Source organism: Exiguobacterium sp. s166, assembly GCF_018618855.1.
Taxonomy (GTDB): Bacteria; Bacillota; Bacilli; order Exiguobacteriales; family Exiguobacteriaceae; genus Exiguobacterium_A.
The window spans coordinates 1-115,343 of record NZ_JACSMU010000004.1; the positions used below are offsets into that span (position 1 = coordinate 1).

Consider the following 115,343-nt stretch of genomic DNA (forward strand, 5'->3'; position numbering starts at 1 on the left):
AAAGTGTTTGACTTGCTCGTTGTGTGACCGAAGTCACGTTGACGAAGCTTGCGCTTCATTCATTGTTTGTATCCGAAGATACGTTTTTTGCCTCATCGTTCAGTTTTCAAAGTTCGTCCGCGCCTGTTTTGGCGACTCAATTAGAATACCAAGTCTGAAACAACAAGTCAACAACTTTTTGAAAGAAGTTTTTCTCTTGTTTCCGGCAGTGCGCTCGTCCACTTAAGGACAAGAAATAATATACCATGGGATTTATTATTGTACAAGTGTTTTTTTATAAAAAAAGAAAAACTCTTTTTTCCATCGAATTTATGACGAAAAAGAGAGCGTTTCTTCTATATATAGTACACATGAAGCTGGCCTTTAATCCATAAGCTGAATGATGTTCAGTTGCCGTTCCTCCATCAAGTCTTTAACAATACGCTGATTATGTTCTTCATACGTAATCACCGGGCGGTCAAATACACTGTTTTTTCGGAGGACCGTTGCAATCTTCCCGTTACTCATCAAGACGCGATCACCTGATTCTATCGGTAATAATAACTGTCCAAGAAGCATGACATACTTCGAATCGTACTGCATAGGTCGCGCTTTTAAATGACAGTACGCATCATAGACCTTATAAGCTTCACGATACGGGCGCCAACTGGTCATGGCTGCAAAGACATCCGCTACGATGAACAGTCTCGTATGATCCATGATTTTATCCCCTTTAACTTTCAAAGGATATCCGGAACCGTCCAGCCGCTCATGATGTTGAACGATCAAGCGTTTCACTGTATCGGAGATGATGTTCTCTTTTTGTAAGGCTTGGAACGCCATCGCAGGATGACGGTGAAAGATTTCTTGTTGCATCGCTTCATACCGCTTTGTGTGACGCCATTCCATGATACGGGCCAATCCACAGTCCGCAAAATAGGACGCCACCCATAAATCATGAATCATCTTGCGCTCTTTTCCGGCTGCTTCCGCAAGTAATTGAGCAATCGCTCCCCGGTAAATTGCATGTCGCACGGTGTACGCTTCTGTTCCTCGCTCCAGGAAGTACGGTAAGATATCTTCCCGTCGCACCAGGTCCGGCATGGATTCCTTCACCCATCTCAACGCATCATAGACATTTGGAACTAATCCTTGTTCCCAGGAAGTGAATACCTGATTGTAGGTTTCAATCAACGAATCAAATAGACTGTCTTCTGCTATCTCTTCCAGTGCCTGATCGGTCATCGATGCTTCCATCATCCCTTCAGGCCGTTCCTCGATATCTACTTCTTTAATCAAAAATCGTTTGATTCGTCGTAATTCATCTGCTCCAATCTTTTTTCCAGCTTCAACGATTGGAATATCCGTATGTAAAAACAGAGACTCGGTTATCCGGTCACCAAGAATAAGTCGCTCACTTGCCACGCGCATCGTTGTCTCGTTCCTTCCCTTGAGTGATTTTTTAGAAAAACAGCAGAGTAAAGACAAGATTGTCCCCACTCTGCTGTACGTCGTTCTACTTTGTTTTATTCTTCTGTCTGCTCAGCATCGCTGTTCATCTCAGAAGTTGAAACGGTCTGTTCTTCCAAACTCGTTTCGCCTTCTTCTAATACAGCATTTTCTTCCTCGACAGCATCTTCTTTTTTCAGTTTTGCAACTGTCGCGACACGATCGCCTTCTTCGATTCGAATCACTTTGACCCCTTGTGCGTTACGTCCGACACTTGAGATGTTTTGTGAATCGGTCCGAATGACGATGCCGCTTTCCGTCATGATCATGATGTCATCATCGACATCAACAATCCGGAGCGCAACAATTTGTCCGACACGGTCTGTCACTTTACTGGCAATCAATCCTTTACCACCACGTGACTGGGTGCGGAACTCTGTCATTGGTGTCCGTTTCCCGAAACCTTTTTCCGTAATGACGAGTACATCCTGCTCATCACGGGCCAGTTCCATTCCGATGACGATAGCGTCTGCCGATAAGTTCATCGCTTTGACGCCTCGAGCACCACGTCCCATTGAGCGAACGTTCGTAATTGGGAAGCGGATAGCTTTTCCGGTATTCGAGACAGTAAAGACCTCATCTTCCGTCGAAGCAAGACGAACCGATGTCAATTCATCATCTTCAAACAGACGAATCGCAATCAATCCATTTTTATTGATCCGGGCGTAAGCAGATAACGGTGAACGTTTGACCCGACCTTTGCGTGTCATAAAGATCAACGATTTCTGTTCATCCTGCATCACTTCTTCTGCATCGAGCGCTTCTTCCGGTTCTTCAAGACTGTCCGGTGCCTCTTCCGAAGTGACTTCGACATCAATGATGTTCTCGGTCGCTTCCGCTGCCTCTTGTTCTTCAAGGTAACGTTTGAAGTTGACCGGAATCATCGTTTCGACCTTCTCATCGCGTTCGATTTGAATCAAGTTGATGATTGGTACACCTTTCGAAGTCCGGCTCATCTCCGGTACTTCATACCCGCGAATCCGGTAGACTTTTCCACGATTCGTAAAGAAGAGAATCGTATCATGTGTCGAACACGACAACAGACGGGTTACATAATCCGTATCGTTCGTGCCGATTCCTTGGACACCGCGTCCGCCGCGGCGCTGCGCGCGGTACGAATCCGTCGTCAAGCGTTTGATGTAGCCGCTGCTCGTCAACGTAATGATGATATCTTTTTCCGGAATCAAATCTTCATCTTCGAATTCGATGTGGTCCATCCGAATTTCAGTCCGGCGTTGATCGTTGAAGCGTTCTTTCACTTCTTCGAGTTCTGTCCGGATTAATTCAAGCAAAACTTCATCGCTTTCGAGAATTGTTTTAAGTTCCGTAATCAATTGCATGATTTCGTCATACTCCGCATCAATCTTCTCACGTTCAAGTCCCGTTAACCGCTGCAGGCGCATATCAAGAATCGCCTGTGATTGTTTCTCGGATAAGGCAAACCGGTCCATCAACTGTTCCCGGGCAGCATCCGCTGTCCGATTGGCACGGATGATCTTGATGACTTCATCGAGATGATCAAGGGCAATCCGTAAACCAGCTAAGAGATGTTCCCGTGCTTCTGCTTTCTCGAGATCAAACTGCGTCCGGCGACGGACGATTTCTTTTTGGTGCTCGAGATAGTGATACAACATTTCTTTCAGCGTCAATGTACGCGGACGGCCACTGACGATTGCCAGCATGTTCACACCAAATGTCGTCTGCATCGACGTTTGTTTATAGAGGTTGTTAAGAATGACACTCGCGTTGGCATCACGGCGAATCTCCATGACGATACGCATACCGCGGCGATCGGATTCATCACGTAAATCAGTGATACCTTCGATTTTCTTCTCACGGACGAGATCGGCAATCTTTTCAACGAGACGGGCTTTGTTGACCTGGTACGGCAACTCCGTCACGATGATCCGTTCACGATCTTTTTTCGTCTGCTCGATTTCGGCTTTTGCCCGAACGATGATCGATCCGCGTCCGGTTTCATAAGCACGTCGGATTCCGCTGCGTCCCAAGATCTCACCGGCTGTCGGGAAATCTGGTCCTGGAATATGCTGCATCAGTTCGGAAATCGTGATGTCCGGATTATGCGACAAGGCAAGGACACCATCGATGACTTCACCGAGTTGGTGAGGCGGAATGTTCGTCGCCATCCCGACCGCAATCCCGCTCGAACCGTTGACAAGTAAGTTCGGGAAGCGGGATGGTAACACTTCCGGTTCCCGTTCCGATCCATCGTAGTTATCTTTGAAATTGACGGTATTTTTATTGATATCGCGAATGATTTCCATCGCGATTTTTGACATACGGGCTTCCGTATATCGCATGGCAGCGGCTGAATCGCCGTCGACAGAACCAAAGTTTCCGTGACCGTCGACGAGTTCATACCGGTAACTGAAGTCCTGCGCCATCCGAACCATCGTGTCGTAAACAGCAGAGTCACCGTGCGGGTGATACTTACCGATGACTTCACCGACGATACGGGCAGACTTCTTATGCGGTTTATCCGCGCGGATACCAAGGTCATTCATCGCATATAAAATACGACGATGACCCGGTTTTAAACCGTCACGGACATCCGGTAAAGCACGTGCGACGATAACGCTCATCGCATAATCCATGAAGGATGTACGCATTTCTTGACTGATGTTGATATCTTTAATGATCCCTTGTTGATCGGACATTCGTATGGCCACCCTCTCTATTCAACGTTAAATATCCAAGTTCTTCACATAGTGGGCGTGCGACTGGATAAAGTCACGACGTGGTTCTACCTGGTCTCCCATCAAAATGTCAAAGACCTCATCTGCTTCGATCGCGTCCTGTAATTCGACACGCAGCATTTGACGACCACTCGGATCCATCGTGGTTTCCCACAGTTGCTCCGGATCCATCTCACCGAGACCTTTATAACGCTGAATGTCGTATCGTGCGTTTTCCGGAAGTGCTGCTAATGCTTCGTTCAACTCACGTTCGTTGTGCACGTACGTGATGTTTTTCCCTTGTTTGATTCCATAAAGCGGCGGTTGGGCAATGTAGACGTAACCGTGCTCGACCAGCGGACGCATGTAACGGTAGAAGAATGTCAATAACAGTGTCCGGATGTGGGCACCATCGACGTCGGCATCGGTCATGATGATGACTTTGTGATACCGGGCTTTTTCGATATTGAATTCAGAACCGATACTTGTTCCGAGCGCCGTAATGATCGTCCGGATTTCGTTACTGCCGAGAATCTTATCCAGGCGTGCTTTTTCGACGTTCAAGATTTTACCTCGAATCGGTAAGATGGCTTGGAAATGACGATCACGTCCAGATTTCGCTGAACCACCCGCCGAGTCACCCTCAACGATGTAGATTTCGGAAATCGTCGCATCACGTGATGAACAGTCGGCAAGTTTCCCTGGAAGTGAACTGACTTCAAGGACCCCTTTGCGTCGTGTTAATTCACGGGCACGTTTCGCAGCCATCCGGGCACGGGACGCCATCATTCCTTTTTCAACGATGGCACGGGCACTTGTCGGGTTCTCCATCATGAACTGTTCAAACGCGGACGAGAACAACGTATCCGTTGCCGTCCGTGCATCCGAGTTCCCGAGTTTCGTTTTCGTCTGTCCTTCGAACTGTGGATTCGGGTGTTTGATCGAGACGATTGCCGTCATCCCTTCACGCACATCTTCCCCGGACAACGTACCGTCGGCTTCTTTCATCAGACCGAATTTTTTCGCGTAATCATTGATGACACGTGTCAAAGCCGTTTTAAAACCGGTTTCGTGTGTTCCACCTTCATGTGTCGGGATATTGTTCGTGAACGAGTAGATGTTGGCTGCAAAACCATCGTTATATTGCAACGCCACTTCAACTTCAATCCCGTCCCGGTTACCGTGTACATAAACCGGTTCTTCGTGGACGACTTCTTTCGAACGGTTTAAATGCTCGACGTACGACTTGATTCCGCCTTCGTAATGGAAACTGCGCGTAATCGGTTCATCCGCACGATCATCCGTAATTTCGATCGTCAGTCCTTTATTTAAGAATGCCAGCTCACGAAGTCGTGTCGCAAGCAGATCATAATCGTATTCGAGTGTTTCCTGGAAGATTTCATCATCCGGGAAGAAACGGATCATCGTCCCGGTTTCTTCCGACGTGCCAATGATATCTAAATCCGCAGCAGGTACACCGCGGTGATACGCCTGGTAATACAGTTTTTCATTCCGTTTGACGAAAACTTCAAGTTTCGTCGAGAGTGCGTTAACGACAGATGCCCCAACACCGTGAAGACCACCGGATACTTTGTATCCGCCGCCGCCGAATTTACCGCCGGCGTGAAGGACTGTCAGGATAACTTCGACTGCCGGACGTCCCATTTTTTCCTGGATATCGACCGGGATTCCCCGTCCGTTATCTTCAACCAGAATCGAATTACCCGGTTCAATCGTAACTTTGATCGTATCGCAATACCCTGCAAGTGCTTCATCGATCGAGTTATCGACGATTTCCCATACTAAATGGTGAAGCCCCTTCGATGCAGTCGATCCGATATACATACCCGGACGTTTCCGAACGGCTTCTAGACCTTCAAGCACCTGAATCTGATCGGCACCGTACCCTTGTTCTAATTCCATATCTTCATGATTACTCATCGGTTTTCTCACCTACTATTTCTTTGTATGATGTCTCTTCCAAAATGACGGCCCCCTGTTTCACGTGGAACAACTTCGCCTGTTTGATCGTTTCATGTGCGATTCCATCGACACTCGTGGTCGTCAGAATGGTTTGCACTTTTTGTTGCATCGTATCGAGCAAATGGGTTTGACGATGATCATCGAGCTCGGATAAGACATCGTCGAGAAGTAGCAACGGATATTCCCCCACTTCTTCATGAATCAATTCAATCTCTGCTAATTTCAAAGAGAGTGCTGCTGTCCGTTGTTGTCCTTGTGAACCATAGGTCTGGACATTCCGACCGTTGACTTCCATTTCGAAGTCATCCCGATGCGGACCGAACAGGGTCACACCTCTTCGGATTTCGTTTGTCTTTATTTTACCAAACTTCTGCATGTAAGAAGCAGTCATTCCTTCAACATCGAGCAAATCATTGCTAAATGTATCCGAACGGTAAATAAGGACGAGCTGTTCCTGTCCACGACTGATTCCTTCATGAATCGGACGTGCCCACTTTTCGAGCTGGGCAATGAAGCGATGACGGCGCTGAACGATTTTAACGGCAAGCGTAATCATCTGCTCCGTCAAGACATCGAGGAACGTCTCATCTCCACCTTTGATCGATAACTGTTTCAGCAATGCATTCCGCTGTTTGAGAACTTTTAAATACTGACTGAGTTCATGTAGATAGACCGGACTGACCTGACCAATTTCCATATCCAAAAAGCGACGTCTGATTTGTGGACTGCCTTTGACGATGTGTAAGTCTTCTGGTGCAAACAGCACGATATTCAACGCACCGACATAATCACTGAGCCGGCGCTGTTCGAGATGATTCAGCTTCGCTTTTTTACCGCGACTCGAAATCGCGATTTCCTGCGAGTGAGATCCTCTTTTTTTATGAATCCGTCCTTCGACACGAGCTGTCTCGGCATCCCACTGGATCAATTCTTTGTCATGCGTCGTCCGGTGAGACTTCGCAAGGGCAAGAACATAGATCGCTTCCAGGAGATTCGTCTTCCCTTGCGCATTCTCCCCAATCAGCACATTCGTCTTTTCGGAAAAAGATAATTCCAACGACTCATAGTTGCGATAGTGACTGAGCCGGACCGAATCTAGTCGCACGTTAGTTTCCCTCGTTCTTAATGATGAACTGACCGTAATCTTCTACGTCAATCACATCTCCATCCCGTAATTTACGACCGCGTCGCTGATCGACTTCACCGTTGACAAGAATGGGTACCTCGGCGAGGAACGGTTTAGCTTGTCCACCGCTCGAGATGATATCAGAAAGTTTCAGGAACTGACCTAATGTGACATATTCTGTTGAAATCTTGATTTGATTCATGGTTTGACTCCTCCTACCTACATATTATAAATGACGTACTCTTTATTGTACTAAAAAACTTACGATTTGGCAAAATGAACGAACGTATATACGGATTTCAAAAAAAGCCCAAGGAACATAGAGGGTTCCTTGGGTATGAATCATGCTGTTCGAACAGGAAGAATCAGTTGCAGGACGTTGTCTTGGTCAACCGGATGCAGGATGAACGGTCGGATCGAACCGGTGAACTGGATTTCGATATCCGTTGCGTCGAGTGCCTTTAACGCATCCATCATATACTTCGAGTTGAACGAGATTTTCAGCTCTTCTCCTTCAAGCGATAAGATACTGACTTGTTCCGACACTTTACCGACTTCCGGTGAGTGCGAAGAAATTTCGACTGCCGTCGTGCCTTCTGCTGCGAACTTGATGACATTGTTGCGGTCTTCCCGTGCAAGCAGTGACGCACGGTCGATTGCTTGAAGTAATTCCTTCGCATTCATGCGGACTGCTGTCCGGTACTCTTCCGGAATCAAACGGGATGTATCTGGATAGTTGCCGTCAAGCAGACGCGAGAAGAATAAGACGTGTTTCATCTTAAACAGGATCTGTTGATTCGTAATCGTAATGTCGACGTGACCATCACTAAGTAATTTGGATAATTCGTTTAAGCTTTTTCCCGGTACGATGACGTTTTGGAACGAAATCTCATTGTCCGTCTCAAACTGGGCCCGTCGTAACGCCAGTCGGTGACTGTCTGTCGAGACGCATGTCAGGATGTCCTTGTCCGCCGAGAAGTTAACACCCGTCAATACAGGACGTGTTTCCTGTACGGCGACGGCAAAGCTCGTTTGACGGATCATTGACCGTAACAAATCAGCCGGTAAACGGAACTGTTGTCCGCCGTCGACTTGCGGTAAGCGCGGGAATTCATCCGGATCAAGTCCGTTCAAGTGAAATTCTGCCGTACCTGATTGAATCCGTGTCATGAAGTTGGGTGAAACTTCAAGGATTACTTCGTCTGTGGGTAACTTCTTGACGATATCCCCAAAGAAGCGGGCATTCAAGACGACACTGCCTGCACGATGGACCGTAACATAGGAAGTACCGTTCTCTTCTGCATAGATGGTCCGTTCGATTGAGATTTCCGTATCGCTTCCTGTCAGCGTCATACCGTCTCCGTGGGCTTCGAGTTTGATTCCCGTTAAGATCGGAATCGTTGTCCGGGATGAAACAGCTTTTGCTACATCTTGAATTGCTTGGATTAAAGTATCCCGTTGAATTGTAATATGCATATTGTCGTTAAGCTCCTCTCAAAATGGGCGTTACATCATCATAACATAATAATATATTTTTTTAATAATAGTATTAGGGGCTGTGGATAGTGTGGATAAGTCGGTGGATAACTTGGTATAGAGCCAAAACGCGTGTGGATAACTTGTGGATAACTAGCCTCTTTTATCCACAGCTTATCCACAGGTTTACGAATGTTTCAATTCATGCTTAATTTGTTCGATGACTTTTCCCGTTTCTCCATCCGATTTGACAAGTGTACTGATTTTTTCGTGTGCATGAATGACGGTCGTGTGATCACGTCCCCCAAACTCCTCACCAATCTTCGGTAATGAGCTTTCTGTCATCTCCCGCGACAGGTACATGGCAATCTGGCGTGGAAAAGCAATCGACTTCGTCCGTTTTTTAGCTTTTAAGTCATCAAACGGCAGATTAAAGTGTTTACTGACCGATTCCTGAATATCACGAATCGTGACCTTGCGCGGTTCACTCGCCGGCATGATGTTATGCAACGCTTCAGCGGCAACATTCGGATCAATGGTGCGTCCGACCAGGTTGGCGTAAGCAATGACGCGGGTTAAGGCCCCTTCGAGTTCGCGAATGTTCGTATCGATCTGGCTCGCGATGTAGAGCATGACTTCATTGGAAACATCCAGTTGTTCCGCATTCGCTTTTTTACGAAGGATGGCAATTCGTGTTTCAAGATCCGGTGGTGTGATGTCTGTAATCAAACCCCACTCGAAACGGGAACGCAACCGGTCTTCAAGCGTCGGAATTTCTTTAGGTGGACGGTCACTCGAGATGATGATTTGTTTCTGATCGTTATGCAAGGCATTAAAGGTGTGGAAAAACTCTTCCTGCGTCTGTTCTTTTCCGGCGAGGAACTGAATATCATCGATTAACAGAACGTCGATGTTGCGGTATTTATTGCGGAACTGAACCGTTTTGTTATCCCGAATAGAGTTGATGAAGTCGTTCGTAAACTGTTCAGAGGAAACGTACGCGATTTTTGTCCCCAGCTTCTGGTCCTGAACATATTGACCAATCGCATGCATCAAGTGCGTTTTCCCCAGTCCGACGCCACCATAGATGAAAAGCGGATTATACGCTTTAGCCGGGGCTTCCGCTACAGCTAACGAAGCAGCGTGTGCAAAACGATTCCCCGATCCGATGACAAACGTATCGAACGTATATTTTTCATTCAACTGTCCGAGTTCACTCATGACCAAATCATCGGAGGACTTACGGGTCTTTGGTGTTTTAGTCTTCGGTGGTGCAGCTTCGATCACTTCTTCTTCCTCATTTTGACGATCGAGCATATGTTTTGCCTGACCTTCCTCGATAAACTGAATATCAAGCCGGCTTCCTGTCACTTCTTCGACGGTATCTTCTAATAGAGATAAGTACTGACGTTCCAACCAGGTGACGGTAAATGCGGCTGGTGCCGAGACGATTAACGTCGTGCCGTTGAGCGTGACCCCTTCGGTAGACTTTAACCACATGTCGTAACTCGCTTTTGGGGTACGTTGTTCTTCCTCGATTACAGATAATACATTGTGCCAAAGTTCGGCAGCGTTTTTCATAAATACCCCCCTTTTTCTATCATGATATAAAAAACTATACACAGCTTTATGCACAGGACAAGGTTAATGAAGGAACACGACTTATCCCCAGAACATAAAAACTGTGGATAACGTTATCCACAGGGGCTGATTTCAGTGTATAAAGTTATCCACATGTTGTGTATAACTTGAAGAATCAATTTGTCTTACGTTCTTGTTATGCACAATTAGTGTATCAAATGAAATGAGGTCTGGCAATGCTTAGAACGATTTATCCACAAGTAAATCCACATATACACAGGTAGTTACCCACAGGCTGTGGACAGTGTGGATAAACTGTGGATAAGGTGTGTATAACTTTTCGAAAGAGGAAGCGTTCAGAAATAGTTATGCACAAAATGAAAAAAGTGGCGTTAAAAATTATAAAAACAAACCTTGACGTTGATTTTAAAAAATACTATTGTAGACAAAGTGATGAGTTATCCACGGAAAGTGTGGATAGTGTGGATAAGTCTGTGGATAGTTTGAAAAAGGGATTGTTTGATTCGTTTTCCATTCCATCCGATCGACAAATCGTATCGTATGATATGAAACCGACTGGGGAATCCTATTTTCACGAATCCTGTCATTTTTTGCTGAAAATGCTTGTGATAATTCTTCTGAACTTTCATTGACAAGGTCACTTTTGCTTTATATAATATACAAGACTGCCTTAAAGTAGAAAACGATGATTTTTATAGAGTAATTTTTAAAGGAGGTGCAGACTAATGAAACCAACTTTCAACCCAAACAACCGTAAGCGCAAAAAAGTTCACGGATTCCGTGCGCGCATGGCAACGAAGAGTGGCCGCCGGATCTTGGCTGCTCGCCGTCTTAAAGGCCGCAAAGCCTTGACTGTATAATCGAGCGATGATGAGATCACTTCTGGCGCTGCCTGAAGTGATCTTTTTTTTGTAGTTTTAAGGGATGTTCGTGCTTTTGTCACAAGACCCCTCTCGCAGAGCGGGTTTGTTCTATGATATGATGAAAGACGACGAATTTTCGTGATGACAGGATGGAGTGTGATCAAGGTGAAGAAGGAATACCGCGTCAAGAAAGACAAGGAGTTCCAAGCGGTGTTTACTCGGGGAGCCTCTGTCGCAAATCGGCAATTTGTCGTATATGCACTAAAGAAAGAGCAGCAAACTCACTTTCGGATTGGTTTATCGGTGAGTAAGAAAATCGGGAATGCCGTTGTCCGTAACCAGGTTAAACGGTATGTACGTGAAGCATGCCAGCTTCATGAAGCCTCGCTGGCCCCGAATTATGATTTTGTGATCATCGCACGCAATCCGGCTGCGAAGATGACTGCTCAAGAAGTTGCTGACAGTTTACGCCATGTCTTTAAACGATCCGGTGTATGGAAGCGACAGGTAAAATAAACGTGTAGTATATCCTGTTGATTTGTAGCGGCCACTCGCCTGCTTCTATATATAGATAGAACTTCGAGGACCGACCACGTGTAAACATTACTAGGAGGAATTATGAACAAGAGAACTAAGATTTGGCTGACTCTCGGATTGATGTCCGTACTCGCGGTCGTTCTATCCGGTTGTACACCTGGGACATACGGAACAGGTGAACCGATTACTGGTGACACAGAAGGCTTCTGGAAACATTACTTTGTTTGGCCGATGGCTTGGCTCATTCGTGAAATTTCGCATTTCTTTAATGGGGATTACGGAATCGGAATCATCGTCACGACGTTACTTGTTCGTCTCGTCATCTTGCCGTTGATGATCAAACAAACGAAAAGTATGGGTGGTATGCAAGTTATCCAGCCAGAAATGATGAAGCTTCGTGAGAAGTACAGTTCGAAAGATCAGGAAACACAGCAGAAACTGCAACAGGAAATGATGAAGCTGTACCAAGAGCACAATGTCAATCCGCTTGCCGGCTGTTTACCGATCTTGATTCAAATGCCGATTTTGATTGCTTTCTATAACGCAATCATCTATACACCGGCAATTTTCCAACACACGTTCCTCTGGTTCGATCTTGGAAAACCGGATCCGTATTTCATCTTACCGATTTTGTCTGCTATCTTTACGTACTTGCAGCAAAAACTCTCAATGGCTGGACAAGATGACAATCCACAGATGAAAATCATGTTGTACGTCTTCCCGATCATGATCTTCGTCATGGGTGTAACGTTACCATCTGCCTTGTCGCTGTACTGGGTCGTCGGTTACATCTTCTCGATCATCGTCACGATTGCAATCATGAAGCCAATGCGTGAGAAAATCAAAGCGCAGACGGAAGCAACGATTGCTTCAAAACGCGAACAAGAAGCGGCGAATGCTGCTCCTGCTCCGAAAAAACCGAAAAAGAAACGTTAACAATAAGTGAGAGCGATACTCCGTTTTACAGAGTGTCGCTCTTTTTCTTTTGCGCTATTTCGTGTATAGTTGTCACGTTATACCCATTTATATATTCCTGAACATTCACTATAGAAAAGATTGTAAGAAAAGATTGCAGAAAACGAGGTGTGAACAACTGATGATGGAATTTGATACGATAGCCGCCATTTCAACACCGATGGGTGAAGGCGCAATCGCAATTGTCCGTTTATCCGGTCCAAAAGCAGTCGAAACGGCCGATCGCGTCTACCGCGGCGCCAACCGGTTGACTGACGTCCCGACACATACGATTCATTATGGAAAATTGGTTGAACAGACGACAGAACAAGTCGTCGATGAAGTCATGGTCAGTGTCATGCGGGCACCAAAAACGTTTACGCGGGAAGATGTCGTCGAACTGAATTGTCACGGCGGAATCGTTGCCGTCAATCGCGTGCTCGAACTGATTCTCGAACAGCCGGACGTTCGTCTCGCAGAACCGGGTGAATTTACGAAACGGGCCTTTTTGAACGGTCGGATTGACCTGTCACAAGCAGAAGCCGTCATGGATTTGATTCGTGCGAAAACAGACCGGGCGATGACAGTCGCAGTCGGTCAAATCGAAGGACGGTTATCAAAACTGGTCCAGGATTTACGCGAACAATTGTTGCAGACGATTGCTTCGATTGAAGTCAACATCGATTATCCGGAATACGATGCGGAAGAAATGACGCAACAAATCGTCCAGAAAGATGCAGGCGAAGTCCGCCGGATTCTAACGGAACTTCTGGCGACGGCACGACAAGGGAAAATCCTCCGGGAAGGCTTGTCGACTGCCATTATCGGACGTCCGAACGTCGGAAAATCGTCTTTGCTCAACACATTGGTGCAAGAAGCAAAAGCAATCGTCACGGATATCGCCGGGACGACGCGGGATACGATCGAAGAATACGTCAATGTCCGCGGTGTGCCGCTGAAATTGATTGATACGGCCGGCATCCGGGAGACGGAAGATATCGTTGAACGGATGGGTGTTGAGAAATCGCGGCAAGCCTTAAACTCCGCCGATTTGATTTTACTCGTCTTAAACGGAAATGATGCATTGACGGAAGAAGACGTCCTGTTATTTGAAGCGATCCGGGGCATGAATGCAATCATCATCGTCAATAAAAGTGACTTAACACAAGCAATCGATCTGACGCGTGTCAATGAGCTTGCGGACGGACGTCCCGTCGTGACAACCTCCCTGCTCGAAGAAGCGGGCGTCACGGATCTTGAAGCTGCGATTGCATCCCTCTTCTTTGAACAAGGGGTTGAAGGGCAAGATATGACATACGTCTCGAATGCCCGTCATATTCAATTGATCAAACAGGCAAGTCAAATGATTGAAGATGCACTCGGAGCGGCGGAAGCGTCGATGCCGATCGATATGGTCCAAATCGATTTACGCCGGGCGTGGGATACACTCGGTGAAATCAACGGGGACACAGCGCAGGACAGTTTACTCGATAAATTATTCTCACAATTTTGTTTAGGGAAATAAATGTTGTCAGGTTGTTGATTTTTAAAAGGAGGAACCACAGTTATGGCTTATCAAGCAGGCGAATTCGATGTTATCGTCATCGGAGCCGGTCATGCAGGGATTGAAGCATCTCTTGCAGCCGCCCGTATGGGTTCAAAAACCGTCATGTTGACGATGAATCCGGACATGGTCGGATTCATGTATTGTAATCCGTCCATCGGCGGACCGGCAAAAGGAATCGTCGTCCGCGAAATCGATGCCCTTGGCGGAGAAATGGCACGGGCGATTGACGCGACTTATATTCAAATGAAAATGCTCAACACATCAAAAGGTCCGGCTGTTCGTGCACTTCGGGCACAGGCGGATAAATTCGAATACCAAAACCGGATGAAAAAAGCACTTGAAGATGAACCGAATCTGTTGTTACGTCAAGCACTCGTCGAGCGGTTAATCATCGAAGACGATACATGTGTCGGCGTCGTCACGAATACAGGAGCCGAGTACCGGGCAAAAGCGGTCATCATCACGACCGGAACTTTCATGCGCGGGAAAATCATCATCGGTGAATTGTCGTATGAGAGCGGTCCGAATAACCAGATGCCGTCAGTCAACTTGTCTAAACACCTGGAAGAACTCGGTTTCGAGCTCGCCCGTTTCAAAACCGGTACACCACCCCGGATCGACGGGAAAACGATTGATTATTCAAAAACGGAAATTCAACCGGGTGATGCTGTCGCATTGCCGTTCAGTCATGAAACAACACAGATGATTACGGAACAGATTCCGTGCTGGTTGACGTATACGACTGAATATACGCACCAATTGATCGACGCGAATCTCCATCGCTCCCCGATGTTCTCCGGAATGATTAAAGGAACGGGTCCCCGTTATTGCCCGTCGATCGAAGATAAGGTCGTCCGCTTCAGTGATAAACCGCGTCACCAGATTTTCCTTGAGCCGGAAGGCCGCGACACGGAAGAAGTCTACGTCCAAGGACTGTCAACAAGTCTGCCGGAAGACGTTCAACACGATATTTTACGGTCGATTCCAGGACTTGAAAAATCAGAAATGATGCGTCCCGGTTATGCGATTGAATACGATGCCGTCGTTCCGACACAGCTCTGGCCGACATTGGAAACAAAACGGATCGCCGGACTGTTCACAGCCGGACAAATCAACGGTACAAGCGGCTACGAAGAAGCAGCCGGACAAGGCATCATGGCCGGAATCAACGCGGCCCTGAAAGTCCAGGAACGAGATCCGCTCATTCTGTCCCGTTCACAAGGGTATATCGGTGTCATGATCGATGACCTCGTCACAAAAGGAACAAACGAACCGTACCGTTTGTTGACGTCACGTGCCGAATACCGGTTATTGTTGCGTCATGACAATGCCGATTTGCGTTTATCGGATATCGGATACGATCTCGGATTGATCAACGAGACACGCCATGCAAAACTGGCTGAGAAAAAAGAAGACATCCAACGGGAAATGAAACGACTCGAAAAAGTCGTCATTAAAGCAACGAGTGAAGTCAACGAGCGCTTGACGGAAATCGGTGTTTCGCCGTTGAAAGAGGCACTACATGCCATCACGTTACTGAAACGTCCGGAAATCACCTATGCGATGATTGCCGACATGACACCGCCGCCGGTCGCTTTGTCTGCGGAAGCAGCGGAGCAGGTCGAAATCCAGGTCAAATATGCCGGTTACATCGACAAACAGCTTGATCAAGTCGAACGGATGATGCGTATGGAGAAAAAACGGATTCCGGAACGTCTCGATTACGATGTCATCAGTGGTCTCGCAATTGAAGCCAAACAAAAACTAAACCAAGTGCGTCCGCTTTCGATCGGACAAGCATCACGGATTTCAGGGGTCAATCCATCTGATATCTCGATTTTGCTTGTTTATATCGAGCAAGGCCAATACGCATTGACTGCGGAGTGAAGAGAATGAACCAACAGCAATTCGTAACCGCATTAGCGGAGCAAGGATTAGAAGTATCGGACCATCAATTGCAACAGTTCCGGAAGTATTATGAACTGCTTGTCGAATGGAACGAAAAAATGAACTTGACGGCCATCACGGATGAGGAAGGTGTTTACCTGAAACACTTTTATGATTCAATCACGGCAGCATTCTATTTTGATTTTACAAAAGTCGAAACTGTTTGTGATGTCGGTGCCGGCGCCGGTTTCCCGAGTCTGCCGATTAAAATCATGTTCCCGCATCTGAAAGTGACGATTATTGACTCACTCAACAAACGAATCGGGTTCCTGAACATGCTCGCGACAGAGCTTGGACTCGAAGGTGTCGCTTTCCACCACGGACGTGCCGAAGAATTCGGGAAAAATAAACAGTTCCGGGAACATTTTGATGTCGTGACGGCGCGTGCCGTTGCCCGGATGTCCGTTCTTGCGGAATACTGTTTACCGCTTGCCCGAGTCGGCGGCCAATTCGTCGCGTTAAAAGCAGCGAAGCTCGGTGAAGAACTCGAAGAAGGCGCGACAGCCTTGAAGGTGTTAGGTGGAAATTTGCGGGAAAGTTTCCAATTCCAATTGCCAGGGGAAGAAAGTGAGCGTAATATCGTAATTGTCGATAAAAAACGATTAACACCCGGGAAATATCCGCGTAAAGCGGGGACACCGGCAAAAGATCCACTGGGTTAAACACCGTTTCACGTGAAACGATGACTGATGAAGGCGAGGTACACCAACGTGAAGAATGCAATTGCCAAACTGCTCGGTAAGGGAGGACAACCCGTTTCCCTAGAGCTAGATCCACAAGATACTGTCCGTGAGTTGAAGTTAACGGAACTGGTCGCCAACCGGTTCCAACCGCGGACCGTCTTTGACGGGGAACGGATTACCGAACTAGCGACCACGATTGAAGAACATGGTTTACTGCAACCGATTGTCGTCCGAAAACAAGGCGAAGGATATGAAATCATCGCCGGCGAACGCCGTTTTCGGGCAGTTCAATCGCTCGGATGGGAGACAATTCCCGCTATCATTAAAGAGATGACAGACGAGACGACGGCTGCCCTCGCACTCATCGAAAATCTACAACGTGAAGAACTGACACCAATCGAAGAAGCGGAAGCGTACGCGCGGTTGCTTGCGATGCAGGAAATCACACAGGAAGTGTTGGCACGCAGACTCGGACGGAGCCAGTCAACGATTGCGAACAAGCTTCGTTTGCTGCGGTTACCGGAAACGGTCCGGGAGGCCCTGAAACAACGGAAAATCACGGAACGCCATGCCCGGGCTCTCCTGCCGTTAAAAGCAGCTGATTTACAGCTTCAGGTTTTGGTTGAAATCATCGAACGCGAATGGAATGTCAAAGAGACGGAACAACGTGTCGAACGGTTATTGACCCCAAAAGTTCCGAAAAAGCGTCATAAAAGTTTTGCCCGGGATACACGGATCGCTTTAAATACGATCCGTGATTCTGTCGATATGATTGAACGGACCGGTTTGACGGTCGAAAAAGAAGAAGTTGATTGTGAAGAATATGTCGAGGTGCGGATCCGCATCGTGAAGGCACGTCCGTAAACTAGCGGTCGTGCCTTCCGCTACGTTTAGGAGAGATACGTATGAATGAAATACCGATTGGAGCCATCCGGCCGAACCCGGGGCAGCCACGCAAACAGTTCCACGAGAAGGCACTGACTGAACTGGCCAATTCCTTGACGCGGCACGGAATGATTCAACCGATTGTCGTCCGCCCGCGCGAGGGATTTTACGAAATCATTGCCGGGGAGCGTCGTTATCAGGCAGCAAAACAAGCTGGATTCAGTCGTGTTCCGGTCTTGATTATTGAAGCGAACGAAACCCGTGTCATGGAACTGGCACTGATTGAAAACATTCAGCGTGCGGATTTGAGTGCAATTGAAGAAGCCATGGCCTATGCCGAGATGTTAGAGGAATTTAACATCACACAGGCAGAGCTTGCGAACCGTGTCGGAAAAAGCCGTTCCCATATTACGAACAGTCTCCGTTTATTACAGTTACCGGTTGAGGTCCAACAAGCCGTTATGGAAGAACGGTTATCGATGGGACATGCACGGGCTTTATTGTCCTTAAAGCATCCACTGAAGATCGAACGGATGGCGGAACGTGTCATGCGTGAAAATTGGAATGTCCGGCGCCTCGAACAGGAGTTGCGTGAAAAAAAACAGGTGCGTCCGGCAGCCAAACAGTCAACGGAACTGGATTTCATCGAAGAAACGTTACGGGAACGGATTGGGGCGACTGTCCGCATTAAGATGACGAAACAAGCTGGAAAACTCGAAATTGATTTTACGGACGAGGACGATTTAAATCGAATTCTCGAACTGCTTTTACCTGAAGAAGATTAACAGCAAAGGATCCATTCCAGTATGGTACTTGGAATGGATCCTTTTTTTGAAACTTACAGGATAAAGGAAAGGAGAAACACTGCCCTTAAATTGAACGTGGTGTGAAGGAGATGGTCGTACGTGTTGTCTCAGCTGCTAATTTCGTATCGAGCAAGGCAAAACTATCAGCGACGAGTTCAGCCAACGCATAAACAAGATGGAGGCGTGTATTTTGAAGGATCATCATTTCCATAAAGCCACTGACATTGACGACAGCTTTAATATTAAAATCACCGACAGCCGGTAATTCTTTTTGGACACCGGCACCAGGAGCAAGCGGACCTTCCGAGAAGAAGACATGACCGACACTTGAAAGGCGACCGAGACAGGCATCGATGGCGATGACGAGCGGACGGTAATGTGTCGTTTGAATCGAATGAATGGTTTCGGCCAGATTCAATGCATGGACCGGTTTGGCTAATGTCCCATAGACATGCATGTTCGCCGGTCGATTTTTTTCCAAAAAGGTTCCGACGAGCGGTCCGAGTGAGTCGCCGGTTGACCGGTCGGAACCGATACAGACAAGGACGACGGGACGGTTTTCCTTCATGGCATTGACCTGTTCATGTAATTGTTCCGCCAGTCGTTCCTTAGCGAATGGTTCCGTATATTCTAGAAAGAAAGAATAGGGCTTTTTTTCGTGAGAATGAAAACGGAAATTCATCTGGATCATCCTTTCTTCTCCTGATGTCAGCATCCTGGTGTCGTGGTGAGAGTGAAGGCGTTCTGTAATGATTTTCCTTTCCCGGTTTTTGTGAAAATCTAACGTCAAAATCGGTTCTTTGGTTGAAAGTCATTTAAAATCACGTATACTGTCGTAATAGAGAGAAGATAGAGAGAAGTCGAAAGGATGGAGAGAATGGCTACCAATAAAGACGTACAGGATTCAGTCGCCCAGGTTGACCGGATTCTAGACCAAGTCATGGACGCAGACATGTGGATCCGCTTTGGATTGAAGTTATTGATCGCCCTGATTATCATCGCCGGTTTTTATGTACTGATGCGTATTTTAACAGGTGCGGTTTCGCGATTATTTACGATTCGAAAAATCAATGAGCATGATTCATTGGCGCAACGCCAAAATGAAACGTTGTTGAAACTGCTCCAAAATGCTATCCGTTATGTTCTTGGAATCGTCATGCTCTTGACGGTCCTCAGTCAGTTCGGAATCAACATTACAGGTCTTGTCGCCAGTGCCGGTATCGCCGGTCTTGCCATTTCGTTTGGGGCAAAGAACCTGGTTCAGGATATCATTACCGGGGCCTTCATCATCTTTGAGCGACAGTTTAAAGTCGGTGACTTCGTCCGTGTCGGTTTGATTGAAGGGGTCGTCACAGAACTCGGAATCCGGACGACGAAGTTAAAAGGATTGAATGGAGAAATCCACATCATTCCGAACGGACAAATCTTACAGGTGACGAACTTTTCCGTCGACAACAGTTTTGCTTTAGTCGATGTGCAAGTATCGTATGAAGAAGATTTGGAACGGGTCGAACAGGTCTTGCATCAAATTGCTAACACGACGACGGAAAAATATACCGACATGTTTATCGAGCCGATCCAAATGCTTGGTGTCCAGACACTTGGACCGTCAGAAGTCGTCTACCGCCTGATGGCAGAAGTGCCACCGATGCAACATTTCCAGGCCGGTCGTTTGATCCGGAAAGAACTCAAGCAGGGACTCGAACTGGAAGGAATTAAGATTCCGTATCCACGGATGGTCATGATGAATACAGAACAAGGGAATGGTGGTCAAGCCGATGATGCCAAAAACGTACAATCTTCATGATTATGTCGAAATGAAAAAACAACATCCTTGCGGAACGAACCGTTGGCAAATCATTCGTGTCGGGATGGACATCCGCATTAAATGTCAAGGATGCGGAGCGAGTATCCTGATGCCGCGCCGCGACTTCGATAAGCGTTTGAAAAAAGTCTTACCTGAATGAATACGAGCAAACCCCTGGCGACCGGAAAAGGTCTTCGGGGGTTTGTTGCTGTTCCTTTAATCAAATACAAGACTGCTTTAAACTACAGCAAAACGTACATGAAACAATCTTGTCTTAAAAAAAGAAGACGCATCTCCTTGCTTAAAAAAATTGAACTATCTATAATTGTGAAAGATGTGCTGACGTGGTGTAATCATTCTACCCACTGCGGCCGCTAGCACGGATTTCCTAGGAAATACCGAAAAGGAGGAATTCCAAGTGGGATTAACAGCCGGAATCGTTGGCTTACCAAACGTAGGAAAATCAACACTTTTTAACGCAATTACACAAGCAGGCGTCGAGGCGGCGAACTATCCGTTCGCAACCATCGATCCAAACGTCGGTGTCGTCGAGGTGCCTGATGCACGTCTTCGTAAATTGACAGAACTCGTTAATCCGAAGAAAACAATCCCGACCGCATTCGAATTCACGGATATCGCCGGAATCGTCAAGGGAGCTTCAAAAGGAGAAGGGCTGGGAAACAAATTCTTAGCCAACATTCGTGAAGTCGACGCCATCTGTCAGGTGGTCCGCTGTTTCATCGACGAGAACATTACACACGTTTCAGGAAAAGTCTCACCAATCGACGATATCGAAACAATCAATCTTGAATTGATCCTTGCCGATCTCGAATTGGTTGAAAAACGGATCCAGCGTGTCCAAAAACAAGTGAAGTCACGCGATAAAAATGCAGCGGGCGAACTGGAAGCACTTGAAATCGTCTTGGCGTTACTGGAAGACGAAAAACCGGCACGTCTTGCTGAGTTAAATGAAGATCAGGCAGCGATCGTCAAGCATTTCCAATTGTTGACGATGAAACCGATGCTTTATGTTGCAAACGTCGGTGAAGACGAAGTCGCGGACGCAGACAGCAATGAAAATGTGCGGTTAGTTCGTGAATTTGCAGCGAAAGAAGGCGCAGAAGTCATCATCATCTGTGCCCGGATCGAAGAAGAGATTGCTGAGCTTGAACCGGAAGAACGCCAAGAGTTCCTCGTTGACCTCGGAATCGAAGAATCCGGTCTGGATCAGTTGATTCACGCAGCGTACAACACGCTTGGTCTTGCGACGTACTTCACAGCCGGTGAAAAAGAAGTTCGTGCCTGGACGTTCAAAAAAGGCATGAAAGCACCACAATGTGCGGGTGTCATCCACTCGGACTTCGAACGCGGTTTCATTCGTGCGGAAGTTGTTGCTTACGAAGATTTAGCAGCTGCTGGAAACATGGCGACCGTGAAAGAACAAGGCCGTTACCGTTCTGAAGGGAAAGAATATGTCTTCCAAGACGGCGATGTCGTCACATTCCGCTTCAACGTTTAAGAGAAGCGAACGAATCGTTATTGCATAAACCAAAATACTTTGATAGTATTAACAAATGTGAGTAATGAATTATTGCTCCTTGCTCGATGAATTGAGCCGCCAGTCCAAGAGGAGGTGACAGATATGCGTAAATACGAAGTACTTTACATCATCCGTCCGGAAGTTGATGAGGAAGCACGAAAAGCTCTAGTTGAGCGTTTCAACAAAGTCCTCACTGACAACGGTGGTACAGTTGAAAAAACAACTGAAATGGGTAAACGTCGTTTTGCTTACGAAATCAATGATATGCGTGAAGGTTTCTACGTTCTTCTTAACGTGACTGCTGAACCAGCAGCTACAAAAGAACTTGACCGTCTCATGAAGATCAGTGACGATATCGTTCGCTTAATGATCACAAAAGACGAGAAATAAGCTGAAACAGGAGAGTGATTCTGATGATTAACCGCGTCGTTTTAGTCGGTCGGTTAACTCGTGACCCTGAAATGCGTTATACGCAGAGCGGGATTGCGGTAACGCGATTCACACTCGCTTGTGACCGTCCGTTTACAGGACAAGATGGGAAGCGAGAAGCTGACTTCATCGATTGCGTCGTTTGGCGCAAGCAGGCAGAGAACGTTGCTCAGTATTTGAAAAAAGGGAGCCTCGCAGGAGTTGAGGGTCGCCTTCAGATTAGTAGCTATGACGATAAAGATGGTCAACGTCGTTATCGTGCAGAAGTCGTCGCGGATAGTGTTCGATTCCTAGAATCACGCAATGCAAGCCGTTCTTCCGATAGTGATAGCTACTCTTCAAATTCAAATACAGGTGGAAACGGAAATGCTGCAGGATGGGGTTCACAGCAACAGCAGAACAACTCTTCCTCGCCAGCACCCGCTTCATCTTCATCGAATTCGGGCTTCGGCGCTGATCCGTTCAGCGGCGGCAGTTCGATCGATCTTTCAGACGACGACCTTCCATTCTAATGGGAACGTCGGACTGAAAAATTTACTCTAAAAAGGAGGTTAATCACATGGCACGTCGTCCAGGTGGAAAACGTCGTCGTAAAGTATGTTACTTCACGTCGAACCACATCACTCATATCGATTATAAAGACGTAGAACTTCTCAAACGTTTCATTTCGGAACGCGGTAAGATTCTTCCACGTCGTGTGACTGGTACTTCAGCGAAATACCAACGTCCACTTACAATCGCAATCAAACGTTCACGTCAAATGGCTTTAATTCCATACGTAGCTGACTGATTACGGTCTAGCGCTTTTCCTTTTCGAAGGAAAGGCGCTTTTTTTCGCTTCGCTTTCAACCGGTCCGCCTTTTCGGTTATAATATACAAGTTACCGAATTTTTCATACGAGTATATTTAGTATACAAGGAGGACGCGATGGGGTTAGGTCAGCAAGTATCACCTGAACGAGAACAGCGCTTTTTTCGCTTCGTTCCGTATCTATTAATCGTGGCTCTACTTTTTGTCATTGCCGTCGATCACCCAATCATCGCAGCGGTTGGAGCCGTCTTGACGACGGCACTGTTTGTCCTTCATCTTTTGGAGGAACGACGTGGTCGGAAGTCATGGGAAAGCTACGTCGCCGGTATATCGATCCAGGTCGAAGACACCGGTCAAGATGCTTTGACGAACATGCCAATTGGAATTTTACTTTATGATGAAGAAGCACGTGTTACCTGGTTCAATGATCCGATGCGTGAGATTTTTGAGGACCTTGCCATGGGACACGTTCTGACGGATCTTGATCCCTTATTCGTTGAAATGATTGGCGTCGATGAGGATCAGGCGACGCTTGAAATCGGCGAATCAGTTTACCGTGTCTTTTCAAACAGCGAAAACCGGACTTTCTATTTGTTCGATATGACAGAAGAAGCCCAGGTCGAACAGCAACTGGTCGATAATCAGACGGTCATCGGTGTCATTTATCTTGATAACTATGATGAGATGACACAAGGGATTGAAGATCAGCTTCGCAGTGAATTGAACAGCCGGGTCACCCAGTTGTTAAATCACTGGGCCGCGGATCACGGCACTTACATTAAACGGACCGCTTCCGACCGTTATTTCATTGTGACGACGGAAGAGAATTTACGGATTTTGGAACGATCAAAATTTACGATTCTTGATACCGTCCGGGAAGAAACAAGTCAACGTGGTGTTCAGTTGACGTTGTCGATTGGTATCGGATGTGGCAGTGATCCGATTCCGGCACTCGGTTTGATGGCCCAATCGAGTTTAGATCTGGCCTTAGGCCGCGGCGGTGATCAGGTCGTCATCAAGCGGGACGGGAAAGTTCGTTTTTATGGCGGGAAAACCAATCCGACAGAAAAACGGACACGTGTCCGGGCCCGCGTCATTGCCAACTCGTTGCGTGATTTAATGCAGGAGTCGAGCCGTGTCCTCATCATGGGGCACCGGAATCCGGATATGGATTCCCTGGGCGCCTCAATCGGGATTTTAAAACTCGCCGAGATGAACGATAAAGAAGCCCATATCGTTCTTCCGGAAGCTGAAATCGGACAAGGAATCCGGCGGATGATGAATGAAATCAGCCAGGAACCGAAACTCGAGACCCGTTTCGTGAATGCGTTCCAAGCAGATCAATTGATTGATGATCAGGCGCTCTTGATTATCGTCGATACCCACAAACCTTCCCTGGTTGTCGTACCGGCCTTGCTGGAGCGTTTTGAACGGATGGTCGTCATCGACCACCATCGACGGGGAGAAGACTTTATTGAAGAACCGGTTCTCGTTTATCTCGAACCGTATGCGTCATCGACATCAGAACTGGTCACAGAGCTGATCGAGTATCAGCCGACGAATCAGAAACTGGCAATGCTTGAAGCGACAGCCTTGCTTGCCGGAATCATCGTCGATACGAAAGGCTTTACGCTACGGACCGGTTCCCGGACGTTTGACGCCGCTTCCTATCTGCGTTCGCAAGGAGCGGATACGGTTTTGGTTCAGGAGTTCCTCAGTCAGGACCTTGAGACATACGTCGAACAATCGCATATCCTCGAGCGGACGGAAGTTTACGCCGCCGGGATGGCGATTGCGACGGCTGAGCCCGGCGTCATCCATGATCAGGTCCTGATCGCCCAAACGGCGGATCAGCTGCTATCGCTCCAAGGAATCCGCGCGGCGTTCGTCATCGCGGAATTGCAGGACGGCAGAACTGCCATCAGTGCCCGTTCACTCGGTGAAGTGAACGTCCAGCTGATTATGGAGACGCTTGGCGGCGGCGGTCATTTAACGAATGCTGCGACACAGATGACCGAGTCGGTCTTGACTGTCGCAATAGAATTACGAAAAGCGATTGACCATTATTTAGAAGATGAAACAAAAGGAGAGGAAACAGAATGAAAGTTATTTTCTTACAAGATGTAAAAGGCCAGGGTAAAACAGGAGACGTCAAAGACGTCGCTGACGCATATGCAAACAACGTGTTGTTCAAAAAGAAATTGGCACGTCCGGCAACAACCGGAAACCTTAAGCAGCATGAGGCACATGAGCGTAAAGCGGCAGAAGAAGCGAAACAAGTGTTACAGGACGCTCAAGCGTTAAAAGATAAGATTGAAAAAGAAACGATCATCGTCTCAACGAAAACAGGTGAAGGCGGTCGTGTCTTCGGATCCGTTACGAGCAAACAAATCGCGGATGAGTTGAAACAGATGGGTTACAAGATTGATAAACGTAAAATCGAACTCGAGCATCCGATCAAAACACTCGGTGTGACGAAAATACCATTAAAATTGCACAATGAAGTCACAGCAACGTTAAATGTCCAGGTTAAAGAAGCGTGAGTAGAAAAGGGGACCGGTGATGAGTGATGTAATGCAAAATACGCCCCCCCAGAGCATTGAGGCGGAACAAGCCGTCCTTGGGGCGATCATGATCGATGCGGATCGACTGATCAGTGCGTCCGAACGATTATTGCCACAAGATTTTTATCGTGCGGCCCACCAACGCATTTTTGAAACGATGCTTGTGTTGTCGGATCGGGGAGAAGCAATCGACCTCGTGACCGTTACGGCGGAACTCAGTACGCTTGGTATTCTCGAGGAAGTCGGCGGATTGCCGTACCTCGGTGAACTGGCGGAAGGTGTTCCGACCGCCGCAAACATCAACTATTACGTCAATGTCGTTGATCAAAAGTCGACCTTGCGCCGGTTGATCCGGACCGCCAATGAAATCGTCACGGACGGTTACGAACGGCAAAACGAGGTTGACGTCCTACTGAATGAAGCAGAACGGAAGATTCTCGAAGTCTCACAAGGAAAAGGCAGTGCCAGCTTCATTCCGATTTCGGACGTTTTGACGAGTGCGTATGCGACGATTGATAAGTTGCATAAACAAAGCGGCGAGACGACCGGGATTCCGACCGGCTTCCGTGATCTCGATAAAGTGACGGCCGGATTCCAGCGCAACGATTTAATCATCGTTGCCGCCCGTCCGTCTGTCGGGAAGACGGCCTTCGCCTTGAACATCTCACAAAACGTCGCGACCCGTGCCGATGAGAATGTCGCCATCTTCAGTCTTGAGATGGGAGCGGAGCAGCTTGTCATGCGGATGCTGTGTGCGGAAGGCAATGTCGACGCGCAGCGCCTCCGGACCGGACAGCTCGAAGATGAGGACTGGGGCAAGTTATCCCTCGCGATGAGCAGCTTATCCCAAGCCGGGATCTATATCGACGATACACCGGGTATTCGTGTCAACGATATCCGGGCGAAATGCCGCCGTCTGAAGCAGGAGCACGGTCTTGGAATGATCATGATTGATTATCTTCAACTGATTCAAGGAAACGGGCGTTCCAGCGATAACCGGCAACAGGAGGTCTCCGAGATCTCCCGGTCCTTGAAGTCGCTCGCCCGTGAACTCGAAGTCCCCGTCATTGCGTTATCGCAGCTGTCACGGGGCGTGGAAAGTCGGCAGGATAAACGGCCGATGATGTCCGATATCCGGGAATCGGGAGCAATCGAGCAGGATGCGGATATCGTTGCCTTCTTATACCGCGACGATTACTACAATAAAGAAACGGAAGATGCGAACACGATCGAAATCATTATCGCGAAACAGCGGAATGGTCCGACCGGTACCGTCAAACTCGCTTTCCGGAAAGAATTTAATAAGTTCGTGGATCTCGAACCGAATAATTCCTATGCACCACCCGCCTAAATGGCTTAAAAACGCTTCCGTCTTCTGAGACAGAAGCGTTTTTTTAATCGTTATGTTTGAATATCTTGAAGAGAAAGGAAAAAAACGAATTAAAACCGTCTTTTAAACGAACGAAAAAGAATTGTAACATTTAATTGTTCGGTATTTGGTTGACTTCTGTTTTTTTCCGCGTTACACTTAGTCGTGGTTTTGAATCGTACGTGGAGGTGGATGAGAATATGTCATCAGTAGTAGTAGTCGGAACACAATGGGGCGACGAAGGAAAAGGAAAGATTACCGATTTTCTTTCGAAAAAAGCCGATGTCGTTGCTCGTTATCAAGGTGGAGACAATGCCGGACATACAATCGTATTTAATAATGAGACGTATAAGTTACACTTGATTCCATCAGGAATTTTTTACTCAGACAAGAAATGTGTCATCGGGAACGGCCTTGTCGTCAACCCGAAATCGCTCGTCAAGGAATTGAAGTATCTGCACGATCGTGGTGTTTCAACGGATAACTTACTGATTTCGAATCGGGCGCATGTCATCTTGCCGTATCATCAGTTGCAAGATCAACTCGAAGAAGAAGCAAAAGGCGACGCGAAAGTCGGAACGACACTTAAAGGAATCGGACCGTGCTACATGGATAAAGCAGCACGAATCGGAATCCGGATGGCTGATTTACTCGACAAAGAAACATTCGCCGAAAAACTAAAAATCGTTCTTGATCAGAAAAACCGGATGTTCACGAAGATGTATGATGCGGAAGCGATTGCTTTCGATGATATCTTCGAAGAATACTACGCATACGGTCAAGAGTTTGCGAAATATGTCTGCGATACATCAGTCGTCGTCAACGACAGCCTCGATAAGGGCGAAAAAGTCCTCTTCGAAGGGGCACAAGGTGTCTTACTCGACCTTGACCACGGGACGTATCCATTCGTTACATCATCCAACGCATCAGCCGGCGGTGTCGCTTCAGGTGTTGGTGTCGGTCCAGCCCGGATCGATCACGTCGTTGGTGTCTGTAAAGCATACACGTCACGTGTTGGTGATGGTCCGTTCCCGACAGAGCTGTTTGACGAAATCGGTCATCACATCCGGGAAGTCGGTCGTGAATACGGAACAACGACAGGCCGTCCACGCCGTGTCGGCTGGTTCGATTCAGTCGTCGTCCGTCACTCACGCCGGACAAGCGGTTTGACAGATCTTTCATTGAACTCAATCGATGTCCTGACAGGTATCGAGACGCTTAAAATCTGTACGTCGTATGAGTTTAACGGCAAACAGATCGATGAGTATCCGGCAAGTTTCCGCGATCTCGAAGCATGTGTCCCGGTTTATGAAGAGCTACCGGGCTGGAAAGAAGACATTACGCACATCCGCAAGTTTGAGGATTTGCCGATCAATGCGCAGAACTACGTTAAACGGATTGCAGATTTGACGAACATCTCCCTCGTGACATTCTCAGTTGGACCGGGTCGTGAACAAACGGTCGTTCTCCGTGATTTGTACGAAGAAGCTTAATGGTTGAAAAGTGGCAGTTCCGGATTTGAAATCTGGAGTTGCTTTTTTTTTATCTCTAATCAAGCGAAATCATTCACAAAATAAAGTGAACGAGCGTATACTAAAGGTAATGTTTCACGTGGAACGCACGATGTAAACGTATGATGAAGTCAACAGAGTGGCGTCGGGAGTTTCCGTCGCCACCTTTCTATATGCCTGAAAAACAGGTAAAATAGATTGAATAGAAATTATTAAGGGGGAACACCCAGTGACGGAACGTAAAATCCTCGTCGTCGATGACGAGCAACCGATTGCCGATATATTAAAATTTAAATTAGAAAAAGAAGGTTATAGTGTCGCCGTAGCAAATGATGGAGTGGAAGCACTCGAGAAAGTCGAAGAGTTTAAGCCCGATTTGATTTTGCTCGATATCATGTTGCCCTTGATGGATGGAATGGAAGTTTGCCGGGAAGTCCGGAAAACATCAAAAGTCCCGATCATCATGTTGACGGCAAAGGATTCTGAAATTGATACGGTCCTTGGCCTGGAGCTTGGTGCAAATGATTACGTGACGAAACCATTCAGCTCGCGCGAATTATTGGCAAGGGTGAAGGCACACTTACGAAACGTCAATACGGTCGAAGCGACACCGGCAAATGCAGGACCGGGTCCATTGAAAGTAGGAGAACTGTATATCGATACGAATTCTCATACCGTCACACGACAGGATCAAAAAATCGAACTGACACAACGTGAGTTTGAACTGTTGCATTACTTGGCGAAAAACATCGGTCAAGTCATGACGCGTGAACACCTGCTCCAAACCGTGTGGGGATATGATTACTTCGGTGACGTCCGGACCGTTGACGTCACTGTGCGCCGTCTGCGAGAAAAAGTCGAAGATAACCCGAGTACACCAATCTATATCATGACCCGCCGTGGTGTCGGCTATTATCTCCAAGACGGGGAGAATGAATAACGATGTTAAAAGGAACGAACTTCTTCAAATCGATCCAGTGGAAACTTGTCGTCATTTATGCGTTGTTGATCTTAGTCGCGATGCAAGTCATTGGGGTTTACTTCGTTCGTTCTCTTGAAAAACAGTACATTACGAACTTCTCAAAATCTGTTGAAGACCGGGCCGGACTTGTTGCGTACAATGTCGGGAAGGAATTCGATAAGACAGGCGATGATGAGGCCTCCAAACGGCAGTTGTCTGAATCTCTTGGACAACTGCTGTCTGAGTTTAGTAGTGGCTCGACGTCAAGGAACGATATTCTCGAAGTACAAATCATTGATCAGGACTCGATCATTCAAGCGACGTCCGACGAGGACAATCAGTCAGCGGTCGGACAACGGGCGACGAATTCACTGATTAAAAAAGCACAAGCTACGAGTTCCTCCCGTGTCGATACCGTCCTCGATCCGACGACGGAAGACAAGATTCGGATCTTTGCAGTCCCCGTTACCTCGGAACGGACAGGTGCAACGACCGGGATGATTTACGTCCGGGCTTCGATGGAGTCGATTTATTCTCAGATGCAGCAAGTCACACGCATCTTAGCAACGGGGACAGTGATTGCACTTGTCATCACCTCGATTCTCGGTGTCCTGTTATCAAGGACGATTACACGGCCTATTTCGGATATGCGGCGCCAGGCAATCGAGATGCGGCGCGGGAACTTCTCGCGGAAGGTTAAAGTCTATTCCGATGACGAAATTGGTCAGTTGGCACGTTCCTTTAATGAACTGACGGATGAATTACTCGAAGCGAATGCGACGACGGAAGCCGAAAGGCGGAAATTGACGAGTGTCCTTGAAAATATGACGGATGGTGTGATTGCGACGGACCGGACGCTACGTGTCATCCTGATGAACGACCAGGCGAAGGATATCGTCGGTGTCGATGAATCCGGTATCGTCGGGACGAATTTAAAGGATCTACTCGCGCTCGGAGACGACTTTATGATTCCGGAAGACGGCACGATGCCGCCCCGTTTGCTTGATTTTAGCAGCGAGGACGAACTGTTCCTTGTCCGGGCCTTCTTCTCACCGGTCAAAAAACACAGTGGACCGATTACCGGTATGATTATCGTCCTGCATGACGTCACGGAGCAGGAACAAGTCGAGCAGGACCGCCGTGAGTTCGTCGCGAACGTCAGTCATGAACTCCGGACACCGCTGACGACGATGCGGAGTTATCTCGAAGCCTTAGCGGAAGGTGCGTACCAGGATGAAGAACTGGCGCCACGGTTCCTGGAGACGACACAAAACGAAACGGAGCGGATGATCCGCCTCGTGACCGATCTGTTGCAACTGTCGAAAATGGACAGCAAGGAATACAAGATGAACAAAGTCCGGTTTGATTATATTCAATTCTTAAATGATATTCTCGATCGCCACGATATGACGAAACCGGAACGGATTCAGTTCCGCCGCAAGATCATGAAACGGAAAGTCTACATCCGCGGGGACCAGGATAAGTTGATTCAGGTCGCGGATAATATCTTAACGAACGCGATCAAGTATTCACCGGAAGGCGGTACGATCACCGTCCGGACGATGTTACGGGCGAAACGGATCGTCATCAGCATCAAAGACGAAGGAGTCGGGATTCCAAAAGCGAACCTGCAGAAAATCTTTGAACGCTTCTACCGGGTCGATAAAGCACGGGCACGGAAGATTGGCGGGACCGGACTCGGTCTTTCGATTGCCAAAGACGTCGTTTCGGCACACGGTGGTGACATTTGGGCAGAAAGCGAATGGGGACGCGGGACAACGATTTACTTTACGCTTCCATACGAGGTGATCGAAGAGGTGGATATCGGATGACGAAACAGCGACTGAAATCCATCGCTTTGATTCTTCTGGTCAGTGCCTCAATCGTGCAAACCGCCATGTTATGGACGTATCATCCGAGCAGCGAGTCGATTGAACAGGAACAGGTATCGTTTAATGAAATCGATACCTCAAAGACGGTCGAAGGAAATCAGCTGATTAATCCGGAGTTGGTCATCTATTCGAACGGTGAAAGTGCCTATCAGACCCAAATCATCGGTCGGACGATTCTGAACCGGATTGGCGCCTCGTTTGATGTCGGTGTCCTGGTTTTGACCGATAAGGCGTCAGATATTCCGGTCAGCAAACGGAGTGTCGAGATGATTTTCCCGACGCCGATCAGTTCAAAGATGCTCGAGGAGTTGCTCGGGGAAAAACAAATTGCGATGTCAGAGCCGATCAAACGGCTCTATCTGCTCGATTATGAAGGACCGATCCTTCGACTGGAGTCGACGACGGGACGATTTAAGGATTTTAAATTAATCGGGGATGAGACGGTCTTAAAACGTCTATTCGCCTATGATAAGAAAAAACCGATGACGAAAGTCGAGCTCAAGGGCGGTGACTACACGTATGTCCCAAGCGGCGCGACGAAACTGGAAGAAGTATTCGTCTACGATGATGTTTCACAGGATCCGAAGCCGCTCAGCCGGATCGAGAGCGCGTTCTTTACGGAAAACTCGAACGTCCAACAAATCAAGAGCCGGGATGACCTGGACGTTTTGACGGACGGTGTCAGTGTTTCGACCTACGACCGGGATTATAATGCGTTCCGTTTTAATACATTGTCTCCGAACACCCAAACCTCGTCCGTCGATTACAGTACAATCGTCAGTTACATCAACATCCATGGCGGATGGCTCGATCCTGTGACACAACGCAGCGGTTTCCGCTATTACTTTGATCAGATGTCGAAAGCGGAAGAGGAACAGGCGGCGACGTTCCGATTGTATTTGAACCGATACCCAATTTTTGGTGAAACAGGACCGTTACTTGAACAACCGGACTTTGATCTCGCGACCATCAAAGTAACGTTCGAAGAAAATCAAATCCGTTCGCTCAGCCGCAGTATGATTCGGGCGGATCGGAAGCTGTTGCTCCGGGAAACGACATTGCCATCCATCGATCAGATCGAAAAGCAGCTTCAATCCGCCGACATGTTGGATGAGATGTCCGCTATCCGGATGGGATATGAGATGACTTATGAAATTGAAACAAGTCGCTATGCCTTGTTTAAGCCAAATTGGTTCATCAAACGAAACGGGAAATGGACCACGGTCGATCAAGCTATCGGAAAAGAGGGATAATGTTTCATGGATTGGAGTAAAGCAAAAACGTTACTGATTTTAACGTTCCTGATCCTGAACGCCTATCTTGCCGTTCAGTTGATGGACCGAATGATTGATCCCCGAATCGTCACGACGAATGCGGACGGAAAAACTGTTTTGAAAGAACGAAAAATTGATGAAAAGAAACTGCAGACGGTCTCAAAGGAAATTGGTTATTTGACGGCGGAAGTCGATACGAGTTCATTGGCTCCTAAACCAGGCTCTTCGATCCAAGATGCCGTCACATCCGTCAAAAATCAAATCGAGTGGTCGGTTCGTCTGACGAAGCCGTTCCCGCTCGAAGCGAAATCGATGCGGGATTCGGCAACATCGTTTGTCCAATCGTCGGCTGCATACGGGACCGACTACACATTTTGGAAGTATGACAGCAAACACAATGAGATGACATTTGTTCAGACGTATAAAGAACAGCCGTTATACTCGACACCGCAACAGTCGCGTGAGGATGATGCGATGATTGGTCCGTCGTTACTTGTGCTTCAGTTGAACGAGCAAAAGGAAGTCGTCAGCTACAAACAACGTCACTTAAACAAAGTCGTCCGTCAGGCACAGGATGTCACGTTATTATCGGCGAGTGAGTCCGTCATTCAACTGTCGGAGCAGGGCTTGTTCCCCGCTTCGAAACGAATGACGAGTCAAAAGCTCGGCTACTTCTGTCTTGTGACGGAAGGAACGAAATCGGTGCAGATTTTACCGCCGACGTGGCAGATTGAACTGAACGGAGAAGAACTGTATTTCGTCAATGCGATTGACGGCGGAGTCCAGACCATCGAACGGCTTGATACCGTTTCAGAGAAATGAGGAATGCACGATGAGCCTACACTACAGCGTCCTTGCCAGTGGCTCGACGGGGAATGCCCTCTATATCGAAAGTGAACAGACCCGCCTGCTCGTCGACGCCGGTCTGACCGGCAAAGCGATGCTCGCCCTGTTCGACCAGATTCACCGGTCGCCGGATCAGATTGACGGTTTGTTCGTCACCCATGAACATTCGGATCATATCAAAGGCGTCGGCATCATGGCGCGGAAGTACAACATCCCGCTTTATGCGAACGAAAAGACGTGGGCGGCGATGGAAGCAAAAATCGGCAAAATTGATCCGGCGCTGAAGTTCCTCTGGGAAGTCGGTGAGGTCAAACAGTTCGGCGACATCGAAGTCGAATCGTTTAACGTCAGCCATGACGCGGCCGACCCGATGTTCTTCCAGTTTGCCCATGAAGGAAAACGACTCGCCCACATCACCGATACCGGTTACGTATCGGACCGGATGAAAGGTGTCATCCGCGGAGCCGATGCTTATATCTTCGAAGCGAATCATGATATCGGGATGCTTCAGATGGGGCATTACCCGTGGAGCGTTAAACGGCGGATCCTCGGTGATTACGGACACGTCTCGAACGAAGACGCGGCGATCGCGATGAGCGAAGTGCTCGACGACCGGACGAAACGGATCCATATGGCCCACCTGAGTAAGGACAACAACATGAAGGAACTCGCCCGGATGAGTGTCTCGCAGACGCTTGCGAGCCGCGACGTCGACCTCAGTAAAATCCAGTTGCTCGACACCGATCCCGTCATTCCGACGCCGCTTTTGAAGCTCTGATTATGGGAAATTACTGAATATGCTCAAAAGACCCCCACATTTGGCTATCTCGCCACGTGATGGGGGTATACTTGTGTAAAGAGAGTTTAGAAGGAGGCGTGTGTCGATGGATCGACCAGAAGAACCACGGAACGAATCAGATCAGCCTTACGCATCGACCGATGAGACAAGCGGCTTTCCGCCGCGACGACCAAGTGAAGACGAGCCGGTCAGTCCTTATCGTGAATCATATGAAGAAGAACCACCTGCACCAAAACGCCGCGGCGGCGGAAAAGCCTTTTTTGTCGGCCTGATTGGCGGGATCATCGGTGCTCTGTTGATTGCCTTGATCGCCTGGCCGTTTGTCCGTGACGAAATGACGAGTCCGACGCCGGTCTCAAACGCGACGCCGGAGCAAGCGGCATCAAACGCGACGGAATCGGAAAACGATATCGTCGGCGCCGTCAGTCAGACGAGAGAAGCCGTCGTCAGCGTGACGAACCTGCAAAACTCGTTCCAAGGCGGTGCTCAAGAGACGGGTGCCGGATCCGGTGTCATCTATAAAAAAGACGGCAACAAAGCCTATGTCGTCACGAACTATCATGTCGTCGAAGGCGCCAGCCGGTTGTCGGTCACGTTGTCTGACGGAACGGCACTGGAAGCGAAAGTCCTCGGAGAAGATCCGACGTACGATTTAGCAGTTCTCTCGATTGATGCTTCAAAAGTGACGCAAGTCGTCAAACTCGGCGATTCGGATACGTTACGCGCCGGGGAGACGGTCCTTGCAATCGGGAATCCGCTCGGGATCTTTGCAAACTCGGTGACACGCGGTGTCATCAGTGCCCAGGAACGGACGGTACCGGTTGATACGAACAAGGACGGGCAGCAGGACTTCAACACCGAAGTCATTCAGACCGATGCCGCGATCAATCCTGGTAACTCAGGCGGAGCGCTCATCAATACGTCCGGTCAATTAATCGGAATCAACTCGATGAAGATTGCCGAAGCGAGTGTCGAAGGGGTCGGTTTTGCGATTCCAATCAACGAAGCGTTACCGATCATGCGTGATCTTGAACAAAACGGTGAAGTGATTCGTCCGCAACTCGGGATCCAAATCCGGGACGTTCAGGAGTTCCCGAGCGGTTTCCGTGAAGATCGTCTGAAGTTACCGAATGACGTCACCCGCGGGATTGTTGTCGTCGGTTTGACGGGCAACAGCGGGGCGGAAAAAGCAGGGATGAAAGAAAATGATGTCATCGTTGAAATCAACGGCAAGGACATCAACTCGTTTGCCGATCTAAAAAGTGTTCTGTACCGAGATGCGAAAGTCGGCGATAACGTCAAGGTGACGTTCTACCGGGGCGGCGAGAAACAGACACTGGATGTCAAACTGTCGGCGCAAGCGGCGACGGTGCAATAACAGATTCAGATCAACTACTCGTATACGTGCGGGTAGTTTTTTGTGCGCCGAAAGGATGGTGTCTCCGGTGTTCATCGTGATTCGCTGTCACGCGCTTTCCTCAGGCGAGGAACAAGCCGCGGGCTTACTTGCCTGTCGGCGTCGATGCCCGGGTCTCGTTTTCTTCTGACAGCACGGGCGAGCCGTGCTTTTTCCTGTAGGAGTCGCGTGCAGCGGACGCGATGAATGAAGGGAATAGCAGAACAGTGGAGTGAGTAACGTCAGAGCTGTGGATAACTTTTTTCGGTCGGAGAAGTCAATTTTTGTTATACTGGTAGCGGATAAATGTGGATAACTTAAAAGGAGGAAAAGACCTGTGGATAAATATGTCTGTTTAGAACACGTCGAGTTAGCGCTCGACGAAGTAGTCGATGAAACGGAAGAGTATCCGATTTTGGAAGAGGTGCCGGCGGAGAAAAATGTCACGTGCGAGTACTGTGACCAGCCTGCGACATATCTTGTGTCAAGCAAAAAATAATTATCAACATGTGGACATGTGGATAACTCTGTGGATAACTCCTGAATTTTCTGTCAGAAAGCGAGAAAAATGATGCAAATTACCATTATTACGGTCGGAAAGCTGAAAGAGAAGTACTTGAAGCAAGGAATTGCCGAATATACAAAACGGCTCGGCGCGTATTGTTCGATTCAGGAAATCGAGGTGCCGGACGAAAAAGCACCGGAACAATTGAGTGACGCCGAGATGCAGCAAGTGAAGAAAAAAGAGGGCGAACGGATTTTAGCGAAGATCGGACCGGATGTTCATGTCTATGCACTTGCTATCGAAGGAAAGCAACGGACGAGTGAACAGTTTGCGACAGAACTCGACCGACTGGCGACATACGGAAAAAGTAAAATCGCGTTTGTTATCGGCGGATCACTTGGTCTGGCACCGGAAGTCATGCAACGGGCAAACGATACGATCTCGTTCTCGAAGATGACATTTCCCCATCAATTGATGAAGATAATTCTGTGTGAGCAGATTTATCGGGCATATCGGATTAATCGAAATGAACCGTACCACAAATAAATTTAGTCAATACAAAAGACCATATCAAATGCTGTTACGCATTTGATATGGTCTTTTGTAAGGAATAGCTTTTCTGACAAGGGACTATCAAAAATCAAAAAATGTACTGGAGGTCGCCCATGAACTGGATTGAACTAAAAGAGGAGTTAGAAATCAGAGAATTACTTGAGAACTATGGTTATTTTCATGATGGCTGTTTGAAGGAAGTGCATATGTGGACCGAAACGTATGTTGATGATAATTTGACGATGAATGCTCCGAGCGGATTAGATACAAACGTCAAACTGTTGTTTCAGCGTCAGTTCAAAAACCCGTCTGTAATTGAATTATGGTTTGAAGGTATAACAGGAATTTATATCCTTCCGACACTAGAAAAGTTCGACTCGATTCTGTTTGAGGCTATTATTTTAAAGCAAAAGGATACTTATTATTGGTCGGATGATATTGACTTTGATCCGAACCAGATCGAATATAACGTAAGCTGGATATCGGCTAAAAAACTTAGATGGAGAGAAAAAAACGACTGGTTGGGAAAACAGAATCGATATGGAGCTATCGAATAGATCGATTTATTTTTTTACTGGGAAACTAAATCTCAACATTTACAAACCATTAAATGATTGCCGTCGAGATCTTTAAAATTGAACCAGTGACCGTCTTCGATTTCTGTCGCCAATCCAGTTCCATGCGTCTTCTGCAAGGGGGATACGCGCCGCAAAAATGGAATGATCTTTGTGACTGGAGACAATCAAATCTTTGGTCTTTAGTTGCGCTGGATTGACATGGGCTAAAATCGGGTCAGCACACGTTGCAATAACTCCATTAATCGTAGTAGAGTCAGATGCTCGAATCAATTCATGAATTATGGCGTTGCCTCCTTATACATAACGGTCAATCTACCTTCTTCTTTTTCGTTAACATTGCTACGATTACACCAAAAGTGAACGTAATCAAAGCGATAAAACCCTGTGGGATATCTCCATACAACAACATGAAAATACCAGCACTGCTTAACACTACACCTGATCCAATCAAAACTTCTCTCATACAGAACTCCCTTAAATAAATTATTTGATAAATAATTCTCATCATGAATCAAATATATTCGATAAATAGGAGCAACATCAATCAACGTATTTTTAATATTTAGTAACGAGTAAGTGAAAAATGTATAACGACCTGTAGATTATTTAGGATAGCGTATGTATTTTCGCTGTCCTTCAATTATTGGTTTATTTTCTTCTATCATTTTATTGTAATTCAAGGTGATCATGGTTTCAAAATCCTCATCTATGATCAGGTTCAGATTGTCCATACTCTTACGCATTTTCCTAAGGTTACCACTAATTCCTTTAACGAATTTTTTAGATTGTCGATCAAGTTCCCTCCATTGTTTCGTTGTCTTTAAAAAAGAAGAAAAGGCATGTATTTCATCATTGTTATCGAGTAAGATTTTTAAATTTAAATATTGATAAAGTGTCAATAAATTTGCTGCTTCCTGAGTTTTAATAATGTCTTTCATAAAGATTTCCCGACGTATTAATACATCAGTCTCATAATATTGCTTATATTCAGTTACTAGTGAAAATATTTTTTGTTGATTTTTCCAAAGCTCTGAAAATGCTTCTTTTCCAGTCAATGCAGATAAATTAGAGTCATCAACAGGTATACTGAGCGGTTGTGTAAAATAGTTTGCATTAATTTTTAAAAAATCTTTGCCGATATCAAGTACATTATTATTTAAGTCGGCAAAAATCGCCAAGTGTCTTTGAGCCTCTAATGCCTCATCGAGCTTTTCATCACCAATTGTCAAATATGCTGTTGCCACAGGAGCATTATTCTTAGTAAATCCAGCCATATAATAAGGCGTTCCATTTACCATCCAATAAACCGGATTAACAAACGCTCCCTCTGTCCATTTCTTATACTTTTTTACTTTTTTCATGAGCAGTTTAGTAACTGAATCATCCATTTCTATATCGCCTCCTTTGAATATTATTACCAAATAATAGCACTATCTAAACTATGGGTATTTGAATTCCGTGTTTAAGAAATGAGATAGTATTTTTAAAATATGTTGTAATAAAAAATCCCTTTATAAAGATAAGCAGATTCATTTAACTGCTCGTTTTATAAAGGGAGATATCAAAAGAATTATATTATTTTATACTTTTTATGTCCGTTCCAGCACTGTCGCGAGCATCCGGTGAACGACTTCGTGATCGCGGATATCATGCAGCTGATAATCCTTGCCTGGTAACGTGTAAACGTCAGTTGAGCCGACATAGGAAATGGCGAGTTCGAGTGTACCGTCTTCCTGGCAGGTCGTCCGTAATTCCAGTTCGCCGCTGATGACGCCGACTTCATTTGTCATCACACCATGCGTGGCGGTAAAAGTAGAGGTTTTCGTTTCCATCGAATCGACTCCTTCTTAGTAGGTACAGGTGTTCAGCATCGTTTGCAGTGCTGTTTTTTCCGTTGATTGAAGACTTAAGCCCCAACGGCTTTTCGTATTGATCCACATTTTCGAGTACGCACAGCTTGCACCGGCACGGGTCGGTTTCCACGTCGATGGATCCTGGTCACCCTTTGAACGGTTTGAGCTTGCGGAGACGGCAATCAATTGCGGACCGTTGAGGTCGTTTGCGAACGCCTGACGTGTCGTTGTCGTCCAGCTGCTTGCACCCGAACGCCATGCTTCCGCGAGCGGCACGACATGATCGATGTCGAGATCGGACGGGTTTGTAAATGTCAGTCCATCATAATAACTGTACCATGAGCCCGACGTGACCGGACAGCTGCCGACGTAGGAATCCGCATCACGTTTCAAGACGACTTGGCGTGTGTCGCAACCGCTTCCCTGGCTGATCCAGTGTGGGAACAGATCACGCGAGTACCCGGTCATCGTACTTTCGGCTTTGACCGTTAAAGCATTGAGTTCGGATTGTGCCGTCGCTTTTGACGGGATACCGGATGGGAGTGCGGAAACGGGTGAGAGATCAAACTGAAATGCAGTGAGGAATAAAACAAACGATACGACGAGTAACTTGAGTTTCTGGAACATGAACTGCCTCCTCTTATGTATGGTCGTGAAAGAAGTCTCTCACATCTCCCAGTATCCCATTGAATATTTTGAAGAGGGTTAAAATCATGTAAATATTATAAAAGTTGAATAATTTTGATTAAAAATATTTTTTTGAAATTAAGACTAAAGTAACAGAAAAAAGAAGCTACTTGAAAAAATTAAAATTGCGGAGACTTTTAACATAAAAAAATTCAACTCTTGTATAGTAAAGGGGTACCTCTGTTCGATTCGGACAGAAGGCACTCCTTTTTTTCAGGAGCCACGAGGAATTCAAATGCCAAGGAGCTGAAACATTACCATGAATAAACAAGATATCAGTGATATTCGTCGCCATTTTAAGGTCGACTCGGAACTACTTAAAATCAACGAAATTTATAATGTATATATCCGCAAAGAAACGAGTGAAATCTTCTACGAAGAAAGCCGTCCGTTCGCCTTTCTCGAACTTGAGCAACAGGAATTGTTCCTCGCGAACTTCAAGAAAGTCCTGACCGGGAAACTCGACATCAAGCTATTTGAGGTCAAGTTCCAGCAGCCGGAAGAAGGCGCGACCGGACATACGCAACAACTGTTGTACGAAGGCCTGTACACGGAAGAAACGGAAGATTGGACGGAACAGATGCAACAGATTGCGCTGAAGATGGTCCAGGACGTTCAGTACGACAATGATATCGTCGTTACGTTCATCCGCGGGCAGTACTACAAGACGACAAAACGGCAGGAGGACGAGACGGAGGTCAACAAAAACGATGAAGTTTACACGACTCCTTTTATTCTCAGTAGTCTCAATCAGACGGAACTTCCGAAACAGTCGCTTGTCTTCGACTACGTTGATCTTGAGTTCAAGTCGAACCTGCTGATCAATCCGGTCATCAAACTCGCTTCACCGATCGGCGGCTTTTTATTCCCCTGCTTTACGGATAATGCGGCGGACGTCAACCGTGTCCTGTACACAGCAAGCAAGCCGAATAAACCGGACGTTTTGTTCATCGAAAACGTCCTGAACGGCGAACAAATCGTGACTGCAGAAGAAGACAAAGCGGTGTTTGAAGAAATCGTCAAACTCGTCATCGGCGAATCGGTCGATTCAAAAACGCTCGCGGGTGTCTATGAGGAAGTCAATCACCTGCTTGTCGCAGAAGACGAAAAAGAGGACGAACCGGAAGATATCCCGATGCTTGACGTCAAAGAAGTCGAACGGGTCTTAAAAGCGAGCGGGATTGAAGACGTCAGTACGGAACAGGTTGAACGGGCTTTCAAAACAGTCATCGATGATACGGAGTACGAGATGAAGGCAAGCAACATCGTCCCGAACTACGAAGCGAAATCGATTAAAATCAACACAAAAGTCGCGAATATTTCGGTCAGCGCGCAGGATTTGAAGTACATCAAGCAGGTCAATTACAACGGCAAACAATGTCTGTTGATCGAAGTCGAGGAAGATACCGTCATCGACGGATTTACGCTCGTCTCGGAAGAAAATATTTTAAGTTAATTCCAAACGGCACTCGTTTCGCGTCATTCCGACAAGGAAAGCACACGAAAGACGGGTGCCGTTTTTTGAATCATCCAGAATGATTGATTAATCGGATAAAGATGCGTATGATTGGTTTTGTAAGCGGTATCTTTTAAGAAAAAGAGATATCGAACATTTTTTTAATTATTTACGAAAGCGGTTTCGATACTTATTTTTACAAATGAATCACCTCTTATAAGCACGCTAGGAATTCGATAAAAGGAGGAAGAAACATGGGACAGGAGTATCAGCAATTGGTCGACCGGTTAGCGCAAAAAAAAGCCGGTGAACGGCAGGATGGTGTCGACGTCGTCATCAAACCGGTACCGGACCGGACAGAAAGCGGTGTCCTCGATCCGCGCGTCTTCGAAGTCATGACGCAACAGCCACAGGACAGTTCACCGGCCGGTCCTTTTTCACTCGAAGCAGCGCGGGCCGGGATGGGGTGGGTCAACACCGACCTGACGACGACAGACATCACGACGGAAGACATCGTCATTCCAAGTGCGGAACAACCGATTCCGGCACGAATCTATCGTCCCCGGTCGACGGAACCGTTACCGGCGGTTGTCTATTTCCACGGCGGCGGCTTTTTCGGTGGAACCCTTGAACCGGTCGAACATCCTTGCCGGTTGTTGGCGGAGCGGGCAAACGTTGTCGTGATTTCAATTGATTACCGGCTTGCACCGGAACATCCATTTCCGGCCGGACTGAACGACTGTTTCACAGCCGTTACATGGGTCTATGAACAAGCGGAAGCGCTCGGAATCAAACGCGCGCAGCTCGCTGTTGCCGGCGACAGTGCCGGTGGGAACTTAGCGACGGTCTGTGCCCTGCTTGACCGCGAACAACAGACAGAGATGATTCAGTACCAGATCCTGCTCTATCCGGTCGTCAATCTCGCGGCTCTGCCGACGGATGATTTCAACTGGCGTCTTGACGCATATGAGATGAATGAAAACCGAGAACTGCTTGAAGGAATCGTCACAGCCCTTGAAGACACGGATGGACTGTTGAATCGGTTGTACCTGCAAGGGACGACAAACGTCCAGGATTCGCATGTCTCCCCGCTATTCAGCGATAAGCTGGCCGGACTGCCGGAAGCATTGATCATCACGGCAGAATACGATTATCTCCGTCTTGAAGGCGAAGCGTACGGACGAAAACTCGCGCGGTCAGGTGTGAAAACAAAACGGATTCAGTACAACGGGATGGACCATGCCTTTATCGAAAAGCTCGGACAGTATCCGCAAGCGGAAGACTGCATCACGGAAATCGCAAATGGTCTGAAGAAGCGGTTTGCGACTAAACAACCAACAGGAGGATGAATCGATGACGACATATACATTAGATTGGAACGCCTATACGGCACTGGCGAGGCAGACGGTCGCAGAAGGGGCGGTCCTGCTGAAGAATGACAAGCAGACGTTGCCGCTGTCTGCGGGAACAACAGTTTCGGTGTTCGGACGCAATCAGTTCAACTATTATAAAAGCGGAACGGGCTCGGGCGGGATGGTTAACGTCACACACGTGACAAGTCCGCTCGAAGCGTTGCAAGACCATCCGGATGTGACGGTCAATGCCTCGTTGACGGAAGTCTATGAAGCCTGGCTGAAAGATCATCCATTTGATAAAGGCGAAGGCTGGGCCGCTGAACCGTGGTCGCAGGAAGAAATGCCGGTCACGGATGAAGTCGTCGCAGACGCAGCGGCGCAATCGGACGTCGCGATCATCATGATTGGTCGGACAGCCGGTGAAGACCGCGATAACACAGCGGATCCGGGCAGTTATCTGCTGACGGACGTCGAGTTGACACTGATTGAGAAAGTCTCCGGAGCATTTTCGAAGACGGTTGTCCTGTTAAACGTCGGCAATGTCATCGACATGCAGTGGGCGCTTGATTTTAACCCGAGTGCAATCCTGTACGGATGGCAAGGCGGAATGGAAGGCGGCAACGCCTTGATCGATCTTTTGACGGGAGCGGTCACACCATCCGGAAAACTGCCGGATACGATTGTCCGTTCGCTCGATGCCTATCCGTCGACGCCATACTTCGGTCATGAAGACCGGGCGATTTACAAAGAAGACATCTATGTCGGATACCGTTACTTCGAGACGTTTGCGAAAGACGACGTCCTCTATCCGTTCGGGTTTGGTTTATCCTATACGACGTTTGATGTCGTAACGGATACGGTCGACATGACGGAGCAACAAGTCACGTTAACGGTCACCGTCACGAACACAGGGACGTGTAGCGGGAAAGAAGTCGTCCAGGTGTATCTTGAAAAACCACAGGGACAACTGGGTAACCCGGCACGGGGACTCGTAGCCTTTACGAAGACGCAACAGCTCGAACCGGGGCAACAGGAGACGGCAACGTTGACGGTGCCTCTGACGGAATATGCAAGTTACGATGATGCCGGCGTGACCGGACATAAATCGTCTTACGTCATCGAAGCGGGTGCTTATCATCTGTACGCCGGAACGGACGTCCGGACAGCGGCGCATGTGGCAACACAAACGATTGAGACGTTACGTGTCGTTGAGACGTTAAGTGAAAACATGGCACCGGTCACGGCATTCGACCGGTTAAAGCCGCAACAGACAGAGACCGGATATGACGTGACGTATGAAGCGACACCACTTCGGACGATTGATCCGGAAGCCCGCCGTTTAGCCGAACGACCGGCAGCACGCACGTATTCGGACAACCAGGGACTGACCCTGAAGGATGTCTACGAAGAGAAGACGTCGCTCGACGTGTTCCTCGATCAGTTGATGGATGAGGATCTTGCGGCGATCGTCCGCGGTGAAGGAATGAACTCCCCACGCGTTACTCCGGGAACGGCAGCGGCGTTTGGTGGCGTGACCGACCGGCTGACAGCGTTCGGGATTCCGGCAGCCTGCTGTGCCGACGGTCCGTCCGGCATCCGGATGGATATCGGAACAAAAGCTTTCTCACTGCCGAACGGAACGCTCGTCGCCTCAACGTTCAACGTCGATTTAGTCGCGGATTTATTTGAGATGACAGGGCTTGAACTCCGGAAAAACGGCATCGATACGTTGCTTGGACCGGGGATGAACATTCACCGTCATCCACTCAACGGCCGGAACTTCGAATACTTCTCGGAAGATCCACATTTAACGGGGATGATGGCTGTCGCCCAGCTCGACGGGATGCACCGGGTTGGCGTGACCGGAACGCTGAAGCATTTAAGTGCCAACAATCAGGAATTCCATCGTCATGATCTCGATTCGATCGTCTCGGAACGGGCGTTACGGGAGATTTATCTGAAAGGATTTGAACATGCCATCAAACGGGGACAGGCATATGCGATCATGACGACATACGGTGCCGTCAATGGTCTGTGGACCGCCGGCTTGTATGATCAGAATACCCGGATTCTCCGCGACGAGTGGGGCTTTGACGGTGTCGTCATGACCGACTGGTGGGCGAAGATCAATACGGAAGAAACGGAAGCCAACCGGCAACAGACGGCGACGATGGTCCGTTCACAAAACGATCTCTACATGGTCGTCGGAGAACCGGGGGCGAATCCGTTTGAGGATGATACGCTGTCGTCGCTTGCAGACGGGACGTTGACACGGGCGGAGTTGTTACGGAGTGCGGCGAATATCTGTCAGTTCATCCTGCAGTCACCGGTCATGGAGCGGACGCTTGGTCAGGAATCAACGGTTGAGGTCACCGGATTGCCGGAAGAAACGGATGATCTGAACGAACAGGCGGTGACGCATCAGCAACTTCAGAGCGGCGTTCCGATCGTTTTCGACGAACTCGATACGTCGACCGGAAGCAGCCACGTCTTTGCCGTGACGGCGGAAGAAACGGGGATGTACCACGTCACGTTCGAAGCCCGGTCGTATGCCGGGGAACTGGCACAGATGCCGGTGACCTTGTTTGCGAACAACATGCCGGTCGCAACGTTTACGTTTAACGGCACGAACGGCGAATGGGTGACGCAGACAAAAGATGTCTTCGTCTTTAATCCGCACAACTACTTCAAATTGTACTTTGCGCTTGGCGGGCTTGAGCTCAAAAACATCACCTTTACGTTAACGGAATCGTTCCATATGAAAAACGGGTAAACTAAACACCAGGCAGTCAGTTGCTGTCTGGTGTTTAACGCGTTTAAAAGGAGGACCCGATGCAATTCTCAAAAATGAAAAAGCAGATATTATCGTTCGTCGCACCACAGCTTCAGCAGCGTATAAATCTCTATGCGACAGTCGACCGTCGTTTTCACGATGGTGAAGCTCGAGTTTGGATGACGCTGGACGGAAAAACTTTTTTTAAGGCGGAGGATTTACGGTTTACATTAGAGTCAGATCGTCGTTATGAGTTGGCGAAGGCACGATTACCTGAAAAACCCGTCTGTTTTACACTGGATATCTTTCAATCGGATTGGTACAAGGCATCGAGTGAATTAAATGAGCAGATTGAACGTGAGTTGGAGGAAGAGGGATGGCATGCTAGTTACGGCGTACAACAGGATTTGTTGCTGTATCCGACGCTCTCGATTGAAGAGGCGTTGACGCATCCCCATGCCTTCATCCGCGGCTTTGCGTTGCTCGATCGGCGCGTCGGGAAACGGCGCTTGGAACGAGTGACATGCGATACACCGTTTGAATTCACCTGTTTAAAGATTCGACTTGAAGCGGAATCCAACTAACGACAAAGAAAAGAGCAAGGCGCGATGCCTTGCTCTTTTGCATGTTCAATTCAAATCTTTAAATCGAAAACGAATTAACAGCGTGAATGCCTTCTTGTTCGACGAATTCGTCAAGCAAAGCACGGACATCGTCCGTTGAATTCGTATCCATCAGACGGGCGCGTAATTCGCTCGCCCCGCGGAAACCGCGGACATAAATCTTGAAGAACCGGCGGAGCGGTTTGAAAAGACGCGGTTCGAATTCAGATGAATACTGATCATGTAAGTCGAGTTGCAGACGCAACAGATCCAGTAATTCTTCGCTCGAATGGTCTTTCTTTTCAACTTCGAACGCGAACGGGTTATGGAAAATCCCGCGTCCGATCATGACACCGTCGACACCGTACTGCTCGACGAGTTCAAGACCGTGTTGACGGTCGTTGATGTCTCCGTTGATCGTCAAGAGTGTCTGTGGTGCCACTTCATCGCGGAGCTTCTTGATTTCCGGAATCAGTTCGAAATGGGCCGGGACCGCACTCATTTCTTTACGCGTCCGCAGGTGAATCGACAGGTTGGCGATGTCCTGTTCAAGAATGTGGCGTAACCAGTCATGCCATTCTTCGACTTTGGAATAACCGAGGCGTGTCTTGACGCTGACCGGCAGACCGCCGGCTTTCGCTGCTTGAATCAGTTCAGCGGCGACGTCGGGGCGGTTGATCAGTCCCGATCCCTTTCCGTTGACGGCGACGTTCTGAACCGGGCAACCCATGTTGATGTCGATTCCCTTAAAGCCCATTTCCGCCATCCCGATACTCATTTCACGGAAATATTCCGGTTTGTCGCCCCAAATATGGGCGACCATCGGCTGTTCATCTTCCGTGAACTCAAGGCGTCCGCGGACACTCTGTTTGCCTTTTGGATGACAGTAACTTTCCGTATTCGTAAATTCAGTGAAGAAGACATCCGGACGTGCCGCTTTCGCGACGACGTGACGGAAGACGACGTCCGTGACATCTTCCATTGGAGCAAGTACAAAAAATGGTCGTGGCAGGTCCTGCCAAAAGTTGTTTTTCATCGTATATAAAACCCTTTCCTTAAGGTAATTCGTTTTGCACAATTAAAATTTCATCAACTATACACTTTAAGCGTAATGAGGAAAAAGTGCAAGCGGATGGTTTAGGAAAGGGGCGGCACCGGATAATGAATCAAGGCGGTGGCCGGTGTGACTTGTCCGTTCGATTGTTTGTAGATGATATGCTTTGCCGACAACTCGGTCGGTGACTTCAGACCGGCAGCAGCGGTCAGATTATATAACCCTTCCCGGAGCGAGATGATGTAGTTCGTCACCCGGAAACTTTTTTCATCGACGATCAGCGCTTGTTGGAGTTTCGGATCGGTCGTCGCGACTCCGACCGGACAATGGTTCGTGTGACAGACTTGCGCCTGGATGCAACCGACGTTAAACATCAGACCGCGGGCGATGTTGACGAAATCGGCACCAAGCCCTAAAGCGACCGCAATCTTATCGGCACTGATCAGTTTGCCGGAAGCAAACAGTTTGATCCGGTCGCGGATGCCGTGAGCGACCAGCAACTGATGCAGATACGGCAGGGCCGATTTGAGCGGTAAACCGGCCGCATCCGCAAGTTCCTGGAACGACGCACCGGTTCCGCCTTCTCCGCCATCAATCGTAATGAAATCCGGATGTTTTCCGGACGTTTCCATGTAAGAGACGAGTTCATGCAGATCGTTTAGATTACCGACGACCAGTTTGATGCCGACTGGCTTTCCGCCGGTCTCCCGCAACAGTTCGACAAACGTCAGCATCTCTTCCGGTGTCTGGAATTCATTGAACCGGTTGGGACTGTCGATACTGACGCCGGCTTTGACGTTCCGGACGGACGCGATTTCAGCCGTGACTTTCTCGCCTTCGAGATGACCGCCCCGTGTTTTTGCACCCTGCGCCAGTTTTAGTTCGAAGGCTTTGATTTGCATCAGTTCACTTTTCTGTTTGAATTGTTCGAGCGAAAAAGAGCCGTCTTCCGTCCGGACACCAAATAGTCCCGGACCAATCTGGAAGATGATATCCACGTCACCTTTTAAGTGATAGTCGGACAGTCCGCCTTCACCGGTATTCATCCAGGTTCCCTGCGCCTGGCCGAGACCGATTGATAGTGCCGTAATCGCCCGGTCACCGAGCGCACCGAAACTCATCGCCGACTGACCGATTAGTCCGAAGACTTGAAACGGATGACGGCAGGTATGCTCCCCAATGATCGGAGCGTCAGCGGCAGGAAGTAAAAACGGTGCAATCTGCTTTTCGACCAAGTGTTCCTTACGGGTCAGGAGATTATCCTGATCAAGTTGATAGAGATGAGTCGTAATTTTATGTTGATTATCGATCCGCAGTTCCTGACGGTTCGTCGGAAAAAGGGCATTTTGCAAATAAAAGCCGGCTGCCTCAAAATCACGTTCGGAACCAAATCCCATCGTCCGCGTATTATATTTACCGGCCAGAACCGCGGTTTTATAATCATTCCGGGAAAACGGTTTGTCTTCATTGTTGTTTAAGAATAAGTACTGCCGAAGTTCAGGACCGATTTTTTCAAGGATGTAACGGATTTTTCCGAGAACGGGAAAGTTTCGTAAGATGGAGTGCTCCTGTTGTTTATGATCAATGTTCCACAGATAAAGCCCAAGCACTAACGGAACGAAGATGATGAGTGAGATCAATGTCAGGATAATCGTCAGAATGATGGTATCAGTCGACATAGGAGTGCCTCCTTCAGGAGTGGGAGCGGCGGGACGATGAAGAGGGAAAACCAAATATGTTAGTCGAATAAGGTAAAACAAGACGGTTCTATCAAGATACCACTTGCCTAAAGAATACAAACCTAACGGATAAGATAAAGGAGAGGATGATTTCTTATGCATACACTGTACATGAAACAGAAAGTATTCAGTTTACGGGGACGATTTTCGATTCAAGATCAGCAGGAACAGGACGTCTATCTCGTCGAAGGCAGCTTTATGAAGCTGCCGAAGACTTTTTCAATCTCGACGGTTGATGGTGAGGAAGTCGCCGTCATCACGAAAAAAATGCTCAGCCTGTTGCCGAAGTTTTTTATCGAAGTCGACGGGGAAACACTGACAATCGAGAAATCATTTACGTTCTTTAAAGACCGCTATACGATTGATGCGGCAGATCTCGAAATCGACGGAGACTGGTGGGATATGGATTTTGAAATCAAGCGTCACGGCGAAGTCGTCGGAAGTGTCGAGAAAAAATGGTTCACGTTTGGTGACAGTTATGAAATTCAAGTCTTTGATCCGGACATCGAGAAGATTTTGATTGCGCTTGTTGTCGCTATCGACTGTGTCAAAGAAGATGAAGAATCCAGTTCGTCGTAAGAAAGCACTCAGGAGAGGAAACGGATATGAAACAGCTTTTGATGAAACAGTCGTTTGAATGGAATCGCCGATTTACGGTTGCGGATGAAGCCGGACAGATCGCATATGAAGTAAGAGGACAGTTGTTCCAGATGCAGAAACACTGGCAACTCGTGCACGAAGGATCCGAAGTCGGTCGGGTGACGAAACAGACGTTCAGTATGTTGCCTCACGTCCTGATTGAACTGGACGGGCGTGTCGTTGCAACGATTCAAAAAACCAGATTTGTGATGTTTTCGAATTACCGGATTGACAGCCGGGAGTTGCATGTCGACATCAACTGGGCGACGATGACGTTCAGCGTCATGTATCAGGGAAATAAAATCGGGCAAGGCAAAAGACGGTGGGTCCGCTTCGGCAAACAATACGAATTGACACTGCTCGACGACACGGCAGAACAACTGTTTTTGAGTGTCGTCCTCGGTCTTGACCGGGCGAAAGCCGATAAGACGGTTTCGACGCTGTTTTCAGATGACTGGACAAGGGGGAAGAAATAAATGGAACGATGGGATATTTATACGGCAGACCGCGTAAAAACAGGCCGGACCTGGCCACGGGGGACGGAATTAAAAGACGGCGATTACCGTCTCACTATTCATATCTGCCTGTTTAATAAGCAGGGACAAATGTTGATTCAGCAACGTCAGCCGTTCAAAGAGGGCTGGCCGAACATGTGGGATCTCAGTGTCGGCGGCAGCGCAACGGCGGGTGACACGAGTCAAACAGCAGCGGAGCGTGAATTATTTGAGGAACTCGGACTATCGCTGTCATTCGAAGGACAACGGCCACATTTGACGGTGCCGTTTGAAGATGGATTTGATGACTATTACTTAATTGAAACGGAAGTCGACCTGACGACCTTGACGTTACAGGAAGAAGAAGTTCAAACCGTCAAATGGGCGACGGAAGACGAAATCATTACCGGCATCCGGGAAGGGATATTCATCTCCTATCATGAACCATTGATCCGGTTGCTGTTCATCCTGCGGCATCAATACGGTGCCCATCAAAAATAAACAATCCCCAGGTCGCAGGCGACACTGGGGATTGTTTGCAATCAGGCTGTTTTTTTCGAAGCCGGAACCGATTGTTTCGGTTTGGTTTCCGGTAAAAAGAGACTAAAGATCAGGTACGTCGAACAGCTGAGGAAAAAGACGACCATCGAAGCCGTATAACCCATCTGACCGAGCGTGTAACTCCAAATAATCGTAAAGATAGTTTGGGTCGCATACGCAATCGCCCAGAACAGACCGAACAAGACGGTAATCTTTTGTGGTGTCATCCCCTTCATTTCGTGGGCGAGATTCATGAAGATCGGATACTGAATGTACATCGCGAACCCGGAGATGAAAGCAAAGAGATACGAGACGAGCGGTGATATGTTGCCAAACGCAACCGTGACGATGAAACTACCGATCATCACGAAGCCACTGATCAGAAGAATCGGTTTTCGTGGTGTCCCGCGGCTACCGATTTTCAGACCGACGAAGGTCCCGATAATGCCGGCGCCGGAGACCAGCAGATTGACGAGCGATCCGTTTAACTCGGTATACGTGTCAAACACCGGTTTGAGTCCGACGAGCGACAGAATATACAGTGTCAGGAAGCCGCCGAACGCGATCGCATACTTCCATAAGAAGCTGTCTTTGATCGCATCCCGGTAGCCGTAAGCCGTGACGATTTCGTTTTGATCACTTGCCGTGTTCAAGTCGAACTCTTCACTGAAGATCAACCAGGCGAGGAACAGGACGGCTGTTAAAGCAGTAAAAATCGTTAACGTCAGCTGCCAGTTGTTCGTGAATTGAGTCGCAAAAAACGTAAACAGTAACGAGACGACAAACGCACCGACATTATACGAGACGGTATTGAGTGCACTGATCCGGAGTTTTTCCGTCGGGTTACTGATGTAGCGGGTGACGACCGGATTCATGTAGACGATGACCATCGAGCCGCCGAGCCCCATGACCATCCGTGCCGCCGTATATGCCCAGTAGTTCGGCAGATAAATGGCGACGATCGCCATCATCAGGAAGAACAGTGCCAGCATCGGTGCCTTCTTGGGTCCGAGCTTCATCAAAATCAGTGCCGCCAAGATGTTCGCGAAAACGCGGGCGGTCGTAATCGAGTAGTTGACGAGTTGTGAAATCAACGGGTCAACGGTCCGGTCTCCGAAAAAATGAGCCGTGATTTGTGGGGTTAATGAGGAACCGGCGACCCAGTTCATGGCGAACGTCGCATAGGCGAACCAGAGAACAGCCATCATCAAATACCCTTTTCGTGCGTGACTTGCTTGTGTAGACATAATATACCCCTTCTTTTCTTAAGGCGATTCGCTGTAAGACAGGAATTCGAACTACTTCACTTTGTTATCAATTCGTTAAATGTAGTCGAGTTCGAAGGGGAAGTAAAATAGATAATTCTTATGTTTTCCATAAGTTAAAAGAATAGATAAAAAGTTATCATATGCATTTGGTGAATACTTGAAAAAATGACGTTTTTCATTCAGTCTGTTTGCGTATTGAAAGGCAAGCGTTCACAAGTCAGACCCTTAGAATTTTTGACGAGACGATAGATATCCGGGTTACGCAACTGTTCCCAGTCCGGATAGTCGAAATTTGAATCGATGGTTTTTAACAATAAGACCATCGCGTTTCCGTGCGTCACCAATACGGTGTGACGTGCAGGATGAAGAAATGCCTCATGGAGGACGGATGAGGCCCGTTCCATTGCTTCACGACTGGATTCACCACCGGGAAATCGGAGATTAAGATCGGAAAATGTCGCTTTTAAGTCAGACCGCCAGTCATGTAACGAAGAAGTACTGAGTATACGCTCCTGCAACCGATTCTCCAATTCGATTGGACAATCATACATAGTGGAAAGTGGAAAGACAGTGTCGTATGCGCGTTGAAATGGACTCGATAAAATCCGGTCAACCGGAATGGATTTAAAAAAGTCAGCGAGTAATAGCGCTTGTTTTTGACCTTGTGGCGTCAACGGAGCATCGGCTGCTTGTCCGGTCGCTTCACAATGACGGATAAGGTAATAGATCTGCAATGTAAGTTCCTCCTTGAGTATCATGATTTAGGTGACTTCTGGGAAAGGAGCTTGAAGTCCTGTTTCAAGTTATGAAAGAAGAAATGAAAGAATTTGATAAAACGGTTGACAAACGATCCTAAGATTACTAGTATTAGAAACAATTCAGGTGATTATGTCACCTCAGCAACCGAATAAAAAGAGAAAGCTATGATTGTCATGGGTCAAACTATGGCAGGAGCAGCTTCTGGAGAGACCGTGTAAACGGCGCCGAAGGGTTCACAATCTCAGGCAAAAGGACAGAAGAGTACTAAATCTTTATTTTTTGTGTTGGCTTTGCCGACCAGAAAATGATTATTTGCTATTCTGATGATTTTTTTGAGATTGGACACCCGTCCAGTCTCTTTTTTGTTGGACTGACAGAACAGTCTGACCGGGGGAAACAGAGAGATCATCAAAGGAGGAGTTTAGGTTTGGAACAGCAAGGATTAAAGCGGGATTTATCGAATCGTCATGTCCAATTGATTGCGATTGGTGGAACGATCGGAACAGGGTTGTTTTTAGGATCGGGGAAAGCGATTCAGCTGGCCGGTCCATCGATCGTATTTGCTTATCTGCTTGTCGGGATTGCGATTTTCTTCGTCATGCGGGCACTCGGAGAGTTACTGTTGTCAAAAGCCGGTTATCAGTCCCTGACGGATATCGCGGAAGATTATCTCGGACCGCGCGCCGCGTTCGTAACCGGCTGGACGTATTGGTTCTGCTGGATCATGACGGCGATGGCCGACGTGATCGCCGTCGGTGTTTACGTCAAATACTGGTTTGATATCCCGCAATGGATTCCGGCCGTTATCGCCCTGTTGATCTTACTCGGCTTTAATCTCCTGACGGTCAAACTGTTCGGAGAACTCGAGTTTTGGTTCGCCTTGATCAAAGTCGTCACGATTTTAGTCTTGATCGGCGTCGGAATCGTTTTGCTCGTGATCGGCTTTAATACGGATGCAGGACCGGTCACGGTCAAGAACTTGTGGCAGCACGGCGGGATGTTCCCGAACGGTGTCACCGGATTCCTGTTGTCGTTCCAAATGGTCGTCTTCGCTTATGTCGGAGTGGAACTGGTCGGAGTCTCGGCCGCCGAAACGGCTGATCCGAAAAAGAACATTCCGTCCGCAATCAATAAAATTCCGTTACGGATTTTGTTCTTCTACGTCGGTGCCTTGCTTGTCCTCTTGATGATCAATCCATGGACCGGACTGAACGCAACGGAAAGTCCGTTCGTCAAGACGTTTAGTCTGATTGGGATTCCGGTCGCGGCCGGAATCATCAACTTCGTCGTTCTGACATCAGCCGCATCTGCTTGTAACAGCGGAATGTTCTCGACGAGCCGGATTCTCTATAATCTCGGGAATCAAAAACAGGCACCTCAATCATTTTCGAAGCTCAATAAAAATCATGTGCCGGCGAATGCGTTGTTCGTCTCGACGCTGGTCGTCTCGGGTGGGGCTCTGTTGAGTAAATTACTTCCGGGACAAGCGTTCAGCATCGTGACGACGATCAGTGCGATCTGTTTCATCTGGGTTTGGGGCGTTATTCTCGTCTGTCACTTGAAATACAAGAAGACACAGCCTGAATTGCATGCTGCGTCGACGTTCAAAGCGCCGTTGACACCATTCGTCAATTACCTTGTGCTCGGTCTGTTCACACTGATTTTAATCGTCATGCTCGTTGCGGACGAAACGCGTCCTGCGCTTCTCCTGACACCGGTCTGGTTCATTGGATTGTTTGTCCTGTATCAGCTGCGGACAAAAAAACATCAAAAAGCAGAACGTCACAGTGCGTAATGCATCAAAGAAATAAACAAAGACCCGATTCCCTGCCGAACAAGACAGGGAGCCGGGTCTTATTTGTTGATACGATACTCAGCTGTGAAATGCGCCATCCGCCAACTGTTTTTTCAAGGATGTCGCTTTTTTGCGAATCGCCTGCTGGTCCGCTTTGTCGCGTTTTGTCCACTGCCGGTACATCATCGACATCCGTTGGTTACCGGCGAAACGTTCCTCGTGCCGGGCGATGAAGTCCCAGTATAAGGCGTTGAAGGGACACGCATTGTCGCCAAGCGCATCCTTCTGGTTAAAGGGACAGTTCCCACAATAATCGCTCATTTTATGAATATAGTTTGCCGACGCAATGTACGGTTTCGTTGACAGCAGACCGCCGTCGGCATGCAAAGCCATCCCGAGCACATTCGGAAGGACGACCCAATCATAGGCGTCGATATACATTTCATTGAACCAGTCCGCCGTCTGTTGCGGGGAAATCTCAAACAAGTTGGCAAAGTTCCCGAGCACCATCAGCCGCTGAATGTGATGATTGTGCGCCGTTTCGATGACCGGTCGCAACGACTCTGCGACACACGTCATCGTCGTTTCGCCGTCCCAAAAGAAGTCCGGCAAGTCCAGGTTGTGTTGCAGGACATTGACCTGTTCGTACCCCGGCATCTCACTTAAATAAACCGCCCGCATGTATTCGCGCCAACCGAGAATCTGCCGGATGAATCCTTCGACGGCATTAAGCGGTGCCTCCTGCTCTTCCAGTGCGGCCGCTGCCGCTTTGATGACTTCGTCCGGTGACAGTAAGCCGATATTGATCGACGAAGAGAGCAGCGAGTGGGATAACGTATCTTCTCCCGTCAGCATCGCATCCTGATAGGTCCCGAACGTCTCAAGCCGTTCGTCGATGAACCGGGCGAGTGCGCGCTGCGCTTCCGCTCGGTTGACCGGCCAGTGGAACGTCTTAATCTCCCCCGGGTGATTGGCAAACGACGTGTCGACCTTTTTCATGACATCACGTGTAATCTGATCCGGACGGAACCGGATCGGTGCTTTAAAATCCACGCCGTCCTTCGCCGGTTTCCGGTTATCCGCATCAAACGACTATTTTCCGCCGACCGGTTTATTTCCATTCATCAACAAGCGATGATCTTTGCGAAGCTGCCGGTAAAACCGGTCCATCTTCCACGGTTTATCTCCAAGCAGTGCCACGGCTTCGTCCTGCGTCAATAAAAAGAGCGGAACATCGGAACAAATATCGACAGTGATAGTTTTCGGGAGAGCGTCCTGAAATTTTTGCATGACACGGCGCATCGGCTCATCCGTCAGGGCTGTGTAGAGGAGGTGTGTCGGTTGGTACTGCTTCTGGTGCTGCTTCCAAGCATCGTCAAACGAGTCCGCTTCCCGGTAATCGACTGTAAATCCTTTGTCCCGGAGTTCTTCTGCGAAATGACGCATCGCCGAAAAGATCAGTACCAGTTTTTGTTTATGATACGCCTTCCAGGTCGAGCGGGACGTTGCTTCGACCATCAGGATAATATCTTCTTTTGGATCCGCTTCTGTCAGAAGCGGTAAGCTGTGATTGAGTTGATTGCCGAAAATCCAGCGCGTTGCCATGCACGTTCCTCCTTTTTCTTCTATAGGAGTATATAGCCCGTTTGCTGGAAAGTATGTCTTCGGATGTGTCCTATTACACTCGGAAGCCGATTTATTTTTAAGTGGAGACACCCAATATTTTAATTTATGAATGACCTGTGATAGGGTTATACTGGAAAGGTAAGTTGTCGTCATACGAGCGCTTTCAACTGGTATGACAGGTCCATAATATCAAACGGGGATAGGAAGGATATCATGAGCAGTATGCCTAAACAAACAGATGTTATTTTGATTGGTGCCGGAGTCATGAGCGCAACGTTAGGGGTCTTATTAAAAGAGCTTGCGCCGGACATGAAGATTAAAGTATTCGAGAAGTTAGCGAGTGCTGGGGAAGAAAGCTCAAATGAATGGAATAACGCGGGGACGGGTCACGCTGCACTTTGTGAACTGAACTATACGACGGAAAACGCCGACGGAACGATCGACATCAGCAAGGCCGTTAAGGTCAACGAACAGTTCCAACTGTCGCGCCAGTTTTGGTCGCACCTCGTCAAAGAACAAGTCTTGCCGAATCCGAAAGAATTCATCATGCCGATTCCACATATGAGTATGGTCGAAGGCGCGGAAAACGTCACGTTCCTGAAAAAACGATTGGAAGCGCTCTCAGCTAATCCGTTGTTTAAAGGGATGGAGTTTTCGGAAGATCCGGAACAGCTGAAGCAGTGGATTCCGTTAATCATGGAAGGCCGGACGTCACCGGAGCCGATTGCAGCAACTAAAATCGATTCGGGAACGGACGTCAATTTCGGAGCACTGACACGGATTATGTTTGATCATTTAAAACAACTTGATGTCGAGATCAACTACGGTCACGGTGTCGAAGACTTGAAACGGGTCGACGGCGGCTGGGAAGTCAAAGTCAAAAACGAACGCGACAACCGGATTGAACATCATACCGCGAAGTTCGTCTTTATCGGCGGCGGCGGCGGAAGCTTGCCGTTGCTTCAAAAAACAGGGATTCCGGAGTCGAAACAGATTGGCGGATTCCCGGTCAGCGGCTTGTTCCTCGTCTGTAAAAATCCAGAAATCGCCGAGCGTCATCATGCGAAAGTCTACGGGAAAGCGAAAGTCGGTGCACCGCCGATGTCTGTCCCGCACTTGGATACACGTTACATCGACGGTCAAAAGTCACTCTTGTTCGGACCGTTCGCCGGCTTCTCGCCGAAGTTCCTCAAAACCGGATCGAATCTCGATTTGATCACATCCGTCAAACCAAACAATGTGTTGACGATGCTGGCGGCAGGAGCAAAAGAGATGGGACTGACGAAGTACTTGATCGAGCAGGTCTTACTGTCGACGGAGCAGCGGATGAACGAACTGCGTGAGTTCATTCCGAACGCCAAAACGGAAGACTGGGATGTCGTCGTCGCCGGACAACGTGTCCAAGTCATCAAAGATACACCACAAGGCAAGGGGACTCTCCAGTTCGGAACGGAAGTCGTCAGTGCGGCAGACGGTTCGGTCGCAGCGTTGCTCGGCGCGTCACCAGGCGCTTCAACTGCCGTACCGGTCATGCTGGAAGTGCTGGCCAAGTGTTTCCCGGATCAACTGCCTGGCTGGGAAGCAAAAATCAAAGAAATGATTCCGTCGTACGGCACGTCACTCGTCGCGAATCCGGAACTCTTTGGTCAGATCCACGCCGAAACAACAAAAACTCTTGAATTAACGGAAGCACAGCCGATTCGTTAAACACATCATAGGAAGCATAAAAAAGCCCCGTTCTCTTGAAGAGAGCGGGGTTGTTTGTCGTGCATCAGCCGCGTTGACGGAAGAAACGTGTTTTCTTCAAAGCAATTCCGACTGGAATCGCGACGAGAATCCCGACGACGTTTTGTGTGATGTTACCCGGGATGGATAATGCTGGGGCTACCCAGTTGCTATATAAAATTCCTTCACAGATATAATAGACAGCGAGCATAGCGGGAACCGATGCAATCATAGCAAGCAAGTTAATACCGGGTTTGGTTCCTTGACGACCATACGTCCAAGCAATCCAACCGACGATGAATCCTTGTAAGCCGCGACCGACAAAGGAGAAAGGCGCCCAAAGTGCCCAACCAGACATGATATCGAAAAGTCCCATTCCAACCGCGCCGGCAATCATTGCTGTCCGGGGTCCGAAGAGAATTGCAATCAGGAACAACATCGCTGTTCCCATATGGACAAGTCCACCATTTGCCGCGATCGGCAATTTAATATTAATGAAAAATGTAGCAACAAAAACAAGTGCAATCGACATTGAAGTAATGACGAGTTGCCGGGTACGAGTGCTTGAATACGGTGCTGCTTTTTGCATGTGTCAGACCTTCTTTATGATAGATTTTGAATACTCTCAATCTATCAGATAGCTGGACTAGCTGAAAGTATCAATTTCGAACAATTTATAGGGGTCAGTTCGAATCTGAATCTTTACTAATGAAAGTATCGACCTAAAAGAGGATTTTCCGTGACTTCTACGGGAAAAAGCGCGTTTACGCGCTGTCAGAGGCAGGCGAGACCCGGCTTTAAGACCTGTGGTCGCAAAAGCCGCGGCTTGCGCCTCGCCCGAGAAAAGCACGGGAAAAATTCTCTTTTGTTCGTAGCGATTCTGTTTATACTAGATTTTACAATCAAAAAACGCCTTGCCGAAGCAAGACGTTTCCATGATCAGTTACGAATCATATAATCGAAGGCACCGAGTGCTGCTGTAGCACCTGATCCCATCGAGATGATGATCTGTTTGTAAGCACTGTCCGTACAGTCACCGGCTGCAAAGACACCCGGGATGTTCGTCGCGCCATGACGGTCAACAAAGATTTCACCGAACTTGTTGCGTTCGATCGTTTCGCCGAGCCAGTCTGTGTTTGGCACAAGACCGATTTGGACGAAAACGCCTTCGAGCTCGACATGGTGCTCAGCACCTGTTTCGCGTTCGACATACGTGATGCCGTTCACTTTATCCGTACCCGTGATTTCCTTCGTCTGGGCGTTGGCAACGACCGTGACGTTCGGAAGACTCGCGAGACGGTCTTGTAAGACCGCGTCCGCTTTCAGTTCCGGTGCAAATTCAAGCACCGTTACATGTTTGACGAGACCGGCCAAATCGATTGCGGCTTCAACACCGGAATTCCCGCCGCCGATAACCGCAACGCGTTTTCCTTCGAAGAGTGGACCGTCACAGTGAGGACAGTACGCAACCCCTTTGTTCTTGAATTCAAGTTCGCCCGGCACACCGATGTTGCGCCAGCGTGCTCCTGTTGAGAGAATCAAACTCTTCGTTTTCAAGACAGCACCGTTTTCAAGCTCCAGTTCAACGAGGTCTTTTTTCTCAAGACGTGTCGCCCGTTGAAGGTTCATGACATCGATCCCGTACTCTTTGACGTGTTCTTCAAGACTCGCCACGAGTTTCGGACCTTCCGTATACTTCATGCTGATGAAGTTCTCGATACTCATCGTATCCATGACTTGACCACCGAAGCGTTCCGCGACGATTCCCGTCCGGATTCCTTTACGTGCCGCATAAATCGCAGCACTGGCACCGGCAGGACCTCCACCGACGACAAGGACGTCGTACGGGTCTTTGTCCGCAAAATCAGAAGCGTCGACACCTGTACCGAGTTTCGCGAGAATCTCTTCGAGGGACATCCGACCGTTTCCGAAGGCTTCGCCGTTGACGAAGACAGTCGGGACAGCCATGATTTCTTTTGCTTCGACTTCTTGTTTAAAGGCACCGCCGTCAATCATCGTGTGGCTGATGTTCGGGTTCAGAACACTCATGACGTTTAGGGCTTGAACGACATCAGGACAGTTGTGGCAACTGAGACTGATGTACGATTCGAAATGATACGTTTCTTTGATGCTTTTGATCTGTTCGATCAGTGCGGCGTCGATTTTCGGCGCGCGACCGCTGACTTGGAGTAACGCCAAGACGAGGGACGTGAACTCGTGACCGAGTGGAATCCCGGCAAACGTAATCCCGCTCTCTTCACCGACACGGTTGACGCTGAAGCTTGGTGTCCGCGGCAAGGCCGCCTGTTCGATGCTGATGCGTGGTGACATGCTCGCGATTTCTTCGACGAGCTCGCTCATCTCAAGAGAAACGGAGTCTGTCCCGGCGCTGACCGCGAGGACAAGATCTCCTTCCAATAAATCGAGGTATTGAGCGAGTTGTGCTTTAATATCTGCTGCTAAAGCCATCTCAAATCCGCTCCTTAAATTTTTCCGACGAGGTCAAGGCTCGGTGTAAGTGTTGCAGAACCTTCTTCCCATTTCGCTGGGCAAACTTCGCCTGGGTTGTTGCGTACGTATTGTGCTGCTTTGATTTTGTTGACGAGTGTACTTGCGTCACGACCGATTCCGCCAGCGTTGATTTCAACAGTTTGGATGACACCGTCCGGATCGATGATGAACGTTCCGCGGTCTGCCAGTCCGTCTTGCTCGTTTAAGACTTCGAAGTTACGTGAGATGACGTGTGACGGGTCACCAATCATGACGTACTCGATTTTACCGATTGTTTCTGAAGTTTCGTGCCATGCTTTATGTGTAAAGTGCGTGTCTGTTGAAACCGAGTACACTTCAACGTCAAGTGCTTTGAGTGTTGCGTATTGGTTTTGAAGATCTTCGAGCTCAGTCGGGCAAACGAATGTAAAGTCTGCTGGGTAGAAACAAACGACACTCCATTTTCCACGAAGGTTGGCATCTGTAAGATCGACGAACTCTCCGTTGTGGAATGCTGATGCACTAAATGGTTTTACTTCACTTCCGATTAAAGACATGATAAAAATCCTCCTGTTGGGTTCTATTTAAGAATCTGTTCTAGTAGAAAGAAAAAAACTGTATCTATCACACTAGAATAATTCTAATCTAATACTAATTTCATATAACCGCTTAGTTTTGTCAAGACATAACCTGCAATTTCCTATTCTGATAAATAAAGTGTGAACAAAAAAAGAACTCCTATTTCCTTAAATGAAACAGGAAATAGAAGCTGTATAAGTTATTGCCATTCCGTATGGAACGTTCCTTCGCGATCGGTCCGGGCATACGTATGGGCGCCGAAATAATCACGTTGGGCTTGCAGGATATTCGCGTTGGAGTTAGCCGTCCGGTAGCTGTCGTAATACGTCAGCGACGTGCTGAGACACGGAGCAGCGAGTCCGGATAATGCACTTTCAGCGACGACCTGACGCAGTGCCGTTTGATAGTCTTGCACCTTGTCCGCGAAGTACGGCGCGAGCATCAGGTTCGCAAGCGACTCGTCCTTCGCAAAAGCCTCACTGATGACATTGAGGAACTCAGCACGGATGATGCAGCCGCCACGGAAAATCAAAGCGATTTCCTCGAGGCGCAAGTTCCAGTCATACAGTTCGGATGATGTTCGGTACTGTGTGAAACCCTGCGCGTAAGCCGCGATTTTCCCCATGTAGAGGGCTTGGCGGATCCGTTCGATCCAGACTTCTTTGTCGAGCGTCTCACGGGTTTCCGGTCCACCGAGGACGGTAGCAGCGGCGACACGTTCTTCTTTGACAGCCGAGAGATAGCGGGCGAAGAGGGCTTCCGTGATGATGGACGAAGCAATCCCGTTATCAATCGATTGCATACTCGTCCATTTGCCTGTCCCTTTTTGACCGGCTTGGTCCAAGATGACATCGATCAACGGAAGACCGGTCTTATCATCTTTTTTGCGGAGAATATCGGCCGTAATCTCGATCAGATAACTTTTCAGCTCGCCTTCATTCCAAGATGCGAAGACATCCGCGATTTCTTCAACGTCGAGTCCAAGACGGACCCGGAGGAAACTGTACGCTTCCGCGATCAGCTGCATGTCGGCGTATTCGATCCCGTTATGGACCATCTTGACGAAATGGCCGGCGCCTTTTGGTCCGATGTAGACGCAGCACGGCTCACCGTTCACTTTGGCCGCAATCTTCGTCAAAATCGGCGCGACTTGTGCGTACGCGTCTTTTGATCCGCCCGGCATGATGGCAGGACCGGTCCGGGCACCGACTTCACCACCGGAGACACCGACACCGATATATTCGATCTTGTGTTGTTGCAACTGATCGAAGCGGCGTTCCGTATCATGGAAATGCGAGTTTCCACCGTCCATGATGATGTCGCCTGTTTCGAGGTGTGGAATCAGTGACTCGATGACTGAATCAATTGCACTTCCCGCCGTGACCATGACGAAAATTTTCCGTGGACGGGCAAGGGATTGGACAAAATCTGTCACCTCGTAATAAGGATGTAGCGACAATCCTTCGTTATGTGCCATTAAGTCATCCGTTAAATCACGGGTGTAGTTATAGACAGCGACATCTTCCTGATGACTTGCCATGTTGAGGGCGATGTTGCGCCCCATGACGCCGAGTCCGATGACTCCGATTGAATGTAGCATAGTGTACCGACTCCTTTTTTAGACGACGAGACTGAGCAGGAGAACGAATCCAAGTCCGAAGACGGAAATGATTGTCTCAAGTAAGGTCCACGTCGCGAAAGTTTCTTTCATCGTTAATCCGAAATATTCTTTAAACATCCAGAATCCGGCATCGTTGACGTGTGAAGCGATCAAACTGCCGGCTCCTGTCGCAAGGACGACAAGTGCGAGATTGACATCCGATTGACCGAGCAACGGAATGACGAGCCCGGCTGTCGTCAGTGAAGCGACGGTTGCCGAACCAAGTGAAATCCGTAAGATGGCGGCGATGATCCAGGCGAGTAAAATCGGTGATAATGTCGTATCTTCAAACATCTGAGCGACGAACTTACCAACACCGCCGTCAATCAGGACCTGCTTGAAGGCACCACCGCCGCCGATGATCAGTAGCATCATCCCGATTTGTGTGATGGCCATCGTACAAGAATCCATGACGGTTTTGATCGGAATTTGGCGTGCCAGTCCCATCGTGTAGATGGCGACGAGTAAGGAAATCAACATCGCTGTTGACGCGTTTCCGATGAATTGAACAGCAGATAAAACAGAGTTACTTTCCCAACCAAGCGTTTTTTGAAATAACGTTAAAATCGTTGCGATGGACATCAGGAGGACAGGCAGCATCGCTGTGAAAACACTGATCCCGAAACCTGGTGTCTCGTCTAAATTAAATTCTTTTTGTTCCCCGAGTGACGCAATGTTGCCGGTTTTTTTGAATGATTCCGGTACGATCCGTTTCGCGATTTTTGTAAAGATTGGTCCTGCAATGATGACGGTCGGCACGGCCACGATAAAGCCGTATAAGAGAACTTGTCCCAGATCGGCCCCGTACTCCCCGGCGATGACGGTCGGGCCCGGGTGTGGCGGAAGAAAACCGTGTGTGACGGAAAGAGCAGCGACCATCGGAATCCCGAGATACAGGATCGAGACACGCAACTGACGTGAGATCGCGAAGACGATTGGAATCAATAAAACCAGTCCAACTTCAAAGAATAACGCGATCCCGATGATGAACGAAGCGACAACGACGGCCCATTGGATGTTCTTTTCCCCAAACTTCGCGACAAGCGTCATCGCGATTCGTTGCGCACCCCCTGCGTCGGCAATCAATTTTCCGAGCATGGCACCAAGTCCGAAGATCAAGGCGAGGTGACCAAGCGTTCCGCCGAGACCGGCTTCAATCGTCGTGACGATTTGATCAAGCGGCATTCCGAGCAGTAAAGCGACGACAAACGAGACGATGATTAACGAAACGAACGTATTTAATTTTAACCCCATAATTAAAACGAGTAACAGAACAATCCCGATGGCAACAATGACTAATGGCATGTGACTTCCCCCAAAAACGTTAAATTAAATTTCTTTTTGAATCAAACCCCGTTGATACGTAGCGATGCGTCGGTAATCGGTTTCGAGAACGCGCGCCAAACTGATGAAGATCGGTAACAACTGACGGTATTCGTGCATTGCTTCCTCATTCGGCACATGGCGATGTGTATCGCCGATCATATCTGCTGCCACCTCGAACGAATCGACTTCCCCTGTCGCATACAATCCGAGAATACAGGCCCCGAGACATGAACTTTCAAAACTTTCAGGAATGACGACTTCCGACTCGAAAATATCCGCCATCATTTGACGCCACACTTCAGAACGGGCGAACCCCCCGGTTGCCTGAATCCGTGTGACCGGACCATCCATACATTCGATTAACGCCAGGAAGACAGTGTACAAGTTATAAATGACACCTTCCAGGGCGGCCCGAATCATATGTTCCTTTTTGTGCGATAACGTCAAGCCGAAGAACGAACCGCTGACATCCGGGTTCCAAAGCGGAGCCCGTTCGCCCGACAGATACGGATGGAACAGTAAACCGTCTGATCCCGGACGGACGCGTTCGGCGATTTTCGTCAGGACGGCATATGGATCAATGCCAAGACGTTTCGCGGTCTCGACTTCCGCCGAGGCCAGTTCGTCACGAATCCAGCGTAAGACCATGCCGCCGTTATTGACCGGTCCACCGATGACCCAATGGTTTTCGGTTAAGGCGTAACAGAAGATCCGGCCTTTTTCATCCGTTTGCGGACGGTCGATGATCGTCCGGATGGCGCCGCTCGTTCCAATCGTAATGGCGATTTCGCCTTTCCGGATCGCGTTAACCCCGAGATTCGACAGAACACCGTCGCTTGCCCCGATCAGAAACGGTGTTGCCGGATTCAAGCCGGTTTGTTTGGCATAATCCGCTGACATGTCGGTAAAGGACGTCGTCGTCGAAACCGGTCGCGACAATTTGGTTGCATCAATGCCTGCGACCTGCAACGCTTCCGCATCCCAGTCGAGATCATGGATGTTGAATAAACCGGTCGCTGAAGCGAGTGAATGGTCGATGACGTATTGTCCAAACAGACGCTGGAAGACAAATTCCTTGATGCCGATGTATTTTTTCGTTCGCGCGGCAATGTCCGGATGTTCTTCGACGAGCCAGCAAATCTTACTGAGCGGCGACATCGGATGGACCGGAGTTCCGGTGCGGTGATAAATCGAGTAACCGTACTGTTCCTTGATTCGGTTCGACCAGACTTCGCTCCGGCTGTCAGCCCACGTGATGCAGGCGGTCAGCGGTTGATCGTGTTCATCCATCGCAATCAAGCTGTGCATCGCACTGCTGAAGGCGACGAACTTCGGTTGCTCCGTCGGATGTTGTTTCGTCATCAACCGGATGCTTTCGAGCACGGCATGGAAAATTTCTTCCGGATCCTGTTCCGCCGTCGAACGATTCGGGGTATGCAGCGGATAACCGACATTCGTTTGTCCGACGACTTCCCCTTTTGTCGTAAAGAGTACGGCTTTGGTGCTCGTCGTCCCGATATCAATCCCTAACATGTGTTCAGTCATGTGGTTCGACTCCTTTCGTCATCAGTTGTTGCGATTTCCATAAATCCTCAACTTCTTGCACATCATCGAAGTTCTGATGGAGCGAAGCAATCATTCGTTTGCGGTCGCCGGTTTCGATTGCTTCGATGTAGAGTGCATGGTTCTCGAGAATTCGGTCAAAATCTTCGATGTCGTCTTCGATTCGTTGACGCATCGACAGCAGGATGAAGCTTTCCATGACAGGTTTGAGATTCTGCCACATCATGCTGACGTATCCGTGGTCAATCGACCGGATGATTGTTTCATGGAACAGAACATCCTGATATGAAAATTCATCTGCGTCTTTGTATTTGACGGCAATCTTCATCATTTCAAGCACCTTGCTTAGCTCCCGAACCAAATCCTGACGATTCATCTTAACAATCCGCTCGAAGACGAACGTCTCGATTAAAAGACGGACATCGTAAATTTCCTGGATGTCTTGTTTGGACAGTCCGACGACAACGGCGCCCATCCGTTCCAGCCGGATGATGCGTTCTGACGCCAACACCTTCAGGGCATCCCGGACAGGAGATCGGCTGACGGAAAAATCAGCGGCTAATTTGTTTTCAGATAAGACGGTACCGCTCTCAATCTTGCCGGAAATGATCCGCATGCGCAGTTCATGGGCCACACGATCACCGGCGGAGGCTTTTGATAACCATTTAATCGGGTATAAAAGATCGGACATAAAAAACACCCTCTTTGTCGAATAAGTATACTTGTATACAAGTAGTATAAACGAGGAAAACTAAAATGCAAGCGCTTTAATTAAATTGTCATCTTTATCAAAAGTGCGGCTTTTCGATGTGATAGGCTAGAGAACGAAAGCGTAGAACAGATTGTAAGACATCAGTCAGATGGAGGGATAAAATAAATGAAAATTTTAGTAGTCGGTGCAGGAGCCGTCGGAGGTTATTTCGGAGCCCGGTTGGCGGAAAAAGGGGAAGATGTCACATTTTTAGTGCGTGAACGCCGGTTTGAAGAATTGTGTGCGGGACTTCATGTCAAAAGTCTTCATGGGGATATTACCTATTCTCCGCGCCTGATCCGGACCGGAGAAAAAGGAACGTTTGATGTCATTCTTTTATCGACCAAGGCTTATCATCTGGAGCAGGTGTTAGAGGACATCAAACCGTTCGTCGCAACTGATACATATATTTTGCCGTTGCTAAACGGAATGGCCCATTTAAAGCAACTGGAGCAACACTTCGGAGCGGAACGTGTACTGGGCGGACTCTGCTTCATCGAATCAACGCTTGATGCACAAGGACACATCGTACAGACGAGTCCGTCCCATCATTTATTGTTCGGTCCGTTACCGGGAACCCGGCCAGACCGTTTGGAAGAACTGAAGCAGCACCTAGAGGGGACACTAGCGCCGATTAAATACTCGGACTCGATTACCAGCGATATGTGGAATAAGTATCTGTTCATCACGACGTTTTCCGGTGTGACGTCGCTTTTCCGTTCAGCAATCGGTCCGATTCGTTCGCAGGAAGAAGGAATGATGATGATCCGCCGCCTGGCAACGGAAGCCAAAGAAGCGATGGAACGCCAAGGTGCTGTGTTCAGTGATGGGATTGAACAGATCCAACAGCAACAGATCGCACAAATGGATGAAACGATGAAGTCGTCCTTACAACGTGACATGGAGAAAGGCAATGAAGTCGAGTCAGCTCATTTGTTCGGCACACTTCTTTCGAAAGATGAAGCGACGCAAGTGATGTTGCCGGCGATTTATGCAAATCTCGAAATTTATCGTATGTCGAGAAAAGATGTTTAACTAGTTGTTATATAGGGAATAATTGTTAGGTTGTATTGAGCCTATATTTTTCATAATCCACAATAATGTGTAATTTTCAGCTATTCGTTGACTTGCTGAATTGCATTCAACTATCCTTGAAAAGACAAGATGGTTAAAAAAGCAAAATATATTTTATATTTTTTAAATGAAAACAGAAGTGAGAGGGGAATTATTTTACATGAAACGTATTATTATCCGTGCGGGTATGACACCGTTTGAACAGTTCGACGCAGAATATTTGATGAAGCATAACTCAATCGGAGGGAACGTCGGAAACCTGATTTATCAATACAGTATTTTCCGCACCTTGATGACAGAGGGCACGACGATCACACCGGATTACTACTACTATGAAGAAGAGCGTGCAGATGAAATCAATGCGAACTTCGATTTATATGTCATTCCACTCGCTGATGCATTCCGTAAAGAATTCGTCCCGACACTTCGTAAATATACAAAATTGATTAAAAAACTAAAGATTCCGGTCGTCGTCATCGGTGTCGGTTTACGCGCACCGTTTGAAGCGAATTTAAACGACGGTTTCTCATTTGATGAAGACGTTAAAGCGTTTGTCAGCGCAGTTCTTGAGCGCTCAAGCATGCTTGGACTTCGCGGCGAAATCACATCAAAATATTTGACGCGTCTTGGTTTCCGCGAAGGAATCGATCACAAAGTCATCGGTTGCCCATCGATGTATGCGTTTGGTCGTGATTTGAAAATTCGTGAAACGAATATCACAAAAGATTCAATGATCGGTGTCAACTCGTCACGTCTTGCACCGCAAAACGTCCTTAACTTCATCACACGCGGAATGGAAGAGTACCCGAACCACTACTTCATCCCGCAATGGATGAAAGAGTTGCGTTTGACGTACACAGGAACACATCCGATTGCTGACTTATCCGTCACGAACTATCCGGTTAAAATGTCGGATCCGACTTACATGAACGACCGTGTCCGCTTCTTCTTAAACGCACAGACATGGATTGACTTCTTGAAAGAAGCAGACTTCAGCTTCGGAGCACGTCTTCACGGTAACATCACGGCAACACTTGCCGGAACGCCAAGTATCCTGATTCCGAAAGATGCACGGATGCGCGAATTAACGGATTATCACCAATTGACACACATTTGGGCAAATGACATCACAGACAGCACACGTTTGTCAGATGTGATTGAGTCGGCTGACTTCCAGAGTCCAACACGTGTTCAAGCACGTAACTTTGATAACTTCGTGGAATTCCTGAATACAAATGATCTAGAACACATCTACAAAGAAACGAACTATCCGGAGAACGTTCCGTTTGATCGTGAAATGGCCAAAGCAGAGTTGCTTCCGGTCGTTAAACCGATCACAGGAATCAGTATCGAAGAAGCCGTTTCACGTTTTGAATCATATTTCCCAGCAGAAGAACAAAAAATCGTGGCAGCTCAAAAACGCGATAAAGCGAAAATGGCTGAAAAAGATAAGAAAATCAAATCACTTCAAGGCAAGTTGAACAGTCAAACAAAAGAAATGAAGCATCAACAAGGCACATTGAACCGGAAAGCGGTTCGCATGGCATTGAAGACAGCTGATTTGTTTGCGAAGAAATAAGCGACAGACGTCTTATACCGTTTTGGTGTAAGGCGTTTTTTTTTACATGATAAATTCTGAATTGTGTTGACAATTCAAAACAGGGTTGGTACTGTTATGAAAAATTACATTCTTATCCAGAGAGGTGGAGGGACTGGCCCTTTGAAGCCTCAGCAACAGGTCGAAAGATACTGTGCTAATTCCTGCGGGTGTTGTACCCGATCGATAAGCTTCCTTTGATTGTCGACCGACGCACCCATGCATGTGGGTGCGTTTTTTTTTAGTTTAACGAGAAAAAGAGGAGTGTGGAGGAGCAATGAAAGAAGGAACGTTTCGGCGGAAAATGGAATCCCGGCATATCGTCATGTTGTCACTCGGAGGTGTCATCGGGACCGGATTATTTTTAAGTACAGGCTATACGCTCGAGCAGGCCGGTCGGGTCGGCACGATTTTATCTTACCTGGTCGGAGCGCTGGCGGTTTATCTGGTAATGCTTTGTCTAGGGGAGCTGGCGGTACATATGCCGGAGACGGGTGCCTTTCACAGCTACGCGACGAAATATATTGGATCCGGAACAGGCTATACCGTCGCCTGGCTTTACTGGCTGACTTGGACGGTCGCGCTCGGTTCGGAATTTACGGCAGCCGGTTTATTGATGCAACGCTGGTTTCCGGATGTTCCGGTCTGGCTGTTCAGTGCTTTATTCGTCGTCATGATTTTAGGCATCAATGTCTTGACGGTCCGCTTGTTCGCGGAAGTTGAATTTTGGTTTTCTGCCGTCAAGGTGCTGACGATTTTAGTGTTCATCGTCTTAGGAACAGCAGCAATCGTCGGATTCTTGCCCCTCGCGGACGGCTCACAAGCACCGCTTCTCGCTCCGTTGACGGAGGGGGGCCTGTTTCCGAACGGAGCGTTCGCGATCTTGATGACGATGCTTGCCGTTAACTTTGCCTATTCCGGAACAGAGTTAATCGGGATTGCAGCAGGTGAGGCGGTCGATCCGAAACGGACGGTTCCTCTCGCCATTCGAACAACAGTCTTCCGGCTCGTCTTATTTTTTGTCGGGACGATCATTGTTCTTGCGATTCTGTTACCAAATGATTCAAAAGGAGTGCTTGAAAGTCCATTCGTTGCTGTGTTTGAACGGATCGGTCTTCCGTTTGCAGCAGACATCATGAACTTCGTCATCCTGACCGCGATTTTGTCAGCAGCGAACTCGGGTCTGTACGCCGCATCACGGATGCTCTGGTCTTTATCCGATCAACGGATGATTACGCCGTACTTTTCTAAATTAAATGCGAGCGGAGTGCCGATACGTGCCGTTCTCTTCAGTATGCTCGGTGGTCTGCTTGCCCTGTTCTCCAGCGTCTATGCACCGGGTTCCGTCTACATTGCGCTTGTCTCGATCTCGGGACTGGCAGTCGTCGTTGTCTGGATGAGTATCAGCGCCTCACAGTTCATGTTCCGCAAGCGCTATCTGCAAGAGGGGCATGATCTAAACGATTTGGTTTACCGGACGCCCTGGTATCCGTTTGTACCGATTCTGTCGTTTTTAATGTGTTTGGCTTCATTGATCGGAATCGCCTTTGATCCGACGCAACGGGTCGCCCTCTATTTCGGGGTTCCGTTTATCGCGGTCTGTTACATCGTTCATCATCTGACAAAAACATCATGGAAACGGAGTGTGGAAGATGTCAAAGAACAACAATCCAGTTGAACAACTGTTAAAAGAAAAACCCTATATTTTATTGGACGGAGCACTGGCGACGGAACTTGAACGCCATGGGAGAAATCTCGATGATCCGCTTTGGTCGGCCCGTGTACTGCTTGAAGAACCGGAACAGATTCACCGCGTCCATGCGGATTATTTTAAAATCGGGGCGGATTGTGCCATCACGTCCAGCTACCAAGCGAGTGTCACCGGCTTCAGCAGCCGGGGGATTAAAGAAGAGGAAGCGATTGAACTGATGAAACAAACGGTCTATCTGGCACAGCAGGCGCGTGCGGAAACCGGACCGGCAGCGGATCACGCTTTGATTGCGGGATCGATTGGTCCTTACGGTGCCTATCTTTCGGACGGATCCGAATACATCGGTCATTACGGAGTCGACGATGCGCAACTTGAAGCTTTCCACCGTCCTCGTCTGGAAGCGTTAATCGCGGCAGGTGCGGACGTGTTGGCATTTGAGACGATTCCCTCCTTGCAGGAAGCCGAAGTGCTGTTCCGGCTGCTCGAAGAATTTCCGGATCAGTCGGCCTGGCTTGCCTTTTCCCTGCGTGACGCAACACACATCAGTGAAGGAACATCGTTGAGTGAGTGTATCAAGGCATTAGGGGAGCACCCGCAACTGGCGGCAATCGGCGCGAACTGTTTTCCGGCATCGATTGCGACAGAGTTCATCACGACATTAAAACAACTGACCGATGTACCGATTATCGTCTATCCGAATTCCGGTGAGCAGTATGATCCGGTCAGTAAGACCTGGTCCGGTGAAGCAGTGTGTACGGCTTTCGAAGACATTGCTCCGGAATGGTATGCCGCAGGTGCCCGGTTGATCGGCGGATGTTGCCGTACGACACCCGAGCAGATTGAGCGGATTCAACAGAAGGTGACAATCGGTTAACCGGAAGTCATGTCTAATAAGGACAAAAAAAGAGAGCGGAATTTTGCATCCGTCCTCTTTTTAGACTGATATTTCGTATTTTCAGAAACTCACCGTTCCCGTAACGCTTGGTTGAACTGTTTCAGCAACCGACCGAACGATTCGGCATCTTCATCCGGCCAGTCATGTAATAACCGTTCGATGCTCGTTAAACGGGCTGTCCGGTAAATTTCGAGCTCTTGTTGACCGTAATCTGTGATGTTGTAAAAGAAGGCCCGGCCGTCTGTCGGGTCTTTTATTTTTTCGACTAATTTTTTCTGATCGAGCGCAGCCGCTTGTCGGCTGACGGTCGAGACGTCGAGTTGCAACTCACGGGCAAGGGTTTTGACACCGACTTGACCGGAGTCGGATAACTGGCGCAAGAGTAAATAGGAAGCACGGTCCAGGTTCCGATTATCGGCCGTTGCCGTCGTTAAACGACGAATAAGAATCGCCAGTTCCAGTTCAATTGTTTCCAGGGATTGATTCGACATATTGTCACCTCTCATTAGCATTCATTGCCCTCATCATTACGCACGGGCTGTCCTCTGTCAATCAAAGGCAGGCTTCTTGACAGGATTATAGTTGTATTATACAATCATAAATGTTATTTAATTGTATCGTAAAACTTGTTGTTATGAACTTATTTTAATTACAGCGTCTGATGAAGGAGAATTCTGATGAAAGCTTATCAATCGATGAAAGAAACCGTCATTACGGTCAATGAACAGGATACGATCCGGACGGTAGTAGAACGTTTTATCACATCCGGTATCAGTGGGGTTCCGGTCGTCAACGGAGAGCAGGAAGTCGTCGGCTACATCAGCGACGGCGATATCATGCGGGCCATCGGCAAACATAAAGACATCATTGTCGATACGTTTTTATATGTCGATGTCATCAAAGGCGATGATGAAAACTATGAAGAGCGCGTCCGTCACATCCTGACGCGTCCTGTCATGGACATGGCGCGCCGAAAAGTCGTGACAGCGACGACAGAAACCGAGATGGAAGAAATTGCAGCGACACTCGGTTCAAAACGAATTAAAAAATTACCGATTCTAAAAGACGGCAAGCTCGTCGGAATCATCAGTCGCGGTGACGTCATCCGTCATTCGTTTAAACAGTTTATTTAAGAAAGAAGGATTTATATGGCTCTTGCGGAAAAAACAACGACACTTGCGCCTGAAACAGTTCTATCGGAAAGCAAACACGGTTTACTGCATCAACCGATTGCTGTTTGGGCGGTATTCTTTGCCAGTATCACGGCATTCATGGGAATGGGGCTCGTCAATCCGGTCCTACCGACGATTGCCGAAAACCTCGAAGCATCAAAAAGTGAAGTTACGCTACTATTTACAAGTTATAACGCCGTCATGGCATTTGCGATGCTGATTACCGGCGCGATTTCTTCACGGATTGGTCAAAAGGGGACATTGATGCTCGGGATTGCGGTTATCGCAACTGTTGCCGGTTTTGCGTCACAGGCCGACAGTATTTGGACACTTGTCGCGTTACGCGGCGGTTGGGGACTCGGAAATGCACTGTTCGTCGCGACAGCACTCGCAGCGATTGTTTCCCTTTCATCCGGTGGAACAGCGAAAGCGATCATCTTATATGAAGCGGCAGTCGGTCTCGGGATTTCAATCGGTCCACTGCTCGGTGGAACACTCGGTTCGATCACATGGCGCGCGCCTTTCATGGGTGTTGCGACGATCATGGTCATCGCGTTCCTCGTGTTGTTATTCCTGATGCCGAAACCGGTCGCAACAGCGACACCAGCGAAAAAGATTTCATTGATTGCACCGTTCCAGGCCATGAAACACCGGTCTTTACTGACACTTGGAATCGTTGCAGCCTTGTATAACGTCGGCTTCTTTACGATCATGGCCTATGCACCGTTCGTCATGAAATTACCGGCAAAAGGGCTCGGCTTCGTCTTTCTCGGTTGGGGGATGTTGCTTGCTCTGACATCCGTGTTAACAGCACCAAAATTAAAACAATGGCTCGGAACAATCAAAGCAATGGTACTGATGCTGCTCTTGTTCGCCGTCTTGTTGTTATTAATGGGGATCTTTATCGAAACACCAGCTGTCGTCATCGTCTGTGTTATTCTTGCCGGGGCAGTGCTCGGGAATAACAATACTTTGATTACGACGGCAGTGATGGATGCAGCACCGGTCGAACGTTCGACGGCATCCGCTGCATACAGTTTCTTACGTTTTCTCGGGGCAGCCATCGCGCCATTCATGGCCGGTAAATTGGCTGAAATCTATAACGCCAACCTGCCGTTTTATGTAGGTAGCGCGTTCGTCTTACTGTCTGTCGTCATCATCGGGGTCAATCTCAAACACATTCGTCATATCGACACAGCAGATAGTGGACATTGATTTAAACAGCAAACGTCCCTTCTTTCGCCAAATCAGCGGAAGAAGGGACGTTTTTTTAGTAGTCTCAGGGTTTTGGATACGTCGTTTCCAAAAAAGCGACGGAATGGACAATCAGTTCCCTTAAGACAAGCAGGTCGACATCTGCTAGTTTATTGATATAGACACAGCTTTTTCCGCTCTTATGTTTGCCGAGACGCACCAGGAACTGCTCGCGCTCCGGACCTGTTGCGAAATAGAGGCTGATGTTCGCTTTGCGGGGCGAGAATCCGACAAGAAATGAATCGCCTTCATGTCCGGAAGAATATCGATAATGATAGTGACCAAATCCGATCATCGTGTCCCCCCACATAACGGCAGGATACCCGGTCATCTCTTCAAAAATCTGTCGTAATTGCTCGCAGTCCGTCCGTTTTGACAATGGCGTAATCGTACTCAAAAAGGTATCGACACTCTGAGTGGTCGGTAACGTTTTTTGTGAATCACTCATTCGGAAGTCTCCCTTCGCAGGATGGCAACACTCATTTTCAATTCGATAGTAAACGATTCCCTGTCTGACAGGCATTCATTCAAAAAGAGGTGATTCTGTTGAAACATACAATCTCGTTTGCAGGATATGACGAAACGTTGGCGTGGCACATCATGGAAGTCGATCCGGCACACGCTGCGCTACTCATTCATGTCTGGTATCAAGCGGAAAAAGTACATCAGATGACGGTAAGCTTTTCGGAGTATGACCGGTTTGCGCATGAATTTCTTAAGGTACATGAACAGTTTCCGGGAAGTATCTCGTTCGAAAAAGGAGACTTTACATTGGAGCTGACGTACGACCGGCTGGGGCACGTCCGGATTAAATGGAGTCTTGCCGGTGAAGCGACACACGTTCTGGCGTCCGATCAAAGTTATATCGGACAGGCCCTGGCTTCAATCGGCGTTTATATGTAGAAATCCTCCATCTGTCTGGGAACAGATGGAGGATTTTTCAGGTAGAGGAGTGCAGCGCAAGACGCGTACACAACTCAATCGTTTCCGCATACTCTGACAGCGGGATTGACTCATCGATTTGATGTGCCAGCCGGAAATCGTGGAACGAAGCGACCGCAATCGGAAAGCTTCGGGCCGCCTGACTGAACATCGCACCGTCTGTTCCGCCCGGAATCGCGACGCGTGTTGTCGGCTGTTGCCGGATGGATTCCATCGTATCTGCGACAATCTGTAAGAACGGATCGTCACGGTCTGTTTCGCAGGACGGAATATCCTTAATGACTGTCACCTCCATCGAAAAGCTATCGTCCTGTTGAGACAGACGTTGGTTCACTTCTTCCAGTGCCTGTAAGACCTGTTCCCGTCCAAATCCCGGAATCGTTCGGATGTCCATATAAAACGCGGCTTTACTCGGAATGACGTTCGGACCTTCGCCGCCTGTAATCGACGTGATGGAAGCGATGACCGGACCAAGATCCGGGTGACTTTGATCGGTCATCGTAAACCGGCCGGATTTGATTTCACGGATGACACGATACAAATCATCGATGGCGTTTTGACCGAGCTGTGGTGAAGAGCTGTGCGCACTTTTTCCGGTGCAGGATACTTCGACACCGACGACCCCTTTTTGCGAATAACCGAGAAAACCGCTCGTCGGTTCTGTAATCAGCAGCGCGTCTAAATCATCGGCGTCACCACGTTCTGTCAAATGACGGGCGCCGGTCATACCGTTTTCTTCATCGGATGTAATCAACAATTTTAGACGGTTCGGCAAGTCATCACGTTGATTTAATTCGATCATCATACTGACCATCGCCATGACACCGGACTTCATATCGGAGGCACCACGTCCGTAAATCCGTCCGTCCTCGATGACACCGCCGAACGGATCTTTTGTCCATTCACTGATTTTAACCGGTACCGTATCGAGATGACCGGAGAAGCCAATTGTTTTCGGATGAACGGCAGCAGCACCGGCCTCGACCGTGGCGACAAGACAAATCCGTTTCGGAGAGACTTCAATCCAGTCTGTCTGGACACCATGAGAGGTCAGTAATTCATAGACATAGGTTGCGACGTTCTCTTCCCCGTCGTGTGGATTAGTGCTTGGAATTTGTAAACAGCGTTGCAAATAAGTAATCGGTTCTGTAAGCATAATTTCTCCTCCTTTACTGTCTTGTTCCCGTTTTCAGGTAGTTGCGTGAGGTGAACGAATGGCCAGAACATTTAAGCGCACCGAATTTCTTAGGCTCAAACCGTTTGAAAATGAACAAAAAAACACGATTCCTGAATCAGGAATCGTGCTGAACAGAAAATCAAAGCCGTTATTCAGCATCTGTTTTCCATTTGTCGTCGATTAACATTTCGCCCGGCCACGTGTACGCCATGATGCCGCCGTCGGCCGTAATGTCTTCACCGGTGACGTAAGAGCTGTCATCTGACGCAAGGAACAGGGCGACCGTCGCCATCTCACGCGGTTTGCCGAGACGGCCGAGTGGAGTAATCCAGGCGTTGGCATCGCGGAACTGTTTACCTTGTTGTTCTTCTTTTCCACCGACGAGTGTATCGATGAGCGGTGTTTCAATCGTCCCTGGGGAAAGCGAGTTGACGCGGATGCCATCGCGGGCATAATCAATTGCCATCGCCCGTGTGAAGTTGGCAATGCCGCCTTTTGCAGCATTGTAGCCGGAACGGTTCAAGTCGGCTGCACGCCCCGACATCGATGATGTATTGATGATGGATCCGCCGTTCTTCAGCATCAATGGAATGACGAATTTACTCGTTAAGAACGTTCCGCGTAAATCGACGGCGATGATTTGATCAAACAGTTCGATCGGGTATTCATGCACCTTTCCTCCCTGTTGATCAATTCCAGCATTGTTAAACAAGACGTCGACCGTTCCGTATGTAGACTCTAGATGGTCGGCGAGTTGTTTGACGCTGTCGACTTGTGAGACATCGACATGAACGGCTTCTGCCTTCCCGCCGGCTTCCTTGATTTTCTCTACCGTTGCTTGTGCTTTTTCAAGCTCGACGTCCGCGCAGACGACTGTCGCTCCCTGCTCGGCAAAGACAAGTGCCGTTGCCTGCCCGATTCCTGTCGCTGAGCCGGTAATGACGGCCACTTTGTTTTCAAGTCGTTTCATCAAAAATCTCCTCCTAAAAAATAATATCCGATGGTGTAGCTTACCTTACGAATCATTCCCTGCATCAATCGGGCTAAACCCATCGAACTGTCTAACGTTTTTAAGGAACGGGAATAACTCAAACAGGAAAGCGCAACACGAAAGGAATGAGAACGCTGACATCAGAACAACGGAAATCAGCAAAAAAACTCTTAACCGAAGCCGTTCAGCATCAAATCGAGTTAACGAATGGACCGATGAAAGAGGAATTGATAGAAAGAACGACACCTGTCTTATGGTTCGGTGATGCCGCAAAAAAGAGTTGGCTGACAGTGGCGACGAATCCGTCAGCCGGACAGTTTTTAAAAAAGGATGGAACGCTGCGGTTTGACTCGACCGGACCGTTCTTTTTACTGAATCCGGGCATGTCGTTGGAGGCATATCTGACAGACATCCACTTGGAACAAAGCATCCGTAAATTCAATGACTATTTTCAACAAAAGGATGTCTATAAAACATGGTTCGGAAAAGAACAGGGCGGGAAGCTGGAAGGGTTCTTAAACGGACTGGGTGCATCCTTGTATGATGGTTCTCTGCAGTCTGTCATTCACACGGACTTCTTTCCACTTCCGACGAAACGGTATATGGGAAAGATTTCGATGCGGCACGAACTGGAAGAAACCGTTTTTGGACAAACCTTTTTTTTGAAACTGGTGCCATTGTTTTCATTACACGGGATTATCTTGCTTGGACGGGAGCACACGGACCGTTTTCGGAAGCTTGATCCGAGTGTTGTGTGGCAAGAACCCGTTCCACTAACCGATTATCCGGATGCTGTCGTCGAATTTGGTTATTCGGCTGAACTGAATCTGCCGATTATCGGACTTCATTTTAAACCGAGCGAACAGTTCCTTGGTCTCGGCAGCCGCGTCGATGAAAATGGGCGAAGTCATGGGACATACGGCTCGGCGAATGGACTGCGGGAAATCGGAGAGCATGTCCGGAAAAAACTCGCTGAATTCTACCCAGTAGAGGATTGACAGTCGTTTTCATATCCGTAATAATGGAAATGAATTAGCACTCTATTGTATAGAGTGCTAAAAGTAAAAGGGGGTATCGAAAATGGAAACGAAACAATTTAAAGCCGAATCGAAACGATTGCTCGAAATGATGATTCATTCCATCTATACACACAAGGAAATCTTTTTACGTGAGTTGATTTCGAACGCCAGTGACGCCATCGATAAAATTTATTATAAAGCGTTGACGGACGAGACAATCACGTTCGACAAGGAAGCCTACAAAATTACGATTGAACCGAATAAAGAAACACGTCAACTGATTTTGCGCGATACGGGAATCGGGATGACAAAAGAAGAACTTGAAGAAAACCTCGGAACGATCGCGAAAAGCGGATCGCTCGCCTTTAAAGCGGAGAATGAATTAAAGGACGGCCATGACATCATCGGACAGTTCGGTGTTGGTTTCTATTCCGCCTTTATGGTCGCCGATACCGTTACGGTCGTGACGAAACCCTTTGGCAGTGATGTCGCCTACAAGTGGGAGTCACGCGGAGTCGACGGGTATACGATTGAAGAGGTCGAAAAAGAGACGGTCGGAACAGACATCACACTTCATATTAAAGCCAACGAAGAAGAAGAGAACTACGATGAATATTTAGAACCGTACCGCCTCCGGACCATCATCAAGAAATACTCCGACTTCATCCGCTATCCGATTGAGATGGCGGAGACGGAACAGCGTCCGGTCGACGGATCAGACGAAACTGAGTCCGTTCTGGTCATGAAGACGGTCAACAGCATGGTGCCGATTTGGCGAAAAAACAAACGGGAGCTGACGGATGACGATTACCGCAACTTCTATCAGGAAAAACGATACGGATTTGACGCACCGATCAAACACATTCATATCAGTGCTGACGGAGCCGTCCGTTATCAGTCCATTTTGTTCATTCCCGAGCAACCGTCGTTTGATTATTATTCAAAAGAGTTCGAAAAAGGACTCGAACTGTATGCGAACGGTGTCTTAATCATGGAAAAATGCAGCGATCTCTTACCGGATCACTTCAGCTTCGTCAAAGGAATGGTCGATTCGGAAGACTTATCGCTCAACATTTCGCGTGAAATGTTGCAACACGACCGTCAGTTGAAGTTGATTGCGAAGAATATTCAAAGCAAGATCAAGACGCAGCTCGAAGCCTTGTTGCGTGACGACCGCGAAAAATATGAGACGTTTTACCAAGCATTCGGCCGTCAATTAAAGTTCGGTATCTATAACGATTACGGGATGCAAAAGGACACGGTGAAAGACCTTGTTCTGTTCCATTCGGCTAAAGAGAAAAAATTAGTGACGCTTGCAGAGTATGTCGCCGCGATGCCGGAAGATCAAAAGTATATCTATTACGCGTCAGGCGAAAGCACGGACCGGTTGGATAAGTTGCCGCAATCAGAGCTCGTGAAAGATAAAGGCTTCGATATTCTGTACTTTACGGAAGAAATCGATGAGTTTGCCATTCAAATGCTTCTTAACTATGAAGGAAAAGAGTTTAAGTCTGTCACGAGCAGCGACCTCGGAATTGAACAGACGGAACAGGCGGAAACGACCGAGACACAAGCCGAGATGTTTAAAGCGATGCAGGAGGTACTGGCAGGACAAGTCAAAGAAGTCAAAGCCTCGACCCGCTTAAAATCACATCCGGTCTGCTTTGCAACGGATGGTGCAGTATCGATCGAGATGGAGAAAATCCTCAAAGCGATGCCGAACAACCAGGACGTCGCCGCCGTCAAAATCCTGGAATTAAATACATCACATGATGTGTTCCGGGCGATTGAATCAGCGTACGTTGAAGACCGTCCGAAATTTGAGCGGTACACGAAGTTGATGTATCAACAAGCATTATTGATGGAGGGACTACCAATCGAAGATCCGGTCGCGTTTGCGAACGAAGTCTGCGCATTAATGGTCTGAAATTAAAAAAAATCGTATAAAGAAAGCCGGACCCGATGAATTCATCAGGTCCGGCTTTTTGGATGGTGTGTTTACTGCATCTTACTCCGAACGTAGCTGCGACGGGACTTCGCCGCGTCGTGACAGGACGTTCAGCATGACGAGGAAAATCACGAAGGCGATCAGGGCACCGATGAAGCCGAATAGGGACGAACCGGTGACACCGAGTACGAGATATCCGACAGCCGACGTCACTGCACCAATCAAGGCATATGGCAACTGGGTCGTGACGTGATCAATATGATGCGAACCGGCACCGGTCGAACTGAGAATCGTCGTATCGGAAATCGGTGAACAATGGTCCCCGAAGACAGATCCGGCAAGAACAGCAGCAAGTGTTGGTAACAACAGACTTGGATCAACCGCCATGATCAAATCGGCTCCGATCGGTAACATGATTCCGAACGTCCCCCAACTCGTTCCGGTCGAGAATGCCATGATACTGGCAATCAAGAATAGAAGGAACGGCAGATAAGAAGCGGGAATCGATTTGCTGATGAAACTTGCGAGATAATCCCCGGTCTTCATGTCACCGATGACCGCGATGATCGTCCAGGCAAACAACAGAATAACGACAGCGGGCCACATCGATTTTAGCCCAGCCCAGATACTGATGCGGTAATCACGTGCCGGAATTTTCCGACCGATCATCATCAGGAACGCAACGACTAAACTGATGATGACACCAGAAACAAGTGAGCGCGTCACGTCTGTTGCTTCAAAGGCGCCGATTAACGAAAAAGGCCGATCGTCAGCCGCAAGTGCCTGGGCACCTGTCCAAAGAAGGGCTGTGATGGTCGCAATGACTAACACGACGATTGGAACAACCAAGTCACGGACTTTACCGCCATCGTGTTCCTTGACTTCTTCTGCCATCCCCATTGGTGTCCCTTTGTTGGCGTCAAACAATTCACCTTGTAAGGCCCGCAACTCGTGCGTCCGCATCGGTCCAACGGCAATTCCCGTATAGGCGATGTAGAGTGTCAGTAACAAAGCGAAGATGGCGTAGAAGTTTAACGGCACAATCATCAGGAACGCACTGAACGCCGAGTAATCAGTGATTGAATGGGTCGTCAAGATTCCTGCGATAATCGAGATGATGAAGGCACCCCAGCTCGATAATGGACTGATGACACAGACCGGTGCAGCGGTGGAATCGATGATATACGCCAGTTTGGCGCGCGAGACACCGCGACGATCCGTTAACGGACGACTGACATTTCCGACGGCCAGACTGTTAAAGTAATCATCGATGAAAATCAAAATACCTAATCCGAAAGCGGCAAGCCTTGCACCACGTGCCGTCTTGACATGTGTCGTCGCCCATTCGCCGAAAGCACGGGCACCGCCGGATGTTTGTATCAGTGTAGACAAGACACCGAGTAACAGTAAGAAAACGAGTAATAAGACATTCCATTCATTTAACGCACCGTCTGCCCAAAACAGACTGAAGATGTTTTTTCCGAGATAAACAACGGTATCCACCGGATTGAAGCTGTGAAGCAGTAAGGCACCAATCAAAATGCCGACACCAAGTGAAATGACGACTTTTCGTGTGACAATTGCTAAAACGATGGCAACGATTGCCGGGACAAGCGCAACGATAGAATCTGAATAGTTGACCATTGTTGTGGTTCCTCCTCCTTTTTTAGAAGATGAGACCCGTTGCACAGAAAAAAGCAAGGGCACCGGCAACAAAGCCGACACCCTTGCTGGATGCGTCTTTCTTAGCCGAATTGGAGCACTCCATACAACATGCGTATGGCAATCGAACGGGTCTTTCCCGATTCGACCAGCATGGTCACGTCTGACACGTGACGATACTTCGGCGGCATCACCTTTCTTTGATCGTCTTCGTTGTCATCCTCAGACCAAATACTCATCAACACCGCGCCTCTACCTCATCGATAGAATAGTCATATTCTTTTTATAGGAAAATCTTATCCTATTTCTTTTAAAAAATTAAGGCTGTTTGTTAAGTATCGAAGTAGGAAGTTAACTGCTTCATCAAATAGTCTTTATTTTCTTCAAACTGTCGCTTCCGGTGTCCATTTGCACCAGAAGGATGCGGGAAACCAAATAATACAGTATGTTTTTTAATTCGTCCCTGATGAAGCAATGTCCGGACAGTTGACTCGACGACACGTCCGAACGGGACCAAAATGACAGGGTGGGGTAACTGATTCAATTCCGCTGCGAAGTGCTCATACGCGTAATGTTGCAGCAACGGTGTTCGGTCAATCTTTGGTTGATGTCCCGTATAATTTTTGTCCCGGTAAAAAACAGGATGTCTCAGAATCGAAGTCGTGTGCAACAGATTCTGATTTGCATGAAATAAGGTGGCTGTTGAAGGAATATTCAGCAGACGATTTAATTCGAGTTCATCTAACATTATTGTCAAATTACGCCGCATGGGACCGGCGAAACTGGCACTGTATTTGACGATTTTCGATGCTTCTTCGATTGTTGCACCATGGTGGAAGGCATCAGCCGCTTCTTCATAAGCAATGCGCATTTGTTCAAATCCTGGTGTGATGCCAATGAAGACTATTTTGGCAGAGCGATTGATATATTCTCCGATTGGTGAGTAGTAAACGGATAATTCCTGTTCCTGTTGTAATAGGAAACCGTCTGTGAACAAGTCCTGGCGCGTCAAGGACCGATCAATCGGTAAGGCGCGGATGGCCTGTTCAAAAATCGATAATGAATTCAGCATGATAAGTCCTCTCTCTTTCTGTATTGGACCTATGATAACAAATAATGGTATTACATACAATTTAAACCCATATCAATATAGTGAGGGGTCTCTTAAGAATAAAAAAACCTTGCGACCAAATTGGAGGCAAGGCGGTTCTGACATGAATTATAAAGAAGTTCGTTCTTTGACAGAAGCCACTTCATACGTGATGATTTCACTTCCAAGCATTGGAAATTCTTCTTGTTTGCCGTCTGACGGTGCCGGACGCTTATGTGACTCTTTAAAATCATCACTGTTCCGCCATACTTCAAAATCCTTCATGTCTTCCCAGTACATGTTGACGTTCATTTCATCGTGTTCTTCGAGACCTTGTGTCAGTAAAACTTCGACACGAACAAATCCCTTCATCGAGTCAAGACCACTCGGACGGGTAAAGCGTGGTGCGAGTGCTGCTGCCATTCCTTTTTTGACTTTAATCCGATTCGTAACAACGATCATTGGATAAGTCCCCCTTATAGAATGAAATGCTTACATCCATAGTATAGTACGATGAAACCAACAATGCTTGAAAGAAGGAATCAAATATGAATGAAAAAGAGTACGAAGAACGGCTACGCATCGAGACGATTGATATTCAGCATCTTTATAATGCATTCAGCCATTATAACCGGTACGAACCGACGCCTTATGCAGCGCTGGAGGAATTATGTGCCGTCTATCCCTTCGATTATACGGATACGGTCATTGATTTCGGCTGCGGAAAAGGACGGTTGAACTTTTATCTGCATGATCGGTTTGATTGTTCCGTCATCGGTGTTGAGATGAATGGACAATTTTATGAAGATGCCCTTATGAATCAAGCAACTTACATGAAAAAGATGAAGCGACGTCAAGGCAGCATCCGTTTTGAACATACGTATGCGGAAGCTTATCCGATTCCGGATGATGTCACGAAATGTTACTTTTTTAATCCGTTTTCCGTCCAAATTTTCATGAAGGTTGTCGATCAAATCTTAGCATCCGTTGAACGGCGTCCGCGTCCGCTCGATTTGATTTTGTATTACCCGGCAGACGAATACCGGTATTATTTAGAGCATCAGACGATTTTCGAACAGGTGGAAGAAGTCTGTCTGAAAGAACTTTTCCAAAAAAATCACGACGAACGATTCGTGATTTATCGGGTGGATTTGTCCCAAGAAGTACCAAAACGGGTATAAGGTACTAACGGCAATCACCAGAAAAGTGAGGCGATTCGGATGATTCATTTGCAACACGTGACGAAAGAATTTGCGCCGAAACGAGGTTTATTTGATGTCAGTTTTACGGTCGAACCGGGTATGGTGTTCGGCTTTATCGGACCGAACGGAGCCGGGAAATCAACGGCAATCCGGCAATTGATGGGGCTGATTCAAGCAGACTCCGGTCATGCGACCATCGGTGGATATGACTGTTGGAACCAATCACAGGAGGTAAAACGAATTGTCGGTTATTTACCGGGTGAGATTAATTTACCGGGTGATTTTACGGGTGAACAGGTCCTGCATTTGATGCAGCAACTCCATCAAAGCAAACCGGAACGTCAATCGGCGTTGCTGGAACAGTTTCCCTTCGAAACGAAAACGAAAATCCGGAAGATGTCGAAAGGGATGAAACAAAAGTTGGCATTAGTCGGCTGCTTCATGAAGGATGCCCCGGTCTATCTGCTTGACGAACCGACCGGTGGACTTGATCCCTTGATGCAGGAACGTTTTTTAAGCTTGATTGACAACGAACGGCAACGCGGGAAAGCCATTTTGATGAGTTCACATCATTTTCCGGAGATGGAAAAATCGTGTGACCGGGCCGCATTGATTAAAGAAGGACGAATCATCATCAAGTCGGATATCCATGAGCTGGTCCGTTCGAGCCGAAAACAGTACACGATTGAATTTGGTCTCGAAGCACATGCTGAACGGTTTGCACTTCAAATTGGAAGTCAACGCGTTCAAAATCATGTTTCCTTTTTCACAAGCAACGAACGGACGTTGAATCAAATCATCCGTCTTTTAACCGAATATGATGTCCGGGCGATTCAAACTTCGGCAGATGACTTAGAGCATGTCTTCTTACATTATTATAGTGAGCAGGAATCACCATGATGACGATCATTTGGTCGTTACTCAAGCATAACGGGAAGCCGATCACGGCCTATGCAGTCGGGACGAGTCTGTATTTATTGATGCTTGCCGCACTCTATCCGTCGATGATGAAGACGGGGTTGCTGGAAGCGAAGCTCCAGGCACTGCCACCGGAAGTTTTAAAAGCTTTCCAATACGATAAAGTGACCGGTTTTGATAACGTTCTCGACTTACTCGGCGGAAATTATTACGGACTGATTTTTCAAATCATCGCGTCTTTATTTTTATTGTCACTTGCTGCGCGCTTACTGGCACGGCCAATTGATAACGGTGAACTGATTTTATACTTGGCTGCTCCGATTACGCGTCATCAATATACGGCATCGGCAATGATTGTGATGCTTCTCGCCAGTACATGCCTGGTGTTATGCAATACGTTTGTTTTAGTAATGGCTGACTGGTTTGTTTCCGGGGTTTCGATTGACGGTATGACACTCGTCCGCTTTCAAGTGAATGCACTCTTCCTACTGTATGCCATCGGTGGGTTCACGTTGTGTATCGCCACCTTATTTGATGACGAACGGCGTGCCTTTTCGATCGCTGGCAGTGTCCTTGTGCTGTCGATTGTCCTGACGATTGGAGCCGGTCTCAGTGAAAAAACGGAATGGATGCGTTACGGCTCGATTTTCAGTCTGTTTAACACCCAGCAATTATTAGAAGGAACCAATCACTTCTTTTGGCATCTCCTGATATTAGCGAGTATCAGTATGTTGTTCCATATCGGTGCCTTTATAAGTTTTCGGAAACGAAGTTTGTCGATTTGACACAACTGGACCGGAATATAAGCCAAAGCGGACGTGGAAATTTACAGAAAGTGAACATTTAGGATTTGAACGTTGCGTAAGCGGCTGATTTTTACTAAGATAAAGGAATGTTATAGTTCTGGAAAAAGAAATGAGGTCTCTCTAATGAATAAACCGTCCATTTATGGATTAACACTTGAGCAGATGACTGAATGGTTGTCGCATCAAGGTCACAAACCGTTCCGAGCAAAACAAGTTTGGGATTGGTTGTATCGTAAACGTGTCACTACTTTCGCAGAAATGACGAATGTCAACAAGGATTGCCTTGAGTTGTTAGATCAGAGTTTTGCGATTAATTCGATGACAGAAGCCGTGAAACAGGAATCGGCAGATGGAACAATCAAGTTCCTCTTCAAATTATATGACGGCAGCTTGATCGAAACGGTCTTGATGCGTCATAAGTACGGTCTGTCTGTCTGTGTCACGACACAAGTCGGCTGTAACATCGGCTGTAGCTTCTGCGCAAGTGGCTTGATTAAGAAGAGCCGTGATCTCTCTGCTGGAGAAATCGTCGAGCAAATCATGAACGTTCAGCATCACCTCGATGCTGTCGGTAAAGAAGAGCGTGTCAGCCACGTCGTCGTCATGGGTATCGGTGAGCCGTTTGATAACTTCGACAACATGGTCGATTTCTTGAACGTCATCAAGGATCACAACGGTCTTGCGATCGGTGCGCGTCACATTACGGTTTCGACAAGTGGACTCGCAGATAAAATCTACAAATTCGCAGATTTAAAACTTCAAGTCAACCTGGCGATTTCATTACATGCGCCAAACAACGAACTCCGGACACAAATCATGAAAATCAACCGTGCGATTCCGCTCGAGAAATTGATGCCTGCCATCGATTACTACGTCAAGACGACGAACCGGAAAATCACGATTGAGTACATCCTTTTACGTGGTGTCAACGACCAGAAAGCCCAAGCAATCGAGCTTGCGAAATTGTTCGAAGACAAACGTCATTTGACGTATGTCAACTTGATTCCGTATAACCCGGTTGATGAGCACGGTCAATATCAACGCAGTACGTCAGAAGATATTTCAACGTTCTACGACACGTTGAAAAAGAACGGTCTCAACTGTGGTGTCCGTCTTGAACACGGTACGGATATCGATGCCGCATGTGGTCAGCTCCGCAGTAAACAAATCAAAAAAGATACAGTCGCAGCAAAATAAGCAAGTGGAGCTTCCTGTCACTCTGACGGGAAGCTCTTTTGACGTTCTGTTGAAAGTAGCGCATAATGAGAGGTCACGTCTGATTCATTCATCGAACCAACACATAAACTATAAAAATAAATGAGGTATTCTTATGTCTAAAAAACCATTCACTGATTTTCAGCTCAGTACACCGATTCTAGAAGCGATCGAACAGCTCGGCTACCATACACCGACCGATGTCCAACAAGCAGTTATTCCGGTCGCTTTGTCGGAAAAAGATATCATCGTCAAATCACGGACCGGCAGCGGGAAGACGGCATCGTTCGGGATTCCGCTCTGTGAGCTCGTCGAGTGGGAAGAAAACAAACCACAGGCGTTGATCTTGACACCGACGCGCGAACTGGCCCTGCAAGTCACGGAAGATGTCATGAACATCGGTCGTTATAAACGGATCAAAGCAACAGCCGTTTTCGGCAAACAGCCATTCCGGGGTCAAGTTGCAGAACTCAAGCAAAAAACACACATCGTCGTCGGAACGCCGGGACGTGTGCTCGATCACTTGGAGCGGGGCACGTTGTCGCTTGAAAAAGTGAAATATCTGGTGCTTGACGAGGCAGACGAGATGCTCAACATGGGCTTCCTCGATCAGGTCGATACGATTTTAAAACAATTGCCGAAACAGCGGACGACGATGCTGTTTTCGGCGACGTTCCCACAGGACATCCATCAGTTGAGTGACCGGTACATGAAGTCACCGAAGGAAGTCGAAATCCTGACGAAGGCAACGGAAATCGCAGAAATCGAACATAGTTATATTACGGTAACTGATAAGACAAAGTTTGCGGTCCTCAAAGATGTCACGGTCGTCGAAAATCCGGACCGGTGCATGATTTTCTGCCGGACGAAAGAACACGTCGATTTCGTCGCCCAAGGGTTGGCATCGATGGATTATCCGGTTGAAAAAATTCATGGCGGAATGGAACAGGATGAGCGTCTCGCCGTCATGAAAGCATTCCGGGCAGGTGAGTTCCGTTACCTCGTCGCGACAGACGTCGCAGCACGCGGGATCGATATTGAAAACATCACACACGTCATCCAGTACGACATGCCGGTCGAAAAAGAAAGTTATGTGCACCGGACAGGCCGGACGGGACGGGCAGGAGCACTCGGAAAAGCAATCAGTTTAGTGACCGAGTCCGATATGCGTCGTCTGCGTGAAGTCGAACAGTACCGCGGTGAGACCATTGAAAGACGCCAAGCACCGACTGAAAAGGAACTGATTCGGACAGCGGATGCGTTTGAAGAGAAAATAACGACAGCTGACGTCCGGGCTTCGAAAACGGAACAGCTTAATGCCGACATCATGAAATTGTATTTTAACGGCGGGAAGAAAAAGAAACTGCGTGCCGTTGATTTCGTCGGAACGATTGCGAAAATCGAAGGCATGACCGCGCAAGATATCGGAATCATCACGATTCAGGATACCGTCACGTACGTGGAAATCCTGAACGGAAAAGGTCCGCTTGTCTTACGGGCGATGAAGACAACAAAAGTCAAAGGCAAACAGTTGAAAGTATACGAAGCGTTCAAAAAATAAATGGCAGCAGCCGTCTAAAGAGATATCACTCTCTTAAGACGGCTGTTTTTGTGTCAGGTGCTGTCCGAGATGAAGCCCGCTCGCAGCGGCTTGCGACAGCGAGTGTGTCACACCGGAGCAATCGCCGATTGCATACAATCCTCGGATATCCGTTTCAAAGACCGGAGACGTCGACAACACCGGGGCATAAAATTTTCCATCCATACCGTACAGTAACGTATCCGGAGAGAGTGGCGTCTCGAGGAGATGTTCAAGTCGTTCCAGAAATTCCAACAAGACCGTGATGTCGGTATCAGGCACTTCCTCGATCAGGTTTCCGGGTGTCGCTTCGAGGGTTGGTCTGACTTCACTTTCAGCGAGAGCATGTGGCTGTGTAGAGTGACCGGCACGCAAATCATCAAGCCGTTGCACGACAATCCGGTCCCTCCCTTGGTTGATGCGTCCGATGACGGAAGCGGCATAGTGATTCGCTTCTCCGAGTGTCGCAAAATAACGCGGTAAAAACAGCGTGAAGTTCAAGTTGGTCGTTCCGGACTCCTGTTCGCGAAAATTCTGACCGTCCGGCATGACGAGACCCTCCTGATGTTTGCGGATGATTCGTCCTTTCGGATTCATGCAGTACGTGACCGCCGTTCCGGCTGCTGACGCATAGGCCAGCTTCGTTTCGAATGTACCCTGTAACAGTGTGCGGAATGCCGTTTCCTCCATCTCAATCCGAATCCCCAGGTCGAGGCGTGTTTTGTTTTGAACGAGTCCAAGCGTCTGCAGTTGTTCCTGCATCCACTCCGTACCGGAACGTCCGGTCGCGAAGACAACACGTTGACTCGAAAATGTCTCGCGTTTAGTCGTAAGCAGAAACCCGTTATGTTGTTTCTCGATCGTTTCGACAAACGTCTCAAAACGAAAGGTAATCTGTTTCTGAAGAACGGCTTCGAGCCGTCTTAAAATACGTTCCGATAATCCGGTCCCGAGATGGCGGACCGTCGTTTCGATTGTTTCAAGACCGGCTGCTTTTGCCCGGGTTGCTAGCACAAAATTTGCCGTCGAATACGATTCGACTTCATCCGCGCCGTAACGACACAAGAGGGCATCGACCTGTTGCATCAGGTGGAGCGTTTTCTCCGTTCCTAGCTTCCCGGCGAGTTCGCCGCCGAATCCGGCAGAATAGTTGTATTTTCCTTCCGATTTTCCGAGTCCGCCAAAACCAAGATAGGTTTCTTGCAGTGTACGTTGGCCAAGCGGTTTTCCGGCATCAATCACTAAGACGGTCTGACCGTGTTCCATCAGTTCATGGGCCAAAAAGATGCCGGCGACGCCGGCACCGATAATCGTCACATCATACATCGTTTGACCAGCTCCTTTTTGTTAGTATACAAAAAAACCGGATTCCTGTTGAGGAATCCGGAACTCGAAAACGATTATTTCCAGTCTGTGATGTCGTTGATTGGTAGACGGACCGATGGGTAACCGGCGTCAACTGCTTTTCCGATTGAAAGGAGCATGACAGGGAGGTAACGGTCTTTATCCATACCGAATGCTTCCGCGATTTGGTCTTTTTCGTAGCCACCAATCGGGTTCGTGTCATAACCGTGTGCACGTGCCACAAGCATCAATTGCATTGAGACGAGACCTGAATCAATCAAGATGCTGTCCCGAAGTGTATCTGTATCTTCCGGGCTGTAGAAGCCTTTGATGGCAGGGACTTGGCGGTCACGGACTTCTAGCGGCATCAAGCCTTTTTCAACAGCCATATCATAGATTGTATCGATGCTGTCGACTGCATTCATATCACCAAAGACCGCGATGACAGCAGATGATGTCTCGACTTGGACTTGATTGAATTTAGCGAGTGGAGCAAGCGTCGCTTTTCCTTCTGCACTGTCGATGACAAGGAAACGCCATGGTTGCATGTTGACAGAAGACGGAGCAAGTGTTGCTTCTTCAAGGATTTGTGTCATTTCTTCTTTTGAAATCTTGACGTTTGTGTCGTAGTTGCGGATTGAGCGGCGTCCTTTAACGATTTCCATAAAGTCTGTAGTTGTTTGAGTTGTCATAGTAATAATCTCCCTTTTTGTTTGTTCTCTATTTTTGGTTAGTACGGGTACTACTTATTTCCAGTCTGCGATGTCGTTGATCGGCAGGCGAACCGACGGGTATCCTGTGTCGACTGCTTTTCCGATTGATAACAGCATAACTGGTACGTAACGGTCTTTTTCCATGCCAAACGCTTCAGCGATTTGATCTTTTTCGTAACCGCCGATTGGGTTCGTGTCGTAACCATGCGCCCGGGCAACGAGCATTAATTGCATCGAGACGAGACCTGAGTCGATCAAGATGCTGTCTTTGAGTGCGCTGGCCGGTACGCTTTCGTACATACCTTGAATCGCCGGTACTTGACGATCGCGGACTTCTTGCGGCATGAGTCCTTGTGCGACTGCTGTATCGTAGATATTTTCAAGTTGATCAATCGCCTTCATGTCACCGAAAACTGCGATGACAGCAGATGATGATTCAACTTGAACCTGGTTGAACTTAGCGAGTGGAGCAAGCGTCGCTTTCCCTTCTGCACTGTCGATGACGAGGAAACGCCATGGCTGCATGTTGACAGAAGACGGAGCGAGTGTCGCTTCTTCAAGGATCTGTGTCATTTCTTCTTTTGAAATCTTGACGTTTGTGTCGTAGTTACGGATCGAGCGGCGTCCTTTAACGATTTCCATGAAATCAGTCGTAGTTTGTGTAGTCATTTGAAAGTCTCCTTTTTAGTTAACGGTTGTTTTAGGTAAGGTGAGGGCATTTGTTTCAATACGTTGGATCATCTGTGCCAGCTGGTGTTGTTCGTCTGCCGTGAATCCTTCAAGCAGCTGTTCGAGGAATTCATCTTTTTGCTGACGTAACCGGGTAATCCGGGTCGCACCTTCTGGCGTCAGTGAAACGAGAATGACGCGGTTATCTGTTGCAGAACGGACCCGTTCAATCATCCCGTTCGTTTCGAGATGTTTTAAGTGTCGTGTTACCGCTGCATTATCAACGTTAACCCGTTGTTGCAACTCTTTTTGACTAATGGTCGCATCGACCTCGAGTTGGGCTAATAGGTCCATCCGGGTTTGGCTGAAGCCGTCCGTACAGAGGTCAAATTTTTGAGCAATCGTCTTATTGACAGAGACGAGTGCATAAATCAGTCGTCCTTTTTCAGTACAGGAAATACTCAAGTTCATCACATCCTTCCCTTCGTTCGGAAAATCCTTGACGTATCAAAGATTGATATGTAAACGAATATAACGTGTCTACTTTCATGACGCAACTAATATGCTTCATTCACAAAAAAAGATACCATTTCCTGTGAAATGGTATCGAGTCAGACGACTTAACTGATTTTTTGTTGTTTCCGGGGAATCGTTCCGGCATCAATCGCAGCAATCATCCGGCGGAAATGCCCCAACCAAAATTGAAGGAACGGGCCGATCAGGAAAATCGATAAGATCGTTCCGAAGAACACGGGTCCTCCGAGCAGCCAACCGATGCCGCAAGCGGTGATTTCCATGAATGTCCGCATCATCCGGATGGACGTACCGAACCGTTCAGCGAGCGTCAGTGTCAGTCCGTCCCGCGGCCCGGCACCGTACCCGACAGCAACATACAGCCCCGCTCCCATCCCGATGATGAAGATGCCGGCAATCAGCCAAAGCGTGTTCTGCCACAGGGAAGAAAATGAGGGCAGGAGACCTGAACCAAGAACAAGATTCATGAACACCCCGACGAAAATCGCGTTGACGAGTGTGCCGACCTGGGGTGTGATCCGGTCGAGCAAGTATTTGACGAACACCAATAACAATCCGACAAGAAGGATGATTGTCCCAACGGAAAACGGTGTTTTATTTTGAAGACCAAGGTGAAGAACGTCCCAGGTCGAGACGCCGAGTTGTGCCGTGATCATCATCGATGAACCGACAGCGAGTAAAAAAAGGCCAAATAAAAATAATGCCCATTTCAGGACAGAACGTAACAGCCAAGACGTGTGAATGGTCTGCTTCATGAATGGAAGACACCTCGTTTCAAAATCAAATTGATTCATTAACTGTACCATGTTTGATGGAGGAAACTAAAGGAAATCCGATATTTTCCATCCTGAGATGGAGGGAATCCGTCCTGCTTATCCGTATACTGATAAAAAAGGAGGTCAGTCGATGCGAAAAATCCGCCATTTGATCCGTTTTACATATCTTGAAGCCATCTGTTGTGTGTTCCCGGTCGCGATTTTCTTGGCGCTTGCGACATCCCGCTATCTACCGGCGGAACCGATTGCCCGTTATGATTTGCTCTTGATCTGGTGTCTCCTCGTTCAAATCGTTTTACTTATCACGCGTTATGAATCAAAGGAAGAGTTTAAATTGATTTTAATTTTCCATGCGATTGGACTTGGACTTGAGCTGTTTAAAGTCCAGGTCGGATCCTGGAGTTATCCGGAAGATGCCTTCAGCAAAGTATTTGGTGTTCCGCTTTATGCCGGCTTCATGTATGCGAGTGTCGCTAGTTACATCTGCCAGGCATTTCGCCGTTTTGATCTCCGCATTACACAGTTTCCCCGGCCGCTGTTTGCTTTAGCGACTGGTCTGCTCGTGTACGCTAACTTTTTTACCCATCATTGGTTGTTTGATTTTCGTTGGATTTTGATGGGGATTGTCGCTCTCATCTTTTATAAGTCCTGGGTCTATTTTCGTCTGGATGAGACTGTCTACCGGATGCCGCTCGTTCTTTCGTTTGGTCTGATTGCCTGGTTTATCTGGCTGGCGGAAAATATCGTGACCTTTTTTAAGGGTTGGGTGTATCCGAATCAGCAGGATGGATGGGAGCTGGTCGACTTCGGGAAATTATCGTCCTGGTTTTTACTTGTCATCATCACGATTTTGATTGTTTCCGTCGAAAAATACCGGCTCGGTGATCCGTCAATCGAAATCAAATCATAACCTTATCAAAAAAATAACCCGGTCTTTTTTTGACCAACCTACACGAAAGTCCCTTGCTATAGTTGAAAAAAAGCAAAGGGGTTGTTGAAGATGATGCAACAGATCGTGGAACGGGCGAAGACGTTAGTCGCCGGTAAAATGAAAGTAGTCGAAACGGTGGAAGAATGGGACCTCCTGCTCGAGGAAATCCGGGGAATCGATGAATGGGTGCAGATGTCGCGTTACTATACACCTTCTGAAAAGTTGGACTTCACGTGGAGCAATCCAGAAGAAGACATATCAATCAAGCAACCTGTCGTTCCTCCTGTACAAATCACTCCTGTCATCGAACAACGTTACGCCTATACGTTCGTCCGTGAATTAAAAGGTGGTTCTTTACGGGAATGGCCGAACAGTCACATCTCGGAAACAGAGATCCGGCAATGGAATCTCGAACATGGAATGGAAATCCGGGTCCAAGTCGTACATCAGGACGTACGCCGGACGACACTTGAAGTGATGGCTGTTGTCGCGACTGACCGGATGAAGCCACTGTCGGAACGAATCGTTTTTGAAAAATGTATCGTTAAAAACCACGGTATCATTGAATCGACGGTCGAAGGACCATTAAAGGATGAGACGGGTAAGTCTTTTTATTACGCCACACCGGTTGAAGACATGCGCTTTTTCCATCTGAAAGAAGGACAGCTCGTCGATCTCGTCATGTGGAAAGGTCGTCCGGAAACACTGACGATTGCCTGGAAATATGCGTTCCAATATCAAGAGCCGACGGTACAACTGTTGGAGACGTCAAACAATTCAACAGCACCAGTGCCACCATCAGTTGAAACAGCCAACGCCAGATCCATCGTCAAAAAGTCGGGACGCTATCTGAAGCAAATGAAACGAAAGCCGAAATTGAAACAAGAACGGAAAACGCGCCGGATTCGTGAAAAGAAATCCCAACCGTTGACACCACTCGTCACGACGTCCGTACCGGGGCAGCCCATCGACTTCGTGGATAAAAAACCACTTGATTTTGCACCGTTTGAAGGCATGCGGCTAGTCATCGTCGGCAATGAACAGCAAGCACCGGTCTACCGGACGTTTTTCGAAAAAACAGGAATCGAGCTGATTCATCTGTCGGGTGATGCCCAATCTGCGAAAAAGATTGCCAGTCTCGCGAAAAAGACCGATGCCATCGTCGTCGTCACAAGCCGGGTGTCCCATGCCGCTTCTGCACACGTCATCGCGCAGGCGAAGAAACATGATATTCCGTTTGCGATGGAACGGCTCGACGGACGACGTTCTTTGTATACGGCATGCCAGCGCCAACTTGAAAAAGCACGCTTAAATCAGTTAAAAACAGGAAAATCCTGAAAAAAGGTGAAACTCCTCTCTTCATGAGCCGTAAATAGAGATAGAACTTATTTTGAGGAGGATCATATTCATGTCATCACAATTAAAAAAATCAGCAAAGGAAGCATTAAGCGGTCGTTGGGGCTTTACGGTCTTGATGTTTTTATTATTCGCAATTCTGCAAGTCATTCCGGAACTACTGTCGTCTGATTATGACGAACCTTTCCAGACGATTGACTTCCTCGGATTGATTGCAACGATCTTATTACTCCCACTTGGTGCAGGATGGGTCTGGTTCTCACTTTCTATCGCACGGGGAGAACAAACAAAAATCAGTGATTTATTTGAGCCCTATAAATATTTCATAAAAGTTGTCCTGCTTTCAATCGTCCAATTTGTATTCTTGTTCCTATGGGCATTGTTATTGGTTGTACCGGCCATTATCAAATCATTTTCGTATATGTTGACTTACTACATTTTGCGGGATGAACCTTCGATTGGTGTATTGGAAGCAATCACCCGGTCACGTCAAATGATGGATGGACACAAAATGGAAGCTTTCCTGTTGATTCTATCGTTCATCGGCTGGTTTTTCCTTGGATTGATTACGATCGGAATCGGATTCTTGTGGATTATTCCTTACGTCAGCGTCACGCTTGCAAAATTCTATGATCGGATCCGCGGCAAAGAAGCACCCGTCGAACAATCGACGTTTGTTGCCCCATATTAAGACGAGGAGGATGAGAGCTTAGCTCTCGTCCTTTTTTTGAATATCTTTTTAATTCCGATTGGAAAACAAGGTTTAATGGTTGCTTTACTCTGCTAAAAAGTGTACGATAATTCCAATAATTCTTATCAAGAGAAGTCGAGGGAATGGCCCGAAGACACTTCAGCAACCCCGCGAGCAGCGGAAGGTGCTACTTCCTAAAGGAATCTTTTCCTTTACAGATAAGAGCAGACATGATTAATCCGTCGCTCTTTTCGATTTTCGAGAAGAGCGATTTTTTTTATAAGGGGGACATAACGGATGGAGTATGGATTTTGGTTACCGATTTTTGGCGGATGGTTACGAAATGTTGAAGACGAACAGATGCCGGCGACGTTCGATTATGCGAAACAGGTCGCGCAAACGGCAGAACAAATTGGTTTTTCAACGACACTGATTGCGGAGTTGAACCTAAATGACATCAAAGGGCTTGAAGCACCAAGTCTTGAAGCCTGGACGACGGCAGCGGCGATTGCCGCGACGACGGAACGACTGGAAATCATGACAGCGGTCCGTCCGGGTTTCCATAATCCGGCGACGACCGCGAAGATGGCAGCAAACATCGATCAACTTAGCAACGGGCGCTTTACGTTAAACGTCGTCTCTGCCTGGTGGGAAGAAGAAGCGCGGCAATACAACGGGATCTTCACAGCTCACGACGAACGCTACGCGCGGACGGAAGAGTTTGTCACGATCATGAAAGGATTATGGGCAGATGCTTCGCCGTACAGCTTCGACGGGAACTACTATACGCTCGAGAAGACGCAACTGCATCCGAAGCCGGTTCAACGACCGGGCATCAAGTTGTACGCAGGCGGGGAAAGTGAAGCCGGCAAACAAACCATTGTCAATCATTGTGACGCTTATGTCATGCACGGCGGAACAGTGGAAGAAGTGTCCGTTAAGATTGAGGATATGAAGGCGCGCCGACAAGCGACAGGGCAACCGCCGCTTGAAAGTTTTGGATTGGCTGCTTATATCATCTGCCGCGATACGGAAGAAGAGGCTATTCAAGAATGGCAACGAATTACGGACGTCAAGGAAGACAGTGCCGGATACGCCGGGTACGACGACTTCGTCAGCAAATCACAACTCGAACAGCAGGTAAAACGGAACGATTATTCGGTCTCGAACCGCGGACTCCGTCCTGATTTGATTGGAACACCGGAACAGATTGCGGAACGGATTCTTGCGTTTGAGCAGGTGGGTGTCTCCTTATTATTACTTCAATTTTCACCACAACTGGAAGAAATGGAACGCTTCGCGCGCGACGTCATGCCGCTTGTCGAAGAAAAACGAAAGGTAGGTCAAACCAAATGACAAAAATTCATATCTTACACGAAAACCAGGAATGGACGGACCATTTAATTAAACGACTCGAGGAACTGGAGTTGCCGTATGAACAGTGGCATCTCGATGAAGGACAGGTCCCGCTTGATGAAGTCCCGCCAGAAGGCGTCTTCTACAGCCGGATGAGTGCGTCGTCGCATACGCGCGGGCACCGCTACGCCCCGGAACTGACGGAAGGGGTACTCGCGTGGCTAGAGGAACACGACCGGACTGTCTTTAACGGAACCCGTGCCTTACGTCTTGAAGTGAGTAAAATCAATCAGTATACGGCCCTTCGAAAAGCCGGTATCCGGGTTCCGAAAACGACAGCTGCCGTCGGGCGTGATCAAATCGTCGAAGCGGCGAAAAAAATCGGCGTGTCCTCGTTTATCACGAAACACAACCGTGCCGGAAAAGGACTCGGCGTTCAGTTGTTCCATTCGATCGAAGCACTTGAGACATATCTTGATGGACCAACGTTTGATGAACCGGTCGACGGGATCACACTGATTCAAGAATATATCCAGGCACCGGAACCGTACATCACGCGCTGTGAGTTCGTCGGCGGGAAGTTTGTTTATGCTGTCCAGGTCGACACGTCAGAAGGATTTGAACTGTGCCCGGCAGATGCCTGTGTCATTGACGACTTGTTCTGCCCGGTCGGTGAAGAGGCCCCACAAACACCGATGAAGTTTAAAGTCGTCGACGGATTTAATGATCCGATCATTCAAAAGTATGAAGCCTTCCTGCAAGCGAACCAGATCGCGGTCGCCGGCATCGAGTTCATCAAGGATGCGGGTGGAACAATCTATACGTATGACGTCAATACGAATACGAATTACAATTCAGACGCGGAAGCAGCTGCCGGTAAGTTCGGCATGCTCGAACTGGCGAAGTTCCTCGGTGCGGCTCTCGAACGTCAGACTGTAAAATAATCATCACGGACCGATTAAAATAAGCCAAATACCCTGCATGTGTGTAGTCTGAAGTTAGAACTGCACACATCAGGGTATTTTTCAGTAAAAGGAGGTGTTGGGATGGTAACGTGGCATGAAGAAAAGAGACTGGATGTTCCAATCGAGGAAGCCTGGCATATCTTTGATCACGATCGGTTACAACGCCTGATTCCAGGTGTCGTCCAGCACGATGTGATCGAACGGAAACCGGGTGTCGTCGGTTCGACATACCGGCAAACGTATATGCAGGGGAATCGCCTCGAGACATATATCGTGACGGATCTTGCCTATACAAATCAACCGGATTTCAAACAAAATACGATTGGATTTACGCTTGCCAAAATCTTTAAACTCGAGATGACCTTTACGTTGAAGCGGCTCGACGAAAAAAGTTGTCAGCTGATTTATACCGGGAAAAACGAAGGGGCGAATTTCGTCGGACGAAGCCTGCTGTCGCTTGGCGGCGAACGGGAAACGGAAAAAATCGTGCAAGGGTTACTCCGTCGTGTGGAAGAAGAGGCAAGTCAAATGCGTACATGATCAATAAAGGCATCTACTCGACTGGAGCAGATGCCTTTCGTTTGGTTTTACAAAAAAGAGTATGTCTTATCCTAAAGCTGTTAAAATTTTTGCGACTTGTCGATCGGCGGTCATCTCCGAAAGTAGCATCCATCTCACTCCGGTCAGAACTTGGTCTCCCTCCGGGCGCTCTGGATCATATCCCAAAATCGGTTCGCGTGAATCGATCTGTCTGACTAAAAAGCAGATCTCTTGTCCGTTTGCGTGAGTTTCTGAGTAAAGAGGTTTGATGATGCGGATGGCGAGATTCACTTCCTCTTGCACCTCCCGAATGACCGCTTGTTCGAAGGTTTCATGTTCCTCGAGACCCCCTCCGGGTAATGTCCAGAAACTTCAATCGTTTGTCTCAAGACGAAGCATCAAAATCCGACCGTTCTCAATTAAGGCTGCACAGGAACGATGGCGCAACGTTTTTCCTCCTCTGATGGGCATGATATCTGCAGTCTACAAAAAAGAGACCTCATCCGCTAGGACAGGTCTCTCGTTTCATTACTTAGTTCGTTGCATACAACGTTGATAATTGTTGTTGGACAGAGTCATTGTTGAGGTATTCATCATACGTCGTTTCTTTGTCGACGATACCGTTTGGTGTCAATTCGATGATCCGGTTTGCAATCGTTTCAACGAACTGATGGTCATGCGAACTGAAGAGCATCGCGCCTTTGTAAGCGATCAAACCATCGTTAAGTGCCGTGATCGATTCGAGATCCAAGTGGTTCGTCGGATCGTCGAGGACAAGAACGTTTGAGCCGCTGAGCATCGCTTTTGATAACATACAACGGACTTTTTCTCCCCCGGATAAGACAGACGCTTTTTTCATGACTTCTTCACCGGAGAAGAGCATCCGGCCGAGGAAACCACGGAGGAACGTATCGCTCTCGTCAGCCGGCGAATACTGGCGCAACCAATCGAGAATCGTTTTGTCCGAACCTTCGAAGAAAGCGGAGTTATCTTTTGGCAGATACGATTGTGACGTCGTGACGCCCCATTTGAATGTTCCGCTGTCCGCTTCCATCTCACCCATCAGAATTTTGAAGAGTGTCGTGATCGCGATGTCATTTTGGCTGATAAAGACGGCTTTATCCGTTTTGTTTAACGAGAAACGGACATTATCAAGGACTTTGACACCATCGATTGTTTTCGAAATGCCGTCGACGATCAACAGATCGTTTCCGATTTCACGTTCCGGTGTGAAGCCGACGAACGGATAACGGCGTGACGACGGACGGATGTCGTCGAGTGTAATTTTATCAAGCAACTTTTTCCGTGATGTCGCCTGTTTCGCTTTGGAAGCGTTCGAGCTGAAACGGGCGATGAAGGCTTGAAGTTCTTTGATTTTTTCTTCTTTTTTCTTGTTTTGATCGCCTGCCATACGTGAAGCGAGCTGACTTGACTCATACCAGAAATCATAGTTTCCGATATACAGTTGGATTTTCCCGTAATCGAGATCGGCCATATGCGTACACACGTTGTTGAGGAAGTGACGGTCGTGGGAAATGACGATGACCGTATTTTCAAACCCGATCAAGAACTCTTCAAGCCATTTAACGGCTTTCAGATCAAGACCATTGGTAGGCTCATCGAGCAACAGAATGTCTGGTTTACCGAACAAGGCTTGGGCAAGCAATACTTTAACTTTCTCTCCGCCCGTCAGTTCAGCCATTGTTTTCGTATGCAGGTTTTCTTTAATACCAAGACCTTGTAAAAGCATTGCCGCTTCCGACTCTGCTTCCCATCCGTTCATTTCTGCGAACTCACCTTCGAGCTCGGCAGCACGCATGCCGTCTTCGTCCGAGAAGTTTTCTTTCATATAGATAGCATCTTTTTCTTTCATGACTTCATAAAGGCGCTTATGACCCATCATGACCGTTTCGATGACTTGGAACTCTTCATATTCATAGTGGTTCTGGCGAAGGACACCAAGGCGTTCGCCAGGCGTGATGATGACGTCTCCTTGTTGTGCTTCGATATCACCTGCAAGAATTTTAAGGAATGTTGATTTACCGGCACCGTTTGCACCGATGAGACCGTAGCAGTTGCCCGGTGTGAACTTGATGTTGACGTCTTCGAATAATTTACGGTCCGCAAAGCGGAGACCGACGTTTTGTACTGTAATCATATAGAGATGAACCCTCGTTTCTAGTGTGTGATGTGCTGTTACGAGTGTACCACAAAATGATACGCTTCGTTTCAAGGACAAAGTTCTTTACATCTTAGACCGGATTGCGCAATTTAGCAACCATGCTTTTAAACAAAATGAAACATTTTCCAATCTGAAGCGTAAGAGTAGTTAGAACATTCATGAAGGAGGAGGACGGCGTGGCAACACTTTTCACGTTATTATTTTTTGCACTGATCGTCTTGCTGGCCATTGAACTGTATAAGTATATTCAGGATAAAATTGATAAAGGAGACTCAAAATGAGAGAAATCAAACCAAAAAAACGTATCAGGCCGTCGATGATCATCGCAGGTGTGATTGTCGTCGCACTTCTTGCGATGACACCATTTATCGTCGAACAAATCGAACCGGGACAGGTCGGTGTCGTCTATAAACCGTCAAGCGGTGTCCAGGACGAGACACTCTCTCAAGGTTGGCATATCGTTTCGCCAATCACACGCGTCACCGAGTATCCGATCCGGACACAGACGAAATCACTCGACAATATGACACTGGCGACAAAAGACGGGAAAAATATCGTTGTCGACTTTACGTACAGTTTTTCGGTTTCACCTGACCAGGTGACAGAAGTCTTTAATAAATTTGGTCCGATTGAAATTGATGAGATTGCAGCCGGTTACTTAAAACAACGTCTTTATGATGCGTCACGCGAACAGATTTCGAAAGTTACCGTTCTCGAGTTATTCGGGGAACAGTCCGGAAACGTCTCGACGAGTATTCAGACACAGTTTGCCGAAGACGTCAAAAAGATTGGATTTATCATCGAGGACGTCGCACTCGGAGCACCTAAACCGGATGCGAAAACACAGGAAGCGATTGATGCGCGGGTGAAAGCCTCACAAGAACTCGATAAAAAGAAGACGGATCTTGCGATTGCGAAAGCAGAAGCAGAACGTCTGCGGGTAGAAGCGAAAGGGGCAGCGGATGCCCGACTCATTGAAGCGCAGGGTCTTGCGAAAGCGCAAAAAGAATTACAAAAAACATTAACGGAAGAAATGATTCAGTATGAAGCCGTCAAGAAGTGGGACGGGAAATCACCACTCGTCAGCGGATCGGACAGTATGGTCCAATTGCCGATTCCAGATCAGCAAACAACAACAGAAGAAAAGTAAATCCATTTGGTTTGATAACGCGTATCTATCGTCTGGAGAAACCATATAGACCATGAAAAAAGCAGATTCTCACATCGAGAATCTGCTTTCGTTATACCGTCTTATTTACTTGACTGTGCAAATCGTTCAGCAATGGCCACAACGACTTCCGTTGCCTTCACCATATTGTCGACAGAGATGAACTCGAACTTCCCGTGGTAGTTTTCGCCACCTGTGAAGATGTTTGGTGTCGGGAGTCCCATGTACGACAGTTGCGAACCGTCCGTCCCGCCACGGATTGGTTTGATAATAGGTGTGATACCACGTGACTCCATCGCCGCATGCGCGATATCAACGATTTCCATATGCGGTTCGATTTTTTCACGCATGTTGTAATATTGATCATTTAGTTTGATTTCAACGCTTCCTGCGCCATATTTCTTGTTCCATTCTTCGACCAAAGCCGTCAGGAAGTGTTTCCGGGCTTCGAACTTAGTCCGGTCAAAATCACGGATGATGTACTGGGCCGTTGTTTTTTCGACCGAACCTTCAAACGAAATCAAGTGGTAGAATCCTTCGAAACCGTCTGTAAATTCAGGTGCTTCATCACCCGGTAACCGGTTCTGAAAAGCCATCGCATGTTTTTGCGAGTTGACCATCTTGTCTTTCGCCGTCCCTGGGTGGACGTTTGTTCCGTGGAAGACGATTTCGGCAGCAGCTGCGTTGAAACTTTCATATTCAAGTTCACCGAGCGGACCACCGTCAACCGTATAAGCGAATTTCGCATCAAAAGCAGCGACGTCAAAATGATGCGGACCACGTCCGATTTCTTCATCCGGTGTGAAGGCGACACGAATCCGGCCATGTTTGATTTCAGGGTGCGTGAGGAGATGATGCATCGCGGTCATGATTTCGGCGATTCCGGCCTTATTGTCTGCGCCGAGCAATGTCGTGCCATCTGTTGTCATCAACGTATGCCCGACGTAGTTTTTAAGTGCAGGAAAATCCTTTGGTGACAGGATGACAGGAATGGTTGGGTTAAGCACCAGGTCTTCTCCATCATATCCTTCGACGATTTGCGGATTGACGTTTGTACCCGTGAAATCAGTCGCCGTATCCAAGTGGGCTAAAAATCCGATTGTCGGAATGTCCGCATCGGTATTGGCAGGAAGGGTCGCCATGACATATCCGTTTTCATCGACGGTCACATCACTCATGCCAATTTCCTTCAGTTCGTCAACAAGAAGACGAGCGAGCGTCCATTGCCCGTCTGTTGTCGGAACGGTCGTACTTGCGTAGTCAGACTGTGTATCGATTTTCGCATATGTAGTCAAACGACGAATCAAATCATGTTTCAAAGAAAAAACGTCCTTTCTGAGTTAAGGTAGCTTCATCATAGCACGAAGTAGGAATGTTAGAGTATTCTGAAACAGGATAAGCTGATTTGAAAAAAAAGGGGGATTTTTTATGAAAGCCTATGTGGTAGAACAGTATGGAAAAGACGCTGCACTAACAGAAAAAGACGTCACACTCGAACAAATGGGGAACTATGATTTGAAGATTAAAGTGGAAGGTACGAGCCTGAATCCACTGGACACAAAAATGTTTTTTGGTCATGTGGCGGCAGCTCCTGCAACTGGAATTCTCCAGGGCGATGTTACGGGGACAATCATTGAAATCGGAGAGAGTGTGACGTCTTTTTCTATCGGCGATCACGTCATCGCCTTTGGCGGTGGACTCGGCAACCGGTCCGGGGCACTGGCGGAGCAGATGCTGGTTCCTGAACAGATGGCTGTACTCAGACCGGAGAATCTGGACATTGCTGTAGCAGGTTGTCTGCCGGTCATCAGTCTGACAGCGATGGAAGTGTTGAAGGAACGGGCAGCTGTTCATCAGGGGATGCACTTATATGTAGCAGGTGGAACGGGTGGAGTCGGACACCTTGTCGGACAACTGGCTAAACATTATGGATGTGACGTGACAGCGAGTGCTTCAAATGATGAGAAAGCAACGTGGTTAGAACAACACGGTATTCGTCCGCACCGGTACCGGGATGAATCAGCTGAACAATTATTAGCGCGTCTAGGTCATGATGGATTCGATGTCATCGTTGATACCGTCGGCGGAGATCATTTGCAGGAGTCGTTCATCCTTGCGAAGGAGCGCGGAAAAATTATTTCCATCGCCACCCGAACGACACAGGATTTGACACCGATGCACAGTAAAGCACTGACGCTCGAAGCCGTCTTTGTTGCTCTTCCATTACTGAAAGGGAAAAAGGAAGAAATGGTACGTCAACAGCAGCATCTGGCGGAAGTCGCACAACTCGTCGCGGATGGAGTCATCGATCTTGTCATCCAAGAGCAGGTGCCGCGTCAGCTTGATGCATTGAATGCGGCCTATCAAACCTTTGATCAGCGGTCACATTTCGGAAAGATAAGTGTCCTTTAAAGGGAAGCTCATTTTCCTAAGAATAATGATTCGATATTCATTTTACTTTTCCTTTTAATCCCCAAAAAAAATCTGCTGATGAAAAAATCATCAGCAGAATCATGAATCATATGCTTATTTACGACGGACCAACACAGATTTTGAAGCTGTTTCTTTTAAAGAAGCATGTTCCGGGAAGTCTTCTAAAGGAGTACTTTCCCAAATGATTTCGTATGTTTGACGTAATTTTTTAAATGCTTGATCGACCATCTTCATGAAGCGGGCTTGGTCAAATAAAGAACAGTCTGTCGTGATCAGCAATAAACCGCCACGATGGGTCATGTGGATCGTTTGTTGAATCAAAGCGGGTAAGTCGACCTCAGCCCGGAAATGACGAGCCTGTGTTTTGACAAGAATCGGCGGATGAACGATGACGAAATCAAAGCGTGTTTTTTTGTCGGCTTGATCGATATAGTCAAAAGCATCTTGCACAAGAATGGTCTGTGTTGCGGGATCGAGTTGATGCAATTCCAATTGTTCGATGGTCTTGTTACGGCTTCGTGTTGAAAAATCAACGCTTGTCGTCTCGGTTGCACCACCGAGCAGGGCAGCCGCTGTTAACGTACCGGTGTCAGAAAACAGATTCAGGACACGCCGGTCTGCAGCATGTTCTTTGACGACGGAACGGAGTTCACGCTGCTGAATATCAAGACCGGTGCGCATGCCGGCATCGAGATGATACAGCAGAGGGATTCCGTTTTCCTGCAAGACTTCCGGGAAATCACCGCGTTCACCGGCTAAGAAATCGTCACCTTTGACCGGTTGTCCATCAATCTGGAAAGCCCGTTTTTCATAAATGCTCTTAAAATGGATAAGTGATTCGAGCGCCGATACGATATCGGCTTTAAACGAGTAGATACCTTCGTTTTCAAACGTAATCAGATAATGGTGATCAAAACAATCGATCGTCAGACCGCCGATTCCGTCTCCTGAACCGTTGAACACACGGAACGTATCAATTAAATCATTCTCAAAAAAATCATTTCGACGATCGAGGGCAGCCTCGATTTTTTCTTTGAAGAAGGTTTCGTCGATGTCTTGCAGTTCATCAGTCGTCAGTAACCAACCGATCCCTTTTTCCTGCTTGCCAAAATAACCGGTTGCAAGGTATTCTTTATCTTCTGTTGTCAACCGGAGCAAGGCACCGGCTTCTTTAAGATGGTTGGTTTTTTGGAACAGTTCTTTATACAGAAGCGGTTGTCCGTCTTTAATTTGTTCAAGGGCTGTCGTTTTAACGACAACCGGATAAATTTCACGTGGCACACGATTTCCTCATTTCTAATTGTGGATAAGTAGTAAAAGTATAGCATATGGAAAGTTATCCACATGTGGATAATTTGAATAAAAAATGATTGAGGCAAATAGCTGTTGGTGTGGATAACTTTTGTAAAAAAAGAGTCACCTCTTTTCCATGCGCTTTCCTCAGGCGAGACATAAGCCAGAATGCTCAATTCCATGGAATCGAGCATCGGGTCTTATTTGTCTCTGACAGCGCAGATTCCTGCGCTTTTTCCTGTAGGAGTCGCATGAAAGAAGTGATCCTTTTTCATGAGTCGTAGTTTAGGATAAACATAAATGATTGACTAAAGAGAGGATGAATAGCATGTCAAAAAAGACAATTTCCGTTGTAGGTGCAGTAGTTACTAATTCAAAAAACGAAATTCTGTGTGCTCTTCGCAGTCCTGTCATGTCATTACCAAACTTATGGGAGTTTCCGGGCGGGAAAATCGAACTGGGTGAACGTCCGGAAGAGTCTCTCCGCCGCGAAATTCAGGAAGAGTTAAATTGTACGATTCAAGTAGGTAATCACATCGAAACGACACGACATGAATACGACAAAGTAATTGTTGAGTTATCGACTTTTCAATCAACGATTGTATCAGGTGAACCTCAAGCACTGGAACATGCCGAATTACGATGGGTACCCGTCAAACAGTTAGATTTTTTAGACTGGGCTCCGGCAGACATTCCAGCTGTTCAAAAAATCATGAAAGCTTTTTCCACGAAATAAATTCTTCGCTTGTTAGAGGTTCTTTTAAAATCCACTCCACATTAATCGGTTTTGATCCGTGACTGCTTTTGTGAATCAGTTCACCGAAGTACGTAAAGGGCAGGGAACGACCTTGCTCCTTTTCAGCTTTTCGAATAAAGAGATGAATTTTGATTCCGCGTGCTTCGTGGTGGCGGTAGAGTTCACCAGATTTTCCGGTTGCTGTAGCGATACTTTGCGATTGCCAGTGGAAATGGTCTTTATCAATAAAGTAGTCTTGATAATTCAACTGATCTTCAATCGATTCATTTTTGTGTAAATTCACGAATAATACATAATCGTCTCCGGCTTGTGCGACTCCTTCACGCCATGAACCTTCCTGGCTTGGAGATTGTAATAATCGTTGGATGACAGAACGACTGTATGTCATTCTCGAAATCAGCGATTGAGAGCTAGTCAACCAGTTTTCGCCTCCGGAAAGTTGCTCAAATGAGTGGAGGCCTGCCTGGATCAACTCCTGCAAATAGTCGACTAACTCTGGTGACGATGCTAAAACCCGGGTCATCTCTTCCGAGAAGGCATATTCACTAGTGGCAGATTCAACGAGCAAAATAATCCGATCGTGTTTTAAAGAAGTAGACCAGCGATTAAACAAATGCTGAATCAAAGGCAAACGATGTGTTAAGGCTTCCGCTGAAACGGCAAAACGGATTGCTGTCGATTGAATGACATCATCAGCTGAAATGGTTTGTTGGTTGAATAGTAATTGAATCATCAACAAGCTGAACGGTTCGCGGATCGGGAACCAACTTTCGATATGTTGAAGAACACGTCGTGTATCCGGATTAAGCAATAAAGCCACTTCTTCATCGGTCGCTACTTTTTCCAGTTGTTTTAATCGCAGGACACTTTTCCACTGCTGAATAATGGTTTCGATTGCCGGTGCGTCCGGATGCGTGACCAAATCGTTTAATGATGGTGTGTCGCCGATCATTGTCATAAGCCGCTGATAACTTTCGCGTAACTGTTTACTGGCTGAGAACTCGATTTTTTTCATTTGTTCAATGATGAAGGTCTCTGTCACACGATCCAAAATCGCCAAGGAACCTTCAGGCAAAATCGGGAAATGGTTTTGAACCGCATTGGCGACATGATAACGGTCGATGGAATGGAAAGATTGCTGACCGGATAAGACAAGTGGTGCGACAAAAGCGCGTTGGCTGTTGCCGATGAAGTCTAAAATCGTAACGTATTCTTTAGATTCATGTTTACGCAAACCGCGACCGAGTTGCTGGATAAAAATCGTCGGCGATTCCGTAGGACGTAAAAACAGCATGACGTTGATTTTAGGGATATCGACACCTTCATTGAAAAGATCAACGGTAAAGATAAACGATAGCGGATCCCGGTCATCTTCCAGCCGTTGAATGGCGTGTTCCCGTTCTGCTTCCGTTTGTTTACTTGTGATAGCCAGTGACTCGATTTGGTGCTTGTTAAACTCAGCAGCCATGTATTCGGCATGATCAATATTGACACAAAAGCCGAGACCGACTTGATTTGCGCCGCTGTGACCAAACTTAGTCATCATCTCAAGAATATACTCTGTTCGAGATGAACGTTCGAGTGCTTCCACTAAATCTTTTTCAATGTATAAACCGTTTTTTTGTGGAATGGCTTCATAATCAATCGCTTCATCATCTTGAATACCAAAGTAATGGAACGGTGTTAATAAGTCTTGGGCCAATGCATCGTACAATCGAATTTCGTATGCAATATTGTGGTCCACTAACTTAAAGATATTTAATCCGTCCATTCGTTCCGGTGTTGCTGTAATGCCGAGTAAAAATTGCGGTGTAAAGTAGTTGAGGATTTTTTGGTAAGACTCGGAAGCAGCATGGTGAAACTCATCGATGATGATGTAATCAAAAGTGTTTGGATCGAATTGTTCCAAATGAATTTCTTTTGAAAACGTTTGAATGGTCGCAAAGATAAATTGTTTATCAAGATCTTTTTGATTTGCTTGATAACGACCAAAAGTAGCATCGCCATCTGTGAAAATCTTTTTGAATGTTTCTTCAGCTTGAGATAACAGTTTTCCACGATGGGCAACGAATAGAACACGTTTGGCATCAAACTGTTTCACATCAAAGGCAGCCAAATAAGTTTTTCCTGTTCCCGTTGCTGCAATGACCATGGCTTTTGTTTGTTGCTTTAACCGTAAACGGTGTAATTGTTCCAAAGCCGGAAGCTGCATCTCATTTGGCTGAATTACTTCGTATTCAACAGGAGGCTCTGCAACGCGGTCATTGACGATAAACTGTTTGATTTTCGGAGCGTCTAAATGGTGTTGTTCATATTGATCTAAAATTGCTGAGGTGCAGGGAATGGCTTCGTTACTGTTCCAAAGATTATTAAACAGAGTTTGCGCTTGAGAAACTAAAGACGTGAGAGGAGAATGGGGAATTCGAACATTCCACTCCAGTCCGTTGGTTAAAGCAGACTTTGATAAATTGGATGAACCGATAATCGCACTATGTAAATTAGTTTCCCGCGTAAATAAATAAGCTTTTGGATGGAAAGCCTGATTTTTTTTGATCGGTTCGTAAATTTTAATCTCGATATTTTTAAACTGCATCAGGGTACGTAATGCTTTGGCTTCCGTAATGTTCATATAAAATGAAGTTAAGATACGAATCGGTTTATTGATCCGTTCCGCTTCTTGAAATGAAGGGACGAGTGTTTGAATTCCGGAATGGCGTGTAAAGCTGACCATCCAGTCGGCAGATTGGGCTGTTGATAATTCATCAATCAAGTGATGTAACAGTTTTTCCTGATTTTCCTGTCCCGGTGCAATTAAATCCCAAGCTCTTAATGATTTTTCATAATGTACAGGTGTCGCAGTAGAAGATATTAATTCACGATGCAAGGGCGTAGCCAAAAGCGGTTCATCTAATGCAGAGAGCCAACGGTTTGTGGTTTCAATCATTTCCCCGGTCAGTTGATTGTGTTGAAGTTCAACAATCGATTTATAGAAGAGTTCATTTAAGTGTGTTAGTAATTCGGCGGTATAATCTGCCGGTTGAATCGGAGAGCTTTTTTCAAAAGGATGAGATTCAGTATTTTGACTGCGTAATTTTTCTTGAAACGATGACATCTGATGACCTCCAATAAATTCCAAACTAAGTTCAGTATACGAAGGAACTGAAAATTGTGCAGCAAGAATCTAATCAAAAATAAAAGACCTCATTTCAATAAAGAAATGAAGTCGTACTGTATCAGCATACATCGAAAAGAATCCTCAGCCTTCCAACTCCACGACCGCCTCTAACGAAACCTTCACATTACCGGCCAGTGCGCGCGTAATCATACACGATCCTTCTGCTTTTTCAGCCAGACGGCGTGCTTTTATCAAGTTCGCTTCGGTGGTCTCTGCCGGCAGAATCAGTGTCGGGCGGTGAATGATCGCATCATACGTGAAGACACCATTCGTGACGTCAACGATTCCTTCCGATTCCATCGTCAGTGACACTTTCGGAATGTTGTTCCGTTCCAGCATGGCAGCAAGTGTAATGATGTAACAGGTTGCTGCTGCGCCAAGTAACATCTCGTCCGGATTGGTACCGACACCGGGACCGTCCATTGCGTCCGGAATTGAAATCTTGGTTTTTAATTCGCCGGTTTCGATTTGTCCGACGTCGTTGCGGTTGCCAGGCCAGTCTGCTGTCAGGTGAAAATGATGTTTCATATGAATCGCCTCCTGTTTCTTTATCATACGGACCTTGCCGAAGATTTTCGCTTAATCTGCTCAAAGCAACACCACGCCAAGTCCTCCTGGCGTGGTGTTTTGGTCTCAGCTGAAGATTTGATCGATTTGACGAATTTCGTCTTCCGTTAATTCGACATCGAGTGTCCGGATTGTATCCGTAACCTGTTCGGCCCGTTTCGCCCCCGGAATGATGGCATCGATGCCGTCCTGTGCCAAATACCAGGCGAGGACGATATGCGCGACTTCGGCATCTTTTGCTTCTGCAATCGGACGCAACAAGTCGACTTTTGCCAGATTATCTTTAAAGACATCCTCCTGGAACAGTGGATCGTTTTTCCGAAGATCATCAAATTTCGTTTCGGCATCGTATTTTCCGGCAAGCAGACCGGCAGCAAGCGGGAAGTACGGTACGAATGAAATGCCGTGTTCGCGGATGTACGGTAAAATCTCTTTTTCGGCATCGCGTTTAAAGAGATTGTATTCTCCTTGATAAACGTCGACGTGACCGTCTTTATTCGCTTCCTTTAATTGTTCGAGTGAGAAGTTCGAGACACCGATTGCCCGGATTTTACCTTCTGCTTTCAGCTCAGCAAGCGCTGCGACGGCTTCGTCTTTTGGTGTCGTCTCGTCTGGAAAATGAATGTAATACAGATCGATATAATCTGTCCGCAAACGTTTCAGACTGTCTTCGACCGCTTGTTTTAAAAAATCGGGTGAGTTGTTCATGACGACTTTTCCGTCAACTAGTTGGTGGGCTCCTTTTGTCGCGAGAATGACTTCTTCACGTTCCACGGTTTCACTCCACACTTCACCAACCAATTCTTCCGAACGTTCCGGACCATAAATATAGGCTGTATCGAGGAAATTAATGCCATTCATCAAAGCGACGCGGACAAGATCACGACCGGCCTGCTCATCGAGGTTCGGATAGAGGTTGTGTCCACCGACGGCATTCGTTCCAAGACCGATAGGGTTGACTGTTAAATTGGATTTTCCGAGTTTGACTGATTTGTTCATGACTGATGATTCCTCCTTAGACGATATCAAGTGCTTCTTTTTTAGTTGGTGCCGGGAATGCTTCATCGAGTGCTGTATATTCTTCGTCGGTTAACTCGACTAACGCGGCTTTCCCGTTTTCTTCCACGTGTTGTGCCTGCCCGGCTTTCGGGATGGCGATGACGTCACCGCTACGAATCGCCCAGGCCAGTAGAATTTGTGCCGGTTTGACGCCATGTTCTTCCGCAAGACGTTCGACGGTCGGATGATCCAGCAACTGCTCCCGTAAGCTGCCGCCTTCTGCGAGTGGGCAATAGGCCATGACCGGAATGCCGTGTTGTTTTAAGAGCGGCATCAATTCATACTCGATACCACGCGAACCGAGATGGTACAGCACCTGGTTGACGGCGCATTGATCGCCTTTATCAAGAGCGAGGAGTTCTTTCATATCTTTGACATCAAAGTTTGAGACACCCCACCGGCGGATTTTACCTTCTGCTTTTAATTGCTCGAGGCCGTCGACCGTTTCCTGAAGCGGGATGCTGCCGCGCCAGTGCAATAAATAAAGATCCAAGTAATCAGTACCAAGATTTTCAAGTGTCTGTTCACATGCTGCACGCAGTTTTTCGCCGCCGGCATTATGCGGGTAAACTTTTGAGACGAGGAACACTTCATCACGTCGTTCTTTCAGCACTTCTCGAATCAGCTTTTCAGAAGCGCCTTCTCCGTACATTTCAGCCGTATCAATCAATTCCATCCCGCTGTCGAGTCCGACATGCAAGGCTTCGATTTCAGCCTGACGCTTACTTTGGTCTTCTCCCATACGCCATGTCCCTTGGCCAAGTGCACGAACATGCGTCTGATCCGGAAGTGTTACGGTCTTTTGTTTCAGTGCCGCCAGTATGACGGTCCGTTCTGTCTCATTCATCTCAGTTCCTCCTTTAAAAAGCACAATAGTAGGGTTTACCACTGATGTGACAGAAAAAAACGTCTGCTTTCCAAATGAAAGGAAAGCAGACGCCATTACCAATGCTCGAGTAACGGTCCTTGTTGTCCATAAACAGGATCCGTCTCGGGACGTTCGACCTGGGCGATTCGCTTCAAGTTATCCGGGCGTTCACACGGATCACCGATCAAGGTGTCATAGTCTTGCCCATTTGGATAGGCACCAACGACTTGAAACTTACGGCTTATGTGTAAAGCCTTATGACCTGTACCGGCAGGAAGGATAACGACATCGCCGGCGGTTAACGTAAATGTTTTTCCGAGCGGTCCGCCTAATTGAATGCTCGCATGTCCTTCAAGAATGCCGATGACCTCGTGGGCGACGCTATGATAATGATGGAAATCAAAAATCCCATCGACCCAACTGTTCTGCCAGTTGTGCATATTAAAGGTCTCTTCGATGGAAGAGGGATCGTCAAAGACATGATGATAAATAAGTACAGGCAAATCAGGATTGTTGGGAATCTCACCATCATCATCGAAATAAAAAGTCTCGACGTTCATGAAATAAACTCCTTTCCAATGTCAAAATGATACATTTTTTTACCCTAAATATAACTGCTTTAATCTCTTAAGCATCTTAATGGAGAATGGGAAAGGAAGGTGCTACGATACTTGAGTTAATGAAATTTTAGAGGAGGCTTTCCAATGATCGCCATTGAAGCAAAATTAGAAGTACAACCAGCAAAACGTCAAGAGTTTTTAGAAGCTACTAAAACGTTGATTGAAGGATCACGCTTGGAAGCGGGCAATATCAGCTATGACCTGTTCCAAAGCACGGAAGATGAAAATGTCTTCATGATGATTGAGAAATGGGAAGATCAAGTAGCAATCGAAACGCACAACACAAGTGCCCATTTCGGTCAGTTCGTGGCATTTGCCCAAACAGCACTTGCGAAACCATTAGACGTTCAATCATTTAATGCGTGAGTAAGACTCGAAAAACCTGACTACGGTCGGGTTTTTTATTTTTCTTACAGTTTTAATATATTACAAAAAAATTAAATGATGAAATAGACTGTTATTTTTTCCATAAATAGGGCATTATCTCTTAAGAGAGTCAAAATTTAAAGGTAGGTCAGGAGGCAAATGGATGAATGAACGGAAACCACAGGCAGATGCTTCGGAGCGCTCCTTCTTCAAGATGCCTCACACGTACGCTATTATCATGGGGATTCTACTGATTGCGGTCATTTTGACGTATACATTACCGGCCGGTCAGTTTGACCGCGAAAAGCAGGACGGACAAACGGTCGTCATTGATGGGACGTATCGTGCGGTTGAATCTGCACCCGTCAATTTCTTCGGTTTGTTTGAAGCCATTCCAAAAGGGATGGAGGCAGGTGCCGCCATTATCTTTTACATCTTTTTGGTCGGTGGTGTGTTTGGAATCATCCGGCAAACAGGTGCGATTGAATCCGGCATCAATCAATTGATTAATCGGTTTGGTCAAAAAGGACATATCATGATCCCGATGACGATGTTCGTCTTTTCCGTTGCTGGTGCGACAATCGGAATGGCGGAAGAAACCATTATCTTCGTCCCAATTGGCATCATGTTGGCCCGTGCCCTTGGTTATGACGCGATGACGGGAGCGGCGATTGTCAGTCTCGGAGCCGCTGTCGGTTTTGCCGGAGGTATGCTGAATCCGTTTACGGTCGGAGTCGCGCAGTCGATTGCGGAAGTCCCGTTGTTCAGCGGACTCGGTTACCGGACGGCGGTCTATCTTGTCTTTTTAGTCGTGACGATTCTTTACGTCATGAACTATGCGCAGAAAGTCAAAAAAAATCCGGAACAGAGTCTCGTGCATGATCTTGAGAAACATCGGAAACAAGAAACGACAGCAACTTTTTCTCATTTCTCGAAAAAACATCTGTTTGTTTTAGTTGTGCTGATTGGCGGAATCACGCTGAACGTCATCGGCATCTTTGAGTGGGGCTGGTATTTGACGGAACTGACGGCATCGTTCCTGATCATAGGTCTACTTGCCGGTATCGTTACGATGGGCGTCAACCGGACATTCGAAAGTTTAATTGACGGAGCCAAGGCGGTCACATTCGGTGCCTTGATCGTCGGTTTTGCCCGGGCGATTGTTGTCATCCTAGAAGACGGACGGGTCATTGATACCGTGATTTACGGTTTGTCGAATGCCGTCGGTCAGTTACCGACTTCTTTAGCTGTCATTGGTATGTACATCGTCCAGTTGATTACGAACTTCTTTATTCCATCGGGAAGCGGACAGGCGGCGACAACGATGCCGATCATGGCGCCACTGGCTGATTTGCTCGGAATTGAGCGGCAAGTCGCGGTCCTCGCCTTTCAGTACGGCGATGGATTGACGAATATGATTTTCCCGACGAGTGCCCACTTAATGGCGTTCCTGGCGATTGCCGGTATTCCATATGAAAAATGGCTGCGGTTTGTCTGGAAACTGTTTGCGATCTGGATTGTCCTGGCGTGTGGTGCATTACTGCTCGCAGTAGTTCTCGGAATTCAATAATCAAACCCGACCTTTCGTTCGAAGTGAACGGAAGGTTTTTCATATGCAGGAAACGGGAATTCTTACGACGAACGGGTATGTATGATAATCGAGGGGGATTTTAGACAGATGACTTATTCAATCGTTGGGTATTGTGAAAAAGAGCAGGCGTGGGGTGTAGCGGTTCAGTCGAAATTTTTAGCGGTCGGCAGTGCCGTACCGTTTGCAAAAGCCGGTGTCGGAGCGATTGCGACCCAGTCGTTTGCAAACACGACATACGGTCCGGAAGGATTACGGATGATTGAAGAGGGAAAATCAGCCGACGAAGTCCTGAAACGTTTGACGGAAGCCGATGAAGGATGGGCCGATCGCCAAGTCGGAATCGTGGATGCGTCAGGTAAAAGTGCGACGTTCACGGGAGAAGGATGTAACGATTGGGCAGGCGGGATTGCCGGAAAACACTTCGCGGCACAAGGAAACATCCTTGTCGACAGCAATACGGTCAAAGAAATGGCGCGTGTGTTCGAGACGACGGAAGGTCCGCTGGCAGAACGGTTACTGCGGGCGCTTGCTGCCGGTCAAGCAGCGGGTGGAGATTCGCGGGGCATGCAGTCGGCCGCACTGTTAGTCGTTAAAGAAGGCGGCGGTTACGGCGGTTTTAATGACCGTTACATTGATTTACGGGTTGATGATCATGCAAGTCCGATTCAAGAACTGGAGCGGATTTATCAGTTGCATACACTGTATTTACAACCAAGCAAGCCGGAAGAAATCAAGCCGATTGATGATGCGCTCGAATCAGAGTTGATGGACAAGCTGCTTGAACTCGGATACCGTGGCTCATTCGCAGAAGCCTTCCGGACCTATCTGCATACTGAGAACTTCGAGATGCGGGAACAGCCGGACCGTTCGATTGATACCCGGGTCCTTGCATACCTACGGGCACAATGAAAATAAGGCTGTTTCGACTTTTGTCGAAGCAGCCTTATTTTAGTGGAT

The 115,343-nt window shown here is 47.6% G+C and carries 105 protein-coding genes, 2 pseudogenes and 4 riboswitches (1 of these 111 running past the window's edge); of the genes and pseudogenes, 62 read left to right on the forward strand and 45 right to left on the reverse strand.

All coding sequences use genetic code 11. The annotated features are described in order from the left end of the window. Positions 1 to 363: 363 nt before the first annotated feature. From KNP93_RS10205 to dnaA, 7 genes are all read right to left on the reverse strand, one after another. Positions 364 to 1,410 carry an HD-GYP domain-containing protein gene (locus KNP93_RS10205; RefSeq protein ID WP_114596784.1) on the reverse strand — a complete coding sequence of 349 codons (1,047 nt, stop codon included), beginning with the start codon at positions 1,408 to 1,410 and terminating at the stop codon, positions 364 to 366. A gap of 95 nt (positions 1,411 to 1,505) precedes the next feature. Then, positions 1,506 to 4,166, reverse strand: a complete 2,661-nt coding sequence (gyrA, locus tag KNP93_RS10210; RefSeq protein ID WP_114596783.1) for a DNA gyrase subunit A — start codon at positions 4,164 to 4,166, stop codon at positions 1,506 to 1,508. Between the two features lie 27 nt (positions 4,167 to 4,193). Continuing rightward, a complete protein-coding gene (gene gyrB, locus KNP93_RS10215) occupies positions 4,194 to 6,107 on the reverse strand; it encodes a DNA topoisomerase (ATP-hydrolyzing) subunit B (RefSeq protein WP_214855375.1) in 1,914 nt (637 codons plus the stop codon). A gap of 10 nt (positions 6,108 to 6,117) precedes the next feature. Continuing rightward, the gene (gene recF / locus KNP93_RS10220) at positions 6,118 to 7,272 is read right to left on the reverse strand and encodes a DNA replication/repair protein RecF (RefSeq protein WP_114596781.1); all 1,155 of its coding nucleotides are present in this window, start codon (positions 7,270 to 7,272) and stop codon (positions 6,118 to 6,120) included. A gap of 1 nt (position 7,273) precedes the next feature. After that, positions 7,274 to 7,495, reverse strand: a complete 222-nt coding sequence (gene yaaA / locus KNP93_RS10225) for a S4 domain-containing protein YaaA (RefSeq protein ID WP_012368917.1) — start codon at positions 7,493 to 7,495, stop codon at positions 7,274 to 7,276. Positions 7,496 to 7,635: 140 nt separating this feature from the next. Next, the gene (dnaN, locus tag KNP93_RS10230; RefSeq protein ID WP_012368916.1) at positions 7,636 to 8,769 is read right to left on the reverse strand and encodes a DNA polymerase III subunit beta; all 1,134 of its coding nucleotides are present in this window, start codon (positions 8,767 to 8,769) and stop codon (positions 7,636 to 7,638) included. A 186-nt stretch (positions 8,770 to 8,955) separates the two neighbouring features. Continuing rightward, complete coding sequence (gene dnaA / locus KNP93_RS10235) at positions 8,956 to 10,350, reverse strand: chromosomal replication initiator protein DnaA (RefSeq protein ID WP_131973587.1); 1,395 nt, start codon at positions 10,348 to 10,350, stop codon at positions 8,956 to 8,958. A gap of 746 nt (positions 10,351 to 11,096) precedes the next feature. On the opposite strand from dnaA, the gene rpmH reads away from it, so the two are divergent. From rpmH to KNP93_RS10275, 8 genes are all read left to right on the forward strand, one after another. Continuing rightward, entirely contained in the window at positions 11,097 to 11,231 is a 135-nt protein-coding gene (gene rpmH / locus KNP93_RS10240; RefSeq protein WP_012371910.1) for a 50S ribosomal protein L34, read from the forward strand. 168 nt (positions 11,232 to 11,399) lie between these two features. After that, positions 11,400 to 11,750, forward strand: a complete 351-nt coding sequence (gene rnpA / locus KNP93_RS10245; protein ID WP_012371909.1) for a ribonuclease P protein component — start codon at positions 11,400 to 11,402, stop codon at positions 11,748 to 11,750. Between the two features lie 102 nt (positions 11,751 to 11,852). Next, a complete protein-coding gene (yidC, locus tag KNP93_RS10250; RefSeq protein ID WP_114596777.1) occupies positions 11,853 to 12,707 on the forward strand; it encodes a membrane protein insertase YidC in 855 nt (284 codons plus the stop codon). A 160-nt stretch (positions 12,708 to 12,867) separates the two neighbouring features. Further along, positions 12,868 to 14,250 (forward strand): tRNA uridine-5-carboxymethylaminomethyl(34) synthesis GTPase MnmE, encoded by a 1,383-nt coding sequence (gene mnmE, locus KNP93_RS10255; RefSeq protein ID WP_285801104.1) that lies wholly within the window; start codon positions 12,868 to 12,870, stop codon positions 14,248 to 14,250. A 42-nt stretch (positions 14,251 to 14,292) separates the two neighbouring features. After that, positions 14,293 to 16,179, forward strand: a complete 1,887-nt coding sequence (gene mnmG, locus KNP93_RS10260; protein WP_214766758.1) for a tRNA uridine-5-carboxymethylaminomethyl(34) synthesis enzyme MnmG — start codon at positions 14,293 to 14,295, stop codon at positions 16,177 to 16,179. A 5-nt stretch (positions 16,180 to 16,184) separates the two neighbouring features. Further along, on the forward strand, positions 16,185 to 16,901 hold the full coding sequence (gene rsmG / locus KNP93_RS10265; protein WP_012371905.1) for a 16S rRNA (guanine(527)-N(7))-methyltransferase RsmG: 717 nt from the start codon (positions 16,185 to 16,187) through the stop codon (positions 16,899 to 16,901). A 27-nt stretch (positions 16,902 to 16,928) separates the two neighbouring features. Further along, on the forward strand, positions 16,929 to 17,786 hold the full coding sequence (noc, locus tag KNP93_RS10270; RefSeq protein WP_251138785.1) for a nucleoid occlusion protein: 858 nt from the start codon (positions 16,929 to 16,931) through the stop codon (positions 17,784 to 17,786). 41 nt (positions 17,787 to 17,827) lie between these two features. Then, entirely contained in the window at positions 17,828 to 18,592 is a 765-nt protein-coding gene (locus KNP93_RS10275) for a ParB/RepB/Spo0J family partition protein (RefSeq protein ID WP_214855158.1), read from the forward strand. Positions 18,593 to 18,677: 85 nt separating this feature from the next. Here KNP93_RS10275 and yyaC read toward each other — a convergent pair whose 3' ends face one another. Further along, a complete protein-coding gene (yyaC, locus tag KNP93_RS10280; RefSeq protein ID WP_370528970.1) occupies positions 18,678 to 19,304 on the reverse strand; it encodes a spore protease YyaC in 627 nt (208 codons plus the stop codon). 186 nt (positions 19,305 to 19,490) lie between these two features. Here yyaC and KNP93_RS10285 point away from each other — a divergent pair, with 186 nt between their 5' ends. The 19 genes from KNP93_RS10285 to KNP93_RS10375 all read left to right on the forward strand — a co-directional run bounded on the left by KNP93_RS10285 (position 19,491) and on the right by KNP93_RS10375 (position 37,425). Beyond that, positions 19,491 to 20,420, forward strand: a complete 930-nt coding sequence (locus KNP93_RS10285; protein WP_131503622.1) for a mechanosensitive ion channel family protein — start codon at positions 19,491 to 19,493, stop codon at positions 20,418 to 20,420. Next, positions 20,392 to 20,580, forward strand: a complete 189-nt coding sequence (locus tag KNP93_RS10290) for a DUF951 domain-containing protein (protein ID WP_012371900.1) — start codon at positions 20,392 to 20,394, stop codon at positions 20,578 to 20,580. The genes KNP93_RS10285 and KNP93_RS10290 overlap by 29 nt, the downstream gene beginning before the upstream one ends. A gap of 258 nt (positions 20,581 to 20,838) precedes the next feature. Beyond that, positions 20,839 to 21,939 (forward strand): redox-regulated ATPase YchF, encoded by a 1,101-nt coding sequence (ychF, locus tag KNP93_RS10295; protein ID WP_026827041.1) that lies wholly within the window; start codon positions 20,839 to 20,841, stop codon positions 21,937 to 21,939. Between the two features lie 123 nt (positions 21,940 to 22,062). Continuing rightward, entirely contained in the window at positions 22,063 to 22,350 is a 288-nt protein-coding gene (rpsF, locus tag KNP93_RS10300) for a 30S ribosomal protein S6 (protein WP_012371898.1), read from the forward strand. 23 nt (positions 22,351 to 22,373) lie between these two features. Further along, on the forward strand, positions 22,374 to 22,901 hold the full coding sequence (locus KNP93_RS10305; protein WP_012371897.1) for a single-stranded DNA-binding protein: 528 nt from the start codon (positions 22,374 to 22,376) through the stop codon (positions 22,899 to 22,901). A 47-nt stretch (positions 22,902 to 22,948) separates the two neighbouring features. Beyond that, positions 22,949 to 23,179, forward strand: coding sequence for a 30S ribosomal protein S18 (rpsR, locus tag KNP93_RS10310; RefSeq protein WP_012371896.1), 231 nt, complete (start codon positions 22,949 to 22,951; stop codon positions 23,177 to 23,179). A gap of 137 nt (positions 23,180 to 23,316) precedes the next feature. Then, positions 23,317 to 25,302, forward strand: coding sequence for a DHH family phosphoesterase (locus tag KNP93_RS10315; protein WP_214855160.1), 1,986 nt, complete (start codon positions 23,317 to 23,319; stop codon positions 25,300 to 25,302). Continuing rightward, complete coding sequence (gene rplI, locus KNP93_RS10320; RefSeq protein ID WP_131973579.1) at positions 25,299 to 25,742, forward strand: 50S ribosomal protein L9; 444 nt, start codon at positions 25,299 to 25,301, stop codon at positions 25,740 to 25,742. The genes KNP93_RS10315 and rplI overlap by 4 nt, the downstream gene beginning before the upstream one ends. Before the next feature lie 19 nt (positions 25,743 to 25,761). Continuing rightward, positions 25,762 to 27,114 carry a replicative DNA helicase gene (gene dnaB / locus KNP93_RS10325; RefSeq protein WP_012371893.1) on the forward strand — a complete coding sequence of 451 codons (1,353 nt, stop codon included), beginning with the start codon at positions 25,762 to 25,764 and terminating at the stop codon, positions 27,112 to 27,114. A 218-nt stretch (positions 27,115 to 27,332) separates the two neighbouring features. Beyond that, positions 27,333 to 28,625, forward strand: a complete 1,293-nt coding sequence (locus tag KNP93_RS10330; RefSeq protein WP_131503619.1) for an adenylosuccinate synthase — start codon at positions 27,333 to 27,335, stop codon at positions 28,623 to 28,625. Positions 28,626 to 28,872: 247 nt separating this feature from the next. Next, a complete protein-coding gene (gene yycF / locus KNP93_RS10335; protein ID WP_026827044.1) occupies positions 28,873 to 29,583 on the forward strand; it encodes a response regulator YycF in 711 nt (236 codons plus the stop codon). 2 nt (positions 29,584 to 29,585) lie between these two features. Further along, positions 29,586 to 31,436 (forward strand): cell wall metabolism sensor histidine kinase WalK, encoded by a 1,851-nt coding sequence (gene walK, locus KNP93_RS10340; RefSeq protein ID WP_114596768.1) that lies wholly within the window; start codon positions 29,586 to 29,588, stop codon positions 31,434 to 31,436. Continuing rightward, complete coding sequence (locus KNP93_RS10345) at positions 31,433 to 32,749, forward strand: YycH family regulatory protein (RefSeq protein WP_214855162.1); 1,317 nt, start codon at positions 31,433 to 31,435, stop codon at positions 32,747 to 32,749. The genes walK and KNP93_RS10345 overlap by 4 nt, the downstream gene beginning before the upstream one ends. Positions 32,750 to 32,755: 6 nt before the next feature. After that, positions 32,756 to 33,592 (forward strand): two-component system regulatory protein YycI, encoded by an 837-nt coding sequence (locus tag KNP93_RS10350; RefSeq protein WP_214855164.1) that lies wholly within the window; start codon positions 32,756 to 32,758, stop codon positions 33,590 to 33,592. A 10-nt stretch (positions 33,593 to 33,602) separates the two neighbouring features. After that, complete coding sequence (locus KNP93_RS10355) at positions 33,603 to 34,394, forward strand: MBL fold metallo-hydrolase (RefSeq protein ID WP_026831603.1); 792 nt, start codon at positions 33,603 to 33,605, stop codon at positions 34,392 to 34,394. 106 nt (positions 34,395 to 34,500) lie between these two features. After that, positions 34,501 to 35,793 (forward strand): S1C family serine protease, encoded by a 1,293-nt coding sequence (locus KNP93_RS10360; protein WP_214855167.1) that lies wholly within the window; start codon positions 34,501 to 34,503, stop codon positions 35,791 to 35,793. Between the two features lie 355 nt (positions 35,794 to 36,148). After that, positions 36,149 to 36,310, forward strand: coding sequence for a CxxH/CxxC protein (locus KNP93_RS10365; protein ID WP_012371885.1), 162 nt, complete (start codon positions 36,149 to 36,151; stop codon positions 36,308 to 36,310). A 72-nt stretch (positions 36,311 to 36,382) separates the two neighbouring features. Further along, on the forward strand, positions 36,383 to 36,862 hold the full coding sequence (gene rlmH, locus KNP93_RS10370) for a 23S rRNA (pseudouridine(1915)-N(3))-methyltransferase RlmH (RefSeq protein WP_214855377.1): 480 nt from the start codon (positions 36,383 to 36,385) through the stop codon (positions 36,860 to 36,862). Between the two features lie 119 nt (positions 36,863 to 36,981). After that, positions 36,982 to 37,425, forward strand: coding sequence for a hypothetical protein (locus KNP93_RS10375; RefSeq protein ID WP_131503615.1), 444 nt, complete (start codon positions 36,982 to 36,984; stop codon positions 37,423 to 37,425). 623 nt (positions 37,426 to 38,048) lie between these two features. On the opposite strand, the gene KNP93_RS10380 is transcribed toward KNP93_RS10375, so the two are convergent. The 3 genes from KNP93_RS10380 to KNP93_RS10390 form a co-directional block, all read right to left on the reverse strand. Continuing rightward, the gene (locus KNP93_RS10380; RefSeq protein WP_131503614.1) at positions 38,049 to 38,834 is read right to left on the reverse strand and encodes a hypothetical protein; all 786 of its coding nucleotides are present in this window, start codon (positions 38,832 to 38,834) and stop codon (positions 38,049 to 38,051) included. Positions 38,835 to 39,035: 201 nt separating this feature from the next. Next, positions 39,036 to 39,278, reverse strand: coding sequence for a hypothetical protein (locus KNP93_RS10385; RefSeq protein ID WP_214766782.1), 243 nt, complete (start codon positions 39,276 to 39,278; stop codon positions 39,036 to 39,038). A gap of 15 nt (positions 39,279 to 39,293) precedes the next feature. Continuing rightward, complete coding sequence (locus KNP93_RS10390) at positions 39,294 to 39,926, reverse strand: HNH endonuclease family protein (RefSeq protein ID WP_214855170.1); 633 nt, start codon at positions 39,924 to 39,926, stop codon at positions 39,294 to 39,296. A 319-nt stretch (positions 39,927 to 40,245) separates the two neighbouring features. Between KNP93_RS10390 and KNP93_RS10395 the strand changes: the two genes are divergently transcribed. The 4 genes from KNP93_RS10395 (at position 40,246) to KNP93_RS10410 (ending at position 46,154) form a co-directional block, all read left to right on the forward strand. After that, positions 40,246 to 41,442 carry a DUF4317 domain-containing protein gene (locus tag KNP93_RS10395; protein ID WP_214855173.1) on the forward strand — a complete coding sequence of 399 codons (1,197 nt, stop codon included), beginning with the start codon at positions 40,246 to 40,248 and terminating at the stop codon, positions 41,440 to 41,442. 254 nt (positions 41,443 to 41,696) lie between these two features. Next, positions 41,697 to 42,791, forward strand: a complete 1,095-nt coding sequence (locus KNP93_RS10400) for an alpha/beta hydrolase (protein ID WP_214855175.1) — start codon at positions 41,697 to 41,699, stop codon at positions 42,789 to 42,791. 4 nt (positions 42,792 to 42,795) lie between these two features. Continuing rightward, complete coding sequence (locus tag KNP93_RS10405; RefSeq protein WP_214855177.1) at positions 42,796 to 45,570, forward strand: glycoside hydrolase family 3 protein; 2,775 nt, start codon at positions 42,796 to 42,798, stop codon at positions 45,568 to 45,570. 59 nt (positions 45,571 to 45,629) lie between these two features. Beyond that, positions 45,630 to 46,154, forward strand: a complete 525-nt coding sequence (locus KNP93_RS10410) for an SF0329 family protein (RefSeq protein ID WP_131973567.1) — start codon at positions 45,630 to 45,632, stop codon at positions 46,152 to 46,154. A gap of 58 nt (positions 46,155 to 46,212) precedes the next feature. Here KNP93_RS10410 and KNP93_RS10415 read toward each other — a convergent pair whose 3' ends face one another. Both KNP93_RS10415 and KNP93_RS10420 read right to left on the reverse strand, forming a co-directional pair. After that, positions 46,213 to 47,208: a tRNA dihydrouridine synthase gene (locus KNP93_RS10415; protein WP_012371870.1), complete on the reverse strand. Its 996-nt coding sequence runs from the start codon at positions 47,206 to 47,208 to the stop codon at positions 46,213 to 46,215. Between the two features lie 101 nt (positions 47,209 to 47,309). Beyond that, positions 47,310 to 48,905, reverse strand: coding sequence for an FMN-binding glutamate synthase family protein (locus tag KNP93_RS10420; protein ID WP_214855179.1), 1,596 nt, complete (start codon positions 48,903 to 48,905; stop codon positions 47,310 to 47,312). A gap of 156 nt (positions 48,906 to 49,061) precedes the next feature. On the opposite strand from KNP93_RS10420, the gene KNP93_RS10425 reads away from it, so the two are divergent. The 3 genes from KNP93_RS10425 to KNP93_RS10435 are packed head-to-tail and all read left to right on the forward strand — an operon-like array spanning position 49,062 to position 50,599. After that, positions 49,062 to 49,544: an LURP-one-related/scramblase family protein gene (locus tag KNP93_RS10425; RefSeq protein ID WP_131973565.1), complete on the forward strand. Its 483-nt coding sequence runs from the start codon at positions 49,062 to 49,064 to the stop codon at positions 49,542 to 49,544. 26 nt (positions 49,545 to 49,570) lie between these two features. After that, the gene (locus KNP93_RS10430) at positions 49,571 to 50,080 is read left to right on the forward strand and encodes an LURP-one-related/scramblase family protein (RefSeq protein WP_214855181.1); all 510 of its coding nucleotides are present in this window, start codon (positions 49,571 to 49,573) and stop codon (positions 50,078 to 50,080) included. Continuing rightward, positions 50,081 to 50,599: an NUDIX hydrolase gene (locus KNP93_RS10435; RefSeq protein WP_214855183.1), complete on the forward strand. Its 519-nt coding sequence runs from the start codon at positions 50,081 to 50,083 to the stop codon at positions 50,597 to 50,599. Positions 50,600 to 50,640: 41 nt separating this feature from the next. Here the strand turns inward: KNP93_RS10435 and KNP93_RS10440 are convergent, their stop codons facing one another. Beyond that, complete coding sequence (locus tag KNP93_RS10440) at positions 50,641 to 51,885, reverse strand: MFS transporter (protein WP_214855186.1); 1,245 nt, start codon at positions 51,883 to 51,885, stop codon at positions 50,641 to 50,643. A 200-nt stretch (positions 51,886 to 52,085) separates the two neighbouring features. Continuing rightward, entirely contained in the window at positions 52,086 to 52,640 is a 555-nt protein-coding gene (locus KNP93_RS10445; protein WP_214855188.1) for a histidine phosphatase family protein, read from the reverse strand. Positions 52,641 to 52,856: 216 nt separating this feature from the next. After that, a riboswitch (glycine riboswitch) is annotated at positions 52,857 to 52,932 on the forward strand. Between the two features lie 160 nt (positions 52,933 to 53,092). Here KNP93_RS10445 and KNP93_RS10450 point away from each other — a divergent pair. Continuing rightward, positions 53,093 to 54,460 carry an amino acid permease gene (locus KNP93_RS10450; RefSeq protein ID WP_131973560.1) on the forward strand — a complete coding sequence of 456 codons (1,368 nt, stop codon included), beginning with the start codon at positions 53,093 to 53,095 and terminating at the stop codon, positions 54,458 to 54,460. Positions 54,461 to 54,538: 78 nt separating this feature from the next. On the opposite strand, the pseudogene KNP93_RS10455 reads toward KNP93_RS10450, so the two are convergent. After that, positions 54,539 to 56,239: pseudogene (locus KNP93_RS10455) on the reverse strand (cryptochrome/photolyase family protein). Between the two features lie 60 nt (positions 56,240 to 56,299). Between KNP93_RS10455 and KNP93_RS10460 the strand changes: the two are divergent. After that, a complete protein-coding gene (locus tag KNP93_RS10460) occupies positions 56,300 to 57,793 on the forward strand; it encodes a malate:quinone oxidoreductase (protein ID WP_214855191.1) in 1,494 nt (497 codons plus the stop codon). 64 nt (positions 57,794 to 57,857) lie between these two features. Here the strand turns inward: KNP93_RS10460 and KNP93_RS10465 are convergent, their stop codons facing one another. The 7 genes from KNP93_RS10465 to KNP93_RS10495 all read right to left on the reverse strand — a co-directional run bounded on the left by KNP93_RS10465 (position 57,858) and on the right by KNP93_RS10495 (position 66,120). After that, positions 57,858 to 58,400 (reverse strand): ECF transporter S component, encoded by a 543-nt coding sequence (locus tag KNP93_RS10465; RefSeq protein ID WP_131503596.1) that lies wholly within the window; start codon positions 58,398 to 58,400, stop codon positions 57,858 to 57,860. Positions 58,401 to 58,750: 350 nt separating this feature from the next. Then, positions 58,751 to 60,280, reverse strand: a complete 1,530-nt coding sequence (gene ahpF / locus KNP93_RS10470; protein ID WP_214855194.1) for an alkyl hydroperoxide reductase subunit F — start codon at positions 60,278 to 60,280, stop codon at positions 58,751 to 58,753. A gap of 14 nt (positions 60,281 to 60,294) precedes the next feature. Then, positions 60,295 to 60,858, reverse strand: a complete 564-nt coding sequence (gene ahpC, locus KNP93_RS10475) for an alkyl hydroperoxide reductase subunit C (RefSeq protein WP_012371860.1) — start codon at positions 60,856 to 60,858, stop codon at positions 60,295 to 60,297. 221 nt (positions 60,859 to 61,079) lie between these two features. After that, complete coding sequence (gnd, locus tag KNP93_RS10480) at positions 61,080 to 62,480, reverse strand: decarboxylating NADP(+)-dependent phosphogluconate dehydrogenase (protein WP_214855195.1); 1,401 nt, start codon at positions 62,478 to 62,480, stop codon at positions 61,080 to 61,082. 18 nt (positions 62,481 to 62,498) lie between these two features. Then, on the reverse strand, positions 62,499 to 63,845 hold the full coding sequence (locus KNP93_RS10485; protein ID WP_214855197.1) for a GntP family permease: 1,347 nt from the start codon (positions 63,843 to 63,845) through the stop codon (positions 62,499 to 62,501). A 24-nt stretch (positions 63,846 to 63,869) separates the two neighbouring features. Beyond that, positions 63,870 to 65,411 carry a gluconokinase gene (gene gntK, locus KNP93_RS10490; RefSeq protein ID WP_214855199.1) on the reverse strand — a complete coding sequence of 514 codons (1,542 nt, stop codon included), beginning with the start codon at positions 65,409 to 65,411 and terminating at the stop codon, positions 63,870 to 63,872. Continuing rightward, entirely contained in the window at positions 65,404 to 66,120 is a 717-nt protein-coding gene (locus KNP93_RS10495; protein WP_131503591.1) for a GntR family transcriptional regulator, read from the reverse strand. The genes gntK and KNP93_RS10495 overlap by 8 nt, the downstream gene beginning before the upstream one ends. A gap of 186 nt (positions 66,121 to 66,306) precedes the next feature. Between KNP93_RS10495 and KNP93_RS10500 the strand changes: the two genes are divergently transcribed. The 4 genes from KNP93_RS10500 to mmuM all read left to right on the forward strand — a co-directional run bounded on the left by KNP93_RS10500 (position 66,307) and on the right by mmuM (position 71,436). Then, the gene (locus tag KNP93_RS10500; RefSeq protein WP_188004945.1) at positions 66,307 to 67,215 is read left to right on the forward strand and encodes a ketopantoate reductase family protein; all 909 of its coding nucleotides are present in this window, start codon (positions 66,307 to 66,309) and stop codon (positions 67,213 to 67,215) included. Positions 67,216 to 67,414: 199 nt separating this feature from the next. Continuing rightward, positions 67,415 to 68,833, forward strand: a complete 1,419-nt coding sequence (locus tag KNP93_RS10505; protein ID WP_188004944.1) for a polysaccharide pyruvyl transferase family protein — start codon at positions 67,415 to 67,417, stop codon at positions 68,831 to 68,833. Positions 68,834 to 68,942: 109 nt separating this feature from the next. Next, positions 68,943 to 69,044: riboswitch (SAM riboswitch) on the forward strand. A gap of 84 nt (positions 69,045 to 69,128) precedes the next feature. Next, the gene (locus tag KNP93_RS10510; RefSeq protein ID WP_188004943.1) at positions 69,129 to 70,529 is read left to right on the forward strand and encodes an amino acid permease; all 1,401 of its coding nucleotides are present in this window, start codon (positions 69,129 to 69,131) and stop codon (positions 70,527 to 70,529) included. Then, positions 70,504 to 71,436 (forward strand): homocysteine S-methyltransferase, encoded by a 933-nt coding sequence (gene mmuM, locus KNP93_RS10515; protein ID WP_214855201.1) that lies wholly within the window; start codon positions 70,504 to 70,506, stop codon positions 71,434 to 71,436. The genes KNP93_RS10510 and mmuM overlap by 26 nt, the downstream gene beginning before the upstream one ends. Before the next feature lie 89 nt (positions 71,437 to 71,525). On the opposite strand, the gene KNP93_RS10520 is transcribed toward mmuM, so the two are convergent. Further along, the gene (locus KNP93_RS10520; RefSeq protein WP_114596736.1) at positions 71,526 to 71,948 is read right to left on the reverse strand and encodes a MarR family winged helix-turn-helix transcriptional regulator; all 423 of its coding nucleotides are present in this window, start codon (positions 71,946 to 71,948) and stop codon (positions 71,526 to 71,528) included. A 186-nt stretch (positions 71,949 to 72,134) separates the two neighbouring features. Here KNP93_RS10520 and KNP93_RS10525 point away from each other — a divergent pair, with 186 nt between their 5' ends. Continuing rightward, on the forward strand, positions 72,135 to 72,590 hold the full coding sequence (locus KNP93_RS10525; protein ID WP_131503587.1) for a CBS domain-containing protein: 456 nt from the start codon (positions 72,135 to 72,137) through the stop codon (positions 72,588 to 72,590). Between the two features lie 15 nt (positions 72,591 to 72,605). Then, positions 72,606 to 73,844, forward strand: a complete 1,239-nt coding sequence (locus KNP93_RS10530; protein ID WP_214855203.1) for an MFS transporter — start codon at positions 72,606 to 72,608, stop codon at positions 73,842 to 73,844. Between the two features lie 64 nt (positions 73,845 to 73,908). Here the strand turns inward: KNP93_RS10530 and KNP93_RS10535 are convergent, their stop codons facing one another. Further along, complete coding sequence (locus KNP93_RS10535; protein WP_214855206.1) at positions 73,909 to 74,331, reverse strand: DUF1801 domain-containing protein; 423 nt, start codon at positions 74,329 to 74,331, stop codon at positions 73,909 to 73,911. An 89-nt stretch (positions 74,332 to 74,420) separates the two neighbouring features. On the opposite strand from KNP93_RS10535, the gene KNP93_RS10540 reads away from it, so the two are divergent. After that, positions 74,421 to 74,786, forward strand: a complete 366-nt coding sequence (locus tag KNP93_RS10540; RefSeq protein WP_371819912.1) for a hypothetical protein — start codon at positions 74,421 to 74,423, stop codon at positions 74,784 to 74,786. 37 nt (positions 74,787 to 74,823) lie between these two features. Here KNP93_RS10540 and KNP93_RS10545 read toward each other — a convergent pair whose 3' ends face one another. Continuing rightward, positions 74,824 to 75,981, reverse strand: coding sequence for an ArgE/DapE family deacylase (locus KNP93_RS10545; RefSeq protein ID WP_188004930.1), 1,158 nt, complete (start codon positions 75,979 to 75,981; stop codon positions 74,824 to 74,826). 169 nt (positions 75,982 to 76,150) lie between these two features. Further along, on the reverse strand, positions 76,151 to 76,972 hold the full coding sequence (locus KNP93_RS10550; protein ID WP_188004929.1) for an SDR family oxidoreductase: 822 nt from the start codon (positions 76,970 to 76,972) through the stop codon (positions 76,151 to 76,153). A 146-nt stretch (positions 76,973 to 77,118) separates the two neighbouring features. On the opposite strand from KNP93_RS10550, the gene KNP93_RS10555 reads away from it, so the two are divergent. Together KNP93_RS10555 and htpG are read left to right on the forward strand one after the other, a co-directional pair. Further along, positions 77,119 to 77,991 carry a hypothetical protein gene (locus KNP93_RS10555; protein ID WP_214855208.1) on the forward strand — a complete coding sequence of 291 codons (873 nt, stop codon included), beginning with the start codon at positions 77,119 to 77,121 and terminating at the stop codon, positions 77,989 to 77,991. Positions 77,992 to 78,073: 82 nt separating this feature from the next. After that, positions 78,074 to 79,939, forward strand: coding sequence for a molecular chaperone HtpG (htpG, locus tag KNP93_RS10560; protein WP_214855211.1), 1,866 nt, complete (start codon positions 78,074 to 78,076; stop codon positions 79,937 to 79,939). An 81-nt stretch (positions 79,940 to 80,020) separates the two neighbouring features. On the opposite strand, the gene KNP93_RS10565 is transcribed toward htpG, so the two are convergent. From KNP93_RS10565 to KNP93_RS10575, 3 genes are all read right to left on the reverse strand, one after another. Further along, positions 80,021 to 81,604 (reverse strand): Na+/H+ antiporter NhaC family protein, encoded by a 1,584-nt coding sequence (locus KNP93_RS10565; protein ID WP_214855214.1) that lies wholly within the window; start codon positions 81,602 to 81,604, stop codon positions 80,021 to 80,023. A gap of 105 nt (positions 81,605 to 81,709) precedes the next feature. Further along, positions 81,710 to 81,885: riboswitch (Lysine riboswitch) on the reverse strand. Between the two features lie 68 nt (positions 81,886 to 81,953). Further along, on the reverse strand, positions 81,954 to 82,694 hold the full coding sequence (locus tag KNP93_RS10570; RefSeq protein WP_214855216.1) for a uracil-DNA glycosylase family protein: 741 nt from the start codon (positions 82,692 to 82,694) through the stop codon (positions 81,954 to 81,956). A gap of 147 nt (positions 82,695 to 82,841) precedes the next feature. Beyond that, entirely contained in the window at positions 82,842 to 83,174 is a 333-nt protein-coding gene (locus tag KNP93_RS10575; RefSeq protein WP_214855218.1) for a heme oxygenase, read from the reverse strand. 86 nt (positions 83,175 to 83,260) lie between these two features. On the opposite strand from KNP93_RS10575, the gene KNP93_RS10580 reads away from it, so the two are divergent. The 5 genes from KNP93_RS10580 to KNP93_RS10600 all read left to right on the forward strand — a co-directional run bounded on the left by KNP93_RS10580 (position 83,261) and on the right by KNP93_RS10600 (position 88,414). Next, positions 83,261 to 83,893 (forward strand): methyltransferase, encoded by a 633-nt coding sequence (locus KNP93_RS10580; protein WP_214855220.1) that lies wholly within the window; start codon positions 83,261 to 83,263, stop codon positions 83,891 to 83,893. Positions 83,894 to 83,932: 39 nt separating this feature from the next. Next, positions 83,933 to 84,814, forward strand: coding sequence for an ABC transporter ATP-binding protein (locus KNP93_RS10585; RefSeq protein ID WP_214855222.1), 882 nt, complete (start codon positions 83,933 to 83,935; stop codon positions 84,812 to 84,814). Further along, on the forward strand, positions 84,811 to 85,617 hold the full coding sequence (locus KNP93_RS10590) for an ABC transporter permease subunit (RefSeq protein ID WP_214855224.1): 807 nt from the start codon (positions 84,811 to 84,813) through the stop codon (positions 85,615 to 85,617). Before KNP93_RS10585 ends, KNP93_RS10590 begins: the two co-directional genes overlap by 4 nt. 144 nt (positions 85,618 to 85,761) lie before the next feature. Further along, on the forward strand, positions 85,762 to 86,835 hold the full coding sequence (gene rlmN, locus KNP93_RS10595; protein WP_131503575.1) for a dual-specificity RNA methyltransferase RlmN: 1,074 nt from the start codon (positions 85,762 to 85,764) through the stop codon (positions 86,833 to 86,835). Positions 86,836 to 86,968: 133 nt separating this feature from the next. Next, the gene (locus tag KNP93_RS10600) at positions 86,969 to 88,414 is read left to right on the forward strand and encodes a DEAD/DEAH box helicase (protein WP_131973538.1); all 1,446 of its coding nucleotides are present in this window, start codon (positions 86,969 to 86,971) and stop codon (positions 88,412 to 88,414) included. Between the two features lie 33 nt (positions 88,415 to 88,447). On the opposite strand, the gene KNP93_RS10605 is transcribed toward KNP93_RS10600, so the two are convergent. The 5 genes from KNP93_RS10605 to KNP93_RS10625 all read right to left on the reverse strand — a co-directional run bounded on the left by KNP93_RS10605 (position 88,448) and on the right by KNP93_RS10625 (position 92,447). Next, on the reverse strand, positions 88,448 to 89,758 hold the full coding sequence (locus KNP93_RS10605) for an NAD(P)/FAD-dependent oxidoreductase (protein ID WP_214855226.1): 1,311 nt from the start codon (positions 89,756 to 89,758) through the stop codon (positions 88,448 to 88,450). 74 nt (positions 89,759 to 89,832) lie between these two features. After that, positions 89,833 to 90,468 carry a nitroreductase family protein gene (locus KNP93_RS10610; RefSeq protein WP_131503572.1) on the reverse strand — a complete coding sequence of 212 codons (636 nt, stop codon included), beginning with the start codon at positions 90,466 to 90,468 and terminating at the stop codon, positions 89,833 to 89,835. Positions 90,469 to 90,522: 54 nt separating this feature from the next. Continuing rightward, entirely contained in the window at positions 90,523 to 91,158 is a 636-nt protein-coding gene (locus KNP93_RS10615) for a nitroreductase family protein (RefSeq protein ID WP_131503571.1), read from the reverse strand. Between the two features lie 15 nt (positions 91,159 to 91,173). Then, positions 91,174 to 91,629 carry a MarR family winged helix-turn-helix transcriptional regulator gene (locus tag KNP93_RS10620; RefSeq protein ID WP_131503570.1) on the reverse strand — a complete coding sequence of 152 codons (456 nt, stop codon included), beginning with the start codon at positions 91,627 to 91,629 and terminating at the stop codon, positions 91,174 to 91,176. Positions 91,630 to 91,778: 149 nt separating this feature from the next. Next, complete coding sequence (locus tag KNP93_RS10625) at positions 91,779 to 92,447, reverse strand: YczE/YyaS/YitT family protein (protein WP_131503569.1); 669 nt, start codon at positions 92,445 to 92,447, stop codon at positions 91,779 to 91,781. Between the two features lie 151 nt (positions 92,448 to 92,598). Between KNP93_RS10625 and KNP93_RS10630 the strand changes: the two genes are divergently transcribed. The 6 genes from KNP93_RS10630 to KNP93_RS10655 all read left to right on the forward strand — a co-directional run bounded on the left by KNP93_RS10630 (position 92,599) and on the right by KNP93_RS10655 (position 98,307). Next, positions 92,599 to 93,378 carry a DUF817 domain-containing protein gene (locus KNP93_RS10630; RefSeq protein WP_131973536.1) on the forward strand — a complete coding sequence of 260 codons (780 nt, stop codon included), beginning with the start codon at positions 92,599 to 92,601 and terminating at the stop codon, positions 93,376 to 93,378. Positions 93,379 to 93,468: 90 nt separating this feature from the next. Continuing rightward, positions 93,469 to 94,737 (forward strand): DUF2325 domain-containing protein, encoded by a 1,269-nt coding sequence (locus KNP93_RS10635; RefSeq protein ID WP_214855229.1) that lies wholly within the window; start codon positions 93,469 to 93,471, stop codon positions 94,735 to 94,737. A 70-nt stretch (positions 94,738 to 94,807) separates the two neighbouring features. Then, complete coding sequence (locus tag KNP93_RS10640) at positions 94,808 to 95,446, forward strand: DUF975 family protein (protein ID WP_214855232.1); 639 nt, start codon at positions 94,808 to 94,810, stop codon at positions 95,444 to 95,446. A 119-nt stretch (positions 95,447 to 95,565) separates the two neighbouring features. Continuing rightward, positions 95,566 to 95,671: riboswitch (SAM riboswitch) on the forward strand. Positions 95,672 to 95,743: 72 nt separating this feature from the next. Continuing rightward, a complete protein-coding gene (locus KNP93_RS10645; protein ID WP_131973533.1) occupies positions 95,744 to 96,802 on the forward strand; it encodes an LLM class flavin-dependent oxidoreductase in 1,059 nt (352 codons plus the stop codon). Continuing rightward, complete coding sequence (locus KNP93_RS10650) at positions 96,799 to 97,746, forward strand: ATP-grasp domain-containing protein (protein WP_214855235.1); 948 nt, start codon at positions 96,799 to 96,801, stop codon at positions 97,744 to 97,746. The genes KNP93_RS10645 and KNP93_RS10650 overlap by 4 nt, the downstream gene beginning before the upstream one ends. A gap of 102 nt (positions 97,747 to 97,848) precedes the next feature. Continuing rightward, positions 97,849 to 98,307 carry an SRPBCC family protein gene (locus KNP93_RS10655; protein WP_214855238.1) on the forward strand — a complete coding sequence of 153 codons (459 nt, stop codon included), beginning with the start codon at positions 97,849 to 97,851 and terminating at the stop codon, positions 98,305 to 98,307. A 66-nt stretch (positions 98,308 to 98,373) separates the two neighbouring features. Here KNP93_RS10655 and KNP93_RS10660 read toward each other — a convergent pair. Then, positions 98,374 to 98,661 (reverse strand): annotated as a pseudogene (locus KNP93_RS10660) (NUDIX hydrolase); the annotation flags it as partial. 178 nt (positions 98,662 to 98,839) lie between these two features. Then, positions 98,840 to 100,465 (reverse strand): ABC-F family ATP-binding cassette domain-containing protein, encoded by a 1,626-nt coding sequence (locus tag KNP93_RS10665; protein ID WP_214855240.1) that lies wholly within the window; start codon positions 100,463 to 100,465, stop codon positions 98,840 to 98,842. Between the two features lie 301 nt (positions 100,466 to 100,766). Here KNP93_RS10665 and KNP93_RS10670 point away from each other — a divergent pair, with 301 nt between their 5' ends. Beyond that, the gene (locus KNP93_RS10670) at positions 100,767 to 101,639 is read left to right on the forward strand and encodes a prohibitin family protein (RefSeq protein WP_214855242.1); all 873 of its coding nucleotides are present in this window, start codon (positions 100,767 to 100,769) and stop codon (positions 101,637 to 101,639) included. A gap of 101 nt (positions 101,640 to 101,740) precedes the next feature. On the opposite strand, the gene pepT is transcribed toward KNP93_RS10670, so the two are convergent. Next, positions 101,741 to 102,976: a peptidase T gene (gene pepT / locus KNP93_RS10675; protein WP_131503560.1), complete on the reverse strand. Its 1,236-nt coding sequence runs from the start codon at positions 102,974 to 102,976 to the stop codon at positions 101,741 to 101,743. Positions 102,977 to 103,085: 109 nt separating this feature from the next. Between pepT and KNP93_RS10680 the strand changes: the two genes are divergently transcribed. Further along, positions 103,086 to 104,069, forward strand: a complete 984-nt coding sequence (locus tag KNP93_RS10680) for a zinc-binding dehydrogenase (protein WP_214855244.1) — start codon at positions 103,086 to 103,088, stop codon at positions 104,067 to 104,069. Between the two features lie 114 nt (positions 104,070 to 104,183). Here the strand turns inward: KNP93_RS10680 and KNP93_RS10685 are convergent, their stop codons facing one another. Further along, entirely contained in the window at positions 104,184 to 105,371 is a 1,188-nt protein-coding gene (locus tag KNP93_RS10685; RefSeq protein ID WP_214855246.1) for a class I SAM-dependent rRNA methyltransferase, read from the reverse strand. 340 nt (positions 105,372 to 105,711) lie between these two features. Here KNP93_RS10685 and KNP93_RS10690 point away from each other — a divergent pair, with 340 nt between their 5' ends. Further along, entirely contained in the window at positions 105,712 to 106,119 is a 408-nt protein-coding gene (locus tag KNP93_RS10690; protein ID WP_214855248.1) for a (deoxy)nucleoside triphosphate pyrophosphohydrolase, read from the forward strand. Here KNP93_RS10690 and KNP93_RS10695 read toward each other — a convergent pair. From KNP93_RS10695 to KNP93_RS10715, 5 genes are all read right to left on the reverse strand, one after another. Continuing rightward, complete coding sequence (locus KNP93_RS10695; protein ID WP_131503556.1) at positions 106,094 to 109,252, reverse strand: DUF3427 domain-containing protein; 3,159 nt, start codon at positions 109,250 to 109,252, stop codon at positions 106,094 to 106,096. The two genes, KNP93_RS10690 and KNP93_RS10695, sit on opposite strands and share 26 nt — an antisense overlap. Before the next feature lie 144 nt (positions 109,253 to 109,396). Beyond that, entirely contained in the window at positions 109,397 to 109,843 is a 447-nt protein-coding gene (locus tag KNP93_RS10700; RefSeq protein WP_131973525.1) for an OsmC family protein, read from the reverse strand. Positions 109,844 to 109,948: 105 nt separating this feature from the next. Next, complete coding sequence (locus KNP93_RS10705) at positions 109,949 to 110,881, reverse strand: aldo/keto reductase (protein ID WP_131503554.1); 933 nt, start codon at positions 110,879 to 110,881, stop codon at positions 109,949 to 109,951. Between the two features lie 16 nt (positions 110,882 to 110,897). Then, positions 110,898 to 111,788 carry an aldo/keto reductase gene (locus KNP93_RS10710; RefSeq protein WP_251138786.1) on the reverse strand — a complete coding sequence of 297 codons (891 nt, stop codon included), beginning with the start codon at positions 111,786 to 111,788 and terminating at the stop codon, positions 110,898 to 110,900. Between the two features lie 95 nt (positions 111,789 to 111,883). Beyond that, on the reverse strand, positions 111,884 to 112,369 hold the full coding sequence (locus tag KNP93_RS10715; protein ID WP_214855250.1) for a cupin domain-containing protein: 486 nt from the start codon (positions 112,367 to 112,369) through the stop codon (positions 111,884 to 111,886). Between the two features lie 144 nt (positions 112,370 to 112,513). On the opposite strand from KNP93_RS10715, the gene KNP93_RS10720 reads away from it, so the two are divergent. The 3 genes from KNP93_RS10720 (at position 112,514) to KNP93_RS10730 (ending at position 115,295) form a co-directional block, all read left to right on the forward strand. Then, positions 112,514 to 112,795, forward strand: coding sequence for a putative quinol monooxygenase (locus KNP93_RS10720; RefSeq protein ID WP_214855253.1), 282 nt, complete (start codon positions 112,514 to 112,516; stop codon positions 112,793 to 112,795). A gap of 163 nt (positions 112,796 to 112,958) precedes the next feature. After that, positions 112,959 to 114,365: a YfcC family protein gene (locus KNP93_RS10725; RefSeq protein WP_131503550.1), complete on the forward strand. Its 1,407-nt coding sequence runs from the start codon at positions 112,959 to 112,961 to the stop codon at positions 114,363 to 114,365. Positions 114,366 to 114,473: 108 nt separating this feature from the next. Beyond that, entirely contained in the window at positions 114,474 to 115,295 is an 822-nt protein-coding gene (locus KNP93_RS10730) for a DUF1028 domain-containing protein (RefSeq protein ID WP_214855256.1), read from the forward strand. Positions 115,296 to 115,342: 47 nt separating this feature from the next. On the opposite strand, the gene KNP93_RS10735 is transcribed toward KNP93_RS10730, so the two are convergent. Then, position 115,343, reverse strand: partial view of a glycoside hydrolase family 55 protein gene (locus tag KNP93_RS10735; RefSeq protein WP_214855259.1) — a 1-nt sliver only. It continues 1,637 nt past the right edge of the window; just 1 of its 1,638 coding nucleotides falls inside the window; its start codon lies beyond the right edge, outside the window — the gene reads right to left on this strand; its stop codon straddles the right edge of the window (only 1 of its three bases is visible, at position 115,343).

Coding starts and splice junctions, on each gene's coding strand:
- KNP93_RS10710 (WP_251138786.1), bottom strand. CDS start 111,788: ATGAATGAGACAGAACGGACCGTCATACTGGCGGCACTGAAACAAAAG.
- KNP93_RS10405 (WP_214855177.1), top strand. CDS start 42,796: ATGACGACATATACATTAGATTGGAACGCCTATACGGCACTGGCGAGG.
- rsmG (WP_012371905.1), top strand. CDS start 16,185: ATGAACCAACAGCAATTCGTAACCGCATTAGCGGAGCAAGGATTAGAA.
- KNP93_RS10730 (WP_214855256.1), top strand. CDS start 114,474: ATGACTTATTCAATCGTTGGGTATTGTGAAAAAGAGCAGGCGTGGGGT.
- yyaC (WP_370528970.1), bottom strand. CDS start 19,304: ATGATCCAGATGAATTTCCGTTTTCATTCTCACGAAAAAAAGCCCTAT.
- KNP93_RS10350 (WP_214855164.1), top strand. CDS start 32,756: ATGGATTGGAGTAAAGCAAAAACGTTACTGATTTTAACGTTCCTGATC.
- KNP93_RS10500 (WP_188004945.1), top strand. CDS start 66,307: ATGAAAATTTTAGTAGTCGGTGCAGGAGCCGTCGGAGGTTATTTCGGA.
- KNP93_RS10670 (WP_214855242.1), top strand. CDS start 100,767: ATGAGAGAAATCAAACCAAAAAAACGTATCAGGCCGTCGATGATCATC.
- KNP93_RS10620 (WP_131503570.1), bottom strand. CDS start 91,629: ATGAACTTGAGTATTTCCTGTACTGAAAAAGGACGACTGATTTATGCA.
- KNP93_RS10720 (WP_214855253.1), top strand. CDS start 112,514: ATGATCGCCATTGAAGCAAAATTAGAAGTACAACCAGCAAAACGTCAA.
- KNP93_RS10425 (WP_131973565.1), top strand. CDS start 49,062: ATGCATACACTGTACATGAAACAGAAAGTATTCAGTTTACGGGGACGA.
- KNP93_RS10375 (WP_131503615.1), top strand. CDS start 36,982: ATGAACTGGATTGAACTAAAAGAGGAGTTAGAAATCAGAGAATTACTT.
- rplI (WP_131973579.1), top strand. CDS start 25,299: ATGAAAGTTATTTTCTTACAAGATGTAAAAGGCCAGGGTAAAACAGGA.
- KNP93_RS10205 (WP_114596784.1), bottom strand. CDS start 1,410: ATGCGCGTGGCAAGTGAGCGACTTATTCTTGGTGACCGGATAACCGAG.
- KNP93_RS10700 (WP_131973525.1), bottom strand. CDS start 109,843: ATGAAACATCATTTTCACCTGACAGCAGACTGGCCTGGCAACCGCAAC.
- KNP93_RS10465 (WP_131503596.1), bottom strand. CDS start 58,400: ATGCAAAAAGCAGCACCGTATTCAAGCACTCGTACCCGGCAACTCGTC.
- KNP93_RS10550 (WP_188004929.1), bottom strand. CDS start 76,972: ATGAAACGACTTGAAAACAAAGTGGCCGTCATTACCGGCTCAGCGACA.
- KNP93_RS10625 (WP_131503569.1), bottom strand. CDS start 92,447: ATGAAGCAGACCATTCACACGTCTTGGCTGTTACGTTCTGTCCTGAAA.
- dnaN (WP_012368916.1), bottom strand. CDS start 8,769: ATGCATATTACAATTCAACGGGATACTTTAATCCAAGCAATTCAAGAT.
- KNP93_RS10525 (WP_131503587.1), top strand. CDS start 72,135: ATGAAAGCTTATCAATCGATGAAAGAAACCGTCATTACGGTCAATGAA.
- dnaB (WP_012371893.1), top strand. CDS start 25,762: ATGAGTGATGTAATGCAAAATACGCCCCCCCAGAGCATTGAGGCGGAA.
- KNP93_RS10430 (WP_214855181.1), top strand. CDS start 49,571: ATGAAACAGCTTTTGATGAAACAGTCGTTTGAATGGAATCGCCGATTT.
- KNP93_RS10435 (WP_214855183.1), top strand. CDS start 50,081: ATGGAACGATGGGATATTTATACGGCAGACCGCGTAAAAACAGGCCGG.
- KNP93_RS10600 (WP_131973538.1), top strand. CDS start 86,969: ATGTCTAAAAAACCATTCACTGATTTTCAGCTCAGTACACCGATTCTA.
- KNP93_RS10690 (WP_214855248.1), top strand. CDS start 105,712: ATGTCAAAAAAGACAATTTCCGTTGTAGGTGCAGTAGTTACTAATTCA.
- KNP93_RS10605 (WP_214855226.1), bottom strand. CDS start 89,758: ATGTATGATGTGACGATTATCGGTGCCGGCGTCGCCGGCATCTTTTTG.
- KNP93_RS10640 (WP_214855232.1), top strand. CDS start 94,808: ATGTCATCACAATTAAAAAAATCAGCAAAGGAAGCATTAAGCGGTCGT.
- KNP93_RS10305 (WP_012371897.1), top strand. CDS start 22,374: ATGATTAACCGCGTCGTTTTAGTCGGTCGGTTAACTCGTGACCCTGAA.
- rpmH (WP_012371910.1), top strand. CDS start 11,097: ATGAAACCAACTTTCAACCCAAACAACCGTAAGCGCAAAAAAGTTCAC.
- gnd (WP_214855195.1), bottom strand. CDS start 62,480: ATGCTACATTCAATCGGAGTCATCGGACTCGGCGTCATGGGGCGCAAC.
- KNP93_RS10410 (WP_131973567.1), top strand. CDS start 45,630: ATGCAATTCTCAAAAATGAAAAAGCAGATATTATCGTTCGTCGCACCA.
- KNP93_RS10440 (WP_214855186.1), bottom strand. CDS start 51,885: ATGTCTACACAAGCAAGTCACGCACGAAAAGGGTATTTGATGATGGCT.
- mnmE (WP_285801104.1), top strand. CDS start 12,868: ATGATGGAATTTGATACGATAGCCGCCATTTCAACACCGATGGGTGAA.
- KNP93_RS10520 (WP_114596736.1), bottom strand. CDS start 71,948: ATGTCGAATCAATCCCTGGAAACAATTGAACTGGAACTGGCGATTCTT.
- KNP93_RS10330 (WP_131503619.1), top strand. CDS start 27,333: ATGTCATCAGTAGTAGTAGTCGGAACACAATGGGGCGACGAAGGAAAA.
- KNP93_RS10510 (WP_188004943.1), top strand. CDS start 69,129: ATGAAAGAAGGAACGTTTCGGCGGAAAATGGAATCCCGGCATATCGTC.
- KNP93_RS10545 (WP_188004930.1), bottom strand. CDS start 75,981: ATGCTTACAGAACCGATTACTTATTTGCAACGCTGTTTACAAATTCCA.
- KNP93_RS10275 (WP_214855158.1), top strand. CDS start 17,828: ATGAATGAAATACCGATTGGAGCCATCCGGCCGAACCCGGGGCAGCCA.
- KNP93_RS10530 (WP_214855203.1), top strand. CDS start 72,606: ATGGCTCTTGCGGAAAAAACAACGACACTTGCGCCTGAAACAGTTCTA.
- rpsF (WP_012371898.1), top strand. CDS start 22,063: ATGCGTAAATACGAAGTACTTTACATCATCCGTCCGGAAGTTGATGAG.
- KNP93_RS10610 (WP_131503572.1), bottom strand. CDS start 90,468: ATGACAACTCAAACAACTACAGACTTTATGGAAATCGTTAAAGGACGC.
- KNP93_RS10395 (WP_214855173.1), top strand. CDS start 40,246: ATGAATAAACAAGATATCAGTGATATTCGTCGCCATTTTAAGGTCGAC.
- gyrB (WP_214855375.1), bottom strand. CDS start 6,107: ATGGAATTAGAACAAGGGTACGGTGCCGATCAGATTCAGGTGCTTGAA.
- KNP93_RS10460 (WP_214855191.1), top strand. CDS start 56,300: ATGAGCAGTATGCCTAAACAAACAGATGTTATTTTGATTGGTGCCGGA.
- KNP93_RS10505 (WP_188004944.1), top strand. CDS start 67,415: ATGAAACGTATTATTATCCGTGCGGGTATGACACCGTTTGAACAGTTC.
- KNP93_RS10415 (WP_012371870.1), bottom strand. CDS start 47,208: ATGAAAAACAACTTTTGGCAGGACCTGCCACGACCATTTTTTGTACTT.
- dnaA (WP_131973587.1), bottom strand. CDS start 10,350: ATGAAAAACGCTGCCGAACTTTGGCACAATGTATTATCTGTAATCGAG.
- KNP93_RS10665 (WP_214855240.1), bottom strand. CDS start 100,465: ATGATTACAGTACAAAACGTCGGTCTCCGCTTTGCGGACCGTAAATTA.
- rlmN (WP_131503575.1), top strand. CDS start 85,762: ATGAATAAACCGTCCATTTATGGATTAACACTTGAGCAGATGACTGAA.
- rpsR (WP_012371896.1), top strand. CDS start 22,949: ATGGCACGTCGTCCAGGTGGAAAACGTCGTCGTAAAGTATGTTACTTC.
- KNP93_RS10390 (WP_214855170.1), bottom strand. CDS start 39,926: ATGTTCCAGAAACTCAAGTTACTCGTCGTATCGTTTGTTTTATTCCTC.
- KNP93_RS10635 (WP_214855229.1), top strand. CDS start 93,469: ATGATGCAACAGATCGTGGAACGGGCGAAGACGTTAGTCGCCGGTAAA.
- KNP93_RS10590 (WP_214855224.1), top strand. CDS start 84,811: ATGATGACGATCATTTGGTCGTTACTCAAGCATAACGGGAAGCCGATC.
- htpG (WP_214855211.1), top strand. CDS start 78,074: ATGGAAACGAAACAATTTAAAGCCGAATCGAAACGATTGCTCGAAATG.
- yidC (WP_114596777.1), top strand. CDS start 11,853: ATGAACAAGAGAACTAAGATTTGGCTGACTCTCGGATTGATGTCCGTA.
- KNP93_RS10565 (WP_214855214.1), bottom strand. CDS start 81,604: ATGGTCAACTATTCAGATTCTATCGTTGCGCTTGTCCCGGCAATCGTT.
- ahpC (WP_012371860.1), bottom strand. CDS start 60,858: ATGTCTTTAATCGGAAGTGAAGTAAAACCATTTAGTGCATCAGCATTC.
- KNP93_RS10585 (WP_214855222.1), top strand. CDS start 83,933: ATGATTCATTTGCAACACGTGACGAAAGAATTTGCGCCGAAACGAGGT.
- KNP93_RS10580 (WP_214855220.1), top strand. CDS start 83,261: ATGAATGAAAAAGAGTACGAAGAACGGCTACGCATCGAGACGATTGAT.
- walK (WP_114596768.1), top strand. CDS start 29,586: ATGTTAAAAGGAACGAACTTCTTCAAATCGATCCAGTGGAAACTTGTC.
- KNP93_RS10630 (WP_131973536.1), top strand. CDS start 92,599: ATGCGAAAAATCCGCCATTTGATCCGTTTTACATATCTTGAAGCCATC.
- KNP93_RS10495 (WP_131503591.1), bottom strand. CDS start 66,120: ATGTCCGATCTTTTATACCCGATTAAATGGTTATCAAAAGCCTCCGCC.
- KNP93_RS10655 (WP_214855238.1), top strand. CDS start 97,849: ATGGTAACGTGGCATGAAGAAAAGAGACTGGATGTTCCAATCGAGGAA.
- KNP93_RS10355 (WP_026831603.1), top strand. CDS start 33,603: ATGAGCCTACACTACAGCGTCCTTGCCAGTGGCTCGACGGGGAATGCC.
- ahpF (WP_214855194.1), bottom strand. CDS start 60,280: ATGGCTTTAGCAGCAGATATTAAAGCACAACTCGCTCAATACCTCGAT.
- KNP93_RS10615 (WP_131503571.1), bottom strand. CDS start 91,158: ATGACTACACAAACTACGACTGATTTCATGGAAATCGTTAAAGGACGC.
- KNP93_RS10285 (WP_131503622.1), top strand. CDS start 19,491: ATGGCTACCAATAAAGACGTACAGGATTCAGTCGCCCAGGTTGACCGG.
- mmuM (WP_214855201.1), top strand. CDS start 70,504: ATGTCAAAGAACAACAATCCAGTTGAACAACTGTTAAAAGAAAAACCC.
- KNP93_RS10645 (WP_131973533.1), top strand. CDS start 95,744: ATGGAGTATGGATTTTGGTTACCGATTTTTGGCGGATGGTTACGAAAT.
- KNP93_RS10380 (WP_131503614.1), bottom strand. CDS start 38,834: ATGGATGATTCAGTTACTAAACTGCTCATGAAAAAAGTAAAAAAGTAT.
- gyrA (WP_114596783.1), bottom strand. CDS start 4,166: ATGTCCGATCAACAAGGGATCATTAAAGATATCAACATCAGTCAAGAA.
- gntK (WP_214855199.1), bottom strand. CDS start 65,411: ATGACTGAACACATGTTAGGGATTGATATCGGGACGACGAGCACCAAA.
- KNP93_RS10345 (WP_214855162.1), top strand. CDS start 31,433: ATGACGAAACAGCGACTGAAATCCATCGCTTTGATTCTTCTGGTCAGT.
- KNP93_RS10555 (WP_214855208.1), top strand. CDS start 77,119: ATGAGAACGCTGACATCAGAACAACGGAAATCAGCAAAAAAACTCTTA.
- KNP93_RS10385 (WP_214766782.1), bottom strand. CDS start 39,278: ATGGAAACGAAAACCTCTACTTTTACCGCCACGCATGGTGTGATGACA.
- KNP93_RS10315 (WP_214855160.1), top strand. CDS start 23,317: ATGGGGTTAGGTCAGCAAGTATCACCTGAACGAGAACAGCGCTTTTTT.
- KNP93_RS10715 (WP_214855250.1), bottom strand. CDS start 112,369: ATGAACGTCGAGACTTTTTATTTCGATGATGATGGTGAGATTCCCAAC.
- KNP93_RS10695 (WP_131503556.1), bottom strand. CDS start 109,252: ATGTCATCGTTTCAAGAAAAATTACGCAGTCAAAATACTGAATCTCAT.
- KNP93_RS10680 (WP_214855244.1), top strand. CDS start 103,086: ATGAAAGCCTATGTGGTAGAACAGTATGGAAAAGACGCTGCACTAACA.
- KNP93_RS10290 (WP_012371900.1), top strand. CDS start 20,392: ATGATGCCAAAAACGTACAATCTTCATGATTATGTCGAAATGAAAAAA.
- KNP93_RS10705 (WP_131503554.1), bottom strand. CDS start 110,881: ATGAACAAATCAGTCAAACTCGGAAAATCCAATTTAACAGTCAACCCT.
- KNP93_RS10650 (WP_214855235.1), top strand. CDS start 96,799: ATGACAAAAATTCATATCTTACACGAAAACCAGGAATGGACGGACCAT.
- KNP93_RS10535 (WP_214855206.1), bottom strand. CDS start 74,331: ATGAGTGATTCACAAAAAACGTTACCGACCACTCAGAGTGTCGATACC.
- KNP93_RS10360 (WP_214855167.1), top strand. CDS start 34,501: ATGGATCGACCAGAAGAACCACGGAACGAATCAGATCAGCCTTACGCA.
- KNP93_RS10420 (WP_214855179.1), bottom strand. CDS start 48,905: ATGTCGACTGATACCATCATTCTGACGATTATCCTGACATTGATCTCA.
- KNP93_RS10400 (WP_214855175.1), top strand. CDS start 41,697: ATGGGACAGGAGTATCAGCAATTGGTCGACCGGTTAGCGCAAAAAAAA.
- mnmG (WP_214766758.1), top strand. CDS start 14,293: ATGGCTTATCAAGCAGGCGAATTCGATGTTATCGTCATCGGAGCCGGT.
- KNP93_RS10485 (WP_214855197.1), bottom strand. CDS start 63,845: ATGCCATTAGTCATTGTTGCCATCGGGATTGTTCTGTTACTCGTTTTA.
- rlmH (WP_214855377.1), top strand. CDS start 36,383: ATGCAAATTACCATTATTACGGTCGGAAAGCTGAAAGAGAAGTACTTG.
- noc (WP_251138785.1), top strand. CDS start 16,929: ATGAAGGCGAGGTACACCAACGTGAAGAATGCAATTGCCAAACTGCTC.
- KNP93_RS10725 (WP_131503550.1), top strand. CDS start 112,959: ATGAATGAACGGAAACCACAGGCAGATGCTTCGGAGCGCTCCTTCTTC.
- KNP93_RS10570 (WP_214855216.1), bottom strand. CDS start 82,694: ATGCTGAATTCATTATCGATTTTTGAACAGGCCATCCGCGCCTTACCG.
- KNP93_RS10575 (WP_214855218.1), bottom strand. CDS start 83,174: ATGATCGTTGTTACGAATCGGATTAAAGTCAAAAAAGGAATGGCAGCA.
- yaaA (WP_012368917.1), bottom strand. CDS start 7,495: ATGAATCAAATCAAGATTTCAACAGAATATGTCACATTAGGTCAGTTC.